The organism is Neobacillus sp. NPDC093182, assembly GCF_044754045.1.
Map to the genome: position 1 here is coordinate 1 of NZ_JBIVOI010000020.1, position 115,343 is coordinate 115,343.

The 115,343-nt window shown below is 36.6% G+C and carries 104 protein-coding genes, 7 pseudogenes and 2 riboswitches (1 of these 113 running past the window's edge); of the genes and pseudogenes, 18 read left to right on the plus strand and 93 right to left on the minus strand.

Annotation, left to right across the window (positions count from 1 at the left end; translation table 11 throughout):
* Positions 1 to 548 precede the first annotated feature (548 nt).
* From ACIQAA_RS27395 to ACIQAA_RS27455, 13 genes and pseudogenes are all read right to left on the minus strand, one after another.
* Positions 549 to 1,304: a DUF6339 family protein gene (locus tag ACIQAA_RS27395; protein ID WP_402626047.1), complete on the minus strand. Its 756-nt coding sequence runs from the start codon at positions 1,302 to 1,304 to the stop codon at positions 549 to 551.
* 1 nt (position 1,305) lies between these two features.
* The gene (locus tag ACIQAA_RS27400) at positions 1,306 to 2,151 is read right to left on the minus strand and encodes a hypothetical protein (RefSeq protein ID WP_402626049.1); all 846 of its coding nucleotides are present in this window, start codon (positions 2,149 to 2,151) and stop codon (positions 1,306 to 1,308) included.
* A complete protein-coding gene (locus tag ACIQAA_RS27405; RefSeq protein WP_402626051.1) occupies positions 2,141 to 4,081 on the minus strand; it encodes a hypothetical protein in 1,941 nt (646 codons plus the stop codon). The genes ACIQAA_RS27400 and ACIQAA_RS27405 overlap by 11 nt, the downstream gene beginning before the upstream one ends.
* Positions 4,082 to 4,327: 246 nt before the next feature.
* Positions 4,328 to 5,413 (minus strand): annotated as a pseudogene (locus ACIQAA_RS27410) (DEAD/DEAH box helicase); the annotation flags it as partial.
* A 151-nt stretch (positions 5,414 to 5,564) separates the two neighbouring features.
* Positions 5,565 to 5,873 carry a hypothetical protein gene (locus ACIQAA_RS27415; RefSeq protein WP_402626053.1) on the minus strand — a complete coding sequence of 103 codons (309 nt, stop codon included), beginning with the start codon at positions 5,871 to 5,873 and terminating at the stop codon, positions 5,565 to 5,567.
* Between the two features lie 256 nt (positions 5,874 to 6,129).
* The gene (locus ACIQAA_RS27420) at positions 6,130 to 6,789 is read right to left on the minus strand and encodes a BglII/BstYI family type II restriction endonuclease (protein WP_402626054.1); all 660 of its coding nucleotides are present in this window, start codon (positions 6,787 to 6,789) and stop codon (positions 6,130 to 6,132) included.
* A gap of 3 nt (positions 6,790 to 6,792) precedes the next feature.
* Positions 6,793 to 8,493, minus strand: coding sequence for a DNA cytosine methyltransferase (locus tag ACIQAA_RS27425; RefSeq protein ID WP_402626056.1), 1,701 nt, complete (start codon positions 8,491 to 8,493; stop codon positions 6,793 to 6,795).
* Positions 8,494 to 8,535: 42 nt separating this feature from the next.
* Positions 8,536 to 9,498 (minus strand): protein NO VEIN domain-containing protein, encoded by a 963-nt coding sequence (locus ACIQAA_RS27430; RefSeq protein ID WP_402626058.1) that lies wholly within the window; start codon positions 9,496 to 9,498, stop codon positions 8,536 to 8,538.
* Positions 9,479 to 11,443: a DEAD/DEAH box helicase gene (locus ACIQAA_RS27435; RefSeq protein WP_402626060.1), complete on the minus strand. Its 1,965-nt coding sequence runs from the start codon at positions 11,441 to 11,443 to the stop codon at positions 9,479 to 9,481. The genes ACIQAA_RS27430 and ACIQAA_RS27435 overlap by 20 nt, the downstream gene beginning before the upstream one ends.
* 14 nt (positions 11,444 to 11,457) lie before the next feature.
* Positions 11,458 to 12,735: a hypothetical protein gene (locus tag ACIQAA_RS27440; protein WP_402626062.1), complete on the minus strand. Its 1,278-nt coding sequence runs from the start codon at positions 12,733 to 12,735 to the stop codon at positions 11,458 to 11,460.
* A 673-nt stretch (positions 12,736 to 13,408) separates the two neighbouring features.
* Entirely contained in the window at positions 13,409 to 14,167 is a 759-nt protein-coding gene (locus ACIQAA_RS27445) for a phospholipase D-like domain-containing protein (RefSeq protein ID WP_402626064.1), read from the minus strand.
* A complete protein-coding gene (gene drmB, locus ACIQAA_RS27450; protein ID WP_402626066.1) occupies positions 14,167 to 15,966 on the minus strand; it encodes a DrmB family protein in 1,800 nt (599 codons plus the stop codon). The genes ACIQAA_RS27445 and drmB overlap by 1 nt, the downstream gene beginning before the upstream one ends.
* 15 nt (positions 15,967 to 15,981) lie before the next feature.
* Entirely contained in the window at positions 15,982 to 19,218 is a 3,237-nt protein-coding gene (locus tag ACIQAA_RS27455) for a helicase-related protein (RefSeq protein ID WP_402626067.1), read from the minus strand.
* A gap of 100 nt (positions 19,219 to 19,318) precedes the next feature.
* On the opposite strand from ACIQAA_RS27455, the gene ACIQAA_RS27460 reads away from it, so the two are divergent.
* The 4 genes from ACIQAA_RS27460 (at position 19,319) to ACIQAA_RS27475 (ending at position 25,087) form a co-directional block, all read left to right on the plus strand.
* Positions 19,319 to 21,178 carry an ATP-dependent helicase gene (locus tag ACIQAA_RS27460; protein ID WP_402626069.1) on the plus strand — a complete coding sequence of 620 codons (1,860 nt, stop codon included), beginning with the start codon at positions 19,319 to 19,321 and terminating at the stop codon, positions 21,176 to 21,178.
* Positions 21,179 to 21,193: 15 nt separating this feature from the next.
* Positions 21,194 to 22,624 (plus strand): 3'-5' exonuclease, encoded by a 1,431-nt coding sequence (locus tag ACIQAA_RS27465; protein ID WP_402626071.1) that lies wholly within the window; start codon positions 21,194 to 21,196, stop codon positions 22,622 to 22,624.
* 680 nt (positions 22,625 to 23,304) lie between these two features.
* On the plus strand, positions 23,305 to 24,090 hold the full coding sequence (locus ACIQAA_RS27470; RefSeq protein ID WP_402626073.1) for a protein NO VEIN domain-containing protein: 786 nt from the start codon (positions 23,305 to 23,307) through the stop codon (positions 24,088 to 24,090).
* A gap of 613 nt (positions 24,091 to 24,703) precedes the next feature.
* On the plus strand, positions 24,704 to 25,087 hold the full coding sequence (locus tag ACIQAA_RS27475) for a hypothetical protein (RefSeq protein ID WP_402626075.1): 384 nt from the start codon (positions 24,704 to 24,706) through the stop codon (positions 25,085 to 25,087).
* Between the two features lie 123 nt (positions 25,088 to 25,210).
* On the opposite strand, the gene ACIQAA_RS27480 is transcribed toward ACIQAA_RS27475, so the two are convergent.
* The 6 genes from ACIQAA_RS27480 to ACIQAA_RS27505 all read right to left on the minus strand — a co-directional run bounded on the left by ACIQAA_RS27480 (position 25,211) and on the right by ACIQAA_RS27505 (position 31,361).
* A complete protein-coding gene (locus tag ACIQAA_RS27480) occupies positions 25,211 to 26,140 on the minus strand; it encodes an IS3 family transposase (RefSeq protein WP_402626223.1) in 930 nt (309 codons plus the stop codon).
* Positions 26,041 to 26,439 carry a helix-turn-helix domain-containing protein gene (locus tag ACIQAA_RS27485; protein ID WP_402626077.1) on the minus strand — a complete coding sequence of 133 codons (399 nt, stop codon included), beginning with the start codon at positions 26,437 to 26,439 and terminating at the stop codon, positions 26,041 to 26,043. Before ACIQAA_RS27485 ends, ACIQAA_RS27480 begins: the two co-directional genes overlap by 100 nt.
* Before the next feature lie 352 nt (positions 26,440 to 26,791).
* Entirely contained in the window at positions 26,792 to 28,183 is a 1,392-nt protein-coding gene (locus ACIQAA_RS27490; protein ID WP_402626079.1) for a hypothetical protein, read from the minus strand.
* 44 nt (positions 28,184 to 28,227) lie between these two features.
* Positions 28,228 to 28,500: a PD-(D/E)XK nuclease family protein gene (locus ACIQAA_RS27495; RefSeq protein ID WP_402626081.1), complete on the minus strand. Its 273-nt coding sequence runs from the start codon at positions 28,498 to 28,500 to the stop codon at positions 28,228 to 28,230.
* Positions 28,497 to 30,626, minus strand: a complete 2,130-nt coding sequence (locus ACIQAA_RS27500; protein ID WP_402626083.1) for a hypothetical protein — start codon at positions 30,624 to 30,626, stop codon at positions 28,497 to 28,499. Before ACIQAA_RS27500 ends, ACIQAA_RS27495 begins: the two co-directional genes overlap by 4 nt.
* Positions 30,627 to 30,686: 60 nt before the next feature.
* Positions 30,687 to 31,361, minus strand: a complete 675-nt coding sequence (locus ACIQAA_RS27505) for a hypothetical protein (RefSeq protein WP_402626085.1) — start codon at positions 31,359 to 31,361, stop codon at positions 30,687 to 30,689.
* Between the two features lie 697 nt (positions 31,362 to 32,058).
* On the opposite strand from ACIQAA_RS27505, the gene ACIQAA_RS27510 reads away from it, so the two are divergent.
* Positions 32,059 to 33,696, plus strand: coding sequence for a hypothetical protein (locus ACIQAA_RS27510; RefSeq protein WP_402626086.1), 1,638 nt, complete (start codon positions 32,059 to 32,061; stop codon positions 33,694 to 33,696).
* Positions 33,697 to 34,226: 530 nt separating this feature from the next.
* On the opposite strand, the gene ACIQAA_RS27515 is transcribed toward ACIQAA_RS27510, so the two are convergent.
* Positions 34,227 to 34,868 (minus strand): S-4TM family putative pore-forming effector, encoded by a 642-nt coding sequence (locus ACIQAA_RS27515; RefSeq protein WP_402626088.1) that lies wholly within the window; start codon positions 34,866 to 34,868, stop codon positions 34,227 to 34,229.
* Here ACIQAA_RS27515 and ACIQAA_RS27520 point away from each other — a divergent pair.
* Positions 34,801 to 34,944, plus strand: a pseudogene (locus ACIQAA_RS27520) (site-specific integrase); the annotation flags it as partial. The gene ACIQAA_RS27515 and the pseudogene ACIQAA_RS27520 sit on opposite strands and share 68 nt — an antisense overlap.
* Before the next feature lie 241 nt (positions 34,945 to 35,185).
* Here the strand turns inward: ACIQAA_RS27520 and ACIQAA_RS27525 are convergent.
* The 22 genes and pseudogenes from ACIQAA_RS27525 to purK form a co-directional block, all read right to left on the minus strand.
* On the minus strand, positions 35,186 to 35,779 hold the full coding sequence (locus ACIQAA_RS27525; RefSeq protein WP_402626090.1) for a M20/M25/M40 family metallo-hydrolase: 594 nt from the start codon (positions 35,777 to 35,779) through the stop codon (positions 35,186 to 35,188).
* Between the two features lie 140 nt (positions 35,780 to 35,919).
* On the minus strand, positions 35,920 to 36,126 hold the full coding sequence (locus ACIQAA_RS27530) for a hypothetical protein (RefSeq protein WP_402626091.1): 207 nt from the start codon (positions 36,124 to 36,126) through the stop codon (positions 35,920 to 35,922).
* A gap of 170 nt (positions 36,127 to 36,296) precedes the next feature.
* Positions 36,297 to 37,034, minus strand: a pseudogene (locus ACIQAA_RS27535) (AAC(3) family N-acetyltransferase).
* 101 nt (positions 37,035 to 37,135) lie between these two features.
* Positions 37,136 to 38,934 (minus strand): annotated as a pseudogene (locus ACIQAA_RS32430) (M3 family oligoendopeptidase).
* Between the two features lie 211 nt (positions 38,935 to 39,145).
* Positions 39,146 to 40,108, minus strand: a complete 963-nt coding sequence (locus tag ACIQAA_RS27550) for a sugar phosphate isomerase/epimerase family protein (protein WP_402626094.1) — start codon at positions 40,106 to 40,108, stop codon at positions 39,146 to 39,148.
* A complete protein-coding gene (locus ACIQAA_RS27555) occupies positions 40,105 to 41,301 on the minus strand; it encodes a Gfo/Idh/MocA family protein (RefSeq protein WP_402626095.1) in 1,197 nt (398 codons plus the stop codon). Before ACIQAA_RS27555 ends, ACIQAA_RS27550 begins: the two co-directional genes overlap by 4 nt.
* On the minus strand, positions 41,292 to 42,260 hold the full coding sequence (locus ACIQAA_RS27560) for a sugar phosphate isomerase/epimerase family protein (RefSeq protein ID WP_402626097.1): 969 nt from the start codon (positions 42,258 to 42,260) through the stop codon (positions 41,292 to 41,294). Before ACIQAA_RS27560 ends, ACIQAA_RS27555 begins: the two co-directional genes overlap by 10 nt.
* A gap of 48 nt (positions 42,261 to 42,308) precedes the next feature.
* Positions 42,309 to 43,148 carry a carbohydrate ABC transporter permease gene (locus tag ACIQAA_RS27565; RefSeq protein WP_402626099.1) on the minus strand — a complete coding sequence of 280 codons (840 nt, stop codon included), beginning with the start codon at positions 43,146 to 43,148 and terminating at the stop codon, positions 42,309 to 42,311.
* Positions 43,148 to 44,086 carry a carbohydrate ABC transporter permease gene (locus ACIQAA_RS27570; protein WP_402626101.1) on the minus strand — a complete coding sequence of 313 codons (939 nt, stop codon included), beginning with the start codon at positions 44,084 to 44,086 and terminating at the stop codon, positions 43,148 to 43,150. Before ACIQAA_RS27570 ends, ACIQAA_RS27565 begins: the two co-directional genes overlap by 1 nt.
* A gap of 69 nt (positions 44,087 to 44,155) precedes the next feature.
* Positions 44,156 to 45,400, minus strand: coding sequence for an ABC transporter substrate-binding protein (locus tag ACIQAA_RS27575; RefSeq protein WP_402626102.1), 1,245 nt, complete (start codon positions 45,398 to 45,400; stop codon positions 44,156 to 44,158).
* Positions 45,401 to 45,448: 48 nt separating this feature from the next.
* Positions 45,449 to 46,474 carry a Gfo/Idh/MocA family protein gene (locus ACIQAA_RS27580; protein WP_402626104.1) on the minus strand — a complete coding sequence of 342 codons (1,026 nt, stop codon included), beginning with the start codon at positions 46,472 to 46,474 and terminating at the stop codon, positions 45,449 to 45,451.
* 203 nt (positions 46,475 to 46,677) lie between these two features.
* Positions 46,678 to 47,709 carry a LacI family DNA-binding transcriptional regulator gene (locus ACIQAA_RS27585; RefSeq protein ID WP_402626106.1) on the minus strand — a complete coding sequence of 344 codons (1,032 nt, stop codon included), beginning with the start codon at positions 47,707 to 47,709 and terminating at the stop codon, positions 46,678 to 46,680.
* A gap of 184 nt (positions 47,710 to 47,893) precedes the next feature.
* Positions 47,894 to 49,255 (minus strand): dipeptidase, encoded by a 1,362-nt coding sequence (locus tag ACIQAA_RS27590; protein WP_402626107.1) that lies wholly within the window; start codon positions 49,253 to 49,255, stop codon positions 47,894 to 47,896.
* 205 nt (positions 49,256 to 49,460) lie between these two features.
* Positions 49,461 to 50,237 carry an FAD-binding oxidoreductase gene (locus ACIQAA_RS27595; RefSeq protein ID WP_402626108.1) on the minus strand — a complete coding sequence of 259 codons (777 nt, stop codon included), beginning with the start codon at positions 50,235 to 50,237 and terminating at the stop codon, positions 49,461 to 49,463.
* A 340-nt stretch (positions 50,238 to 50,577) separates the two neighbouring features.
* Positions 50,578 to 51,840 (minus strand): phosphoribosylamine--glycine ligase, encoded by a 1,263-nt coding sequence (gene purD / locus ACIQAA_RS27600; RefSeq protein WP_402626110.1) that lies wholly within the window; start codon positions 51,838 to 51,840, stop codon positions 50,578 to 50,580.
* Positions 51,841 to 51,937: 97 nt separating this feature from the next.
* Positions 51,938 to 52,516: a phosphoribosylglycinamide formyltransferase gene (gene purN, locus ACIQAA_RS27605; RefSeq protein WP_402626111.1), complete on the minus strand. Its 579-nt coding sequence runs from the start codon at positions 52,514 to 52,516 to the stop codon at positions 51,938 to 51,940.
* Positions 52,517 to 52,518: 2 nt separating this feature from the next.
* The gene (gene purM / locus ACIQAA_RS27610) at positions 52,519 to 53,553 is read right to left on the minus strand and encodes a phosphoribosylformylglycinamidine cyclo-ligase (protein ID WP_402626113.1); all 1,035 of its coding nucleotides are present in this window, start codon (positions 53,551 to 53,553) and stop codon (positions 52,519 to 52,521) included.
* 13 nt (positions 53,554 to 53,566) lie between these two features.
* Positions 53,567 to 55,855 (minus strand): phosphoribosylformylglycinamidine synthase subunit PurL, encoded by a 2,289-nt coding sequence (gene purL, locus ACIQAA_RS27615; RefSeq protein WP_402626114.1) that lies wholly within the window; start codon positions 55,853 to 55,855, stop codon positions 53,567 to 53,569.
* Positions 55,842 to 56,525 (minus strand): phosphoribosylformylglycinamidine synthase subunit PurQ, encoded by a 684-nt coding sequence (gene purQ, locus ACIQAA_RS27620; RefSeq protein WP_402626116.1) that lies wholly within the window; start codon positions 56,523 to 56,525, stop codon positions 55,842 to 55,844. The genes purL and purQ overlap by 14 nt, the downstream gene beginning before the upstream one ends.
* Positions 56,526 to 56,536: 11 nt before the next feature.
* A complete protein-coding gene (gene purS, locus ACIQAA_RS27625) occupies positions 56,537 to 56,791 on the minus strand; it encodes a phosphoribosylformylglycinamidine synthase subunit PurS (RefSeq protein ID WP_402626118.1) in 255 nt (84 codons plus the stop codon).
* On the minus strand, positions 56,784 to 57,503 hold the full coding sequence (purC, locus tag ACIQAA_RS27630) for a phosphoribosylaminoimidazolesuccinocarboxamide synthase (protein ID WP_402626120.1): 720 nt from the start codon (positions 57,501 to 57,503) through the stop codon (positions 56,784 to 56,786). Before purC ends, purS begins: the two co-directional genes overlap by 8 nt.
* 47 nt (positions 57,504 to 57,550) lie before the next feature.
* A complete protein-coding gene (gene purK / locus ACIQAA_RS27635) occupies positions 57,551 to 58,678 on the minus strand; it encodes a 5-(carboxyamino)imidazole ribonucleotide synthase (RefSeq protein ID WP_402626121.1) in 1,128 nt (375 codons plus the stop codon).
* A gap of 184 nt (positions 58,679 to 58,862) precedes the next feature.
* Between purK and purF the strand changes: the two genes are divergently transcribed.
* Positions 58,863 to 60,242 carry an amidophosphoribosyltransferase gene (purF, locus tag ACIQAA_RS27640; protein ID WP_402626123.1) on the plus strand — a complete coding sequence of 460 codons (1,380 nt, stop codon included), beginning with the start codon at positions 58,863 to 58,865 and terminating at the stop codon, positions 60,240 to 60,242.
* A 529-nt stretch (positions 60,243 to 60,771) separates the two neighbouring features.
* On the opposite strand, the gene ACIQAA_RS27645 is transcribed toward purF, so the two are convergent.
* The 31 genes from ACIQAA_RS27645 to ACIQAA_RS27795 form a co-directional block, all read right to left on the minus strand.
* A complete protein-coding gene (locus ACIQAA_RS27645; protein ID WP_402626125.1) occupies positions 60,772 to 61,227 on the minus strand; it encodes a hypothetical protein in 456 nt (151 codons plus the stop codon).
* Positions 61,228 to 61,285: 58 nt separating this feature from the next.
* A complete protein-coding gene (locus ACIQAA_RS27650) occupies positions 61,286 to 63,997 on the minus strand; it encodes a DUF3289 family protein (RefSeq protein ID WP_402626127.1) in 2,712 nt (903 codons plus the stop codon).
* Positions 63,998 to 65,009: 1,012 nt separating this feature from the next.
* Positions 65,010 to 66,014 carry a GHMP family kinase ATP-binding protein gene (locus ACIQAA_RS27655; protein ID WP_402626129.1) on the minus strand — a complete coding sequence of 335 codons (1,005 nt, stop codon included), beginning with the start codon at positions 66,012 to 66,014 and terminating at the stop codon, positions 65,010 to 65,012.
* 64 nt (positions 66,015 to 66,078) lie between these two features.
* On the minus strand, positions 66,079 to 67,596 hold the full coding sequence (locus ACIQAA_RS27660; protein WP_402626130.1) for a cobyric acid synthase: 1,518 nt from the start codon (positions 67,594 to 67,596) through the stop codon (positions 66,079 to 66,081).
* 181 nt (positions 67,597 to 67,777) lie between these two features.
* Entirely contained in the window at positions 67,778 to 68,986 is a 1,209-nt protein-coding gene (locus ACIQAA_RS27665) for a CbiX/SirB N-terminal domain-containing protein (protein WP_402626131.1), read from the minus strand.
* 103 nt (positions 68,987 to 69,089) lie between these two features.
* Positions 69,090 to 69,929, minus strand: coding sequence for a methyltransferase domain-containing protein (locus ACIQAA_RS27670; RefSeq protein WP_402626133.1), 840 nt, complete (start codon positions 69,927 to 69,929; stop codon positions 69,090 to 69,092).
* Between the two features lie 122 nt (positions 69,930 to 70,051).
* Complete coding sequence (locus ACIQAA_RS27675) at positions 70,052 to 70,591, minus strand: cob(I)yrinic acid a,c-diamide adenosyltransferase (RefSeq protein ID WP_402626134.1); 540 nt, start codon at positions 70,589 to 70,591, stop codon at positions 70,052 to 70,054.
* 12 nt (positions 70,592 to 70,603) lie between these two features.
* The gene (locus ACIQAA_RS27680; RefSeq protein WP_402626136.1) at positions 70,604 to 71,158 is read right to left on the minus strand and encodes a nitroreductase family protein; all 555 of its coding nucleotides are present in this window, start codon (positions 71,156 to 71,158) and stop codon (positions 70,604 to 70,606) included.
* Positions 71,152 to 71,913 (minus strand): uroporphyrinogen-III C-methyltransferase, encoded by a 762-nt coding sequence (gene cobA / locus ACIQAA_RS27685; protein WP_402626137.1) that lies wholly within the window; start codon positions 71,911 to 71,913, stop codon positions 71,152 to 71,154. Before cobA ends, ACIQAA_RS27680 begins: the two co-directional genes overlap by 7 nt.
* Positions 71,910 to 72,539, minus strand: coding sequence for a precorrin-2 dehydrogenase/sirohydrochlorin ferrochelatase family protein (locus ACIQAA_RS27690; protein WP_402626139.1), 630 nt, complete (start codon positions 72,537 to 72,539; stop codon positions 71,910 to 71,912). The genes cobA and ACIQAA_RS27690 overlap by 4 nt, the downstream gene beginning before the upstream one ends.
* The gene (locus tag ACIQAA_RS27695) at positions 72,536 to 73,894 is read right to left on the minus strand and encodes a cobyrinic acid a,c-diamide synthase CobB (protein ID WP_402626141.1); all 1,359 of its coding nucleotides are present in this window, start codon (positions 73,892 to 73,894) and stop codon (positions 72,536 to 72,538) included. Before ACIQAA_RS27695 ends, ACIQAA_RS27690 begins: the two co-directional genes overlap by 4 nt.
* The gene (locus ACIQAA_RS27700) at positions 73,891 to 75,027 is read right to left on the minus strand and encodes a cobalt-precorrin 5A hydrolase (RefSeq protein ID WP_402626143.1); all 1,137 of its coding nucleotides are present in this window, start codon (positions 75,025 to 75,027) and stop codon (positions 73,891 to 73,893) included. Before ACIQAA_RS27700 ends, ACIQAA_RS27695 begins: the two co-directional genes overlap by 4 nt.
* Entirely contained in the window at positions 75,020 to 75,802 is a 783-nt protein-coding gene (cobM, locus tag ACIQAA_RS27705) for a precorrin-4 C(11)-methyltransferase (RefSeq protein ID WP_402626144.1), read from the minus strand. The genes ACIQAA_RS27700 and cobM overlap by 8 nt, the downstream gene beginning before the upstream one ends.
* Positions 75,802 to 76,506 (minus strand): precorrin-2 C(20)-methyltransferase, encoded by a 705-nt coding sequence (cobI, locus tag ACIQAA_RS27710; RefSeq protein WP_402626146.1) that lies wholly within the window; start codon positions 76,504 to 76,506, stop codon positions 75,802 to 75,804. The genes cobM and cobI overlap by 1 nt, the downstream gene beginning before the upstream one ends.
* Positions 76,506 to 77,699: a precorrin-6y C5,15-methyltransferase (decarboxylating) subunit CbiE gene (cbiE, locus tag ACIQAA_RS27715; RefSeq protein ID WP_402626225.1), complete on the minus strand. Its 1,194-nt coding sequence runs from the start codon at positions 77,697 to 77,699 to the stop codon at positions 76,506 to 76,508. Before cbiE ends, cobI begins: the two co-directional genes overlap by 1 nt.
* Positions 77,674 to 78,810: a cobalt-precorrin-5B (C(1))-methyltransferase gene (locus ACIQAA_RS27720; RefSeq protein ID WP_402626148.1), complete on the minus strand. Its 1,137-nt coding sequence runs from the start codon at positions 78,808 to 78,810 to the stop codon at positions 77,674 to 77,676. The genes cbiE and ACIQAA_RS27720 overlap by 26 nt, the downstream gene beginning before the upstream one ends.
* A complete protein-coding gene (locus ACIQAA_RS27725; protein WP_402626226.1) occupies positions 78,785 to 79,450 on the minus strand; it encodes a precorrin-8X methylmutase in 666 nt (221 codons plus the stop codon). The genes ACIQAA_RS27720 and ACIQAA_RS27725 overlap by 26 nt, the downstream gene beginning before the upstream one ends.
* Positions 79,440 to 80,216 (minus strand): precorrin-6A reductase, encoded by a 777-nt coding sequence (gene cobK, locus ACIQAA_RS27730; RefSeq protein WP_402626150.1) that lies wholly within the window; start codon positions 80,214 to 80,216, stop codon positions 79,440 to 79,442. The genes ACIQAA_RS27725 and cobK overlap by 11 nt, the downstream gene beginning before the upstream one ends.
* A gap of 9 nt (positions 80,217 to 80,225) precedes the next feature.
* Positions 80,226 to 81,848 (minus strand): precorrin-3B C(17)-methyltransferase, encoded by a 1,623-nt coding sequence (cobJ, locus tag ACIQAA_RS27735; protein WP_402626151.1) that lies wholly within the window; start codon positions 81,846 to 81,848, stop codon positions 80,226 to 80,228.
* A 139-nt stretch (positions 81,849 to 81,987) separates the two neighbouring features.
* Positions 81,988 to 82,165: riboswitch (cobalamin riboswitch) on the minus strand.
* A 141-nt stretch (positions 82,166 to 82,306) separates the two neighbouring features.
* Positions 82,307 to 83,161, minus strand: a complete 855-nt coding sequence (locus ACIQAA_RS27740) for an energy-coupling factor ABC transporter ATP-binding protein (protein ID WP_402626153.1) — start codon at positions 83,159 to 83,161, stop codon at positions 82,307 to 82,309.
* A gap of 27 nt (positions 83,162 to 83,188) precedes the next feature.
* A complete protein-coding gene (gene cbiQ / locus ACIQAA_RS27745) occupies positions 83,189 to 83,971 on the minus strand; it encodes a cobalt ECF transporter T component CbiQ (RefSeq protein ID WP_402626155.1) in 783 nt (260 codons plus the stop codon).
* A gap of 18 nt (positions 83,972 to 83,989) precedes the next feature.
* Positions 83,990 to 84,271 (minus strand): energy-coupling factor ABC transporter substrate-binding protein, encoded by a 282-nt coding sequence (locus ACIQAA_RS27750; RefSeq protein WP_402626156.1) that lies wholly within the window; start codon positions 84,269 to 84,271, stop codon positions 83,990 to 83,992.
* Between the two features lies 1 nt (position 84,272).
* The gene (locus tag ACIQAA_RS27755) at positions 84,273 to 84,941 is read right to left on the minus strand and encodes an energy-coupling factor ABC transporter permease (protein WP_402626227.1); all 669 of its coding nucleotides are present in this window, start codon (positions 84,939 to 84,941) and stop codon (positions 84,273 to 84,275) included.
* Between the two features lie 249 nt (positions 84,942 to 85,190).
* Positions 85,191 to 85,384: riboswitch (cobalamin riboswitch) on the minus strand.
* A 372-nt stretch (positions 85,385 to 85,756) separates the two neighbouring features.
* Complete coding sequence (locus ACIQAA_RS27760) at positions 85,757 to 86,431, minus strand: M20/M25/M40 family metallo-hydrolase (RefSeq protein ID WP_402626158.1); 675 nt, start codon at positions 86,429 to 86,431, stop codon at positions 85,757 to 85,759.
* Positions 86,432 to 86,682: 251 nt separating this feature from the next.
* Positions 86,683 to 87,030, minus strand: a complete 348-nt coding sequence (locus ACIQAA_RS27765; RefSeq protein WP_402626160.1) for a hydrolase — start codon at positions 87,028 to 87,030, stop codon at positions 86,683 to 86,685.
* Positions 87,031 to 87,579: 549 nt separating this feature from the next.
* The gene (locus tag ACIQAA_RS27770; protein ID WP_402626161.1) at positions 87,580 to 87,984 is read right to left on the minus strand and encodes a DUF4367 domain-containing protein; all 405 of its coding nucleotides are present in this window, start codon (positions 87,982 to 87,984) and stop codon (positions 87,580 to 87,582) included.
* A 610-nt stretch (positions 87,985 to 88,594) separates the two neighbouring features.
* A complete protein-coding gene (locus ACIQAA_RS27775) occupies positions 88,595 to 89,911 on the minus strand; it encodes an MDR family MFS transporter (protein WP_402626163.1) in 1,317 nt (438 codons plus the stop codon).
* Positions 89,912 to 90,254: 343 nt separating this feature from the next.
* The gene (locus ACIQAA_RS27780; RefSeq protein ID WP_402626165.1) at positions 90,255 to 90,377 is read right to left on the minus strand and encodes a hypothetical protein; all 123 of its coding nucleotides are present in this window, start codon (positions 90,375 to 90,377) and stop codon (positions 90,255 to 90,257) included.
* A 708-nt stretch (positions 90,378 to 91,085) separates the two neighbouring features.
* Entirely contained in the window at positions 91,086 to 91,850 is a 765-nt protein-coding gene (locus ACIQAA_RS27785) for a CPBP family intramembrane glutamic endopeptidase (protein ID WP_402626167.1), read from the minus strand.
* 490 nt (positions 91,851 to 92,340) lie between these two features.
* Positions 92,341 to 93,615 (minus strand): IS110 family RNA-guided transposase, encoded by a 1,275-nt coding sequence (locus ACIQAA_RS27790; RefSeq protein WP_402626169.1) that lies wholly within the window; start codon positions 93,613 to 93,615, stop codon positions 92,341 to 92,343.
* A gap of 188 nt (positions 93,616 to 93,803) precedes the next feature.
* Positions 93,804 to 94,784, minus strand: coding sequence for an alpha/beta fold hydrolase (locus ACIQAA_RS27795; protein ID WP_402626170.1), 981 nt, complete (start codon positions 94,782 to 94,784; stop codon positions 93,804 to 93,806).
* A 176-nt stretch (positions 94,785 to 94,960) separates the two neighbouring features.
* Between ACIQAA_RS27795 and ACIQAA_RS27800 the strand changes: the two are divergent.
* A pseudogene (locus ACIQAA_RS27800) lies at positions 94,961 to 95,801 on the plus strand (tyrosine-type recombinase/integrase).
* A 363-nt stretch (positions 95,802 to 96,164) separates the two neighbouring features.
* On the opposite strand, the gene ACIQAA_RS27805 reads toward ACIQAA_RS27800, so the two are convergent.
* Together ACIQAA_RS27805 and ACIQAA_RS27810 are read right to left on the minus strand one after the other, a co-directional pair.
* Entirely contained in the window at positions 96,165 to 96,554 is a 390-nt protein-coding gene (locus ACIQAA_RS27805) for a YybH family protein (RefSeq protein ID WP_402626171.1), read from the minus strand.
* Positions 96,555 to 96,716: 162 nt separating this feature from the next.
* Positions 96,717 to 97,133: a carboxymuconolactone decarboxylase family protein gene (locus ACIQAA_RS27810; protein ID WP_402626173.1), complete on the minus strand. Its 417-nt coding sequence runs from the start codon at positions 97,131 to 97,133 to the stop codon at positions 96,717 to 96,719.
* A 121-nt stretch (positions 97,134 to 97,254) separates the two neighbouring features.
* On the opposite strand from ACIQAA_RS27810, the gene ACIQAA_RS27815 reads away from it, so the two are divergent.
* Positions 97,255 to 97,695, plus strand: coding sequence for an Lrp/AsnC family transcriptional regulator (locus ACIQAA_RS27815; protein WP_402626175.1), 441 nt, complete (start codon positions 97,255 to 97,257; stop codon positions 97,693 to 97,695).
* A 108-nt stretch (positions 97,696 to 97,803) separates the two neighbouring features.
* Here the strand turns inward: ACIQAA_RS27815 and ACIQAA_RS27820 are convergent.
* Positions 97,804 to 98,015, minus strand: a pseudogene (locus tag ACIQAA_RS27820) (helix-turn-helix domain-containing protein); the annotation flags it as partial.
* 233 nt (positions 98,016 to 98,248) lie between these two features.
* Positions 98,249 to 98,392 (minus strand): hypothetical protein, encoded by a 144-nt coding sequence (locus ACIQAA_RS27825; protein WP_402626177.1) that lies wholly within the window; start codon positions 98,390 to 98,392, stop codon positions 98,249 to 98,251.
* Between the two features lie 75 nt (positions 98,393 to 98,467).
* Between ACIQAA_RS27825 and ACIQAA_RS27830 the strand changes: the two are divergent.
* Positions 98,468 to 99,137 (plus strand): annotated as a pseudogene (locus tag ACIQAA_RS27830) (transposase); the annotation flags it as partial.
* A 189-nt stretch (positions 99,138 to 99,326) separates the two neighbouring features.
* Here ACIQAA_RS27830 and ACIQAA_RS27835 read toward each other — a convergent pair.
* The 3 genes from ACIQAA_RS27835 to ACIQAA_RS27845 form a co-directional block, all read right to left on the minus strand.
* Entirely contained in the window at positions 99,327 to 100,187 is an 861-nt protein-coding gene (locus tag ACIQAA_RS27835; RefSeq protein ID WP_402626179.1) for a DUF421 domain-containing protein, read from the minus strand.
* A gap of 19 nt (positions 100,188 to 100,206) precedes the next feature.
* Positions 100,207 to 100,413 (minus strand): DUF1657 domain-containing protein, encoded by a 207-nt coding sequence (locus tag ACIQAA_RS27840; protein WP_402626181.1) that lies wholly within the window; start codon positions 100,411 to 100,413, stop codon positions 100,207 to 100,209.
* A gap of 102 nt (positions 100,414 to 100,515) precedes the next feature.
* Positions 100,516 to 100,719, minus strand: coding sequence for a DUF1657 domain-containing protein (locus ACIQAA_RS27845; RefSeq protein ID WP_402626183.1), 204 nt, complete (start codon positions 100,717 to 100,719; stop codon positions 100,516 to 100,518).
* Positions 100,720 to 100,850: 131 nt separating this feature from the next.
* Here ACIQAA_RS27845 and ACIQAA_RS27850 point away from each other — a divergent pair, with 131 nt between their 5' ends.
* On the plus strand, positions 100,851 to 101,126 hold the full coding sequence (locus ACIQAA_RS27850; protein ID WP_402626185.1) for a hypothetical protein: 276 nt from the start codon (positions 100,851 to 100,853) through the stop codon (positions 101,124 to 101,126).
* Positions 101,127 to 101,413: 287 nt separating this feature from the next.
* Here ACIQAA_RS27850 and ACIQAA_RS27855 read toward each other — a convergent pair whose 3' ends face one another.
* The 4 genes from ACIQAA_RS27855 to ACIQAA_RS27870 form a co-directional block, all read right to left on the minus strand.
* Positions 101,414 to 101,869 (minus strand): 2-thiouracil desulfurase family protein, encoded by a 456-nt coding sequence (locus ACIQAA_RS27855; protein WP_402626187.1) that lies wholly within the window; start codon positions 101,867 to 101,869, stop codon positions 101,414 to 101,416.
* Between the two features lie 433 nt (positions 101,870 to 102,302).
* On the minus strand, positions 102,303 to 102,782 hold the full coding sequence (locus tag ACIQAA_RS27860; RefSeq protein WP_402626188.1) for a hypothetical protein: 480 nt from the start codon (positions 102,780 to 102,782) through the stop codon (positions 102,303 to 102,305).
* A 234-nt stretch (positions 102,783 to 103,016) separates the two neighbouring features.
* Positions 103,017 to 103,913 carry an RCC1 domain-containing protein gene (locus ACIQAA_RS27865; RefSeq protein WP_402626189.1) on the minus strand — a complete coding sequence of 299 codons (897 nt, stop codon included), beginning with the start codon at positions 103,911 to 103,913 and terminating at the stop codon, positions 103,017 to 103,019.
* Between the two features lie 150 nt (positions 103,914 to 104,063).
* Positions 104,064 to 104,339: a GNAT family N-acetyltransferase gene (locus tag ACIQAA_RS27870; RefSeq protein ID WP_402626228.1), complete on the minus strand. Its 276-nt coding sequence runs from the start codon at positions 104,337 to 104,339 to the stop codon at positions 104,064 to 104,066.
* A 614-nt stretch (positions 104,340 to 104,953) separates the two neighbouring features.
* Between ACIQAA_RS27870 and ACIQAA_RS27875 the strand changes: the two genes are divergently transcribed.
* Positions 104,954 to 105,955 carry a DUF3231 family protein gene (locus ACIQAA_RS27875; protein WP_402626190.1) on the plus strand — a complete coding sequence of 334 codons (1,002 nt, stop codon included), beginning with the start codon at positions 104,954 to 104,956 and terminating at the stop codon, positions 105,953 to 105,955.
* Between the two features lie 707 nt (positions 105,956 to 106,662).
* On the opposite strand, the gene ACIQAA_RS27880 is transcribed toward ACIQAA_RS27875, so the two are convergent.
* The 3 genes from ACIQAA_RS27880 to ACIQAA_RS27890 all read right to left on the minus strand — a co-directional run bounded on the left by ACIQAA_RS27880 (position 106,663) and on the right by ACIQAA_RS27890 (position 108,653).
* A complete protein-coding gene (locus ACIQAA_RS27880) occupies positions 106,663 to 107,175 on the minus strand; it encodes a hypothetical protein (RefSeq protein ID WP_402626191.1) in 513 nt (170 codons plus the stop codon).
* Between the two features lie 156 nt (positions 107,176 to 107,331).
* The gene (locus ACIQAA_RS27885) at positions 107,332 to 107,838 is read right to left on the minus strand and encodes a CBO0543 family protein (RefSeq protein ID WP_402626193.1); all 507 of its coding nucleotides are present in this window, start codon (positions 107,836 to 107,838) and stop codon (positions 107,332 to 107,334) included.
* Positions 107,839 to 108,095: 257 nt separating this feature from the next.
* Entirely contained in the window at positions 108,096 to 108,653 is a 558-nt protein-coding gene (locus ACIQAA_RS27890; protein ID WP_402626194.1) for a CBO0543 family protein, read from the minus strand.
* Positions 108,654 to 108,971: 318 nt separating this feature from the next.
* On the opposite strand from ACIQAA_RS27890, the gene ACIQAA_RS27895 reads away from it, so the two are divergent.
* Positions 108,972 to 109,247, plus strand: a complete 276-nt coding sequence (locus ACIQAA_RS27895; protein WP_402626196.1) for a hypothetical protein — start codon at positions 108,972 to 108,974, stop codon at positions 109,245 to 109,247.
* Between the two features lie 48 nt (positions 109,248 to 109,295).
* On the opposite strand, the gene ACIQAA_RS27900 is transcribed toward ACIQAA_RS27895, so the two are convergent.
* Together ACIQAA_RS27900 and ACIQAA_RS27905 are read right to left on the minus strand one after the other, a co-directional pair.
* Positions 109,296 to 109,391 carry a thermonuclease family protein gene (locus ACIQAA_RS27900; protein WP_402626229.1) on the minus strand — a complete coding sequence of 32 codons (96 nt, stop codon included), beginning with the start codon at positions 109,389 to 109,391 and terminating at the stop codon, positions 109,296 to 109,298.
* 6 nt (positions 109,392 to 109,397) lie between these two features.
* A complete protein-coding gene (locus tag ACIQAA_RS27905) occupies positions 109,398 to 109,751 on the minus strand; it encodes a thermonuclease family protein (protein ID WP_402626198.1) in 354 nt (117 codons plus the stop codon).
* Positions 109,752 to 110,401: 650 nt separating this feature from the next.
* Between ACIQAA_RS27905 and ACIQAA_RS27910 the strand changes: the two genes are divergently transcribed.
* From ACIQAA_RS27910 to ACIQAA_RS27925, 4 genes are all read left to right on the plus strand, one after another.
* Positions 110,402 to 110,629: a hypothetical protein gene (locus ACIQAA_RS27910; protein ID WP_402626200.1), complete on the plus strand. Its 228-nt coding sequence runs from the start codon at positions 110,402 to 110,404 to the stop codon at positions 110,627 to 110,629.
* Positions 110,616 to 111,269: a hypothetical protein gene (locus tag ACIQAA_RS27915; RefSeq protein ID WP_402626202.1), complete on the plus strand. Its 654-nt coding sequence runs from the start codon at positions 110,616 to 110,618 to the stop codon at positions 111,267 to 111,269. Before ACIQAA_RS27910 ends, ACIQAA_RS27915 begins: the two co-directional genes overlap by 14 nt.
* A gap of 190 nt (positions 111,270 to 111,459) precedes the next feature.
* Positions 111,460 to 112,242, plus strand: a complete 783-nt coding sequence (locus ACIQAA_RS27920) for a glucose 1-dehydrogenase (RefSeq protein WP_402626203.1) — start codon at positions 111,460 to 111,462, stop codon at positions 112,240 to 112,242.
* Positions 112,243 to 112,430: 188 nt separating this feature from the next.
* Positions 112,431 to 112,652 carry a hypothetical protein gene (locus tag ACIQAA_RS27925; RefSeq protein ID WP_402626204.1) on the plus strand — a complete coding sequence of 74 codons (222 nt, stop codon included), beginning with the start codon at positions 112,431 to 112,433 and terminating at the stop codon, positions 112,650 to 112,652.
* A 53-nt stretch (positions 112,653 to 112,705) separates the two neighbouring features.
* Here the strand turns inward: ACIQAA_RS27925 and ACIQAA_RS27930 are convergent, their stop codons facing one another.
* The 3 genes from ACIQAA_RS27930 to ACIQAA_RS27940 form a co-directional block, all read right to left on the minus strand.
* Positions 112,706 to 113,173, minus strand: a complete 468-nt coding sequence (locus ACIQAA_RS27930; protein ID WP_402626206.1) for a DUF3291 domain-containing protein — start codon at positions 113,171 to 113,173, stop codon at positions 112,706 to 112,708.
* Positions 113,174 to 113,301: 128 nt separating this feature from the next.
* A complete protein-coding gene (locus ACIQAA_RS27935; RefSeq protein ID WP_402626207.1) occupies positions 113,302 to 113,634 on the minus strand; it encodes a nuclear transport factor 2 family protein in 333 nt (110 codons plus the stop codon).
* Between the two features lie 60 nt (positions 113,635 to 113,694).
* Positions 113,695 to 114,021 carry a hypothetical protein gene (locus ACIQAA_RS27940; RefSeq protein ID WP_402626231.1) on the minus strand — a complete coding sequence of 109 codons (327 nt, stop codon included), beginning with the start codon at positions 114,019 to 114,021 and terminating at the stop codon, positions 113,695 to 113,697.
* A 437-nt stretch (positions 114,022 to 114,458) separates the two neighbouring features.
* On the opposite strand from ACIQAA_RS27940, the gene ACIQAA_RS27945 reads away from it, so the two are divergent.
* Positions 114,459 to 114,797, plus strand: coding sequence for a hypothetical protein (locus ACIQAA_RS27945; RefSeq protein ID WP_402626209.1), 339 nt, complete (start codon positions 114,459 to 114,461; stop codon positions 114,795 to 114,797).
* 304 nt (positions 114,798 to 115,101) lie between these two features.
* Here ACIQAA_RS27945 and ACIQAA_RS27950 read toward each other — a convergent pair whose 3' ends face one another.
* Positions 115,102 to 115,343, minus strand: the 3' portion of a protein-coding gene (locus ACIQAA_RS27950) for a hypothetical protein (protein ID WP_402626211.1). The gene runs 181 nt beyond the window's last position; 242 of the gene's 423 nt are visible here — the last part of the coding sequence; its start codon lies beyond the right edge, outside the window — the gene reads right to left on this strand; its stop codon occupies positions 115,102 to 115,104.

The following is a 115,343-nucleotide window of genomic DNA, read 5'->3' on the forward strand; positions in this document are numbered from 1 at the left end:
GCATTATTTGATTATCAAAGTGTTGAATCTTAATTGATAAAAACTGTTTAATCTTATTTATTAAAAACTGTTGATTTCTACTTGACGGTTACACCCCAGGGTCTGTTCCGGCTATGATCCCTTTGGTAGATAGTACTGACACTCCTATTTTTTTCGACAGAAAACCACTAATCTCGGGTGGTGACAGACACTCAATATGAAGATGAGGATTACACTTTGTCAGCAAAGCAAATTGAGTATGCACTTTCTTTGATTGAAAAAATAAAAATGAATTTGAACTGGCAATTGAACCTTCCAAGTTAACCATTAAAGATTTAAATAGATTGATTGCCTACATTCGGATTAAAAAATAAGGGTACGCTTATTGATCTGGTAAAAAAGGTGTTTTAAGGCAAAGGAATAGATTTGCTTAACTATTTAATCGAATTACTCCAAATGAAAAACCCCCGTTCCAAAAAGGGACGGGGTATTAATATTATAGAATATCGTTTAAAATCCTCTACTGTATTAATTAGACCTTCTTCATTATATCATTGGAAAATTATCTATTATACTCCGACTTCCAAACTATAATATTTAACCAAATACTGATCAATCATTTCTTCCACTTCATCAGTCGAGAGCATATCTAAGATCATCGCCCCGCCAACTACATTCAAATATTTATTTGCCTGAACAAAGTGATCTCGTTTAATCTGAATTCCTCTTTTTTCAAGCTTAATAATTGATTTTAGAATACCCCTGGTAATATTGCGGTTAGATGTAAAATTACTTGAAAAGAAAACAACACATCTTGCAGAGAAATCTTTTTCAGTGAAGAAGTCCGTTAACCAGTAGGGATTACTAGTATTAGATTCATCATGGGTCATATATCCTACCCACCACAATCGAGCTAGAATGTGTACAAATAATGAGCGTTTACTACCATTTTTAAAGAAAATGGCTGTATTGATTCGTTGATCCTTTTTATCTTGTAATTCACTTTTTAAGCGATAGTAGGTAAAATCTCTAAACTGTAAATGAGCTAATCCTGACCAAAGTTTTTCTTGTGTTGCTTGAGATACGGTAAAATGTTTTAGGGAATCATAAATGACTTTTACATTTTCTCTATCACTGAAAGCATAGTCTTCATGGTAGTTAAATTCTGGCATTTCAAAGTCAATTTTGGATTCAACTACTCGACCCTCTTCACGAAAATAATTGTCAAACCAAACGTTATCTTTTGTATAGTAATGTTCTTTATATGAATCATAATTCGTCCGTAAATCCATTAGAGTCTCATCTGTAATGAATGATAATTTCACTTTAATCCTCCATTTTATTTAGCTTCTCAATTTCTTCGAGGCTGGTTTTTAATGGTTTTCTTAATACCAGTTGAGCAGCCTTCAAAGCCGACAATGAATCCGTACCGACGTCGTGAATGTTAACATTGTTATCAGCAAAAATTTTCTCCAACACTTGATACCAGGTGTACCCTTCCAAGTCTTCACGGTTATCTTGTAGTTTTGAAAATACATATACTAAACTCGGAACAATGACAGTGGACAAGATGGTGTTCTTTAATCTTGAATTAGCATTTGATGCATATTGGTTATATTCATATTCCGGTAGTGAAATCGTAATAAAGTTGGAGTGGATATCCACTTCCATGAATTCATTTTTATTCGATTTCGTTACTTTAGCAATGGAAGGCAGATTTAAAAGTTCTAAATTCTCTTCGAATAAAGTCGTTTCAATCGCATCCCCAATTGCGAGTAAGTTTCCTTTTTCAAAAGAAATTGCAATATCTTTAAACCAATCATTTAACAATTGGTTTTGATAGTTATCAATTTTCTCACTGGCAATAATAAAGGAATGGATTAATATTTTTCCTCGGAGCACACTTGTTGGGATTGAAATGTCCAGTGTCTTTTTACTAGTTTGATAGGCTTGACGATAACTAGTCTGACCACATTCAATATGAACTAAATAAACCCCATAGTGATTGTCAATTAAATCCTGAATTCCTTGGTTAATTAATTCAAAATCGGCATGAATCTTCACTTCACCAAACGATTCATAAACTTGGATTTTCGTGTTAAAGCTTGAATCCAAATAGTCGTCATTATTCATATAAAGAACAGGGTATGGATAGGAATGATTAATCTTCATACAATTCCACCTCCATCACGCAATAATTGGAATAATCAATCTCAACATTTAACACAACACCCTTATTTTTTGTAAGAGTGTTAAGGTATACAGTGTTAGAACTTATTTTTTCAATCGTAACATTACCATCATCTGTAAAGGCAGCTTTAATCGGCAAATCATAATCACTTTGCTCCCCTACAACACTAAACACCAAACGACCTCTTGACAGAGTCTTTCCTGGTACAATATTAAACTTATATTTACCATTATTTCGATCAACACAAACATATCTTTGCTTAACCTGAATTGGGTGTTTACTAGGTTTTCTCTCACTGCGATTTCCTTGTTCTCCACATTGATTTTCATCCATCTCGTTATTTCCGCCAGTATTGGCTGCGCCGGCACCTTCTGTTCCTCCGTCAGTATGTTCACCAGTACCGTTTCTACCTTGATCACCTGTTGGAGAAATACCATATTCCCCAGCTAACTGTTCTTCAAATTCCTTCGTGTCCTTCCCTTTTTTTCTAGTTGCTTTAGGTGTTTCTTTTTCCTTATGTTTCGTAACAATTGCCTTTATTGATGAATTTAATGATTCTGTCTTACTCACGGAGGATGAGTCACTAAAGTCCTTATTTGGTAAAAAGTCGCTTAATCCAACAGCATCCATTTCATCTGTAATTTTTTCCTGAAAAGTATTCTTCACAGTGTCACGGATGAATTTCCTTAAATCAGCATATACCTTTTTGGCTAACTTAAGATCCTTCTCATACCGCTCCGGCGCCCACTCATTGTGTGCAGGGTTCTCCATTTGTTTAAAGATGTTGTTCATCTGTGATCCAGTTATCATCAAAAGCCCAGTAAACGATATGCTCCCGCTAATATTCTTTTGCTCAAAAATACGCATTCCTGTTTTTCTCGTCATTAATACTCTCCTGTTTAAGTCCTCACCATTGAGTAAATAGAGTTCCGCTTCTCCTTCTTCAAAACGAGTCCCTTTGGAATAGTTAATGGCTGGGTACGGGATTTTAATGGTTTTGTTGGAGATTAAAAGATTATAATAATTCTTTAAAATCCTGTTATCTTCCGTGTCTTCTAACTCATAAATCAATTGACCAATATTTTGATCGTTGATTTCAAAATCGTTAATTTTGACAATCAAATTCCCCTTAAAAACAGTAATAAAAAAGTTGAATAAAACAGATTTTTTTATTTCAACTTCCCAATCTTCCTTAGGTTCAAAAGCCGAAACATAGATATCCGTTCCCGTTTCATTTCTTTGGAAGCTCTCATCAAGATGTATTAAAGTTGGAATGGCCATTGAGTGATCATTATGCGTGTAATATCCATTACCTAATGTCACCTGGTTATCATTCTTTTTAAATGACATAATATTTGCTACACCAATATGTGATTGATATCCTGAAGTATCATAAGAGGAGTAAAAAAGCGTTCTCAAATTAGAATTGAGAAATGGAGCTGACTTTCCGATACCAAAGCTACCGCCAGAATCTCCTTCTTTATTGGAGGATCCTGCTTCTTTGATTAAGGAGGACCAAGGCGATCCAAGATCACCTTCCCTTGCACCTTCTAAGCCTTTTGTATTAAAATCACTTATTCTTAAGAAACTGATTTCATTTCGACCTAAAATGGATAATGCTTGTTCAATGAAATCTTCACTTTTTTGATTATGACCTTCCCAGGTTTGTTTGCAAAGTTTAAAGACGTTGATTAACTCGTACCGCTTAGGAAAGTTATTGATTGGCATGGAAAAACGATTAAACTCCACCACAACTGGGTTGTTCTTATCCTTAACAGCATCCAGGGAATTCTGGCAAATTTCTCTGGTTATTGAATCCAAGGCATTGCCACGGAACGTTTCCAACCCCGCATTATTAATTGAATTGATCATCCCGCCGACTGCAGCAGGAAAATTCCAAAAGGTCTTCATTTTCAATCCTCCAAATATACATATCTATTGTAAAAAATTGTATTTTTGAAAAAAATATCATTTTTTCAATGAAAAAAATTTATGAATATTATTAATAAATATTTCTACTATAATAATAGTGCAATACTCACATTATAACATCCACCAATTTACAATAATAGACATATTACTTGGTAAGAATGAAGTAAGCCAATAGAAGCATAAAAACGTCAAAAGGGACGCTTATTTTTAGCAGCCCTTTTGACTTCATATTATAGTCCTATTGGCGATCTTGCCTTCGTTCAAAGTGATAATGTAGGCGATATTTACAATTTTCCTTTGTCCATTCGAATAGAATATCCTCATGATTTTTAATGACACCCACTTAAGAAAACTTATATAAGAATTAAATTCCTGTCGATATTGAGGAGAATCAGTAGCTCACTGTAAATGTAATTCCAAATAGGTAGGTCTTCTTCCTATATCCCTCTTTAAATCCATAAAATCATGGAAAAGCTTCTCTCTTCTCGGTTGGCGTTTTTTGATTATTTCTTTAAGAAGGTGAATGACATTAACATCCAAATCAATCTCACAAAAGCCCAGAAATGTTGGTTGGATGTTTCTAGTTTTACCACCATTAGGTTGTGTATCAAATAATGCTAATTTAATATCCGCATTACGATAAATTCCGATTAAGTCAATAATTACACATTTTTCCTTGTGAGGATGCAGTCGAAGTCCACGGACTATTTGTTAAGTAAAAACAGTCAATGATTCCGTAGGCCTGACAAATAAAAGCGTGTCTACGGCTGGAATATCTACACCTTCATTGATAAGGTCAACCGTGAAAATAATATCCATTTCACCCTTTGTCAGTGATGAATGGCCTGATTTCTACTGATTCCAGTTTGCTGAGAATGGAGACTAACTGTATGAGCCATGGTTATTAAAGTATTTTGAAAAAAAGTCTGCTTGTTTAATAGACGAACAAAATCCTAGTGTTCTAGTCTGCTTCTTCTCTTTCCAAGCATGTAATATCTTTTTAGCTAATTCTTCTCTTAATTGAACTTGTAGTAATTCCTCTTCAGCATATCGATTTCCCAGCCATGTTATTTGATTATAGTCTGTGTCATCATAAACCCCATAATAGGTAAAGGGTCCTAACCATTGCCGGTTAATCGCTTCCAAGAAATCTAATCTGAATGCAACGTTCCAATCACAAAGACCATTTACATTGTGATTGTCATTTCAATTAGGAGTCGCTGTTATCCCTAGTGAAATTTTCGGCTAAAAATAATCTAATGCACGTTTATATGAATCCACCGCAGCATGATGGAATTCATCCACAATGATGTTTTCGCTGATATTTGATCATAATTTGCTCGATACGTTTCGAGGGTTTCTTTAGTTAATGGGACAGTTTCACCAGAATAAATATCAAGAAATTCATTTAGTGCTTCATCAAAGATATCCTATTCAATTGCTCTTCTAGTAAATATATCTTTTAGTTATTTAATAACTTATTTGCTTTTTCTATGACTTCTTTTGAAACACTTTTACTAGTAGATAGTACAATGTCATTTAGCGCTTCCTTCTCCCAACCATTCTTAAATATATTAATTGCACAGTTTACACGAGTTAATTGTGCTTGAAGAGAAGTGGATTCACGATTTTTGTCATATAGCTCATTAGCAAATATTTTTTTATGTTCTGAAGTAAGAGTTTCTCCTTTTAAGAACAAATTCTTATACCCTTCATAATTTTCAATAAAACTTGTTTTTCCAACACTATTTAAAAGCCTTTTATAATTCAAGTTTTCACCATTCCTAACCATTTACATCAGTTTTAACAATTACAATATTATTTCAATATTTAGTACCCGAATTAAGAAGCATACACACTCTTATCACTGAACCATTTGGTCATTTTTCAATGCCCAATTGTTTCACCTTCAACTACATTACGGAATCAGCATTAATGGAGTTCGCCATATGAACCAGTTCAATTATCCAAGTATCAGTCAGTTTATCGAAAAGAACCGTCCACTAAAACAATAATGGACGGTACATTTAATAAGAAGGAGACTTTTGTCCTAGAGAATTAATATAATCCAAAACAAAAAGTTCATGTTTTATATTTGCTTTGTTTTGTAATTCTTTAAGAGACAAGTCAGTATTTTTTAAATTTATTTCTTCAGTGCCATTATCATCTAATCCAATAATTAATAAAGGAAAATTAAATATATATTTTGCAAAAGATATTTCATTAATTGTTTTTTCAAATGTTGCTACTCCACTATCGATTCTTTTTGATAGGGACTCTGTAGGCAAAATAATTATACCTATATTATTTTTGGTCATGTTATTAACTAATTGCAATTTGAAATAATTTCTATATGAACTTGCTACATTGCCAAATTCAACTTCTAGATGTATTCCAAATGAATTGTCCTTTGAAGTAAATTCTTTTAAATAATCAAGCTTGATATATTCATCGTTTATTCTAAACGGATAACCTGCATCCCAGCCGAGTGTTTTAAATTGTACATTTAGATAACTGTCCATTATTTGTTGCACAATATCTAACTTTGCTTGAGCATTAGACTTGTTTTTGTATACTGATAAAGGAGTATTTTCGCAAACCCATATCAACTCTTTATAACAATCATAAAAAGGCTCTTGCAAAAGGATATTATCAGCGGAATTATGACTATAAATTCTTAACTTCATAAATTATCTTTCTCCCATAGCAACAAGACTAGTTTCAGAATTATCCTTTTCACATATCGTTTCAATAATTTCATTTAGAATTATTAAGCCAACTCCAATTTCAGATGGAATTAATTGTCCCAAAAGTGAAATTTCAGTCTGATTTATACTATTCTTTACATTGTTATTCGAAATAGTATCAATAAATTTTCTAACGGATTCCAGTATTTCATCTGGTCCCATAATGTTTTTTTCTTGACGTTCATCATTTGTCATACAGTAATTCTCCTGAAGCATGAAAAAGGAAGTAATTGAACTTGTAATATTATGAGTAAAATTTTTTATTTCATCCATTAATGATTGATCTATATAATCAATAACTACATCTTTCGGGTAGAACACTTTACTACTTTTTCCCTGGCCTTTGTGTAATTCAACTTCCCATTTAAATGATTGATTATGAAAATCTGATTTATAATTTGTTAGTTCCACTCTATATGCATCCATAATTAAATATGGAATATGATACTTAAATCTTGCCTTTTGAAGCTCTTTACGTTTCTCAGCTTTAGGTGTAAATTCTGCATTATTTAAATTAGTAAAATCAGTATCGTAAACATCTCTTTTACTATCTTTTAAGTATTCTTTTGGAATATGCATTTTTTCTATAATTGCAATTTCTTTTGCAAAAGCAAAAGATAATTTTGGAGGAACAGCATTTCCAACTAACCTATATTTAGTAAGTATAGAATCTCCATAAAATTTATAATCTAGGGGAAAGCTCATTATTGATGCAATCTCTCTGATTGTTGGATTTCTATATTTATTTGAACTACCCTCAATTCCATAAATAATAGATTCTCTAGAGCTCGATGACATTGTAGCCATGATAGTTCTTGATGGGTTATTAAGGTTTTCAGGAAAAGACATTTTTCCCATGTAGCCTTTATCAGTTTTGGCTCTTTTAGCCTTTTCCCATTCATGTTTCGCTATTTCTTGTATATAAAAATGGTCAGTTAAATGACAAGATTTTACTTTTAATGTAGGATAATTAGGATCAGTAATATGGGCTTTTATAGTTGATTTTATTGGTGAACCTACACCATCTAAAATATTTTTCAAGGGTACAATATCTTTATCATTTTCTATACATTTTTTTGGCTTCGGAAAGTCACCACAAAAATAACGTTTTCTATTTTGTGCTACACCATAATATTTAGCGTTGTATATTCCACTTGAGTCATTTTTAACATAAAGTACATTTGATGGCGAGTCTTCAAAACCAAATTGTGTAATATTTAATTCACTAGCTGTATATTTATCTTTAATAAAATCTTTAACATTAGGAACGTTTTCTAAAATCCAGTATTTTAGAGTTGGATTATCTTTAAATTTTTTTCTTGCAATAATTCTTAGATAAGACTCAACCAGCCTAATACCAAGGGATTTGTCTCCCTTACCAGATTTATTTGAATTAGAAAAGGCAACACAAGGTGGTGAGCCAATAATTATTTCAGTATCTTTTACTATTTCTTCAAATTCATCTTCTGGTAATAAAGATAATGCTTCCACATCATAAGGAATTGTCTCTGCTTTGTGATGATTTTTTTCATGAGTTATTAGTGCTGGTTGCCATTTATCGACAGCCAAAACAATATCAAACCCTGCCATACGGAACCCCTCAGAGAATCCTCCTGCACCACAAAAAAAATCAGCTACTTTCATACTTTCCACCTATTTCTTAAGTTTTTCAAAATTAATTTAGTTTTATGGTTTCAATTTAAAATACCATGTTTGCGGTTCTTTAGTCCATGTTTCTAAACTATTAAATACATTTGTATAAGGATTACAAATAATTAGCGGTTCATAATTTTCAGATTCTATTTTAGTTCTGTCAACTAAATAAAGAAAATAGTTTTCATTTTTCTTTTCTGAAACTCTTACCTCATTAATTGACCAAAAGAAACTTGGTATTCCATCATATGATTTAACTTCAATGAATTTATCATAAGCTTCAGAATTGCAACTTAAAAATGAAATAATATCATATCCGGCTCCTACATCTATATCAGAAACTTTCATGATTTTTTCTAAGTCACCCCTGCCCAAGCATTTTAATCTTTTCCTTTCAAAGTCAATTACAAAATCTTCTGCCATTTGACCTATAGCTTCTTTATGTTCTTGAATTCTTTTAAATTCTTCATATGAAATAGTTTTTCTTCTTACTTTAATTAGTTTCTCTAAATCCTTTAGAAAGTCATTATTTACAACTAAAAGGTTGCTGTTGGTCCCATAATAAAAAAAATCTAATTTAAGCAGTAAATTTCTTATTCCTGAAAATTGAAAAGGAATATTATTATTTTTAATAGTAAATGAACCAATCACAGCATCAAATGAAAAATTATTTATATCAATAATTTCTATCAATATTTTTTGTACAACAAGTATAGTGAATTCTCTAAGTGAAGAATCAGTTTGAATAGATTTTTTTATATCTAAGCCATCATAAGTAAGGTAAATATTCTCACTGGAGTCTATGTCGACTAAAGATAGTGTATAAAGTAATTTAGTAATTGCCCTTACTGGTAATGCTTGATAGTTGGTTCTACTTAAACAATATTTAATAATATTATCCAATTTTTGTGAATTGGAAGAGAGAAGTTCTCCAAACAAAAATAGGAAATCTTCTCTCTTTCCAAAACTATTATATTTAGTTAGTTCTTTGAACATATTTATTAATCATCACCTTGATATCGTCATCCTCAAATTCCTCCTCAAGAAATCTAAAGAGAGGGATATCGGAATTCTCAATTAATTCTGTCATCCTTTGCTCTTTTAATGCTAACCTTTCATGGATTACTTCATCAATAGTGTTCTCACTAACCAGATAATAGTAATTAATTGTATCTGTTTTCTTCAATCCATATCTGTGTATTCTATCCTTTGATTGTATAAATTGTGCTGCATTAAACGTTCTTTCAATGTAAATTGCATTGTGACATACCTTGTGTAAAGATATTGACTCTGAGGTAGCAAAGGGATTAGCAATAATAACCTGAAAAGATGAATTATTATTATGAAATTCGCGAATTATACTTTCTCTAGTTTCAAATTCTGTGGAATCATTAGAATCTGATTCAACCGGCACGGCTCCGTATAACAACTTATTTTCTATTCCACAAGCTTTTAGATATTCACTAAATTGCAACATATTTTCAATAAATGTCATCCATACAATAACCTTTTCATTTTTCCCGATTTTTTCTAGAATCAGATTCTTTGCTACAATAAACTTATTCGGAACTTCAATGTTATGATAGTTGAAAATTAAACTAATTATTTCAGAATCATCAATGAAATTTTCATTTGCTAATTGGCTATCTTCTAAATAATTTATTAAAGGCGTGGTAAGTAACCTCGGATTTGTTGCAGCTTGCATCATTCTAATCAAACGAGCTTTAACTAAGTAGCTTTTCAAATCATTTCCTGCTTGATCACTATCAATCAAATAATCCATATATTTACTTTCTATAAACTTATACACTTTTTCCTGTACGTTATTCATTCGGACAATGATTGGAGGATTATTTATGGGATTCGGAATTCCTAAATCCTGTTTTTTTATTCTAATATAATAAGGTTCAATGCTGTTTACTAGTTCTGTAATCCTTTCGTCATTAGAATTCTCTGACATTTCCTCTAAATGATATTTCTTAAAATTAATAATTTTTTTTGTTGGCCAAATAAATTTAAAAAGATTCATCAAGTCTTCATATCCGTTTGGTGCAGGAGTACCTGTTAAAATCACTCTTGATTTACTATATTTAGCCAATTCTAAGACTGATTGAGCAATTACCCCTCCATCAGTGTTTTTTATTTTATGAGCCTCATCCAATACTACCATAACTTTATTCATTTTTAAAAATTGAATCAAGTCATCTTTCAAAGATACAACACCTTGATATGAAAGTAAGGTTAGTTCTGCTGGAGAGGTAGAAAATAAATGGTGTATTCTAGCTGTTTTAGAAATACCTCCGGAAAGCCTTATTGATGGAGGTTTGGATCCAAAACATTCTTCATATTCATTTTCCCATGGGCCAAAAGAGCTTAATGGACCAATAATAAGTAATTTGTCAACTTTTTTCTGGTTTGAATCTTGTAATGCCTTTAAATAGGAATATGCGCCATAAACAATACTAGTTTTACCAGCACCTGGGACTGAAAAATTACAAGCATTTTGTGAAAAAGCTAAATGGAAAGCTGACAATAATTGAAGTTCATATAAACGTCTATTAGGAAGATTAACTTTAAGACACTCCACGAATTCATTAAATTCCTGTTGATTAACATCTTGATTTCTAATTCCTTTAGCCTTTTGTGAAAACAAATCAAAACTTCGCTCTTCTTGAAAAAATTCACTAAGAGATTCCTCTACATTAACAGATCTTTCTTCGGTGATATTAAATTTTTTTAACATTTTTTGTATTTTTACTAGTTTATCTTCTTTTTCTGTTTGTTCATAAGATACAATAATTTTACTTTCATCACTAATATAAGCTGCTAAATAATCTTTTAGGTATATTTTTGCTCTTTTATTTGAGATTAGTTTTTCTGTTGCACCACTTAATATATAAGTACCCTCATTTTCATTTAATTCAATTGAAATTGATGACATAGTAACAATCCTCGTTAATTGCTAAATTTTGTTTTGAACTTATCGACTATTCCCATTAATTCTTCAATGGTCTTTAATTCCTCATTTTTCGATAGTGAATCTATATTAATTGATTGTAGTGTATTTAAGGCCCTATTTAAAAGCTCTAATGGTTCATTTGCTTGCTTGAAATTTTCCAGTGCACCTTCTGAGTTTTTCAAATTATTTTGTAAAGTTAGTTTTATTTTTTTACTCCAGTCATTATCTCTAGTTGTAAGAAGCTTAGATCTACTTACATCTGGATTATCATTAAATATTTTACTTGGTGGTGGTTCTTCGATATTTTCTATAACATCCATATGTTTTTCTAAAAAACTATTCCAAACTTTTTCGTTACAAAATATCCCATCTTTTTTACTTGGCTTGGCAATAGTTCTAAATTCTTTTCCTTCATATTGTGCGCGAATATAATCAAAGCAAACAGATTTTAAATCGGAAACGTCGCTTTCATCATAATCCCAATTTACTTTGTTACATCCATTTGGAGAATTATATTGTTTTAAATAACTATGCAAGTCAACCATAGGACCTTCTCTTTTTTCTAATCTTGTATATATACCTGAATAATCTAAATAATCCAGGTAATCATCCATTAAATCCATTATTTCTAAAATTTTTGTAATTTCCTTTGGGTTTTCGCTCATCATATTAGCGATATCATTTACTGTAAAACCTTCTTCTTTTAAATCCTTACATTTAAGGTACTTTTCTATTGGATTATAATCAAGCTTTTCATCAGCCCCTAACTGATATGTTGTTTCTAGCTTAATTACTGCTTTTTTGTCTGCGTCTTCCGGTAAAATAACAGCTATAAAATATTGACAATGGTCTACATTGTGACTTTTTTTTGCCCATTTATCTCTATTTCTATAAATTCGATTTAATAAACTTGCTCTTCTGTTTCCATCGATGATTATACCGTCACTAGTAACTATTCCATATTGTTGTTGACCATATTCTACTAAGTTTTTTTCAGTTTTTTCATTTCGTTTTTCTTGAGATTCCCATAGAAATTGTTCAATTATTTTTTTGTCTTCCAACTCTTCAGGATTTAATTCACGATATTGTCTCTCATAAGATTTTACAGCACTACCAATCCTACCATTATATTGATTATAAATTAAGTAATCTAATGGTATTTTGTAAGCATTCATACTTTTATTATCGCCATCATAATTTATCTTAATTCCTGTCATTGCAGGTTCACCAGCTTGAATTTCTTTTAATTTTTTCTTTCTTAATTCAATCTCCATAGTTTCCTCCTAAGTCCATTATCTAAACATAAGTGTTAGATAACATTAATTTGATATAAGTTAATATTAGATTGGTACATGAACACTTATCATTCATTAATATAATAATAAAACAATTCTCCTATATCTTGGATATAATTACTTACAAAAATCCTACTAGAAATTAATTAAAACACACGTATTAAACAATAACAGTACTGTATGCTTGTTTTATTATAAGACTATAGTACTAAAATGAACTAGTGAAAAATGTTGGTTTTTGTCGAATATATTACTATTTTTATAATATAAACCTTTTAATTAATAATATTTTTGAGAAATCTCCCTATAGATTAAATAAAAAGAAACACACACACAGATTGATATGTCAACTGAGTGTTTTATTTTTATTAATTAAATTCACTTTCTCTTTCTCTATGCACCATCGTTCTACCTTCTGCTGCAGTGATTATCTGCTTTAATCTTTTCTACCCACTTGCAGAGAAGTGCCGTCTAAAATTAGGAAGGTGCCTGGGACTTTCATTGGTAGCTTTATTTATATATAATTATTTATTAGATGTCGCTTCATAGTGTTTCACCGATTAATATAAAAAACAAAAAATCCGGCGAATATGAATATTTACCGGATTTTCATAATTATTTCAAACCTTCTTTAGAAATGTGCACGAATTTTTCAAAATCGGATTAGTATTTTTTCTTTAACTAGGTTAAGTAAATGTTCTTTAATTTTTGTTGGTATTAATACTCCAGAATATCTTAGACCTATTTCTATATTTTTTTTCATTCCATGCTCTGTTAAATTTGCGGAGGTTATTAAAAAATCTTGTTCATCTACTAAAAGCAATTTGGCATGCAAACTGACATTTTCCTCTGGCACGTTCCAATAATATAGCTCAAATGGAGGGCCATTTTCTCCCCATAGTCGCTTAAATCTTTCTAAATTGTAATGGTGATGATGCAGGGCCACCCATACGCGGCATCCCCGATTGGCAGCAGATCTTAGCCTGTCCACAATTTCAACTATGGGCTCTGAATTCGAGCTAAAGGAATAACCAACGACAAATACATCGCTTTTTATTGTATTAATCATTTCAATCATGGTAGAAAAAATCGACTTAGTCACGACACTTTTCCTTGAAAATGGGCCATTCCAAGCTAAATCTACCCTGGCTTGATTTTGTTCATATAATTTTTTGGTTTCGTAGGCACTTTTAAGAGCTAGCAGAACGCCTTCTTTATCGATGGTCTGCAATTTCCAGCTTCGAATAAATTCGGCAAGAAACCGCAAGTCAACAGACAAGCGGGCAGCAGCACTCCTGATACTGCTAACCCCGCTATTAGATGAGATTTGATTACATTTAACCAGTTCACACAAATCTTGAAAAGACTGATCATTTAATTTTTGGGTTAATTCAATAATATTTCTATACATTAAGATTTCCTTAAAAAGAAGTTCAAATTTTGATTCGATACAGTTTCAACGAGTAGACTTCTATCTAAGTATCGATTCGTACTTTCACACGATGTTTCAGCGATTAGCAAACACGAGTGACAGCATGCACCATTTAAATCACGGTGATGATGAGGCTCATAATCGGAACAAAGAGGATCGGCTGAACAGAGTCTAGCCTCCTCTAAAGCCTCCCATAAAATACTCGAAAATTTTTCCGAATTTCCTAATTCCACTAGACCGCCTAAACTTCCTTCAGAATCAGGTGACGCTGTATAAATTAACACACCTGCCATGCTGTCTTTCTTTTCAGGCGATTTACGAGAATAGATTCTTTCTCGTAACGAAGAAGCAGAATATCCAGAATGCATGCATAAATGCCGAATCAGAATGTGTGCCAAGGAATGTAACATGACATATCGTACCCCTGGAAATGGCGGCCGATAATCCGGTTTAATTCGGCGCTCTTCGTAATATTGATTAAATACATGTTCTAAATTCTTTTCATATTCCTTTACCGGGTCTCTTTTTTCCCATTCCCGTAAATAATCTTCGTTCACGGCAAAAAAGATACCTTCACCATATGTTTCCACCCCTGGCAGCCAATCTAGATTACCTGAGCTGAGGGAAGCAAAACCAACATCAGCTTCATCTCCTTCGGTGAACGCCTGTGAAGTTACATCGGGTGCAGGATTGATACGTGTAAAATTTCGGATAACACGTACTTCCCTTAACCGGCGAACCATGACAAGATTTGATATTTCATGTTCATATTGACCAGTCAATGGCTGAGGTTCCATTTCAAATAAATTGTTTTCTTCTTTAATTTTTTGATTGGAACTTAATACTTTCCATTCAGGAAGAAGTAAATCATCATGGTTTATCTCCTCTTCTTCCTTTGAGTTCGTAATGGCTCTCCAAATTTCTTCATGAGAAAACTGATTAAGCTCTGGAAAGACATTCATATCAAGCATAAGCTTTAACTTCTCATAGGTGTTAATCATAGATATTCTATCTGATAATCCTTCAAGTACTTCTACAACAGGAGATTGTGTCTCTTTCGGAATAGATAAGACCCCTTCAATTACTGGGAAATAAATATTTGAGGCGCCACGCAAGATAATTCGCTGCTCCTTCCCGCATTCTTCCTCTTTGTTTTTTCCTAACCAAGGTCGTCTCCCTAGGCATGCCGGCAGCGCTTTTTGGCTTTTGTCGAAAGCATCTGAAAGCGGTCTTCGTGTATCACATGCCTTACATTCAACAATTTGAACATCTTCAAGTTTTCCTTCAGCGGCAGCATCTCTTAGATAAAGGCGATTGGTTTCCTTGCATGACCGATTTTTTTGATGAACAAAGGAGTTCCAGTGGAAATCATTCAGGTGTCCGCCGGTACAGGCTGAGAGATACCGGACAGGGAATGCTTTAACATTTTCACAATTCGCGTTGTCCTTATTGTTATTGCAAAAAATAGATCCGTCCGTTTTTTGTGTGAATTTGTAAAAAGGCGCTAACTTGCGGCAATTGGGACAAACATAATACGTTGGATAACGAAAGGATGGAATCGTTGGGATGTCCCCTTTTGTTTTGGTTGGCAAGGATCGAATGGAATTGACTCTTAACCTTTTTCTTAATCTAGGCTCATCGATTTTTTTTGTATCAGCCAAATTCCAATAATCTATCCCGGCCAAAATGATTGAGTAATCCGGTAAATCGATTATAGCCCCAGGTCCGTAAGTTGATACAAATTGACTCGGGCGTATTTCTCCAATAGGTTTCTTCATATTTCAATGACTCCTTTAGTCTTCCAATAAATAAATTCCAATTTGAGGCTCGACATCTCTCATTGAATTTGGAATGGGTAATGCATCAAAATTTTGTTTAACACCGCTTTCTAAGGATGTGATGAGGTGTGGCGACTCTCCCTTTTTGGTATAGGTCAATCTTCCTTGATCTGCTTTTTCACCCCATATCCTGATGATTTTGCTTAAATCTTCATCTACTTCACTTGCTCTTTCTGCACCGTCAATTTCCTTTACACGCATAATGATGGTTTCTTTTAATTCGTTGATTTGATTTGTATAGTTTTTAATGTTCTGTGCGCTATCATTTTCAACAAAGCCTTCAATATGCAGTCTGCAGAGTGCGACAAACATTCCTGCTAATGCTTTATCTCTTGCTCTTGAGGCAAATGGCGTGACACTGATGGCTTCTACATACCGATACAAAGAGGAATGATAGCCGATAAAATTTTCATAATGAGACACATCCCTTGGTCTTACCCAGTTATATAACGTGATAACCAAACCTGGATGTTCCCGCCCAACACGGCTAGTTGCCTGAATATATTCTGCTGTTGTCTTTGGCTGTGCATTTACCACCATTAGACCCAAACGAGGAACATCCATCCCTACGGAAATCATATTACTCGCTAATACTGTATGAATTCCTTCTCCGGTATCTTCATTCACTTGTTTTTCAAGGTTTTCTAATATCTCAGGAATTTTATTAGACGAAATACGGCTGGTTAATTCTGGTACGTCAAAGCTATATTTTCGTGACTTATAAGGAAAAATTTGACCCTTTGTTCTTTTTTCCAAAATATTCATCCTAGCTCTGACGTCATCCTCTACTAAACGAACGGCTCCCCCTAATTCCCGTAAGCTATTGAAATAGCCGACAATCGTCCTATACGGATCAATATTCTCATCCTGATATTTCATGGGTCCTGTTGAAGCAAGAAGTGCAGCATAAATTCGAAGTAAGGCTGTTTTCATACTTTTTCCTGGAGCGAAAACCCCTAAATAAATCCTGCCGGGTTTATCTTTAACAGACTGTTCAACAGCAAAGTATGAATCGGACGCATTAATCCCAGGGCTTGGAAATATCGCTAAATCCCGATTAAATAAAGCTCGGACCTGCTCTTTTGCTCTTCGAATCGTTGCTGTTGAAGCAATGACTTTGGGCTTTATTTTCTGCCCATTCACCTCATAGGAACAAAGCTCATCTATAGTGGATTCATACAATCCAACAATCGTCCCAAGTGGTCCAGAGATTAAATGGAGTTCATCTTGAATAATAAGTTCCGGCGGCAGGATTCCTATATTTTTCCCAAAAAGATTACTTGTTTCTTCCACCCATGGAATTCTTGCAAACTTATCGACTGTTCCGATAACTAAGCTTGGATAGTGGTCGTAAAGTGTATCATCGACAACATAAACAGGTAACCCAATTGGATTATTTACTTTTGAGAATTTACACTTCCTGTTTGAACAACAGATATTTAATTGACCTGTTTTAGGATCAGTCACATATGAAAGGCGTAAATTCATTTGTGAATCCAATAGAGGCGACCCGCACCATGGACAGACAATCAGTTGGAAAGGAGAACCGTTTGGAAAAAAAACATTATCCAGACTTTTCGTTCTCATCGCATCTAACATAGTCTGCATTGCCTGTTTTACATCCTTGCTCTTATTCGGCGTACTGCCACCGCCAACCCACAAACCAATACTAAACGGTTCATGTCCATATTCAGTAGTATTTTCTTTTCGAATGACTTCACAGGCACAGATTAAGGAGGTAGCTCGCTGAAATTGCTGGATGGTTAACAGACGCAGTGTATACCGCATAATAACGGTTACCCCTTTTGACCCATCCAAACCACCAATGTCTCCACGGAGCCGTCTAAATCCGAGTGTAAAAGCAGTCAGCCCTAAATAGGCTTCAGTTTTACCGCCGCCGGTAGGAAACCAAAGTAAATCGCAAATACGACGGTCGTCATCTTCTGGTTTCACAACTCCTGTTAAACTCTGAAGGATAAAGGCAATCTGAAAAGGGCGCCAATAGGCTTTGTAAAAATCTTTGGCTGTCGGCTGATAATCCCAATTCTTCTTTTTCTTATTTTCACGTGCAATCACGCCATGTGCCCGCTGCATGGCCATGGCACGGTTGGCAAAGACAAATGCTTTATAAGCATTTGTGTTCGTCCTAATTACCTCAAGACCGGCAGCCATTCTGTCATAGGAGGTCCGGCAATTGCTTTTATGCTTTTGGGCTATTTCTTTTAAATCGTCATCGATATCCTGGATTTTTGTATCTAGTTTATGTATCCATTCATCATACTCTTGCAATAAAGGATATAATAATTGATAGACTTCATCCCCATTTGCTGCGTTAGCTAACTCCATCATTCGTAAGGAGCCTTCTCCACCCCATTCCTTAGGAATCACACGCGGGACCTCATACTGTGGAAGAGTATTGGTCACTAATTTACCAGCTCTTTTGGTTCTATCATCTACGTCGAACCACTCAACTGATGTTCCATGGCCCATGGCAAAAACTAATTTATCATGATAGAGAAGATCGTCACTTAGCGTTTCTTCAAGAGGGAAAACATCCTTGTTCCCTTCTAATTGTCTGGTCATAAATGGATGAGTGAAATTCGTATCTCCCGATTCTACTTCTATTTTCGGCTGAAAAAGAATATCAAAGTCTTGCTCGATTTTCATCTCTTTAGAGAAAAATCTTTTGTTTACCAAAAAAAGACTAATCGTATATTTATTTTGAAACCCTCTGATAATCCATTCCAAGTAGACATCTTTATCCTCTATGAACATTTGGTGCTGCCGCGTTTCAGTTTCTTTTACCTCAACATGGAATATTTCTTGTCTAGGGACCCGCTTCCAGTGATTATGGGCTAACTTATGATATCTTCCATAGGAAGCAATAACTTTTATGCTTTTACATTGTTGCTCAACGGCAAACGACAATCCAATTGAAGACGGATTCAGAGACTTACTTAAAGGAATATCCTGCTCCTCTGTATTTTTCTCTGTTGATTCTTTTTTCTCATGAATCTTAACCTGGTCATCCTCTGAAGTCGAAACCTTTGATTCCGGCGGCCAGAGAATGCCATTCATGTACCGTAAAGATGGTAATTCTTCCAGCTCTTCTTCTTCTTCATTAGGTCCGGTAAACTCAAGCCTAAGCCGTTCCAACAACTCATTTCTAACGCGCTCCATTTCCTTTTCCACAAAAACACTCCTCAATTTCCATTAAAATGGGGATAGAAATATTTAGAAAATATATATACAATTATAATATAATATTTATGTAATTGCTTACAAAATAAATATGGGGGCGTTTTATATTTATACTTTTACCGAAAACATGAACACTGCCCAACTAACAGCCATTAAAGCACCTCCAGGGAATTTTCTCATTCATGCCGGAGCCGGAACCGGCAAAACGACAACCATTGCTGCTAGAATACTCTATCTGCAATTATCGATGGGAATCAATCCAAGTAAGATAAAAGGAATATCCTTTTCTAATACCGCGAAAAATTCATTAAATGAGAAAGTAAAGGAAATGATAAAATTAGAAGGAGAAGGCAGTGAAATAGAGATCAATACCTTTCACAGTTTTGCCTTTAAAATCGTATTATCAGCAATTAAAGAAGGAAAGCACTGGCGAAAACATGCACCATCTATTGTATCGAATGCAATGGATATTTTTTATGCGGCAAATAAGAAAAAAATAGATTACGAGGATTGTCCTAAATTCTATCAAGCTATATCCTTTTTAAAGCAAGGGAAAAATCCTAATCATAAAATCTATTATTCTTCTAAGGAATGTTGTACGAAAGGTGATTTCTTGATTAAAGGGATTAATGGTGAGGATATCTACCTGCCATTTGCACAGATTAAAGAGTACTGGGCTAATTTTGACAAACGAATGAAAAAGTTAAATTTAATCGATTTTCCTAGTTTAATAACAGAAGCGATTGAAATATTGTCAAAACCTGAATCAACTGTATATCAAGATTTGATTAATTCCATAGATTATTTAATCATCGATGAGTATCAAGATACATCTGTAGCTCAAGAAGTATTAATTCTAATGTTGGCAAAGTCAAAGAAATTATTCTTAAATGTGGTCGGAGACAGCCGTCAAACAATATACAGCTTTAACGGCTCTACTATTGATAATATCTTATTATTTAAGAAAAAGCTGGAAAAACTTAATGTACCAGTATTAGAGACGATTGATTTGGAAAAAAATTATCGCTCTGAGCAGCGTATTTTAGACCTAGCCAATCATATTGTGAATCAGTCTAATTTATATCAATCGAACTTAACAGCAAATAAAACAACTGTTGTAGATGATAATGTGGTTCTTGTTCATTCAGGACGTTACGAGTTGGCAGCAAACTTTGTGTTTTCTGAAATAAAAACCTTGATTGAAAATGGTGTAAATCCAAAAGAAATCGCTGTCCTTGTGAGAAAGAATAGTGAATACTCCCCTCACGGAACACATATCGCGAATTTGCTTGAAACAGAAGGGATTCCTTATCAATACGCCGTAAAAGTTGCCCAATCAACCATTGAGTTATATGAAAAAGCATTAGAAATTTGTGCCTTTCATATGGATATGTCAATTGAAGAATTGATTACTCTTGTCGGTCACGATACTTCATTAATACCAATTACAGCTCATCGTACTAATGTGATCGATATCTTAGCGGAACTGCGAAATGAACAATGTGAAAATGGCTATGAAGCTATCGTTCATTTAAGTGAGAAATTAGATTATCCTGAAGCCCTTATTGAGGATAACAATAAAGTGTTTTTAAACACTATTCATAGCGCTAAAGGGTTAGAGTTTCCTTACGTTTTTGTTTTATTCTTGGGAGATCGGTCGTTTCCACATGGAAAATATCCTGATATTGAGGAAGATCGCAGACTGCTACATGTTGCAATTACAAGGGCGATGAAAAGAGTTTATATACTTGGGCAACCTGGGGTGCGTAACTATTCTTTTTGGAATGAGTGCAATCAAATAGAATCGAAACAAATTGAGTATTTAACCGAAAAAGAAGAGGTTTTTATTGAAGCAAATGAAAAAACAACTGAAGAATATCGCCGTATTCGGGAACAGATGGTAGAAGATGAACAGGAAGAAATAAATTTTGACGAAATGTGGAATGATTAAGGGGATGTGGCAGGATTGGCACCAAAAAATAAAAAGTTGACTATAACAGATATACAAAAAAAATGCATCGAGTTCCAACCAAAAGGATCATTGTTGGTAAATGGTATTCCGGGCAGTGGAAAAACAACGATACTAATTGAACGAGCACGTTATTTACAAAAAAAAATGGAGAAGAAAATCTTATTACTTGCCTATAACCGTTCGATGACGTCTTATTTAAAGCAACTTGCAACGAAATCTGACATTGACGATTTAGCAGTAGATACTTTCCATTCATGGGGAATCAATATCCTTCGCTCAATCAATTACCGCTGCACCTATCCATTATCGAGTGAAGATAAATATGAAAAAGTCAGATTTGCTCGAAATATTGTCAGAAAACAAAATGCTACTGACTTCATCCTGCCAAAATTTGATTCGGACCGAAGTGAGATTTCCTTTTTAACGCAAGAAATTGATTGGATGAAAGGATTAAATATAAATACCCTAGAAAAATATCTTGCTACTTCCCGCTTCGGAAGAGGTTCGGATATAAGAGTCACCAAAAAGCATAAAATATGGATTTTTGAAGTGTTCAGCAAATATAATGCTATCCTATTTAAGAATCGATTAATCGACTTCCATGATGTGGCTATTGTCTTATTTGAAAAAGCAAATATAATACCGAAAGAATTATTACCAGATCATATTTTAATTGATGAAGCACAGGATTTGTCTGCAATGCAATTAATGGTATTAGCGCAGTTTGCGCAGAAAAGCTTAACCATTGGTGCTGACAAAGGACAGCAAATTTATAAAAACCGTTTTTCTTGGAAAACTTTAGGAATTGACATCCGTGGAACACGGACAAAGGTATTAGGTCAAACCTTCCGTTCGACAAAGGAAATCATTCAATTAGCGAACAGCTTCCAGCAGCAGGACGAATTGTTAGTAAAAGATGAAGAATACATTGAACCTACCCTGCCGAAAAGATCGGGTCCTAAGCCAACCGTTATGCTATGTAAAACCTATGGTGAAGAAATCAAGCGAGTAATCGAGAAAGTGAAAAAAATTCGAGCAAATGATAAAGCAGCAACCATCGGACTAATCTGTGTAAAAAACGAAAAGATCAATGCTTTTGTTGAAGCAATGGAGGAACAGGGTATTCCAAATGTCATTGTGAATGAACAAGGAGCAGATTTACTGTCTCCTGGTGTTAAATTGACCACTTACTTCTCAGCCAAGGGATTAGAATTTGATCATGTATTTGTTACCAACCTTCGTAAAAATGCTATGCCAAACCTTAGGGTATATTCCGGTGAGGATGAGAAGGATGTTCTATCCACAGAGCGGAAAAAATTTTATGTAGCAATGACACGTGCGAAATTATCCTTAACGATAACTGCCGTTAATCCATACTCTGAATTTATTGGTAACCTAGATAAAAGTTTGTATGTAATTGAATAAATAAACACCTTCAATAGCTGCTTGAGAGTCTGGAAAGACCCAAATGCAGTGAAAACTAAATAAACACCAACCTATATATCATATTATTCAATATGGTATATAGGTTGGTGTTCTTCTATGGGTAAAAGAGATCATTATCCATGATATATCGTAAAAATGCGCAACCCTTCCTTCTCGATTAAAAATCCCTTCAGAACGGTTCTAAATTATTTAATTGTACCAGTTACGATTGCCCTTTCTTGCACTTTTCCCCTGCCTATTCAACTTACGATATGTTCCTATTAATCCTAAATTGATAGGAATGATATAATTAAATATTTCTTCTAATTAATCTAACAAGAGGTGGAACTATGAATAGGAAGAACACAAATGGACAAGATGAGCAAATTATTTCTCTCTATTTATCCGGTGAGTCAACTAATAAAGTTTCTCTCAACACAAGTAACGTTATGATAAAAGTTATCTTTGATTGACACAATCTCTGAAGGTTTCACTTCTATGCGTGTAATTATCTATATACAATTCTGATTCTGTAAAGTAGTGAATGCAAAAAATTGGCAACCAGACCATATCAAATTAAATATTGGTGGCTAATGTTACTATAGCCCTATAGAATATAAATTGTTAAACTATTAATTACAGGCCCATAGAGCCTACTAAAAAAATTTAAGGGTGAAATTATGGAAGAAAACAGAAAGCTAGCTTTGATTGTTTCTTATTACCTATCAAAATTTGATAGGAAATCCTTAGTCAATTTAGGATTTTCCTCTTTTACTCAAGCATTCAACCATATAGGGTCGATTTTAAGTGTGCCGGCGAACACCATTAAAAATATGAGAGAGAACTTTGATCCATTGCATCCGAATGGTCGTGTAGGATGGTATCAAAGAGAACTAACCCCTAGTCGATTAGATGTTGTTGAAAATTACAGCCATTTCAGTGAATTTGCAATGACAGAAATAGTTAAGGAAATACTAGAAACATATGGCAAAACAGAAAATACTTTGAATCTATACACTACAATAATTAACAACGATGAAAATGAAGAAAATATTAACAATGGAAATACTAAAACTTATACAACTAGAGGTATTACAGGTAATAAAGCTGAAGAACTTTTTATTGAAGCATTTAATAACGGACAAATAGAAGGTTATTCTGGAAGACTAATTGACAAACGAAATGATGGCTGCGGTTATGATTTTGAATTGGACTCCCAAGAACATAGTGTAGTGTTTGAAGTAAAGGGCTTACTTGATGAAACAGGCGGTATTAACTTTACAGATAAAGAATGGAATGTGGCTAGTAAATTGAGAAATAAATATATTGTGGTATTAATTAGTAATATTAAGGAAAATCCTCAATTTTCTTTGTTTAAGAATCCATTTAAAACTCTTAATGCACAAAAGAGAATCCAAAAAACTATATCTATAAATTGGTCTGTGCCTAGCAAACAGCTATTCTAAATTAAGTAAACACGCTTATAGAACCAGCTAAAACTTAAGCTGGTTCCTTTTCTTGATTATCAGAAAACATGAGGGTAACCACTAGCCCTCTCCCAAATCTTAATTTTTTAGTATTGTTTTTGCTAAAAAATTCAATACCTTCTTTACCTAATATTGTCGAAAAGCTAATCGGACATAGTCACCTAATGTACATTGGCCAGCCTGGTAGAAACTTACGTGAAAGACCTATATCTCCCTTCTTCATTAAATATAAAAAATACACATACAGCCGACCCAGTTACTATTTACCTGTTAATTTCGAAGTATTATCAAAATACCTTTTCGAAAATGTACAGTCCCCATTGCATGATAGCAGTAATTCACCTACATCTGTTATCCCAACACCTATACGCATCAATAATATTGTAATGAAATTGTTTTTTTAGTAATAGATTAACCTTTTCTATTTATTTTAAGGATAGCCTTCATTATACATTTTCAGTATTTTTTCCTAATGTAAAATTACCATAAAAATGGTTAGAAATAACATTTCCTTAACGATTAATAGTATAATATTTATGTAATTTCATTTATCATTAGGTCTTATATTTTCACATAACGAGGAGCTGTTATAATGAGTGAACATGTGTTATTGCTGAAAGTCGGAAATGCACTTGAAGAAGGTAAATCAGCCTATGAAGCAACCCAGGGGAACTGGGTATTAGCAAGAGATAAAGTAAAAAATGGCAAAATCAAATATGTTGTGGGCATTGATCATAAAAAACGGCATCAGGTTGTTGGTCTTTATGAACCAAAAATGTGGTATGAAGTTGTTTGGATTGCTGAAAATATAAACAATAGAGAAATGCCGAGATTTCGTTTTGAGGGAATAGAATCAACAACTTATACTGTTGATGATTTGAATAAAGTTTATGATAGATTATTAGATAAATTTGGATATGGGGAAAAAGCATACATATCATTATTTGATTTAAACGATTTATTGTCCTCACACTGATAAAATAAGGGCGTCATGAAAACATAATTGTGCAAGGTACGCTCCAATCAACAAAAATAAGAAAAGTGCTAGGTCACATCAAATTTTCAGATGAAACTGATGTGACCCCGAAAAGTTAGAGTTTTATATTAAGCAGCTAATTGGCTGGTATGGATACGGTATTGAACCGGACTCATGCCTGCCAATTTTTGCTTTATGCGTGTTATTATAATAATTGATATATTCTTCAATTCTCTTTTTTAATTCCTCAAAAGAGCACAGTGGTTCCCCATAATACATTTCTTGTTTTAGTAATCCGAAAAAGTTCTCCATGGGCGAATTATCTATACAGTTTCCTTTTCGTGACATGCTCTGAAACACCTTGTATTCCTTGAGCTTTTTTACCCATTTATTATGTTGATAATGCCACCCTTGATCAGAATGTACAGTTGTTCTAAACTTTGAATCTTTTACAATTTCTAGAGCTTCCTCGAGAGGTTTGAGCGCTAATTCTAAGGTTGGGCGCATACTTATCCCATATGATAGAATTTCGCCGTTGAACATATCCATAATTGGATTTAAATACAGCTTTAAACCGTCTAAACACTTGAATTCCGTAATATCTGTTGTTAATTTTTGATGACACACAGTTGTGTGAAAGCGACGATTGATACGGTTCTCGGCAACCGTTCCAGTCGTTCCTTTATATGAACTGTACTTTCGTGATTTTAATCTGAATTTATCTCCCTTGAGCCCACGCTTATTCATAATGCGTTGAACCTTCTTATGATTCGCTTTTATTCCACGGTTACTCAATTCTAAATGAACACGACGATAACCGTAATTTCCTTTATGTTCTTCGAAAATGGATTGAATAATTTCCTCCAGTTCCTGGTCTGGATTCTCCTTTTTCATGTTTTTAATATGATAATGGTAGGAGGATTCGGGAATGCCGACTATTTGTAAAACATCTTTTAGTTTGAAGGTTTCTTTGAGTTCGAATGATAATGCTGCTTGTGCTTTTCGAGATAGCCCTCCGGATCCATCTGAAAAGCTCGCAACTTTTTTAAGTATTCTACCTCTAAACGTAGAAGTTCGTTTTCTCTTTCCAACTTTTGTTCATTTGTCATTTCTTTTGGTTCCGTGCTTTTTTTGTTCTTTGCTTTATCAGACATAAGAGGCCGTCCTTTAGGTTTATTCAGGTCTTCAACACCCCCCTCATGAAAAGCTTTCTTCCATGAAGCTATCAAGGGAGGTTTCGTTAACCCAAAATGGAGGGCTGTTTCCGTTTCAGAAGAACCTGTTCTCTTCATAAAGCTTAATACATCAAGCTTGAATTGAACAGAATAAGTTTCCTTATGTTTCTTCTTCATTAACCCTTCAGCTCCGAATTTCTCGTAAACTTTAACCTACCTCTTAAGTTGAGCGCTGCTTTTCATCCCATACTTCTCAGCTAAAGGGTTATATCCCAATTTACCCTCTTGATACTCTCTGACCAACATTAACTTGAATTTTCCACCATATTTTGCCATAAAAAAACACCCCGAAAGCTAGATTTCACTCTAACTTTCGGGTTGCACCTCAAACCTGGCACTTTACTTTTTAGTGCAACACCGATATTTTTGAAGCGTTCCTTGAACCAAAAAAATCTAAGCCAACAATAATTCGTGTTGATACCATGCATGCACCATGATAACCTTTCCTTCCATGACAAAAAAATCCCTATCACATGGAATAGGGATCAAAGTTAACATAGATTTGAAAATTATAGTTAAATGTTATTTTTTCTTGCTGTTTCGCCTGAATTACAGTACGTTCCTCTTTTATTACATTCACTTCTATTAATTTATCCATTAGTGTTTCAAAAATATTTTCGAGGGTTGATTTTACAAATAATCGTTTAACATCATATCTTTGCTCGAAATCCTTACGTTCTGTCTCATTGTCATATTTACTTATGAAAAATGTCCGGACTATCTCCCTTACTGTAAATCCTTTTGTAAGGCTTTTATTAAATATAATTCCTATTAAATTTATATATTCTTTTTTATTTTTCTTTCCATCCGACAAATAATCCGCCAATTTGTCTAGGCTCTTTTCATTTATTATGAATTTAGGATTACCAGAAAATATATCAGATTTGTTTATAAATGCAATTGATTTTTCCTCCTTTGTTTTTAAAAACAAAAAAGGTGATAAACCACTTTCTGGTTCATGAACATTATTCAAATTAGTATTTGGACTATTTGAATTATGATTGTTTGTCTCATTATTTGCTCCCTGCTCATCTAGTCCATTTTCTTTAAAAAGTTCTTCCATATCTTTAAGGTAGTCTTGAGTGGTTAAAATAATTGACCTAATTTTATGGACCTTTGCATAAAACCGCGCTTCATCTTGAAGAAGTTCAACATCAAACCACAAGTTTTTTTCTGAATGAATAAATTTGTTCACTGACTGGTTTCCATAGACTTGTATGGTTTTGATAAGATTATGTAAGCTTGATCTTTCAATATCCATTGCAGCTGTAAAACGATTCGCATCCATTAACGGAGAATAAGTTAACTTTTCCTCCCACTTATTTATAAATTGATTAAATTGTTCAGCTTTTGATTGAGTGCTTTTTTCGTAAAGCTGCGAAATGAGGTTTATTTCACCCTTCCAAAAATGTTCGAGTACCATATTCTTGAGTCTATCTACAGATTCATTTAGGAAAGTAGCTTTACTTGCATAAGCTTTTATTACAAACAGAATAAATCTCATTAGTTGTTGCAAATCTTTGGAGGCTTCCACCCACTCTTTCATCGCTTGTTCTAATTGTGAAATATTAACATTTTCTAGATTCGATAGTTTCCAGGATAGTGTCTTATCGATAGTAAACTCCATTTCGATTGGAAGCTGCAGGAAAGCTGCAAGACTCCATTTGTACCCTGAAAGCTTAAGATAATAGTCTGATTTACTTACACCAACTGCTAGAACATCTTCTCCTTGTTTTATATATATCATTTGACTAAATGGGATTCCAACAAGCTCCTTCACCTCATCAAAAAGATTTAACTCCAATAATAATCTTTCCAATTCCACGATACTTTTACAAATATTTGGATTTGGATTTAACATTTTCTTTACTTCTGAAGAGTGAAAGTCAATTCGTGTGAGGACGGTCATTCTGTATCACCTTTATCCGTAATAATAATTCTTTCTAAGTCATCAATTAATTGTTTTAGCCTTTCCTGTTCTTCCATTAGCTCTAACGTTCGAGTTTTTCTCTCTGAAAAGTTAATGGATCTATTCGTTACTAATTGGTGCAATTCATTTTCGCAATCAACTTGTTTATTGTTTAATACTAATAGGTAATTTTGCAATGTTGCGATATGCTTCTTTACTGCATCTTTCCAAGTATTAACTAAATTAGAGGATGATTGTCCTTGATTCATTCTTCACTTTTCCTCTCTCGTTCTTGTGCAAGTAATCTTACTCTCTCATAGAACTTAATGTTAAATTCAACTGATTTATATAGTTCCTCTATTGCTGAAATGTTGCCATTAATAAAGTTCGCATGAACTCTCTCGGAAATCGACTCTTTAAATTTTGTTTCTTCTTGCGTAATTTCCATAAGTTTACTCTCGATTTGTTGGATTAAAATGTCCGTATCTAGTTGTTGCAGCTCTTTTATGTCCATGTCGGATGGCTCATTTTCCTCGACTCCGCTTTCTAGCAATTCAAGGAATTCTTCCTTTCGAACCACCTTCAAGCTTTCATTCTCTTCTTTTTTACCTGATTCAACTGGTTCAACAATTTCTTGATTTTCTTCATTGATATAATACCGGGATAGCTTACTAATACTTAGTCTCCAGTACCCCTTTTTGCCTTCTACTTGCTCAAAACATTCATTTCTGCTAAGCAGGTTGGTTACAGTATTTTTAGTCGTTGTACGTTTTTCAGCTATTTTATCCAGTAATACAGACCAATGCATTCCAGAAGGATGAATGGCCAGAGTTTCACACATTAAACTAAAAATGGATTTATTAACTGATTTGCTTTCTTCCACCAGTCGTCCGATATCTAAATATCGCTGTTGCTCGGAAGCATAACGTTCATCAAATCCTACTTTATGAACCCTGATTAAATACATAATCTGATTATCGATTGCAAAACTCAATTTATGTCCAGGCTCAATCAAGTAATCAGCGAAAAAGTCCATGACACCGTCACCGAAGAAATAATACTTATGACCATTATTCTCCCAATTCCACTCATAGCGGAATTCTTCATACTGAATCATAATTTTCCCATGGTTATTTTGCCGGAATAAAACAGACTTTTCGATTAGACCTTTCGGTATGATAAAGAAACCCTTTACCCTGTCATAATAGGAAATTGTATGATAGGCATACAATTTATCATCAGATTTCTTTGTATCATTACTGGTGACATTAATGGGATGCCTTGAATTTGGATGAACTTGATCCATTAGTTCTTTCAGATTTTTAATGGTTGGCGTGGAGTTTTTTACAGCATAATATACATTTTCGCGATTTTCTATCTGTAGATTAGTTACATCTTCACTATAGGTCCATTTATGTGCCTCTACTTGTTTTATTTCCGGTACAACGTCTAAAAGGTCCTTAATCGCTTCACTATAAATCGAGAAAGATGGTTCATTTTGTGTAATCTGAAAAATATTCATGACAATCTGACTGGTCGTTACCTCCTCCTTACTACCTTTTATGAAGTTGATAATTTTATAGCTTAATCTACCAACTTCTTCATTTATTTCAACTGGGACTTCAACCTCTTGTTCCACATTACTATTCTCATTGATTCCCATCATTCTTTTTATCTCAACCCTGTTTCCAATAACAGAAAAACGGTCATCAAATAGCGGAAGGAATATGATTTTGTCTTTATCTAGTTTATTTAGTTGGACAACCCGTTCAACGACCTTCTCTCTATCAATTCCTATTAAATCACTATTAAATATATACTCATAAACAAAATTATTTATTATGATCCATTCCGATAGAATCCAGAAAGGTGTATTTTCAATCTGGGAAAAGCGAATATCACTTAATAAAAGTTGTTTTAACATATCCTCAGATTCATAAAACCTGAGTCTCTGTTTCATATCAGATATTTTAAGAGGTATTTTTATAGGGTTCATATAGTTGTATATTTGGTTAAGTCTAGCATCAGTTTTATCCTTGATTCCCCATAAACCCTCATCAACCTCATAAAAGAAGGACTTTGGTGCATAAAGAGCTAAATCCACAATTCCTTTAATATCGTCCGCTTTAGAATTCAAATTGGTCCAATTCTTTTTCACGTAAAGCAATATTTCATGATATGGCAGAATGTTTTCTGAATTCTGTAATAATGCCTTTTTGATTAAACTGATATTACTGTAACAAATACCTGGCCGATCTTTGTTCATCATTTTCATTTCCATCACTCCTTCGTTTATATTTTTTTGTTTTTCCGTTAATTCTTCCTCGCGAGTGTTTACATATTGAAGCCATGCAACAGTATTTCTTGACACCTTTTCACCAACGGACTCTTTCATTAAATTGCCGCCGATTGGATTTCGTACAACTAGCAGCCCAAGATCCTTGATGGCTTTTGTTTATTCCGCCATATTTAATGAAGTTGGTGCTGAAAGCAGTGTATTGACCATTGAGAAGTAGGGGTGCTTCATTATTTGATTTTTGAGTATTGTCTTTTTTTCATTAGAATGACGGAATCGTTCCATAAATACTCTATTTACATTAAAATTATCGTCAATGAATCCAAGCAACCGCAAGCCTTGTCTATAGCTAGATTTAAGCCTTTGTACATTTTTATCCTCGATTTGCAGTGTTATCCTTTGTGGATGAATTTTTCCTTCAGCTACTTCCTCAAGGAAATCGAGAACAAACCGTAGATTAGCTTCAGGAAGTTCATGGACGAAGTATTCCTTTAGTCGAATAGCGGATCTTCCAGCCTTCTGAGTTTCCTCGACGAACGGCAATTTTGAAAACAAAGCCAATAAAAAAGAAGAACGTCCCTTTGATGTTTTTAGATCACCAGCATGAATGGTTCTCAATACACTTAGAAATTTCCAAACCTCTAAAAGATAAGATTCAGAAATAAGTTCATAGGAATTCCGTTTCTCTCCTGCCAGAAATTTAGCCCTGGATGCTTCTGTTTTAACATAGAACCCATTTTGGTCAACTGAAATAATTTTGTTAATGGAACCCATACTAAGCGTATGAATCTCTTTCAAGGTACTTAAATAGGCAATAACCAATTGTTGTAACAAAATTTCCACAACCTTTAGTTTTCTTAATAATCTTATTTTACCAAAATATTTCAAAGTATATATCAAGAATTACTGCTTTCTATTAATAAAGGCGCGATTTATCGCTTCCTTTTCAATACTTTATTGTAGTGTTATTACATCCTTGGAATTTTGACTAATGAAGCTGGGATTGTTTTGAATCCTTTTTCTTCAAACTTCTTTTATAGGAGTGTATTAAACTAAAAATCAATCTCTTCAAAAAGTTCAACAATATGGTTCATTAGCCCAGGATTAATTTCTCTGTATCAATAATATAATTTTTACTTTTCTTTCTTTATACTAAATCTGTAATAATGAAAAATGAATGAGAATAATAGTATTTTAAATTTTTCAAAAACCATTATTTAATATTTTGGCCAGCTAAATCCTCCTTAAAATATCTCTTCTCTAATTTATTTAATTCATGCTCCCATTCAGTAATGACATAACTAAACTTTATATCTCCATTTTTCTGGCCAATTTGAGCTTATCATTTTCTGCAATTGTATTGGCCACCTTCTTTAAACCTAGTTGGACCACATTTAATTTATCTATGTTGCAATTTTTAACTCTTTCAATTCTTAAGTCTCTTTAACACTTAAATGATATATTTTCATCATCCTATTTATTTACTATAATGAAATTAATTTAAATCAAAAAGGAAGGGAATTAATAGACGATGTCTAGTATTAGCCACATCATTTCAAATCTTGAAAATGAATTACAGCTGCTTTTGATTCCTTATAAGGAGAAAATTGAGAAATTAAAACTGGAAAATCAAAAACTAATTTCGGAAATTAATTATTTGAAAGAGGAAAAAGGTGCATTACTTGAAGAATTGAACATTTTAAAGAAAAAAGAATTGGAAGCATCCGCTTCATTAAAAGCTGCGGATCTCCTGGATGATTCACTTCCAGGTACTTTAGAGGATGACAATTCTTGTATATTACTTTCTGAATTTAATGATTCCATTGAGGTAAATGACATGGAAAAAGTGCATCATATTCTTGAACTTTTTTGCAAGAAACCGGACCTTTTAAGAGAAGCCAATCATGGTATAAAAGATTTAGTCTATAACATCCTTCATTACGTGATTGTGGCTGATAAATTGGAAAATGAATTTAGCGATAGAATAGTTGGCAACTTTTTCAGACTATTATTGATTCTTCGCAAACACCATAACGCTTATATCACTCTTTTTCTAAAAGAGAATTATCCAGATTTATTGGATTGTGCCCTATATATTAATGAACCGAAGACAATTATTCGTTTCCTGAAGCTATTATATGAATACCAATTTAAGTCTGAATTGACGGAGGCACTTGCCCATATTTTTAAGGTAGAATGGGGATTTCTCGACTCCATCGTATCAAAGGCAGAGTTTTGCTTCTTTTTATGGTACTCGTTCTTGTTTGATTTAGATCAAGAACTGCTGGATCGAACCGAAGAAGCTAGAAAATGGCTTGTAGAAAAGAATAGCGTTTTCCAGTTATACACGTTTATGTACGACTGCGTTAATGCTAATAAGGTTACGAATAAACAAAAACAGCAAGATTTAATTCTTGGATTTAACCAAAATAAAATATTTGATAGCAAAGAAACACAGCGAATATTGGACAAAGTCCATGAAAAATTAGATTTCTTAATCATTACTACTCCTGCTACCACTTTACCTACCTATACTAATGCTCTGCAAATGGTCGATTCGACGAAACTTAACCAATTAATTAAGGAATTACAGCTACAGAAAAGAAATGTTCTCGTTCCTTTATATACGAATGGAACGGTTTCCATGCCAAGTGGCGGATATGCTAGTGTAACTATCTATGAGGGCAAAAAGAAGAAAAAAAAGAAGAAGAAGGCATTCATCGCTAGAGAAATTGTAGATGAAATTAATCAAAGAAACTATCCAGAAAGAATCAAAACAGAAAAGTACGTCGAACATGTTCAGCCTTCACCTTCCATCATGATAAAACAAAAGGAAACCACCTTTCAGTGGCCAAGTACAGTACTAAAAGAAAACCCTGAGAACCATTTACAAGATAAACCGGCTTTAAACGAATACAGTGAGTTGAAAAAGCAAGGCTATCAAATTACAGGACTAACAAGAGCCAAGCGCTGGGAGATACTTCAAAAAGCTGTACCTTCATTAGGGTTAAAAAAAGTTGCTTACACCATTGCTTATAACATACGGCTACGAAAAGGTCATAAAAACGGTCTGACCAAATTTAGTTACTCAATTGGTGAATGGGAACATGATTTAGAAAGGTTGAAGAAGACCTATTACAAAAAAGAGTTTACATGGCCGAATTTCTAAATAAACCTAGTTAAGATACAATATTTGTTTTGCATAAATTGGGGGTAAAAAAATGTCAAGAAATTTTTTAGAGATATTTGCCCCTAACTCATATTGTTAAGGTAATCATTTGGGATGAAGGCAAAAAGTAATTAATTATAAATATGAAAATGTTTATATATCTGGTTTGAGGAAAGACGATTTTGGGGTACTCCTTAACTTTGAAAATGGTGATTAGGCTGTTCTTATGGAGTTCATGTCCACATAGACGAAAGGAACTATACAAACATTACAAAGACCTTATTGTAGAGGAAAATGATAAGTTTGTCTATCTAAATACAAAGCTAAAAGCCAAGGTTAAATATAGGAACTTAACTAAAAAGGGTTTGTTGAGAATTCCGTCTTTCGTTGAGTGGATTAGCTGATACGGCTTATAATAGAGAGCCAATGTCTTTTATGCTGAATACAAAAGGAGTTCAATCTGCAATGATTGAACTCTTTCTTATAGTTTAATTTTTGATACACATTAAGATAAATAAATAACAAGATTCCTAGTCAATTGAGTTATGCATCGTGTTATCGAATCTTTTCCAAAATATCTTGTAGAAATATTCAGGAATGATTGCAGTTGAGGTCCTGAATGTAAAAATTATGTCCTGCAATCTCCTTGCCGTTTCCAAATCTACCTGACTACCATCTAAAAGAGAGGATACTTCTTGTTCTTTTTCCTTTTTATCCTTGACCAAAACTTTGTGTTCAATAATGGATTCTAAAACAATTCCTACTATTGGAATGGAAGGTATAAATAATTCCACTACATATTCATAAAAGGACTTATTTTGAACTAATGCGAAAATAGCTTCTCCGAAAAATAAGATTGAAATCATTAACAATATAAAGTTGCAGTAACCTTGCCTTAATCTCCAACCCCAAGATAGGTTCGCTCTCTGGCAGTGTATAATGTTCTGTATGTGTGTTTCCTTATTATAATTTGCATACCAATTTTGAAGCCTCGAACGATTACCTTTGAAATTAGAGTCAGCTTCAGTTATAATTTCCCGTGTTAATTTACTACCAACTAGTATATTATTCCAGGGTAATCCAAATAATGATGTATCAAATTCCTTGCTGCAACAAGGAGTACATCCAAAAGTGGTTTCCGAACGATTAGGACATTCAACTATTGGGTTCACAATGGACACCTATACCCATGTGTTACCAAATATGCAAAAAGAAGCTGCCCATCAATTCGAGCAGCTCATTAAATAACCTATGTAAATGATGAAAAAAACCATGTTACCAAAATGGGACCAAAGATAAAATTTTATGTTGTTGGCCAACAACTTTAACCTCAACTTAACTTCTCAAAAACCTTCAAAAACCCTTATATATCATGGTTGGCGGGACTGCATGGGAAACGAACCCACCAGACCTGGCACGCAGGTCTCAAGCAGTTTTGAAGACTTTGGAGGACACCAGTCCCCCACTCAAAATCTCTTTGCCTATCTATTCAGATCAATTCTAAAAAGGAACAGATCGTTAAGATCCCTTTATCAAAGTTTTCTAAGTTAAAATGTTCATTCGGAGCATGGAGATTTTCATCTGGCAACCCGAATCCCATTAAGACAACTGGAGAATTTAGGACTTGGTTGAAATCCGATAAAATCGGAATGGAGCCCCCTTCTCTTTTATAAACAGGTGCTTTTCCATAAACCTGTTCATAGGCCTCAGCCGCTTTCTGAATCATCGGATGATCGATTGGGGTTAAGAATGGATTCCCAGTATCTTGAAGTGTCACTTTTATCGTGCATCCTTTTGGTGCTTGTTCTTCTAAATGCTTTTTGATTAATTTTTCTGGTTTTTGATTATTGACTAGACGGCAGGTGATTTTGGCATGCGCCTCGTTCGGAATGACGGATTTTGTACCTTCCCCCTGAAATCCGCCCCATATGCCGTTTAATTCTAATGTTGGCCGAGAACTGATTTTCTCAGGATATGGATAATTTGTTTCCCCTCCCGTTAATTCCCTTAACCCTAACGATTTTTTTAGCTTTTCTTCATCAAAGCCCAGTGCTTTAATTTGTTCATTTTCAAATTCTGTCAATTCTAAAACATCATCATAGAACTAATCCACATTTACCTTTCCGTTTGCATCATGAATAGTAGAAAGCAGTTTCACAATAAATGGTTAGCGTTCTGAACTCCCCCGCCGAACATGCCTGAATGCAAATCTGTATTCGCCGTTTAAAAGGAAACCTCAAGAGCACACAGTCCTCTTAACGAATACGTAATCGCAGGAACTCCTCTATCCCACATATCAGAATCGGATATGACCACTACATCACAGGCTAGTTTTTCTTTATTTTCGGATAAAAACTCTGGAAGATGAGGACTTCCAATTTCTTCTTCTCCTTCAATGCAAAATTTAAGGTTTACCGGTAATGACTTCAAACAAACCGTTCCTTTATATCAAAAATGCAGCCAGTTTCCCAAGGGACTGACCGCGTTTACTGCTTCTGTATGTACGTCACTATTTAGCATTTAAAGTTGTCCCGCCAAGTTCCGGTAATGACCGTCGAACTCTCGTGCAATGCCAAATCTTTGACGTTGTCCCCTATAAATCAAGAAAATAAATCTGGTTTTTCTTTTAGTAAATGATTTAGCAAGTCTGTCATTTTTACTGTGTCACATACTCTAACTGTTGCATCGCCAAATTGTCCTTTGTACATAACTAGATTTTTTAGAAAAATATCTTCAACCCGCTCGAATTTTTCAGAGGTATGACCAATATGTCTTCTTTGCGGTATTGAAATTTCCGTTTTATCCGGTAATATCGTGTAAAGCATTTCGTGATCATCGGTCAATCGACCTGGTATATCAAGCCATTCCTCGACTCCATGAATATATGTACATCTTCGTAAATCTACTCCTATTAACAAGATGGTTGCCTTCTGATCGAGTAATTTCCCCCAACTCGATTCGCGTGCACAAGGTGTGTCAAATTGTTCATTTACCGCAATAAATTCATGTGCTTCTTTTCCCAGGGCAGCTACCGAATGCGTTGGATGCCATGAGCGAACAACACCCGGACGTTTTCGAAACAGTTCCGTTAATAACCCAACACAAGACGGTGAGTCATTGACATAAAATCGAGGATTCTCCGCATTAATTTACGACCATGTATGGGTAGGAAAAACCAAAAGACCATTTTTCATATATTCTGAAAGTGCATCAAGGACAGTATCCGCCCCACCCTCTACTTGTCCAATACTTTTCATTGATGAATGAACAAGTAATGATCCATTTTCGTCGATTCCCAATTCTTTAAGATGCTTCAATAAATCTAGCTTCTTGTACATCACATTCAACCTTTCAACCTTTAAATATACCAAAAGAATACCATATTAGGATGATTTGTCTATGTTACCCGGAGAAATGCAGGATTAGTCCATCCAACAATTTAATAAGAAGTTAATTTAAGGAATTCTTCTGCATCTTTTACGCATAATGCCATTCCTTTTTCCCAGAATTCAGCTGAAGTAATATCCTCTCCTAAATGTTTCATAACTAAATTTTCCACAGACATTCTTCCTGAATCTCGAAGTAAGTTCAAATAATCTTTCTCAAAGTCTTTCCCTTCCTCCTTTGCCTTTGCATAAATGCCCAATGCAAATAAATACCCAAAAGTATATGGGAAATTATAAAAAGGCGATTGAGTAATATAGTAATGAGGCGTCCAAACCCAAGAATAAATCGAAGGTTGTTCTAGGGATCCAGCATACGCCTCATTTATTGATCTCTTCCATTAACTGGTTTAGGCGATGGACTGAAACTATACCTCCATGACGTTCCTTGTAAAATCTCTGTTCGAATATGAACCTCGAATGAATATTCATAAAGTTCATTACACTGCGTTTTAGTTTTTCATCTAGAATAAATAATTTTTCTTCTTTTGACTTTGCCTTTTTTATAGCACCATCTAAAATAATCATTTCAGAAAAAGTTGAAGCTGTTTCAGCAATGCTTAACGGATAACGCTTATTCAACCCATTAACAGACTTCATGGCATGATTATGGAAAGCATGCCCCAGTTCATGAACAAGCGTTAACACATTTAAAAATGTACCGCTAAATGTCATAAAAACTCTTGATTCACCTGTGAGTGGAAAACCAGCACAAAACGGAATAGCGGACTTATTCGGACGATTTTCGGCTTCTATCCAACCTTCCTTGAAAGCTTGCTTAACGAAGCTTTTCTAATTCGGTTCCAAACTGACTAAAATGTTCTGTTATAAGTGAAGCAGCTTCCTCAAATGTTATCTCTTGCTTACTTTTTGTAACGTGAGCCCAAAAGTTATAAGCTTTCATACTAGATCCGCCTATCAATTCAGCTTTTCGCTTCAAGTAATTCGAGAAGGGTTGTTTATATTTACTGATCACCGTCCACATCGTATTCAGTGTTTCTTCCTTCATTCTGTTCTTTTTCAAAGGATCTTCTATTACACTTTTTATCCCGCGTTTATTATTTACCTGTATACGAAAGCCAGCAATGTGATTGATTATTTTACTGAATAATTCTTCTTTCTCTTTCCATACTGATTCTAATACATAATACGCTTCCTTACGTACTTCTTCATTTGGATGCGACCGCAAGTTAATAGCTTGCCCAACCGATAGATTTTCTTCTTTTCCATTAATAAGTATATTTACGTTTATACTACTTACTAGACCATTATAGAATTGTCCCCAAGCATGGTACCCATCTACCATTAAATCAGAAAGTAAATTTAGTTCCTCTTCAGACAAATTCTTATCTGCACTTTCACGCCATTCGTTTAGAATAAACCTATATTCTTTTAATTCTTCTGTTCCTAGTAACCTTTCCCAAACATCTTCCTTTGTATATATAAATATCATCTTTACTTTCGATAATTCTTTTTCAAAACGAGATTCTATTTGAGCAATCTTGCCACGTAAACTAGTAGCATCTTGATCCTTTGGATTTTGTGCAAGGAGACAAGTGATAAACGAATTAGCTTGCGATAAATACAAGCGAATGTTACTGATGTTTTCTATTAGATCTACCACTCTGATTACTTCATTTGTTGAAAGTGGAGTAATAAATGAATTAACACTACCTTCTAGGTCATGAACAAGAGCTTCTAATCGATTGATATGATCTAAAAATTCACTTGATTTACCTCCCCCCATAAAAACCTTATCTAAATTCCAAGCTTTCGGATAGCATATTTTCTCCATTCGTTACCTCCCCTAATATGTATATTTCACCAAAGGCGAACGTGTATTCCTATCATAACACAATTTAGAGTTGAAATTTTCCTTCAATATAAAGAGACATTGATTTTTTAAGATCAATGTCTCTTTTTCATTCATTTTAATAAACCACATGAAATAGGGTTTTTCTTAAACAATCCTTACTCCATCAAATTTGAATTTATCAATCTATTCCCTATGCCCAATACATCTCTCCGCTTGTTTCTTTAATTAAAACCTCGTCTAGGAAGTCGACTGCTTTTTGGAATCCTTCCTGAATCGACATTAACCCATCTTCATGTTCGATACTGATGCTTCCATAATAGCCCACAGTCCGAAGGGCACTAATAATCTCTTTCCAGGTGTCCATGCCATGCCCATAACCAACGGTTCTGAATACCCACGAGCGATTAGCGATATCCCGGTAGGATTTTGTATCCAATACTCCATTTAAACGATTATTCTTGGGATGTATGGCTGTATCTTTCGCGTGAAAATGATAGATAGTCTCGCCTAATTCTAGGATGGAGTCCACCGGATTCATTCCCTGCCAGAATAAATGGCTCGGATCAAAATTCACGCCAATATTGTCTCCCGCTTCCTTCCGCAGTCGAAGCGCAGTTTCCGTATTGTACACAACGAAGCCCGGATGCGGTTCGACCGCCACTTTGATGCCGCGGCTTTTCGTAAAAGCCGACATATCCTTCCAGTAAGGAATCACCTTTTCTTCCCATTGCCACTCTACAATTTCTGAAAAATCATTCGGCCAAGGGCAAGTAATCCAAACTGGACGCTGAGACGTTTCCGACTCTCCAGGACATCCGGAAAAATTCACAATTGTATCAACACCCAATGCACGAGCAAGAAGAACCGAGTTCTTAAAGTCTTCATGATGCTGCTGGGCAGTTTCCTTATTAGGATGAAGAGGATTACCGTGACAGCTAAGTGCACTAATTTGCAAATTATGCTCTTGAATCAGCTCTTTGATCCTTTCAATTTCATTTGGTTTATCCAACACTCGTGCTGGATTTAGATGATGTTTTCCGACATAACCGCCGGTTGCAATTTCCACCATCTGAATGTTTTTTTGCGAAATATATTTAATAGCTTCCTCGAAGGAATGTCTTCTAAATAATGTTAGGAATACTCCTAGTTTCATTTCTCCACCCCGCTAGCTACTGGAAGAATCTCCTCAATCTTTGTCCACCGTTTGTCTTGTACAGACTTTTCGACCGCTTCTAATACGATTTGGTTTCGAAGGCCATCTTCAAAATTTGGAGATGGACTGTAACCGCAAGTAATCCCCTTCATCAGCTCTGTCATCATATTGATAAAGGTGTGTTCATACCCGATAATATGTCCGTCTGGCCAGTAAGCACCTGCAAAAGGATGATGCTGCTCGGTACAATTGATGGTGCGGAATCCTTGTAGACCTGGCTCATCGTCTACAAAGAAAACTTCGAGATTATTCATATTTTCTAGATCCCAGCGAATCGAACCTTTTTCCCCGTTAATCTCAAAACGATTTCCATTTCGGTTACCTCCTGCAAAGCGCGTGGCTTCAAAGGTTCCGATAGCATCATTCTCAAATCTTGCCAAAAATGCGGAAGCATCGTCTACCTCTACCAGACCTTTTTCTTCCATATTCCCTCTTGCACTTAAGCCCTCACTGCTGCTAGCGATTGGACGTTCTTTAATAAACGTTTCCATCAACCCAATTACTTCTTTAAATTCACCGACTAAAAAACGAGCAAGGTCGATAATATGAGCGGCTAAATCACCATGTGCTCCAGAGCCGCTGACTTCCTTTTGCAAACGCCAAACTAGTGGAAACGCTGGATCCATAATCCAATCTTGCAGATAGGTTGCACGGATATGATAAATCTTTCCAAGCCTTCCTTCCGATATTAATTTTTTTGCAAACTGCACGGCAGGAGAAAAGCGGAAATTATGTGAAATCATATGAACCACTCCCGCCTCCTGAACAGCTTCCAACACCTTTTTGGATTCTTCTACCGTCATAGTGAGTGGCTTTTCACAAAGAATATGTTTGCCCGCTTTTGCAGCCGCAATCGCCATTTCAGCATGGACATTGTTGGGAGTACCGATATCGACTAAATCAATGTCTTCCCTCTCAACCAATCGTCGCCAATCGGTTTCATATGAAGCCCATCCCATTTTCTCTGCCGCTTGTTTTACCCCTTGTTCATCACGTCCAGCAATTGCCTGCATGACCGGCACAGCCTCAGTATCGAAAAAGAAAGGTAGATTCCGATAGGCATTAGAATGTGCCTTCCCCATAAACTTGTATCCAATCAAACCAACACGAACTTGTTTCTTATTTACACCCACCAAATTTCACCTACCCTTTCCTTAATAAGTAAATGATTTAAAAAGGAAGTTGCTTTTTGGAAACCTTCTTCGACGGACATTAAGCTGTCCTCATGTTCAATGCTAATGGCACCTTGATAGCCAACAAGCTGCAGAGTACTAATAATTTCTCTCCATGTGTCCTCTCCGTGCCCATAACCCACTGTTCTAAAAATCCAGGAGCGGTTAAGCTCATCACGGTAACTTTTTGTATCAAGTACACCATTGGCATCAGTATTTTGTTTATCTACACCTGTATCCTTTGCATGGAAGTGATAAAGAGCCTTTGCCTTTGCCAACTCTTTAATCCCTACAACCGGATCCATGTTTTGCCAAAATAAATGGCTCGGGTCAAAGTTCGCCCCGATTTGATCGCCACACTCCTTGCGAAGGCGTAATAGGGATTCTGTATTGTAAACAACAAATCCTGGATGTGGCTCAATCGCTACTCGAACTCCATATTCTTTTAAAAATAGATTTTGTTCTTTCCAGTACGGAATAACCTTTTCTTGCCATTGCCACTCTAAAACAGCGGAGAAGTCATCCGGCCATGGGCAAGTAACCCAGACAGGATTTAGAGAATATTCAGATTCACCAGGGCAACCAGAGAAGGTAATGACATTCTCAACATTGAGTTTTGAAGCTAGACGAACAGTATTTTGAAACTCCTCATGGTGTTGCTGCGCAATATTCTTGTTAGGATGAAGAGGATTTCCATGACAGCTAAGGGCACTAATTTCCAGCCCTCGGCTTGTAATGGCTTTTTTAAATCTAGTTAATTTCTCCTCATTTTCTAGTAATTCTGCTGGATTGCAATGGGCATTTCCTACATAGCCTCCAGTTCCGATTTCAACTGCCTGAAGACCCGCTTCCTTAACGGTATCTAGTGCATCTTCCAAACTTTTTTGACCAAATAAAACAGCGAATACTCCTAATTTCATCCTTTTCACTCCTAGTTTATTAGGTTACTATTGTTCACTTCAGAACCATTAATCCTTCATTGCTCCTGAAGTTATTCCGCCAATAATGTATTTTTGTAGTGTTATGAAAATGAGAATAATAGGAATCGCAGCAATCGTTGCAACGGCCATCAGTTTATTCCATGCTGTACCGTATTCCCCAATAAATTTATATAACCCCAGTGTTAATGGACGGATTGTTTCATCGGTTGTTAAGGTTAACGCGAATAAAAAGTCTCCCCATCCCCACAAGAAGCAGAACACGCCTACCGTCATAATCCCTGGTTTCACCAATGGAAGAATAATTCGCCAAAACGCTGAAAACTTATTGCAGCCATCGATTTGTGCCGCTTCCTCTAAACCGCTGGGCAATGATAAGAAATAAGGGCGAAGAACAAGAATCGCAAAAGGCAGGGCATGGGTAGTATTGGCAATAAATAAAGCAAAAAAGTTATTCACTAAATTAATTTTGGAGAAGAAGATAAACAGCGGCATAGCTAACATAATATTCGGAAGCATTTGAACCGCCAGCAAAATAAGGAGGATGAATCCCTTCCCTTTAATATTTTGCCGGGCTAATGCATATGCACATGGAATCGCTAACAATAATGTTAATACCATCGTACCGGTCGCAATAATGGCACTATTCCCGATATACTTCAACATGACTTGATTTTGAACGAAGTTTTCAATATATGCGCTAAAGGATGGATTCGCAGGAATCACTTCCGGCGGATAAGTGAATAACGCGTTCATCGGCTTCAAAGAGGTGATGAACATCCAGAAAACTGGAAAAAGAAACAACATCGTTGAAATGACCGCAATAAATGTATTGAGATATTGAGTTCTTGTAAGTTTTGCTCCTCCCACTATTGTTCCTCCTTCCGAATCATCCATAGATAGATAGATGCAAATACGCTTAAAATTACAAACATAACGGTCGCTACAGCAGCTCCCATACTAAATTCAAATTGCTGGAAAGCCAGTTGGTATGCATATAATGGGAGGACGGTAGAAGAATTAACAGGACCCCCGGCTGTCATAATAAAGATCAAATCAAACACTTTAAAAGTGTAGACAATACCTAACATTAACAGTATGAGTATAGTAGGTTTTAGCAGGGGAATTGTAATATGGATAAATCGTTGAAGACGATTGGCACCATCAATTTTTGCTGCTTCATAAAGATCATCCGGAAGAGATTGCAAGGCCGATAGAAGGATTATCATATTAAAAGGAATTCCAACCCAGACATTTCCGATAACGGTTCCTACTAGAGACGTATTCGCTTCTGTCAGCCAATGGATTGGCTGATCAATAATACCGATGGTAAGAAGAACATAGTTAATAATTCCATAATCATTGGATAGCATCCATTTAAACAAGGTAGCTGTAATAACAATTGGTAACATCCAGGCTAAAAGCATCAAAGAGCGCATTAAATCTCTGCCAGGGAATTTTTGATTGTAAAATAACGCAAAGGCGAACCCGATGATAAACTGAAATAGTAAACATGCAGTAGTAAATACAAAAGAGTTTTTCATGGAAACAGTAAAGTTGATATCTTTAAAAATGTTTATGTAGTTTAACAAGCCAACAAATTCACGTTCTCCAGCCAAGTTCATAATCGTTACATTTTGAAAACTAATAATAAGGTTATAAGCAATTGGAAAAAGCATAAATAGACCAATGAAAACTAAGCTGGGTATTACGAAAAAGTAACTTGTCCATTTACTTAAACTCTTAGCAAGCTTTCTAGACTGTTTGACCGTTACTTTACTTTGCACAGCGCTTTGCAATTGGGACATATTTTTCATCCTCCTTTGATTTACTCAGGGAGATAGAAGGGCTTCTATCCCCCTAAATAAAGCTATACTCTATGGCAGCAATGGTTTAATTTTTGCGTCCGCTTCTTTCACAGCGTCTTCTGCAGATTTAGCACCCGTTAATACCTGCTGAATCATTTCCTGTACGGCCTCAGAAATTTTAGGGTAATTCGGACCATAAGCGCGGGCTTTCGCTACTTCCATACCATCAGCAAACGTTTTCAAATTCTTGTTGTTTTGCCAATAAGGGTCTTGGATGACATCTTTTCGGCTTGGTAGTCTTCCTGCTGTTTCAAGGTATTTTTGTAAATGTTCTTTCTGTTGAATAAATTTAACAATATCCCAAGCGATATCCTTATGCTTTGAACCAGCTGTGATTGCCCAATTTTCTCCGCCTAAAATAGTTCCGCCCTCTTTACCTTCAGGAAGTGTAGTAATATCCCAATTTACTTTTGCTTCCTTCTCTAGGAAAGGAATTTGCCATGTTCCATTGACCATCATCGCAACCTTACCTGTTGCAAATTGAATGGCAATAGCTTCCTGGTCTTGTGCAATAACTTCTTTGGACATATAACCCTTATCTACAAATTCTTTCCATAGATTAATAGCATCAATTGTGCCTTTACTATTAAACTTATCTAAATCAGATCCTTGCTGCCAAACAAACGGCAGGAATTGGAAGGTACCTTGTTCCGTTTTAATAGCAGATACGGATAATCCGTATACACCATCTTTTGTTAGCTTTTTCGCTGCTTCCTTTAATTCCTCCCAATTTGTTGGAGGTTCAATCCCAGCTTCTTTCAACATATCGGCATTATAGTAGAGTGCTAGATTGTTACTGCTGTTTGGAATACCATAGTTTTTCCCTTTGTACATGGTTGAAGAAAAAGGCCCTTCAAAATATTGTTCTGCTTCTCCCCATTCTTCTACTTCTTTCGTAATATCTGCAAACACCCCTGCCGCTGAAAACGCTTGATGGTCAGGATTATCAATGGCTACAATATCAGGAAGCTCACCAGCTGCAGTCCCCATCAGGAGTTTGTTTTTCAGATCAGCGAATGGTACATACGTACGTTCAATATCTACATTCGGATTTTCTTTTTCATAGGCTGAAATGATCTCATTAATTGCCTGTTGAGTTGCTTCTGGTGCATTATAGTCCCACCATGTAATTTTGACTTTCTCTCCATCCTTGCTGCCAGTTTCATTTCTACTATCATTAGATGTTGAAGTCGATGAACAGGCAGCTAAAAATAACAACAGCATAACAGTAATGATTGACAATAGTCGTTTCATAATTCATTTCCCCTTTTACTTGTTCGTATTTTTTACCCCTTAGGAAATTTAACTGTGCTGAACTGGTGAAGTAGGTGAAAAATTCTTTGCCATTACTTTTTGTCCGCTTCGTGCAGAGGCAATTGCCATACACGTTAACTTAAAGCTTTTAAAATTATCTTCAATGGTAGTCGCTGGCTGCCGATTTTCTCTGATGGATTTTACCATATCATCGAGAGATGCCATTCTGTCTTCAAATTCCATTTGAACAAGTTCAACCCGTCTGCCAGTTTGATCATCTTCTAAATAACAGTGAACTTGGTCATCAATCATTTCAATTGCCCCTTTGTCACCTATCACCCGGATATCCCCATTCCAAGTGGTTTCCTTCCCCCGCGAAACCCAGCTTCCAAAATAGTTAACCTTTACATCATCTTCAAAGGTAATCCATACTCCCGCTGTAGGTTTGCCGCTAAACCAACTCCACTCAGGACGATAACTTTGAGCAGACACTTCCAACGGCTCTTTATCTAGCAAATATCGTACGATATCAAAATGGTGTATGGACATATCCTCTAAAAGAATTTCTTTGTATTGGTCTCTCCAGCCGCCGAATTTCATAGCCTTTCTAAACTCATATTCTATGTAGCCTATCTCGCCAATGGTGCCCTCGTTTATTAATTTCTTTACTGTCTGAATAGGTGAACGCCAGCGGTAATTTTGACTAATCATTACCTTTTTATTGAAATCTTTTGTGAAGTTTAATAATGTTTCTGCTTCTTCAAAGGTGTGGGTAAGAGGCTTTTCCATCATGACATGGAATCCGCTTTGCATTGCTTGAATTGCAAGTTGCTGATGGGTCTTAGGAGGAGTAACAATGAGGACTAAATCTGCTTGTATGGTTTGAAATGCATCAGCTGGATTTGTAAATATTGCTTCTTCTGGTAATCCAGTAATTTTTTGGGCTTCTGCTAAATTTTCAGGTACCAAATCAACTATGGCAGCTAATTCTGTATTTTTATAATTCATCACCAATTCCATCCAAGACTTACCGAAACTGCCTGCTCCAACTTGGATGACACGTATATTTTTCATAAAATTCCTCCGTTCGTTTTAAAAATCCAGATAAACCAATTCATCTCATTTGGATATTAAGCGCTTTCATTTCAATTTAAATATTTTAATTAACGTGATTAGTATAGGGTTTCCTGAAATCACCACCTTTAAATGATTATGTTTGAGTAAATACTCCACAAAATGACGTACGATAATCATTTTACTCTAAAAAAATTGAGTTTCTAAATATAGAACCTCGAATTTTCTTTTGTAATAATCTCAAGCTTTGTAATGATTTCTTTATTGTTCATATTTTCTTCTCCCGCAAAATGGTCAAACAACTTTTTAACGGCAAAATATCCCTGATTACTAGCTGACTGATCAATCGTTGCCGTTATAACCCTCTTTTGAAGATAATCATAAATCTCTTTACTAAAATCATGACCAATTAAAACCTTTTTACTATTTAACTTTTCAAGATACTTAGCAACACTGCTTAATTCTGCATTCGAAACATAAATTCCAGAAACTTCATCCAAACTGGGTATTTTTCGTTCCAAATCCCTATCAATGTCTTTCCGATCAATTTTGATCGGACCAATCATTTGAATATCCGGATATTCAAGTAATACCTCCCGAAAACCAGCAGCCTTTTCTTGTGCTTGATAGGATGTTTCAGTAGAGGTAAGAAGAGCTGCATTACCCGATCCGCCTAAAAAATTGCATAGAAGTTCCGCTGCTAACCGACCTGCATTTCGATAATCGGATCCTACATAGAACATTCTCTTACTAGCAGGAGAATCATGGTTAAAGGTAGCAATTTGTAAGCCTTTGTCAATACCATAATCTATTAAATTAATAAAAGGATTATCCCCGATTGCAATAGCCAATGCATCAGTTTCCCTTTCCTCGATTATCCGCTTGATAATTTCCTCGCCCCTTAATAAGTCCTGATCAGGGATTTTGTATTTCTTACCCACTACACCATAATCATTCAGTTCATTAAAGGCTTTATTGATCCCCTCTTCCACCTGCTCCCAAAAATGAACAGGATATTCTGGAATCACTACAGTAATGGTAAATTGTTCGTTTCTTGAAAGAATACTTGCAAGTCGATTGGGCTTATAACCTAGTTCCTTAGCTTTCTCCATAACTTTATTGTACGTTTCTTCTTTCACATTACCTCGGTTATTCAATGCTCGGTCAACAGTAGCTATGGAAAATCCTAACTGTTGAGCTATTAATTTCGCAGTAACTTTTGTATGCGTTTCCATATAATCAACCTTCTAAATGTTATTTATCTTGTCTATGATTATCGTACATCATTTTTTAGCGCAATTCAATGATTTATTTTTAAAAATTTAAAATATTTAAATTATTCGGTCGCATATTAATCGAGAAAAGTTCAAATTCAGAAAAAAAGAGGGATACTATGCGATCCCTCCCTTGCCTATCTATTCAGACCAATTCTAAAAACGAACAAATCGTTAAAATCCCTTTATCAAAGTTTTCTAAGTTAAAATGTTCATTTGGAGCATGGAGATTTTCATCTGGCAGCCCGAATCCCATTAAGACAACTGGAGTATTTAAGGTATGGTTGAAATCCGATACAATCGGAATGGAGCCTCCTTCTCTTTTATAAACAGGTGCTTTTCCATAAACCTGTTCATAAGCTTCAGCCGCTTTTTGAATCATCGGATCATCGATTGGGGTTAAGAAGGGATTACCTGTATCTTGAAGTGTTACTTTTACCGTGCATCCTTTTGGTGCTTGTTCTTCCAAATGTTTTTTGATTAAGCCCTGGATTTTTTCTGGATTTTGATTATTGACTAGACGGCAAGTGATTTTGGCGTGTGCCTCGTTCGGAATGACAGTTTTTGTACCTTCCCCCTGAAATCCGCCCCATATGCCGTTTAATTCTAATGTTGGCCGAGAACTGATTTTCTCGGGATATGGATAATTTGTTTCCCCTCCCGTTAATTCCGTTAAGCCTAACTGTTTTTTCAGCTTTTCTTCATCAAAGCCCAGTGCTTTAATTTGTTCTTTCTCAAATTCTGTCAATTCTAAAACATCATCATAGAACTGATCAACATTTACCTTTCCGTTTGCATCATGAAGAGTAGAAAGCAGCTGGACTAACAAATGGTTAGCGTTCTGAACTCCCCCGCCGAACATACCTGAATGCAAATCGGTATTTGCCGTTTTAAGGGAAACCTCAAGAGCACAAAGTCCTCTTAGAGAATAAGTAATCGCAGGAACTCCTCTATCCCACATATCAGAATCGGATATGACCACTACATCACAGGCTAGTTTTTCTTTATTTTCGGATAAAAACTGTGGAAGATAAGGACTTCCGATTTCTTCTTCTCCTTCAATACAAAATTTTAGGTTAACCGGTAATTTATTTTCTAATTTTAGTAGTGCTTCGACAGCTTTAATATGTAAGAATGTCTGCCCTTTGTCGTCTGTTGCCCCTCTGGCAAAGATTTTTTCATCGCGGATGTCTGGTTCAAACGGAGGGGTTTCCCATAAGTTAATCGGGTCAACGGGCTGTACATCATAATGACCGTATACTAATACAGTTGGCGCATTTTTCTGATGAAGCCAGTCTGCATAAATAATCGGATGACCTTTTGTTTGTACGATTTCAACGTGTTCCATACCAATGTTTTTTAACTTATTGGCAATCCAGGAAGCTGCTTTTTGGATGTCCTCTTTATGCTCCGATAAGGAACTGATGCTTGGAATGCGAAGTAATTCTTTTAATTCCTCAACATTTTCTTGATGATGCTTGGATATAAATTCGGATAATTGACTCATGTTCTCACCTATACTTTTTTATTTTCACTTCTATTTTACACAAAAAATAAAAAGAAAATAGAAAACCAGCTCTAAAAAAAGGGAGAGAGTGTATTTGAATATTAAAAGTGCCTGATACTACAAGATATTATCAGGAAATTTTGACCGTTCTCTGGACCAAGCCTTTTTCCCAGAATTGTTAAGTCTTCAAACAAAGCTTTATTATTCAAAAAAACGCAGCCAGCTTACCAATCCGGGCACCGTGCTCTTTTTTTAGCGGCGTTTGATGATCCTTTTTTCCAGTATTTATGTAATCTATTACATACATTTCGTTCAAAAATGAATTCGGAGCAACACTTACTCTTGCATAATGCATAGATGTATCATCATTTTTTAACAGTTTTGCAAAATAAGCTTCATACTCATTTGTTTTAAGTTCATCTGTATGAATTGTGTAAAAGTCATTTTCCGTTAATTCTAAAGTGACATCTAAAATGACACCAAATAAGCCATAGCCGCCAAACACATACTTCATCCATTCCTCAGAGTCATTCCGTGTTACTGTTTTAATCTCGCCAGTCGGAGTCAAGATGGTCATTTCCCTGACTGTTCCAGCCATTGGGCCAAATTGGATATCCCGCCCATGAGCATTAACTGAGAGTGATCCTCCTATTGTAAAAATCGACTGTGACTGTGTGACTTTTAAAGCTAGCCCATAAGGTTGAATCGCTTCCTGAACATTTTCCCAAGTAGCTCCACTTTCTACTTTTATCGTTTTATGCTGTTTATCTATTTCCAGGACTTTATTGAACGTCTTCATATCCAATACTACACTATCCTTGTAATATGTGTGTCCGCCTTGCGAATGCTGCAGTCCTGCTGTGGAAATATGATGGCCCTTTTCATTCGCTTCCTTCACAATTTTTTGTAATTCTGTCCGATTTCCTACTTTTATTATTCCTTTGATCCGTTCAGGGAGCAGACCTGAATAATCTGTTGTCATATTGCTCAGTGAGAGGCCATATTTTCTTTTTTCAATAGGAATGTTTAATAACACGGAGACAACAAAAATACATACTACAATTCCAAGAAACCATGGATTTTTATGTATTACCTGTTTTGTTTTTTATAAGTGATGGCTTCAACAAATCAACCCCAAAAAGTGTAATATTACACTAACTATAACAAGAGATGTCAATTTATTGCAATACTTTATTTTTATTAATTACGTTAAAGGATTTCATTAAAAAATGCCAGGCACCAACCATAGTAATGATTGATGCCTGGCATTTTTCTTATGTTCATTTAGTACCATAATGGATAGAAACCATGATTGCAACATATCAATGGAAAGCTTTTGCTCCTATATCTGTTCGGTAATGTGCACCATTAAAAGATACCTTTTCTACTGACTTGTAAGCTAATTCCCGTGCGTCTTTAAGCGTTTCACCGATCGCCGTAATTCCTAGAACTCGACCACCATTTGTAATAATTTCCCCATCTTTTGAAGCGGTACCGGCATGGAATATCATCGTTGGATGAACGACTTTGTCCAATCCAGAAATAACTTCGCCTTTTTCATATGGGCCTGGATATCCTGCTGAAGACATAATCACGCAAACGGCCGCCTTGTCCTTCCACTTCACTTCCACATTTTCTAATTCTCCGGTGAGACTTGCAATCACAATTTCAAGTAAATCTGTTTCTAATAATGGAAGGACAACCTGGGTTTCCGGATCGCCAAAGCGTGCATTATATTCAATGACTTTTGGCCCTTCTTTCGTCAGCATCAAACCCGTATAGAGAATTCCTTCATAAGGTACTCCTTCCTCTTCCATCGCTTCGGCTGTTGGTTGGACGATGTCGCGAATAACCCTTTCAACTATTGAAGAATCAATATGCGGTAAAGGAGCATACGTTCCCATTCCACCCGTGTTAGGTCCCTTGTCACCATCATACACTGGCTTATGATCCTGGGATGGAACCATTGGCTTCACGGTAGAATGATTCACAAAAGAAAGCAGGGTCATTTCTTCCCCCTCGAGAAATTCCTCAATAACCACCCTCACCCCTGCCAAACCAAGCGTGACATCTTGCATCATACTTTTAAGTGCGTCTTCAGCTTCTTCTAAGCTAGTCGCCACAACCACACCTTTTCCTGCAGCAAGGCCATCCGCCTTGATTACAATGGGTGCTCCTTCACTACGAACAAAGGCTAGAGCTTCCTCATAGTTTGTAAAGGCAGCATATTTAGCAGTCGGAATCTGATACTTTATCATTATTTCCTTAGCAAACGCCTTACTTCCCTCAATCCGTGCAGCTTCCTTTGATGGGCCATATACAGCTAATCCCTCCTCTTTAAAATAATTAACTATACCCAATGAGAGTGGCTCTTCTGGTCCTACAAAAGTAAGGTCTATTTGTTGTTTTATTGCAAAATCTGCTAATTTTTCTATATCTGAAACAGCAATGGGAACGCATTCGGCTAATTCTGCAATTCCAGGGTTGCCAGGAGCACAATACATTTGTTTAATTTTAGAACTTTGCGACAGTTTCCAAACAATTGCATGCTCACGACCGCCTCCCCCTACAACTAACACCTTCATTTCGTCATACCTCCTAGTGTTTAAATGTCTTATGCCTGTAAACACCATGGCGATTCCATGCTTATGGTTTTATCAGACACACTTATCAGGGCCCTTCTCATTTTGCTGCCTCCTTATTCGCAAGACTTTGGATTACTTCTGGTAACAAGCTGTGCTCCTGCTCCTGAATCTTTATTATCAATGATTCTCTTGTCTCATCCGAATCGATCATAACGGCTCGCTGTGCAATAACAGCACCAGTATCCATTCCTTCATCCACAAAATGGACCGTCACACCCGTCACCTTTACCCCATAATCGAGGGCTTGGCCAATGGCATCTTTCCCTGCGAATGCTGGTAATAAGGATGGGTGGACATTAATGATTTTCCTATCATATGCCTCGAGTAAAACATGACCCAGGAGTCTCATATAGCCAGCCAATACAATGAAATCAACCTCCCTTTGTGTTAGCTTTTCAAGAATCACTTCTTCATAAGCTTGTTTATTTGGATAATCCTTGGCATTAAAAGTAAACACCGGGATCGATTCATCCTTTGCTTTCTGGACTGCTAGAGCTTCAGGGCGGTCACTGACTAGTAAAACTACTTGAACGTTCGTAATGTTTTTGGATTCGATGGCTTCCAGAATCGCTACAAAATTAGAACCCTTACCAGATGCAAAAACGGCAATCTTCATACTTACTCCTTCTTGAATACGACTTCTTCGGTTCCTTTTTGCACTGTACCAATTTCATACGCATTTTCACCCAACGATTGCAGGTGCTCCAAAATCTCACGTGAGTCTGCATAATCAACGACTAGAATCATCCCGATTCCCATATTAAAAGTTCGGAACATATCATAATCGGATATTTTGCCTGTAGCTTGGATAAAGGAAAAAATAGGTGGGATCTTCCATGATCCATCCCTTATCTCAGCCTGTAAGCCTTCGGGTAAAATTCGTGGAATGTTATCGTAAAAGCCCCCGCCTGTCACATGTACCAGACCAGAGACAGGATATTTCCGCACCGTTGAAAGGACCGATTTAACATAAATTTTCGTCGGTTTGAGTAACACGCCTCCCAATTCAGCTCCCAATTGCTCCACATAATCACCTAAGGAAAGCTTAGCATCCTCCAAAAGAACTTTTCGGACAAGTGAAAACCCATTGCTATGTACACCACTTGAAGCTAATCCAATCAGTACCTGGCCTTCCTTTACTTTGGTTCCGTCAATGACATGTTTTTGATCGACTATCCCAACTGTAAAGCCAGCGATATCATATTCCTCGTCCTGATACATCCCCGGCATCTCGGCTGTTTCGCCACCAATGAGTGAACACCCTGCCTGCAGGCAGCCATCTGCAATTCCTTTCACGATCGATTCAATTTTTTCGGGGATGATTTTACCACAGGCTAAATAGTCTAGAAAAAAAAGCGGCTCCGCCCCTTGGACGATGACATCATTTACACACATGGCAACTGCATCAATCCCGATGGTATCGTGTTTGTCCATAGCGAATGCGATTTTCAATTTAGTCCCAACACCATCTGTACCAGAAACAAAAACGGGCTCTTCCATCCCCGATAAGTCTGGTTTAAAAAGTGCTCCAAAACCTCCTAATCCGGTCAAAACCTCGGGTCGGAAGGTTTTTTTCACATGTTTTTCCATTCTTTCAACTGCTTCATTTCCTGCATCAATGTTAACTCCTGCTTGACGGTACGCATCGCTCATCTGTTTTCCTCCTTTACGGTAAACTTGCGGAGATTTCCTGCATGTTGAACTTTTTTAATAATCTCGAACGCATGATCTCTGGAATGGCACTTCTCCATGCCCTATCCAATTCAGCAACTGGCTGAGAAATCACGTTCTTTCCATTATGTGTAATTGATAAATCAGTTCCCTTTACGATACCGATTTCTTTTATGGGTACTTTCAGCTGTTTTGCCATTTCATTCATCTTTTCAGCATGATCCGATGAAACCGAAATAATAATACGAGATTGAGATTCACTAAAAAGACTAAAGTCGGATCGAAGTTCTTCGGTTAATTGAATTTCCGCTCCCAGCTTCCCACCAATACAGCTTTCTGCCAGAGCCACTGCGATACCGCCTTCTGCTGTATCATGGGCCGATTGGACCCATCCTTCTTGAATAATCTTCAGGGTAAAAGATTGGACCCTCTTTTCCAATTCCAGGTTAATCTGTGGTGGACGCCCTTCTATTTTACCTGTTACTATTTTTTGGTACTCTGAACCACCTATTTCTGCCTTGGTTTCCCCGATTAAAAAGAGTAAATCTTCTTCTTTTTTTAATTCTTGGGTCGTGATATGATCGATATCTTTAATTAACCCTACCATTCCAATCGTTGGTGTTGGAAAGATCGCTTCGCCTTTTGTCTCGTTATAGAGACTGACGTTTCCACCAATGACCGGCGTATTAAGCTGCCGGCACGCTTCACTGATTCCATCTGCAGCCTTTTCAAACTGCCAGAAGATTTCCGGTTTTTCCGGACTCCCAAAGTTTAAGTTATCGGTAATGGCTAACGGTTCCGCTCCGGAACAAACCACATTACGGGCTGCTTCTGCCACTGCGATTGCTCCTCCAACAAACGGATCAAGATAAACATATCTTCCGTTACAATCCGTTGTCATTGCCAAGGCTTTCCTTGTTCCGCGAATGGCAACGACCGCAGCATCCGATCCAGGGATGACGGCGGTGTTGGTTCTAACCATATAGTCATATTGTTGATACACCCACTCTTTGCTGGCAATCGTAGGGGATGCTAGCAGCTGCTTCAAAACGGTATTAAAGTCATCTGGTTCTGCTATTGTTTGTGCTAGGTCTAATTCTGAATATTGTTGGTAATAAGGAGCCTCTTTAGATGGCTTACAATAGACCGGCGCGTCCTCAGCCAGCTTGTCTACAGGGATTTCCGCCACCACCTCTCCTTTATGAAGCAACCGGAGTTGGTTATCATCTGTCACTCGGCCAATTACAGCAGAGTGGAGTCCCCATTTGTCAAAAATCTTTTTCACTTCTTCTTCTTTGCCTTTTTTCGCTACAACCAGCATTCTCTCTTGTGATTCTGAGAGCATCATTTCGTAAGCACTCATTCCTTTTTCGCGCTGTGGAACGAGATCAAGATTCAATTCAACGCCATTTCCCGCTTTACTTGCCATTTCGGAGCTCGAGCTGGTTAATCCTGCCGCCCCCATGTCTTGAATCCCTACTACATGACCAGAAGCAATCAATTCTAAAGTAGCTTCAAGTAACAATTTTTCCATAAAAGGATCGCCGACTTGGACAGCGGGACGTTTCGCTTCGGAATTCTCGCTCAATTCTTCTGAAGCGAAAGTCGCTCCATGAATTCCGTCTCTTCCGGTAGCTGCACCAACATATATCACTGGGTTACCAATCCCCTTAGCCACGCCTTTTTGAATTTGATCATGATCAATTAAACCTACACACATGGCATTTACAAGGGGATTGCCTTCATAGGAAGAATCAAAGTAGATCTCTCCACCAACTGTAGGAATGCCCATACAATTACCGTATCCAGCAATACCCGCGACCACATTTTCAAAAATATATTTGGTTTTAGGGTTATTAAGTTCGCCAAAGCGCAGTGAGTTCAAAAGAGCAATCGGGCGCGCACCCATGGAAAAAACATCACGAATGATCCCTCCAACCCCAGTCGCAGCCCCTTGATAAGGTTCAATGGCCGATGGATGATTGTGGCTTTCAATTTTAAACACGACTGCTTGTTGATCTCCAATATCGACAATCCCCGCTCCTTCACCAGGACCTTGAAGAACGTGCGGGCCAGAAGTCGGAAAACGCTTGAGGACCACCTTTGAATTTTTATAGCTGCAATGCTCGGACCACATCACACTAAATATGCCCGTTTCGGTATAATTCGGTTTCCGCCCGAGAATCTCGATTACTTTTTCAAACTCTTCGTCCGTCAAACCCATTTCCCGATAGACCTTCTGCTCCACGATTTGTTCAGGTGTCGGTTCTTTATGCTGTCCCATGTTGTTTCCTCCAGTAACTTAAAATAGATGAAAACATCCGTTTTCCGTCATCTGTTCCCAGCCATTTATGAACGGCACGTTCCGGATGGGGCATTAATCCTAAAACATTTCCTCTGTCATTGATGACCCCGGCAATTTCAGAAATCGAGCCATTTGGATTCGTCCCTTTATACCTGAACACGATTTGATTATTCTTTTCTAACCGATCCAGAGTCTCTTGATCACAATAATAATTTCCGTCACCGTGGGCAATGGGGATACGAATCATTTCACCTTCTTGGTAGTCTAGTGTGAACGGGGTTTGGTTATTTTCCACTTTTAAATCAATCGTGTCACAATGAAATTTCAACCGTTGATTTCTTCTTAAAGCACCAGGCAAAAGTTTAGCCTCGGTCAGGATTTGAAATCCATTGCAGACTCCCAGAATTAATTTCCCCTCCTCCGCTGCGATTTTCACCTGCTCCATGACAGGAGACAGACTCGCTACAGCCCCTGGCCGCAGATAATCGCCATAGGAAAATCCTCCAGGAACAAGAATCGCATCATATTTCGATAGGTCCGTTTCTAGGTGCCATACATATTCGACAGGTTGTTCAATTGTATCTAAAATAGCTTTATACATATCTACATCACAGTTTGAACCAGGAAAAACCAGTACAGCAAAGTTCACCTTACTCCCCCCTATCCTTCCAGCTTGTTAAGATCAAACCTAAAGTCTTCAATTACGGTATTGGCTAACAGCTTTTCACACATATCCCTGACCCGTTCTTCTGCTGCCTTTTGATCATCGCTATGTATTTCAAGCTCCATGTATTTCCCGATTCGTACATCTCCAACCTCGTTGTACCCGAGAGAATGCAGCGACTCGTGTACGGCATTCCCTTGTGGGTCCAACACACTTTCTCTTAATGTTACATACACCGTTGCTTTAAACATTGACACTACCCCCAATTCTGCGTAGGATTTCAAGATAGGCTTCCTCTACATTTCCTAAATCCCGTCTAAACCGATCTTTATCTAATTTTTTCTTTGTATGGGCATCCCAAAAGCGACACGTATCCGGGGAGATTTCATCCGCTAAGATGATATCTCCGGCTGGAGTTTTACCGAACTCCAATTTAAAATCCACTAAAATAATATCTTTGTTTAAAAGATATTCTTTCAAGATTTCATTGATTTTCAAAGCTTGGTTTCGAATGTCTGCTAATTCTTCCTCTGTTGCTAAGCGAAGAATGGCGATGTGACCATGGCTAATCAAAGGGTCCCCTAGTTCATCATTTTTATAGTAGAATTCCACTATCGTTTGAGGGAGTTCCTTCCCTTCCTCCCATCCAAGCCTTTTTGCAAGTGATCCTGCCGCAATGTTTCGAACCACCACCTCAATGGGGATAATTTCCACTTGCTGGACAATCTGTTCAGTGGATGAGATCTTTTTAATAAAATGATTGTCCATACCTTTTTCTTTCAACAAACTAAGAAAAATGGCACTAATCTCGTTATTTAACGTTCCTTTTCCGGCAATATGCCCTTTTTTTTCGCCATTGAAGGCAGTGGCATCATCTTTATATTCAATCCAATATGTTCCTGACTCGGATGTTTTAAATACCTTTTTCGCTTTACCTTCATAAAGCATTTCTAATTTTTCCATTATATTTCTCCTTTACTCAGTCTTACCGAACAAATAGACGACTTCTTTTATGTCCAGATTTGGAGGTCATTGATTTGCTGGTTCACATGTTCGAGAGTTGGACCCAAAAAATTGATATGGCCCATTTTCCTATTTTCCACGCTTTCCTTTTTACCGTATAAATGTATTTTGGCGGCTGGTGGAAGCTGGTCGATTTTATCTAGCACTTTACTTAAATGCTGACCTAAAATATTCACCATAATAATCGGACTCAAAAGAGTAGTATCTCCTAAAGGCAGACCACATATTGCCCGAATATGTTGTTCAAATTGAGATGTTATACAGGCATCCATTGAATAATGTCCGGAATTATGTGGTCTTGGTGCTAACTCATTGACGATGATTTTTCCATCATTCGTTATGAACATTTCTATTGCAATTAATCCTACTACTTGTATGGAGTCAGCTATTTTCAAAGCGATCGTTTCTGCTTGAATCGTTTGCTCATTCGTAATTCTGGCAGGAACGATGGACTGATGCAGGATATTATTAATATGTACATTTTCCGCTGCAGGGAAAGTCTTAGTTTGACCTTGTACATTACGGGCAACAATCACCGATAATTCTTTGCTAAACGGGATAAATTGTTCAATGATCATGTCAATTCCGGCTTTATTCCAAGCCTCAATCGCCATTTTTATATCATCTTTACTTCTAATAACCCACTGCCCTTTCCCATCGTAGCCCCCTGTTCCGGTTTTCATTACACAAGGAAGTCCTAGACTTTCAGTAGCGGAGTATATGTCTTTTTCAGCTTCAATGACCTTGAAAGGAGCTACAGGCACATCGAAGGACTGTAACGTTGTTTTTTCCCGAATTCTATTTTGTGTTATTTTAAGGAGCCCGCTTCCTTGTGGGACGTAGGATGTCGTTTCTAAAATTGAGGCTACATGAGAATCAACATTCTCAAATTCGTACGTAATAACATCTGAAAATTGTGCTAATTCCTTTGCGGCGTTTAAGTCGGAAAACGGAGCTATCAGTTGACGATCTGCAACTTGTCCGCAGGGAGAATCCGGTGTCGGGTCTAACGTGTTGAAGCGGTATCCCATATTTCTCCCAGCAATTGCAATCATTCTTCCTAGCTGTCCTCCCCCTAAAATACCAATGGTTGAGCCGGGTTTGATTACTTTCACAGCTTTTTCCTCCTAAAATCAGATTACTAATGATTTTAAGTTATCCTGAATGACATTCCTTTACTTTTAATACCCAACTAAAATTTTTACCGTTACACGCTGGCTACTAAAAAATGAATATAAAAGGATAGAAATTTTACTTTCGCCAAAAATAAGAGAATGAACATCACGGGAGGCATTCAAAATGGATTCAGAAATGCAGGAGAAATGCGGGGTATTTGGTGTTTTTAATCACCCCAAAGCTGCCCATTTAACCTATTATGGACTTCATGCACTACAACACCGCGGTCAGGAGAGTGCAGGAATTGTCGCTACAGATGGGGAATCATTCCGGCATCACAGAGGAATGGGATTAGTTACTCAAGTATTTTCACGTGCAATCCTTGATGGATTAACCGGAAATATGGCCATTGGTCATGTCCGATATTCCACTTCTGGTGAAAGTTTATTACAAAACGCTCAGCCCCTCGTCTTTAAATACAGTGAGGGTGATTTGGCCGTTGCCCATAACGGGAATCTTGTGAATGCCAATATCGAACGGAAAGTGCTCCAGCAACAAGGGGCCATCTTTCAGACAACAACTGATACAGAGATTATCGCCCACTTAATAGCCCGTTCTAGTAAAAAATATTTTAATGCAGCTGGACCTGAAGTTCTTAAACGGATTGACGGATCATTCGCTTTACTGATCATGACAGAAAAACAAATGCTCGTTACCCTAGATCGTCATGGATTACGCCCCCTTAGCCTCGGAAAAATTGGCGAATCTATTGTCGCGGCTTCCGAAACATGTGCGTTAAATGCGGTAGATGCTAAGTTCTGGAGAGATGTTGAACCGGGTGAATGGCTTCTGATTGATGACAAGGGGGTTCAAACAGGAAGGTTTGCTGAAAAAGGCGAGGTTTCACTTTGTTCCTTTGAATTTGTTTATTTTGCTCGTCCAGATAGTGTGATTCATGGAAGAAGTGTATTAACCATCCGGAAAGAGTTGGGCCAAATTCTAGCAAAAGAACATCCGACACCTGCAGATGTTGTGGTTGCTGTGCCAGAATCTAGTGTTCCTGCAGCGATGGGGTATGCACAACAATCAGGAATTCCGTATGAAATGGGGATCATCAAAAACCCTTATGCTGGCCGTTCCTTTATTGAACCAACCCAGGAATTGCGCGACCTGGCGGTTCGTCTAAAATTAAGTGCAGTACGAGAAATTCTCGAGGATAAGAGAGTTGTGCTGGTTGATGATTCCATTGTTCGGGGAACGACAAGCAAACGCATTGTTCAATTGATTCGTCAAGCAGGCGCCAAAGAGGTTCACGTAAGAATAAGCTCCCCTATGGTAAAAAACCCTTGTTTTTATGGAGTGGATATGCCAACAAAAGAAGAACTTTTTGCCAATAAACATGAACAAGAACAAGCAATGGGGAAAGTGATCGGAGCAGATTCTTTAGCTTTTTTAAGTACGGAAGGGTTATTAAAGGCGGTTGATGTAGATTTAGCAGATACCAGCAGCCGCTGTATCGCCTGTTTTAGTGGGGCATATCCAACGAAATTGTATTTGAAGTGAAAGATGCCAATAAAGTGGTCTTTAACTAAACTGCTGTTCCGTTTGGACTAAATGAAAATCTGTCCCAACGACGAGAAAAGCCATTGATTCTAACTCAATCATTGGCTTTTCTATTCGAATTGCGTTGTTCATCTACCTCCCTGAATCTGGATACTACAACTTATAAAAGGTGAAGTCATGTATTGCGATTGGCTGCACACTGAATCATAATTTTGGGATACCATTCGGAAAAGGACCATCCATAAACCTATCTATCAATTTGAAAGCACACTGATGGATACATGATATCGAATACCTCGATGACCAACCTTTCAAAAAATGAAAATTGGAGGTTCTACATTCTGCGGATATATTGTCTATTAACGTTTGTTTTTTGATTCACAGTTATTCCAGTACAAAAAAAAGCGCCTTCTACTGAAGTAGAAAACACTTGTTATTATGGCATATTCTCGTGTTATAGTCCGATATAACGTACAAAAGTACCGGTGTTCTGTGTTTAGCATATCTGTTTTATATGTTGGATAGTGTATCATTCAACAAGCTTATCCTCAATAAAATGCATCCGCTTCAGGACCTTTCCTTCCTTACTTTTATCATAAACATTGTACTCTTTTTGTGGTTCAACATCTGACCAAATGATCGATGCAATGAGATCATGTTTATGATGTTCCATCCGATCCGTATTCATGTAACTTTCATCAGGCTGCCAGTCTCTTGGCAAATCGTCACTTTCCCGATAGAAGGACATATTAAAAATCCTATTTTTTCCTTCTATTCCTTCTTTTTCACCTTCAACTGGATGATTCTTCATGTATTTTTCAACTAATTCTTTCAAATCTTTTAACTCTTTTGGTGGATTCAGAATCATATAATGCTTTCTTAGCGTCACCACTTCTTCATCCTTATTACCAACGACTTGTTCTGTATTGGCAATTTCGAAAATCTTTGTTTCCCCGCTTGAATCCTCATTCTTTTTACATCCCATTAAGGATAGTGGAATGAAGAATATACCAATAATTAAAACTAGAATTTTTAAATTAACTTTAATTGCTCAATTCCCCCTCGAATGGTATATCCATTTCCATTAAAGTAACAAAGGGTTTATATTCTCCATCATATTCATTATAATGCTGTAAGACAAACCAAGCACGAAATCCTGCTAAGTTTACATACATTTTCTCCACATCTGGCTGATCTAACCCAAAATGATCATATAAACGAACATGCATGACACCTTTAAAGTGATTGTTCTCTACTGAAAAATCATTTACGGTTATCGTATTCCCCCACGTATCATTTACTGTAATGGTCAGTCCGCCTATTCTATCACTCCAACTGCTAAACGTTGGGAAAGAAGCATTATCCTGTATATTTTGATAAAAATTATTAGTGGCTAATGTACTTTTATCAAACCGAAGTGCTGCCAAATTTCCTCCATTTTTCTTTAGCTCATCAACTAAGGCATTTTTGACATAATCAACATAGTCTTTTGTTGTCTCATGCTCACTAGCTTTTTTCGTTAAAGTCTGATTACTGTAATCTGAACCCGTTCCCTCCTCAAAATGATCAATCATATCTAAGATCACATCTTCCATTTCACCCGTAGAAAATAAGTCTGTTGACATCATCTCGAACTCATCAAATAGTATACCAGGGAAATGTGATTCAAGTATTTGAAGATGGAACATCCAGCTAATGTCCGTCATTTCATCTCCAGTAAAATCATCCGTTTTCATATCATTCGCTACATTTCCATTTTCATCATGGCCTTCTGGTCTATCTGATTGAAATATGACTACATTGGTTACATCAGAGGTCAATGGTTTTGAATCCTCAGTATCAAAAATTCCATCTCCATCACTATCTTTTTGGTCAGGTAAACTGGTTGGAAAGAATCCTTCAAAATGAATCGTAATGCCAAAAAACTCAAACGTGAATGTTCTGAGTGGACCCATTTCTTGCCCATCGGATAATCCATCTCCGTCAGTATCTTTCATGCCAGGATTCGTGTAGATGATTCCGTATGGTGTTTTCATTCCTTCTATTTCATAAGTATCGGATATGCCATCCCCATCTGAATCTTGTTCTCCATCACCTGGATCATCTCTATTAACATCAAGCTTATTGGCGGAGTCCGTTTCCTTATTCCAAAGCTCCAGCCATTTTTTCTTATCAACAATCATATATTCACTAAGCTGAGTAGTTTCTATACTGATTGTATTCTTACTCGTATCTAACACAGAGGTAAGGCTTTCAAACATTTCCTTCTCATCATTATACCAAATGACGCCTAAATCTTGTTCCGATGTGTCCCCAAGCTGTGCTTCATCATAAGTAAAGATAATGCTTGCTTTATCAAATTCTGATTGAGTATTGATCCTTACAGGAGAACCAATGAGACCGTATAAATTAGCTGTTTTCATATTGCCTTTGTTTGTTGTAATTCTAGTCGTTTTATTCACATTATTCGTTGCATTAAAACTAACTTCTACACTAGTAATCTCTGATTTTTCCGCCTGATTAAAGGATTGACGAATCGTCTGTTTGTGGAGTTCTTGTGAATCCGTGACCTCGTCATTATCACTGTCTGCAGCATTCGGATTGGTCTTTAAAGCCAATTCATCTCCATCACTTAATCCATCGCTATCTGAATCATCCTTAGTAGGTAATGAATCAAACTGTTGTAATTCAAACCCGTCCGTTAAACCATCTTGGTCGGAATCTTTCTTCATCAAAGTTGTTTGATGAACCTGCTCATCTTTATTCTTCAGGCCGTCTCCATCACTATCTTCATCTGCATCACTGATGCCATTTTGATCTGTATCAGATTTTGTTGGGGAAATAGATGATTTTATCTCATATTCAATATTGTCCTCTAATCCATCTCCATCTGTATCCTTTTTAAATGGATTCATTCCCTCTTGGAATTCTATTCCATCTGTTATCGTGTCACCGTCCGTGTCAGTGGTAGATTCAAAGAATTCAGTGTTAAATGTATAGCCTGCTTTTTCAAGTCCGTGTAACACTTGTTTATATGCATTTTCATAGGACTTTGCTGCAGGGATACCTAGATCTTTTTCAAGAAACTCATTCGCTTTTTCAGTCATTTTCACAGCGTTATTCAAATGAGCATTAATTTTATTTCCATTTTGATCCAATTGTTCCGAGATATCCTTTAAGATGCCGATCGCATTTTTATTGACAATTTTACCCGATAAATAAAAATTAAAGAGTATATCAGCAAGTAATACTTCCGTTGGTTCATTAAAATCGTTATTTGTTGCATAGCCCCATAGATAGATGGTTAACTTATGTTTGATATCCAAGAGCAGATCACTTTTAGGAACCACCTCTTTTATATACTCCTCTTGAACAGCTTGTTCATATTGGGTAATCAATTGTTCAAACATTTCAAGTTCATTCATCTCTGTTTGCTTAAAGTCACCAGTCTTATCCAATTCCACCTTCAGATTATCTAGTGTATTAGCATCTAACTTAGCATTCTTTTCTTTTATGACTTTTACGAAACGCTTTAATTCATTTATTGCAACCTTTTCATAGATTAATCCATCTCTAGTATCCTCAAAGAATTCATATTTACTTAACCACTGTTGTACATTTTCCTCACTAGATATCTTTTGTTGTCCTTGATTAGCATCGTTTTTACCCTCAGCCGCCACTGTTTGCCCAATTCCGCCGAAAACAATGGCAGAACTCAATAAATAACTCAACATACTTTTTCGTTTATTTTTCAACATGTAATCTCCTTTATAAAAATATTCATTTAACCCCCAAAAAAAAAATAACGATATTGAGAGAAACTGCATGCATTTATTATGGTGGGTACATATAAAACTTAATTGGTTAAATGATGGAAGCATACGGTATAGTGGTTCCCATCCGAAAAAACTGACAAAATCCTTGATATTATGGCATTAAATCACCTCCCTCTATAAATATTAATCTATCAACGGTTTTCCACGTTGGAGTGGTGTCAAAATAATATTTTTCGACATCTGATCAACAGTATTTTATAAATCTGTGAAACTATTACAGTAGTTATGTACGCTACGCCAACGCCATCGGATAAACTTGGTTTGTGGTGGGTGGATCAGTATGTGATGCACAATAGATCTCTGTGCAGCTTATGGTGACGTACCCTCCCATGTCTCTTTGACTACATTCCTTAGTTCGGTCTAGTCATAAAGCAAAGGTTAGCGTTGCTCTTTTAGGAACTCTAGCTCGGATGGTGAAAATAGCGCAAGCTTCTCCGTGTCATCCTATTGTCTTACTGCTTCTTAAAAGGGTGATGGCGTAGCTGAATCGTCCATCTTTAATAAGACGAGCTATTCGGTCATGTTTAATTGGTAAATTATCGTCTAGCTCCTTTGATTTTTTTCGTTCATAGGATTAACCATAGCCAATAATTAACTTATTTTAATTTTAATTTGTTTTTTTTAGGATTATAAGGTAAAGATTTCCTATATTGTATATTTTTATATGGAGCTTCAGATTACCCTTTTCTATGAAAATTATCATAGAAAAATAAGTATCCGCCATTTAAAAAGGCACCTGTGTCACTAGTCGAATTTAGTCACCTCCGACAAGTACCAGGCACCTTTATTAATTGTCGTCATGCGTTTTATCACATGATAGACTATCTTCAAACACAATAGAATTCATAGTAAAGGAATGCAGCCCTATGATACAAGAAAATAACAGACATTGATGAAATCCTCTCCCACTACTTTGTAACTGGCTGCTGGATTACTTGGGCTGGGCAAAGTGGCACAAATAATACGACCCGATTTGTTCGTGTTCTCTGACGGTAACGATAAAAATAACCAAAGCGGAAGGATCGTATACATGGATGAGAATTACTTTAATTAATAAAATTGATATTTTTAACATTATTAACATTGGAATAATAGAAAGTTTTTTTTTCAGGTTCTTGAAAAGATGTGACAAATGCTTTGATAATTGGAAAACAATCTCGTTACTATTCAGTTTATTTTTGTCTATTAAAATTCCCACCACTGTTCCACTGTGAGCAATAACAATTCCGCCTTGAAATGCATGAGCTAATTTTTCCATTTCAAAAAGATAAGGTTTTCTTAATATTTTTTGATTCACTCGTGCACTAATCGTTGTTGCCTTACAAATAAGAGAAAACTCATTTTTACTGAACCCTTCTCTGACCCAATGATATGCTTCTGAAAATTGATGTTGATCAAATCGATCATATGCTTTTTTAAATTGATTAAATTCAATTGTATTTACGGCTTCCCCGAGGTCTATTCCAACGAGGATGAACGGCGGTAAAACTCCAAAGCTTTCAATAAGATCACCGTGTATATAATCATAAGCCACAACCTCATCATACATAACACCATCTGTTGGCTCAATCTTAGCGGCAATTGCAGAAATTATATCTTGCGTTAGGGGGAGAGAGTAACTATGAGCAATTGCTTTCATAGATGCTACAATATCTGCAGAACTACTCGCCATCCCTTTGCCCATTGGAATATTTGACCGAATGTCAAGCTTGCCGCCGCCACTCAAACCAAACTGATTTAATAACAATTTTCCAGCTTTAATTGCTTTCACCTTTGAATTCACACCTGTTAATTCTGGTGAAGTTGGATCTGGGATAAAGCTTGCCTCACTTCTCAAACTTTGGATTGGAAAAGTGATTAAAAAAGGCCGTTCGTCTATTATCCCTTGAACAAGTTCTCCAAATGTTCCATTACAACTTCCCTTACCTATTTTCATTGTGAAAGCTCCTATTTCATCCACAGTTCAACTAACAAGGAAGTGATAACTGTTTGGACACCATTCATTGGCTAATCACCCTTTTTGGGAATTCCTTCATTTTTTGTTCAATTAAATCAAGCTTTACGTGCGACCTTACATGATCCGCTAACAGATCAAATGCTTCTTCACGCAATTGGTTGAAGGATACACGCTGATGAATCGGCTCCAAACCTTTTCCTTGGCGAATCTGATTCAGCAGCTCCTTACGAAATTCATCATTATGAAAAATCCCATGGAAGTAAGTACCTATGATTCTTTCATCTTCGGTTTTACAGCCATCTGATCGGCCTTGTGTATCAATTAGTCCCCGGGATTCTCCGGTCGTCCGCGTTTCTCCCATATGAATCTCATAACCTGACACGTTGAAATGTTTGCCGTTAAGGTGTAAGAGTCCGTTTGATGACACGGTCGTCTTGTCTTTTGTAATGGTCGTCCTGATGGGCAGTAAGCGGAGACCTTCGATTTCATGGTGAAGTGACTCAATGGCAAACGGATCCTCGATTTTTTCACCGAGCATTTGATAGCCGCCGCAGATTCCAAATAGAAGGGATTCGTGCTTTTGCTCCAATTCCACGATTTTCTCGGCGATACCACTTTTTCTTAAAAACAGCAAATCCTCGATCGTATTCTTGCTCCCAGGAAGAATCACTAAATCTGGGCTATGTAATTGGTCTGCTCTTGTAATAAACCGAACATGACAATCAGGTTCGGTAAAAAAAGGATCGACATCGGTGAAATTGGAGATTTTCGGATACTGTATCACAGCAATATCAAGTTCTTTTTCGGTATTTCGTACCGATGTATATTGATTTAATATCATGGAATCCTCGGCATCAATGTTTAAATTCTCCAAATAAGGAATCACTCCCAGAACCGGTTTTCCTGTATATTCCTCAAACCATGTTAATCCAGATTCCAAAAGCCGTATATCACCGCGGAATTTATTGATGATGACACCGATGATTCGGTCACGGTCATTAGGGTCCATGAGCTGAAGGGTTCCTACTAAACTGGCAAAAACTCCGCCTTTTTCGATATCGCCAATCAAAATCACAGGGGAATCAGCCATTCTTGCGACCCGCATATTGACCATTTCCCTGTCATTCAGATTAATCTCGGCAGGACTGCCCGCTCCTTCTATGACAATCCGTTCATACTTTTCTGACAGAACAGCAAGCGATTCTTTAATAAGCTCAATACCCGTTTGAAAGAATTCCTTGCGATACGCACTGGCTTCCATATTTTTATACGGTTTTCCATGGACCACAATCTGGGATTGGTTATCCCGATTCGGCTTGAGCAGAATCGGATTCATATCAGTTGTCGCCTGAATCCCTGCCGCTTCGGCCTGGACCCCTTGTGCTCTTCCTATTTCTTTTCCATCCACTGTGATATAAGAGTTTAACGCCATATTTTGTGACTTAAAAGGAACCGTTGTATATCCGTCCTGGGCGAATATACGGCAAAAGGCCGTCACGACGACACTTTTGCCGACATCCGAATTGGTACCTTGAAACATCAATTTAAGAGCCTTAGCCATTTTCTTTGAACTCCTTACATTTGTTGATTTAATTTTAGACCAGCCCAGGGCACCATTGACTCCTCCAATATGTCTTGTCATGGGTCACATACTAGGTTGATGGAACTCGTTACCATATGCCACTCCCACTTTTCTTGGCAAACATAAACCATAATACAAAGAAAAACTGGTTGTCTTTCATCTAATTATGGTGATGGTGATGATGATGATGTTCGTACCCTTGTTCTTCCGCATATTTACGGAAATTCTCTAAATCTTGCATTCCAGTCGAAGTACCGTTTATGGCCTGATTCATTCGTTCTAAGAGTACCGTTCTTAACTTTGGATGATAGCCAAAATACTGAGCAATATCAATTGATATATGCGGATAAGACTCTTTAAACTGTTCGGCCATTTTATTCATTCTTTCCATTAAAATTCCCGTAAATAAAAAATACGGCAGCATGATGATTTTTTTTGCACCTAATTTAATACAGCGTTCCATTCCATCCTGCACAGTTGGCGTCGTTACCCCCATAAAGGCACTTTCAACAATAGGTACATTTAATTTTTCCCACAATAATCTGCTGATTTTATAAAAATCACCATTAGCATATGGATCGCTGCCGCCTCGTCCAATTAATAATATGGCCGTATCCTCATGCTTTTGATCCACATCAAAACCTGCTTCAGTAAGTCTTGTTTTTAAAATTTCAAAAACTTCCTCATGAACACCTATCGTTTGGCCATAGGTAAATTGAACATCTGGGAAATGCTCTTTAGCATGTTCAATTTCTGCAGGAATGTGCAGTTTTGAGTGTCCTGCATGTAATAATATGATAGGAATTACATGGATTTCATCCGCACCTTGTTCAACACACAGCTGAATCCCATCTTCAATATTTGGTGATGCAAATTCTAAAAAACATGTTTCTACTAAAAGGTCTGGATCAATGTATTCTTTCATTTGCCCGACAAATCGGCGAACTTCTAAATTCCCTGCCTCCAGCCTGCTGCCATGTCCAACAAATAATACAGCTTTTTTCATTGGTCCTTTACCTTTCTTGTATTTATCGATTCCTTTAATTCGATTTTCGCTGCGTTTCCGTACACCGTGCTCCATTGAATAAATGATCGCATCTTGTTCAACTGCTTCATGAACAATATCACGTGCGGTTTCTTCATGTTGAACCGAATACCATGTCCCTTTTGGGTAATCAATTACGACGCATTTATCTTTACAGCGGCCGTTACATCGTGTACGCGATGTATGAATATGCTCATCTAAACGGTTTTTCCGGATTTCGTCACGAATTTGCTGCGTGACCTCCTCAGCACCCGCTCCCATACAGGTTGCCCCATTGCAAATGAGTAAGTGACGCTGCATTTGCGTTAAATTCCAAGTTGTCATAAAGTGACCTCCCCCTCTCCCATCATCTTGTAACCACTATGTTTATTTGTTATATCAACAGTGCCCCCGATTAAAGCCCCTATTCGTAATGTCATAACGAAACTTAGTCATGTAACTTCACAGGCTCCCAACTAATAATCGCAGCATAGAATGGGTAACGGTATACATACTGGCCATCCTCCATTGCTATAAAGCGTTCGAGTGATGCTTTCACATGTGCCATATCAAACCGAGGTGATAAGATTTTTTTGCTTTGCGCTTCATATAATTGCTGCAATGTATCATAACGATACTCACGCTCCAGCTTGAGCATTTCACAATTTGCATAAATTCCTAACTGATACAGCATATTGACGATGGTAATATAATCACGCCGAGGATGTTTAATGTCATAGCCAAACTGCTCATCTAAAATAACGTAATGCGGTTGAATAGGTCCTGTTGTTAGACCAATGATGGCACACTTTTTGGCAAGACTGTTCATTTTTTTCAGCGCCGTATTCATTTCATACATACGATAAAAGCAGTTCACCCCAATAACAACATCATGCTGCTCAATTTGCGCTTCTTCCCATTTACTATGAACGTACTGAAGATTTGTATCGTTTTCAAAGTATTGTAATAAATATGCAAGCACACTTTCAGAACCATCCACTAACGTTAAACTTTTGACATCTTGACGGAGTTGGAAGGTATAGTTGCCCCATCCCGGCCCAATTTCAATACAACTTGAATTTTTGGGGATATGTTGTTTCATTTTCTCGTAAATTTTTTTTGAATAGTTATCTGTTTGCTTGTATGTTTTTTTCTTCATAGACTGAGCCCAATATGCTTCTTCCAGCACATCATCGAGCATTCGTTCTGGCATTTTGCCATGCCAGTCTAACATGCCTTCTTTCCACAGCTTTTCAAAATCAAATTGTAAAGGGGAACCTTTTATCATTGAATTTTCTCCTCAATCTCGACAACATAAATGGACAATCCTTGCTGAATAGCAACAGCTGCCCTTACTTCATTCGCAACTTTTTTATGCTGTTTGGTCTGTACTTCAGGGCGATCTGGTGCTTAAAATTCAAGCCCCTTCATCGCTTTGACATCCTGATCAGCATAATAATGTTTTGTTGCATCAATCGTTGACACTAAATCGGCTAAAGCGAGAAGAGATGGATGTGCCGAGCGACCTGTGATGACCAGGTGCATCGTTTGGGGTCGGTTTTGGATAGCCTCTAACACCTCTGGTAGTGGCAATACATCGTCGATAGGAAAACGTGTGATGGCTAACGCATTATTCAGTTCATCCAGCACTAATAGGTCTGTTGTTTCATCTTTTAGCTCTTCTTTTATAATCCTCCAGGCTTTCGCAAGTGCTTCGCGATGCTCCTCCGGCGTTTTCGTCCAAGTAAAACCGACACCTAATTGCACTGTTTCAACACCAAGTTTTCCGAGGGCAATTTGTTCACCATATGTACGCTCAGGTGATTTAATAAATTGAAAGTATTTCACCCTCATGCCGCGGCCAACTGCGCGTAATGCGACACCAAGTGAAGCGGTTGTTTTTCCTTTGCCTTCACCTGTATAAACTAACAGCATCCCCTGTCGTGCCATGTACAAACCTCCTTATAGCCAAGTTGTTTTTTCCGCAAATGGTGTACGCTTTTTCGCGGAAGTGAATTCTTCTGCAGGGTAACCAATGCATAACGTCCCTACTAATTGCTCACCATCCGATGCACCAATAAAATCATGTAATGCTGTATCATGCACTAAGCCAACACCGCGTGTACGCCATACCATGCCTAAACCCAGCTGTTCGGCCATTAACCACATCGACATAATCGCACAGCTGACTGCAAAGGTATTATCTTTGGTTGCACCTTCATCAGCTTCGACAATGGCAGATGTCACCACAATGACAAGCGGTGTTTTTGTGATGGCTTCCATTGAGCTTTCCACTAAATGAGGTTTTGTTGGGAAACGGTTTTGTAAATAATCAAGCGCCACCTGTTCATAACGTTTTAAGCTGTCGCCCTGTAATACATAGAAATGCCAGGGCTCACGCATTCGGTCATTTGGTGCAAACGTTGCTGCTTCTAATAACGTCTCAATTTTTTCACGTTCCACTTCGCGCGTTTCAAATTGGCGAATCGCACGGCGTTTTTTTAATGCCTCTAACATAATTCATGCTCCTTTTCTATAAACCAGGCAATTTGATCCCGTACACTAACCACCTCGCCAACTAAAATCATGGATGGATTAGAGATACGATGGATTTGAATATCTTGGGCAATCGTGGAGAGATTGCCTGTAATCGTACGCTGATTTTTGGTTGTGCCCCATTCGATGACGGCAACAGGGGTTGTTTCACTTTTGCCATAGGTTATTAAGCTTTTCGTAATATGCGCGATATTGCCTATGCTCATATAAAAGGCCACCGTATCAATTTGAGCAAGCGCGGACCAATTTAAATAGTCCTGTTCCTTTTCTTGGCGGCCATGACCTGTAACGATCGCAAAGCTTGCAGCATGATCACGATGTGTCACAGGAATCCCTGCATAAGCAGGCGCCGCAATCCCCGCTGTAATACCAGGCACGATTTCAAATGGAATACCGGCTTGCCGTAAAATCGCGGCTTCCTCAGCACCACGTCCAAAGACAAATGGGTCACCGCCTTTTAAGCGGAGAACCTGCTTGCCAAGATTGGCTTGTTCCACTAGCACACGATGAATTTCATCCTGAATCAGTCCATGCCTGCCTGGTTCTTTTCCACAATAAATCAGCTCGGCGTCTGCTTTCGCATGTTTTAATAATTCAGCATTCACCAGTCGGTCATATAAAATCACATCTGCTTGCTGAATGCACTCTAGTCCACGAATCGTCAATAGTTTTGGGTCACCAGGACCAGCTCCTACAATATATACAAATCCGCTCACTGTTTTTCTCCTATACGTTGCTGCAGCCACGCTTCACATTTTTGTTTTTCACCTTTCTCCATCCATTGTAATAACTGTGGATCCAGGAGCTCTGCTAATAGCTGTTTTTTCACATCGCCCGTAAATACTTGTAAAATTCGCTGACGCGCTTCCTTTAAAAATGAAACATACTGCGCGTAATGTACTCCAAATTGCTCTTCTAAATCCGTCTTTACTTGGCGTGTCAGACCTGGACTTGCTCCAGACGTCGATACTGTCAATACGAAATCACCACGACGAACGACTGCAGGATTGATGAAATCAACACGTCCTTTTGCATCCGCACGGCTGAGTAATTGCCAATGCTGTGCCGCTTCTTCCACAGCATTGTTTACCTCTTCGTCATTTGTAACGGCGAAAATCAGTGCAGCATCATCTAAATCAGCAGGTACAAATTCTTTTTCTTTCCATGTCACAAGCCCTTCATTGATGTAGTGCTGCAATTTTTCGGTTACAGTTGGGCTTATCACTGTCACTAGTGCTTTTGTTGGCAGCAGCGCTTCTACCTTTTGACGAGCTACGTGTCCGCCCCCAACAATAACAACCTTTTTATAGTCAATATTCATTAATAGTGGGAAATAATTCATTGTTTATCCTCCAAACATGCTGTCAGCCAATTTTTCACAAGCTGTGGATTCGAAGCAAAATGAAAGTGTGTATAACCAGCAACAATATTTTTATGTAGATAACCTTCTTGCTGAGCACGAAAACGGCCTTTACTAAAATATGCTGGTGATGTATGCTCCCCCTCATACGTTGAGTAATGGAACTCATGCCCTTTTGCCTGCTCCTCTTCATTGATTAGAAAGTTGCCGGGAACACCTGTAATTTCCCGGTATCCAAGTGCCGCTAATTTATCTTGCATCCGTACACGTCCTGGAATAATCCCGAGCATTGGGAATACCTGTCCTTGACGATTCACAATTTCCTCTGTTAAATACATAAAACCGCCGCATTCCGCTAATGTTGGCACCCCTCGCTCAAGAGCGGTTCTTATAGATTGCTTTGTTTCCTCATTTTTCGCCAATGTTTCAGCAAACTCTTCCGGGAAACCGCCGCCGATATACAGCCCCTGCGCATTTTCTGGAACTTCCTCATTTTGTAATGGAGAGAAGTAATGCAAAGTGGCACCATATGCACGGAGTAATTCTAAATTTTCTTCATAATAGAAGTTAAAAGCGGCATCCTTTGCAACTGCAATATGTACTTCTTTACTTTGCGGCTGAGCATCAAAAATAGATGCAGTGACGTCCAATGATTGTGTTTTTGTAATTTCCAGCAGCTGTTCAATATCCACTGTTTCTTCGATCGCTTCTGCAAGACTATCAAAATAGGAATCTAGATCACCACGTTCAATGGCTGGCACTAAACCCAGATGGCGGCTTGGCATCAAAGTTACAGCTCCTTTTGGCAGATAGCCAATGACAGGAATTCCACATTCTTGTTCAATCGCTGCTTTGACAATTTCAAAATGGCTTTTACTTCCTAATTGATTAGCAATAACACCAACAATATTGGAGCTTTCATCTAACATTTGAAACCCTTTGACAATCGCGGCCGCACTTCTTGCCATACTTGCACCATTGACAATTAAAATGACGGGGCTTTTTGTAATCTCACTAATATGAGCAGCAGATCCTTCATTTGATAATGGCGATTTGCCATCATAAAAGCCCATGACTCCTTCAATAATAGCTGCGTCTGCATCTTGGCTCGCTCTAGCGACAATGGCACGAACGGCTTCATGGGACATCATGAAACTATCAATATTACGAGAAGGGCGTTGTGTAACAGCAGTATGATACGTTGGGTCAATATAATCTGGGCCGCATTTAAAGCCCTGGACTGTTAAACCACGCTTCATTAGCGCACGCATGATGCCGATTGTGAACGTTGTTTTTCCAACACCGCTTCCAGTGCCGGCTAGAACAAATCGATTCAACGTACTTCCTCCTCAAAGTTGACACGTGCAATGGATATAGTCACATTTCCGCTTTTCTTTTTCTCCAGCAGTAACTCTTTCGCATTCGAATAACGCAATGCGGCCGGCTCACTGACCCCATATGCACCTGTATATTTAAAGACTGTTTCCGATGGGTTTTGCATCGGTATTTCATTTAGCTCGTCAGGTGTGTAAGTTACAAACGGCCAGTTATGTTTAGCCGTTAATTCAAGCAAACCTGTTTCGTTTTTCTTTAAATCGATGGTCGCAACTGCTTTGACACTTTTTTTACTTAAACACAGCTCCGCTAATGTTTCATCTATGACTTGTTCAATCTCTGCCATTGCCGTACCACGATTACAGCCAATGCCAAGTACAATTGATTTTGGGCGATACATAACTCCGTTCTCAATCAGCACCTCTTCATGTTCCTCAATTAAACGATCTGTAATAAGCAGTGCCGCTTGTGGCTTTGCCATGATCGCTTCATTTATCGTAGGGTAAACTTTCAAATTGTCCGGCATTGAGCGATCGTACATCCACCAATTTTTTTCTCCCGTTTCCTGCACAATCGCAACATGCTCTTCGTTGACAACCGATGCACTAACAGGTGTTAATTTTTCTTCACTCTCCCACATCCACCCAAATTGGGCGCCAAATAAATCCACGGGAATCGTTTTTTGAACATCTGACGCGGTTGTAACAACGGGTGCAGCACCAATCGCATTGGCAAATTCATGGGTTAAGGCATTGGCACCGCCAATATGACCTGATAAAACGCTGACGACATATTGGCCTTTATCATCCACCACTAACACTGCAGGGTCTTTCTTTTTATCAATCAAAAGCGGAGCAATCATACGAACGACAGCACCGAGGGAAATGATACAAATGATTCCTTTATACTGCTGGAACAAAGCGGGCAATAATAGGCGAACCGTCCCATCAAATAACTGAATTTTGCGCGTGTCTTCATCGCCCTGCTCGAATTTCTTCATATAATAAAGGTCCACATACGGAAATTTTTCCGCGTAGCTTCTTGCATGTGCCACCCCATGTTTCGTTATGGCGACGAGGGCATATGGTTTGCGCTTTTCTATTACAGGAATTTCACGTTCACGTAAACTAATCATTCGTCTTCACACCTTTGCGGAAGCCATGAGTAAAAGTTTTGTCATATAGCTTCGAACGATAATTTTTTTCATGGATATTCGGGTCTAAAGCCCAGCCTGCTAGAATCATCGCATGCTTGCGAATGCCATTGACACGCATTGCTTCATCTAATTCAGCCAGTGTTGTTCGCACAATTTTTTGGTCTGGCCACGAAGCACGCTGCACAACTGCAACTGGTGTATCGTCTGCCCAGCCTGCAGCCTGCAATTCTTTGGTAATTTTCTTTGTTAATGTCGCACTTAAAAACATGGCAATCGTACAGTGATGGCTTGCCAGTGCCTGTAATTTTTCACGCTCAGGCACTGGTGTTCGTCCTTCAGCACGTGTTAAGATAAGCGTTTGGGTTAAATCAGGAATCGTCAATTCTGCCCCAACTGCTGCTGCAGATGCAAAAACAGAACTTACACCTGGAACAACTTCATAGCTAATCTCATGCTGCTTCAGCAGTGCCACTTGCTCCATCGTTGCCCCGTACATCGCCGGGTCGCCTGTATGTAAACGTACTACCTTTTTGCCTGTATTGACACGCTCGACAATACAATCCACCATTTCCTGAAGATGCATCCCTGCTGTGCGGATAATTTCGGCCGACTCCTTCGCTTCCGCTAATAACGTTTCGCTTACAAGTGAATCAGTATACATCACAACATCCGCTTCTTTTAATAGCTTTAAACCTTTCACCGTGATTAAATCAGGATCTCCTGGACCTGCTCCGATAATCCAAATTTTCTTCATTATTTGCGCACCACCATACATGACAAGTAATTTAATTCTGAACCTCGAAGTTCATTGATCTTCCAAATGACCTCTTCATCAGATGTAACTTTTGTAACGACATGTGCTTTTTCTAATAAATTCATTTCCTCCAATAGATCGAGCATTGCGTCTATAACTTTTGCTACTTTGATAAAGACGATCGCATCGTGGTTTTCAATTACGCGGCGCATTTCTTCCATATCCTCCGTAGCAGGAATCATGGCGACATGGTCATCACCATCAGCCAAAGCAATCCCTAAGCGATTAACAGAACCATTAAACGACGAAATACCTGCTACCGTTTCAATCGGGACATCAGGGTACATCGATTTCATTACGTTCATTAAATGAATAAATGTGCTGAACAGCATTGGATCCCCTTCAGTCACGAAAGCTACATCTTTTCCTTGAACTAAAAAGCTATAAATAGCTTCCACTGATTTTGTCCACTCAGCTCTTAGTGTATCTTCATCTTTTGTCATGGGGAATACTAAACCAAGCATCTCTTTTTCTGCCGGGTTAATATACACTTCAACAATACGATGGGCATAAGATTTACTGCCCTTTAATTTTTTTGGATAAGCAATGACCGGGCTTTCTTGTAATCTACGAAATGCTTTTACAGTGATTAATTCTGGATCTCCCGGCCCAACACCTAGTCCAAATAAGGTTCCCATTCTCATTATTCATTTCCTTTCTTTGCTGTCACAATATAGATTGGATTTAACGGTTCAAAACGCGTTAAATGTAAGATTGGTTTACTCTTTGAAATTTGTGCCTGTAATATCGATACTTCACAGCCTAATGCTTTTAAATGCTGCAGCGCTTCTGCCAGATTTTCAATCGTTGCAATATTCATAACAAGGCGTCCATTTGGTTGTAAGCGTGAAATACATGTTTGCAATAAATGCTCCATATTTCCACCGTTGCCGCCAATAAAAATCGCATGCGGATCTGGAAATTCTTCCAGACGGTCAGGTGCCTTCCCCAGCACTGCAACAAAATCTGTACGATGTTTTAACTGATTTTCCAGGCAGTTTTCAAGGTCACCCTCATTTTTTTCAATTGCATACACGGCACCTTCCCGAGCGATTTTCGCTGCTTCAATCGCAACTGAACCTGTGCAGGTTCCGATATCCCACACAATGCTATTTTCCTTAAGTCCTAACTCCTGCAGACAAAGAGTCCGAATTTCTCTTTTCGTAATTAATCCTTTATCTGGCTTTCGCTGAAGAAAAGCATCATCCGGAATTCCAAGAGAGGCGCGTTCGACTGCCATTCGCTGTTTTAAAACCACAACATTCAATGGAAAAAAGGAGCTTTGCTCCATTTCGTCCAATGTGAAGAAGCGGCACCGTTCCTTTTCACCTTGTAGATTTTCAGCAACAAAGGCATCATATTCTGTCATGCCGAAACGCTTTAAATATTTTGCAATGGCCTGCGGAGAATTCGTTTCATCTGTTAAAACAGCAATTTTTTTACGCCCATCAATTCTTTGTGCAAATCCTTTAATGGAACGGCCGTGCAAGCTGACAATATACGCATCCTGCCAGCTTTCCTGCATTTTAGAAAAAGCAAGCTGTACCGAGCTGGTATACGGATAAATCTCTAACGGAAGCTTTTTCGCAAGTACACTGCCAAGTCCATAAAATAGTGGGTCACCGGACACTAAAATAACAACATTTCGTGTTTCTTGCTGTAATTCAGCTGTTAACGCCGACAAACCGCCTTTGATAACTTTTTTCTCTTTTTTATATTCCGGGAAAAATTGCAAATGGCGCTCTCCGCCTACAAGTACATCGCATTCATTGATCCACTGTGTATAGTGGGGGAGCAATCCTTCCGCGCCATTATCCCCTATACCAATCATCTTCATCCAATTTGTCAATATTCTCAGCCTTTCCTAAACAGTCACCATTCATGGCATACAAGGTTGTCGACACTTTGATGTCAGTATTCATATGATTCAATGCATAGTAGCAGCAGTTTTTGCAAAGGGCTGCAAAAAATGCCTCGTTTCCCTGAAGCATTTCACCAACCTGTGAAGCCGTATTCGCCTGTAAAATTTCTCGCTGCGTCTTCTCATCAACACCCACTTTATTGGCAATGCCTGCTAAAAACTCAAAGCTTATCGGTGCGCTTTTTGAGTGAACCATCATAACGCCTTGGGCTACTTTTGAGAACTTCCCCATCATCCCTACCAACGAGACTCTCGGAATCTTCTTCCGTGCAATATTCTTTAACGTAAAACCGACAAAATCGCCCATTTCGATAAATGCTTCTTCTGGTAAATGAGGATACTGCTGCATTGCATATTTTTCACTGCGTCCGCCCGTTGTAATGACTAAATGCTCACATCCTGATTCTTTTGCTACATTGATCGCTTGTACGATACTTGCCATATAAGCAGAACTTGAAAATGGAACCACTGTTCCCCGTGTACCTAATATCGAAATTCCGCCAATAATGCCTAAACGCCCATTCAATGTTTTTTCAGCAATCTCTTCACCATCTGGTACGGAAATGACCACTTCAATTCCACAATCCAATTTATATTTTTCAATTGCTTCTTGTACAACACCAAAAATCATTTTACGCGGTACAGGGTTTATCGCTGCTTGACCTACCGGTACAGGAAGTCCCGCTTTTGTCACTCGCCCTACACCAACCCCGCCATCTAAATGGATACCTTTTTCTTCTGAATAACGAACGGTACTTTGAATTCGTGCCTGGTGTGTAGCATCAGGATCATCCCCGGCATCTTTAATCGTTTCACACATTACCCAGCCTTCTGATACTTCAAATGCGGTTACTTTAAATGTGGCATACTGGCCAACCGGTAAATAAATCGTGACTTCATCAGGTACCTTTCCCACGACAAGAGCTTGCAGTGCTGCCTTTGTCATCGCTGTTGCACAAGCTCCTGTCGTATAGCCGTGTCGCATTTGTGAAGGGTCTTTTTTATTTCGTTTCTTTTGCTCGTTCATCCGCCATAATCGAAATGGCATTAAGTGCAGCGACTGTCACTGTACTGCCACCCTTTCTCCCAACATTCGTAATAAATGGAATCCCTTCCAGCACTGCTAACTCCGCTTTCGACTCTGCTGCTGATACAAAGCCGACTGGCATTCCAATAATTAAATCCGGTTTAGCCACACCTTCTTTAATCAAACGAATTAACTCCAGTAAGGCGGTTGGCGCATTGCCGATGGCATAGATTCCTCCTTCATGTAGACGCGTTGCTTTTTGCATAGAAATAATCGCACGTGTTGTTCCTTGAGCCTTCGCTTCCTTTGAGACATCTTCATCGGCGATATAACAATGTAAATCCCCGCCATGCTTTTGGAATCGTTTCCGTCCTGAACCGCTTTCGATCATTTGTACATCCACCACTACATGACGGCCCGCTAAAATGGATTGAACCCCTGCCTCAATGGCATCAGGTGTAAAGATCATGCTTCGGCCTAACTCAAAATCTGCTGAAGCGTGAATTACCCGCCGAACCACTAGCCATTGCTCATCAGTAAATGAATGTTCGCCCATTTCCTCTTTAATAATGGCGAAACTGTGATCATAAATCTTGTCTGGATCTACCGTTACGGGAATAAATTTTGTATTAAAGTTCATGTTTGCCAAGAATAATACCTCCTAATAGTTGAGTTACTTCTTCAAAAGAAGTACAAAAATTTTCATATTCAATCGCTGGTCGTTTGATTAAAATAACAGGAATCCCTAGTTGCAGAGCAGCTGTCATTTTTTCATCTACAGATCCCACTTTGCCGCTTTCTTTTGTAATCATTAGAGTCACATTGTATTGCTCACAAAGTGCTTTATTTAATGATTCCGAAAATGGGCCCTGGATCGCAATAATGTCCTTTTGTTTAATACCTAACCTATCGCACTTTTCCATGTTCCCTATATTTGGAAGCATTCTGCAAATAAGCCGGATTTCATCACGCATTAAATATTTCGTAAATATTTCTAACGTTTTGCTGCCTGTTGTCAGCATGATCGTTCCTTTATGAGATTGAGCTAATTTGGCTGCCTCTTCATAGCTGTCAACCTCTGTAATGAATGGAGAAATAAACTGTTCTTCTGGCCTTTCATAACGAATATAAGGAATATCACATGCTTTTGCTGCTGCCATTGCCGTTTTCGACGCTTCTTCCGCATATGGATGGCTGGCATCGATGACACAGGTCATCTTTTGCTTCTGAATAAGCGCGATCATGTCATCTACTGATAACCGACCCACTTGATAAGGAATATGGTGGGCTTTTAAACTTTCGGCTGCAGATTCTGTGACTACTGTTGCTAATAAAGGATAGCCTTGATTTTGCAATTGAATGGCTAGTGCTCTCGCATCACTTGTGCCTGCTAAAAATAAAATCATGTGTTCCTCCTAATCTCCACATGGTGCCGGCTCGACTTCAATTTTGGAGCTCATATCTTGATAGTTAAAATACTGAATTCTTTTCACCCTTTTAAAATATTTAAAAAGGCGTTCATTTGGATGGGCATTTTGTTTGTACTCTTCAATAATTTTCGTTAATAACGGCAGCAGTTGATCTGGTTCAATTCCTTCTGCTACTGGCTGTGCAGCATGGGCTGTACGGCCAACCGGCTTTGCGCCAATAAATAAATCAAATTTTTTCTTGCGGTAAACGATCCCAATATCATCGAATACTGCCCGATAACAGGCCATACCGCAGCCGTTGAAACCAATATGTAATTCTTTTGGAAGCTTTAAGCCCCCCAATTTTGCTCCTATTTCTTCTGCATATGGAATTGATTCTGCTTTTTCACCGTTGCAAAAATCACAAGCTTTAACATTTAAAACATCGCCCACAGGCATGACGATTAAATGATTTTGTTCAAGCTTTTCAACAATCGATTCAGGCTGATCTGTTGGAATCTTTAGTAAAAAACGATGATCCGGTGTATATTCCATGGTGCCTGTCTCGCCAATGGTTTCTGCTAATACGCGCATTTGCTCAGGCGTAATAAATTTATTGGCAACACCAGGTGAAACAGCAAATTCAAATATATCTTCGATTGGCTGCTGAACAAAATGCGGATAGTCTATTTCCGATTTAGTCACCATGGATAAAGCCTTTATGGCCAAATCTAATGAGCTGGCTTCTTGTTTTATTCTTTCAATTTGCTCATAACCAGCTTGTGCTTCCCCTGTTTCTTGATTTAATGCCCATGGTTCAGCTTCCTTTTTTAAACGCTGATGCGGTTTTAAGCTTTGCTTCTCTTCCCCTAACGTATATTTACGCTGATAACCTCGAGGGGTAATGATTTTATTGTCATAAAAGAAAGTAGAAGAATTCCCGATCATAACCGTTGTCAGCATTCCGATATCATGTTCAAGCATTTCAGCCAGTGTTGTCAGCACTACATTTTGATTTTCACGATAGGCACTTTTCACAAGTCCCACCGGTGTTTCAGGAGAACGATATTTTAATAGAATATTTTGTGCCTCTACAATTTGGCGTGTCCGTCGACCGCTTTTCGGATTATATAAAGCTATAACGAAATCCGCCATCGCAGCTGCTTCAATGCGCTTTTCTATTACGGTCCAAGGCGTTAAATGATCACTTAGACTTATCGTGCAGGAATCATGCATGACAGGCGCACCCAATAAACTTGCACAAGAATTAATGGCTGAAACACCTGGAACAATTTCTACCTCAATTCCTTCTTTTTCAGTCCAGCCCTTCTCAATCAGCACTTCATACACTAATCCAGCCATACCATAAACGCCTGAATCTCCGCTGGAAATCACTGAGACAATATGACCTGCTTCAGCTTTCTTTACTGCATCCTGTGCACGTGACACTTCTTCAGTCATACCCGTACTGACGATGGACTTTGCTGTTACAAAAGGTTCAATTAGCTCCACATATGTTTTATAGCCAATAATACAATCACTTTGCTGCAATGCCACTACAGCTCGATTTGTAATATGCTCACGATCACCGGGACCGAAGCCAACAACAAAAATTTTTCCCTTTTTCATAGGCTTACCTCCAAATAAAAAATGCCTGTACTCCTTTTAAAAGGAATACAGGCATGTGAAATCGCAGTATAAAAAAAGCATACTGAAATACAAAAACAATTGGAATAATTGTCCCGCCTATACTTCTCCCTCCGAAAAGCAAGTGTCGTTTAAATAAGCAGGTTTCCTGACTTAAGCTTCTTTTTACTCTTACACCTTCCCGATTTCTCAGTGGCATTGTAATTTCATCAGCTCTTACAGTAGCGGGGGCTGTACTAGACTTTCACTAGTTTCCCTTTTACCTCACAAATGTGAGCACTTATTTAAAGTATTATTAAATTTTTTATAACTATATCATATAATCTCGAATGTTAACAAACTATTTGTTTGAAAATTTAATAAAAGCACCTTCTTAGGTTGAAATGGTGCTTTCAAAAAATTATGCACAATAAACTGAGGTCACTCGTCAGAATTCCACCTTAAACTTGAATGCTGGTCCCATTAAAACATGATTCCATCATTTCAAACAGTTCTGCTTTCGACCTCGGATACTTTTTATTGGATAAGTTCATTCTTTGAAATTTTTCAAACACTTCCATAATCCAAGGTTTTTGTAAATGGCTTGTTTCGAGTATTTCTCTTTTACTAAAAACCTCAACCGGTGTTCCTTGAGCTAGCAAATGCCCATTGTTTAAGATGATAACCTCATCTGCCCACTCATAAGCAAGATTTACATTATGTGTAGACAATAGAATCGTCCGGTTTCGATGATGAATCTTTTCCAATAGATTCAACATTCTTTTTGAATAGTAAGGATCGAGCCCAGCTGTTGGTTCATCTAATACCATTAATTCAGGATCGATGGCAACAATTCCAGCAATTGCTACCCTTTTTTTCTGTCCGATACTTAAAAAGTGAGGGGGTTTATCTTTAAGCGATTCCGTTTCTGTTAGTGTGATGACTTCCTTTACACACCTCTCAACTTCTTCGGTGGGTAAATTTAAATTTTTTGGACCGAACTTAATATCTTCATAGACAGTAGATGAAAAAAGTTGGGTTTCAGAGTTTTGGAACACAATACCGACTTGCTGCCTTAATTGCTGAATCTCTTTCCGTTTATAGGTCAACTTCTTTCCATTGTATAAAATGCTGCCACTTGTTGGCTTTAATATTCCGTTCATAAGAAGAAATAGTGTCGATTTCCCAGCGCCATTGTTCCCTAATAAGGCTATTTTCTTCCCTTTTTCAATGGAAAGATTTATCTGATTCAATGCCATTGTTCCATCAGCATATTGATAAGAAACATGTTCAAACGTTAATATTTGTTCACTCACTCTACATACTTCCTTTTCATTGTTCTTTCATGATTTTGTCATAGTTTCTATCAAGAAAAGTGTTACAAACGAAATAAAAATAATGACAAAATGCCCTCGCTTATAGCCCAATGATAAATCCACATCATACAAATGTTCATCTCCACCTCGACTATCAATTGTGATTTGAAGCTCTTTTGCTGCGTGCATCGATTTTATGAAAAGGCTGACAATAAGCTGTGCTACGCTGGAAAACCAGCTTCTATAATTTTGATAGCCAAGCCTGCTAGATTGTGCAATATAAATTTCATTCATCTTTTCCAATAAAACAAAGATAAATCGATACGTAATCCCGATTAATTCTACAAAAACGGTGGGTAGTTTTACTTTTTTTAATATCCACATTAATTGATTAAGAGGAGTTGATAAAACAAGAAAATATAAACAGCTCACACTTGCTAATATAGTTGTAGCTAGTTCGTATGATTGTTGGATACTATTTGAGCTAATATAGATTTGCCATGAACCTATTTTAGCCATCCAAAGCACCTCAAGATCTTCTTGATAATTAGGTGCAATGGAAAATAGTATGGCAACCAAGCTTGTCATTAAGAATATAAAAGGGACGAAAAGAAGTTTCAAATATGCAATAAACGGGATTTTCGCCTTGAATAGCACCAAAATACTCATGACAGTAAAGGTAAAACAAGCCACCGAAATATTTTTTGAAAGAATTGTAAAAAAGAGAAAGATCAGCGCAAGGATGACCTTCTCAACGGGATGAACATCTTTTAATCCGCTGATATAAGCATAATCATCAATTTTTATCATAGTTTTCACTTCATTCTGCTATTGTTTGGATGAAGAATACTTTTTTCTAGCTTTTCCATATCCAATTACATAGCCGATGATGATGGCTCCGAGAGCCGCTTGTAACGAGAATAGTAAACTTTCAATCTCTCCACTTGGTGGTTCCCATATGGCATTAAACCAAGGCTCATAGTCAGGTGCTACTTCGGTAATCACTTCCTCCGCTTGCCCATCTGCCCCACCAAATTCAGCATTTTTTAAAAAAATCAAAGGAATAATTGCTAATAGAATCACGAATAAAAATAATACTCCATTTCTCATGTTACCTTGCCTCCTTCAGTGTAGGTAATTGATTTAATTCTGTCATATTATATTTTTGGAGTAAGTTCATCACAATAACCGTAAGTAAGCCTTCACTAATCGCTAAAGGTACTTGTGTAAAAGCAAAGATACTAGCAAACTTTACAAATGAAGCCACGAATCCACCTATCTCAGCAGGGAAAGCTAAAGCTAATTGAACCGATGTCACTAAATATGTCCCCAAATCCCCTAACATTGCAGCTAAAAAGACTGAAACGGCGACGGATACATTCATTTTTCTTCCACACTTGTATATTCCGTAAGAAAGGAAAGGTCCAACGACAGCCATTGAAAATGCATTCGCGCCTAAAGTAGTAATTCCACCATGTGCTAACAATAGTGATTGAAATAAAAGGACTATTGTTCCTAAAACACTCATCGCCGTTGGACCAAATAAAATTGACCCCAATCCTACACCCGTTGGATGGGAACAACTACCTGTCACTGAAGGAATTTTCAACGCAGATAATACGAATGCAAATGCACCAGACAGACCTAGGATTGATTTCAATTCAGGATTTTCTTTTAATTTCTTCGTAATCGATCGTATTCCAACGGCAACAAATGGAATGGTGATCCCCCACCAAAAAACAGCCCAACCCAATGGTAGAAATCCTTCCATAATATGCATCGCATAGGCTGGACGATAAGAATTCGTCCAAAAATAGCTTGCTAAACCTAACAGTACAACAAATGAAAACCATAATGATCTTTTTTTCACTTTAAACTTACCTCCATCGTTAAAATAGTGACCAAACTAAAAAGAGCATTTAAACCTGGTGGGTTTAAATGCTCACAAAAAACACTGGTATGTTCTGCTTTATTAATAAAAAAGCATACTTCCGTCTCCGTAAACACATCCCTATATCCCGTAGGTCACGTCGTACTTTCTAAACAGGCAGGTCTCCTGACTTACCATCGATGCTCCTTGCGTCTTCCCACTTTAAAATAAAGCAGTGACATTGTGCAAGTCGCTCCGGATTACAGTGGCGGGTACCGTGTCGGACTTTCACCGAACTTCCCTATTAAGCTATACATTCTTACATGCATAACACCTGTTTAAAATATGTATATGATTTTCTTTATATTACATTAACAGACTCTTGCTGTCTACCATATTTTCTTGTTACCAAATTTACAAAAAGAAGCCGCTCATCAATTTGAGCAGCTTGTTAAATAAACTATGAAGTGACCAATAAATCAATGTGACCAAAGCGTGACCAAAGAAGAAATTTTGACTTGTTTGCCCACTAATTTTCTCCTTTTCTAACTTCATTAAAAATCCTCAATAACCCTTATATTTCAAGGTTGGCGGGACTGTGTGGGAATAGAACCCACCAGACGCACATAAAAAACGTGCCGGTACCGTCCAAAATTTGGAAGGATCCTGGCACTTTTATCGGCAAAAAAGAGGGGTGCTATGCGATCCCTCCTTTACCTATCTATTCAGATCAATTCCAAAAACGAACAGATCGTTAAGATCCCTTTATCAAAATTTTCTAAGTTAAAATGTTCATTTGGAGCATGGAGATTTTCATCTGGCAGCCCGAATCCCATTAAGACAACTGGAGTATTTAAGGTATGGTTGAAATCCGATACAATCGGAATGGAGCCTCCTTCTCTTTTATAAACAGGTGCTTTTCCATAAACCTGTTCATAAGCTTCAGCCGCTTTTTGAATCATCGGATCATCGATTGGGGTTAAGAAGGGATTACCTGTAACATGAAGTGTTACTTTTACCGTGCATCCTTTTGGTGCTTGTTCTTCCAAATGCTTTTTGATTAAGCCCTGGATTTTTTCTGGATTTTGATTATTGACTAGACGGCAAGTGATTTTGGCGTGTGCCTCGTTAGGAATGACGGTTTTTGTACCTTCCCCCTGAAATCCGCCCCATATGCCGTTTAATTCTAATGTTGGCCGGGAACTGATTTTCTCAGGATAAGGATAATTTGTTTCCCCTCCCGTTAATTCCGTTAAGCCTAACTGTTTTTTTAGCTTTTCTTCATTAAAGCCCAGTGCTTTAATTTGTTCCTTCTCAAATTCTGTCAATTCTAGAACATTATCGTAGAACTGATCAATATTTACCTTTCCGTTTGCATCATGAAGAGTAGAATTAGACAATCAACTCTGAAAAAGGATGAGAGTTTCTTGAACGTATTAAAGTGACTGGTACCACAAGATTGTATCAAGGAAATTAAGACCGTTTGCTGGACTAAGCTTTTTCCTTATAATTCTTTAATATTCAATTAAAGCTTTATTATTCAAAAAAACGCAGCCAATTTCCCAAGGTATGGGACTGACTGCGTTTACTTCTTTTTGTAAGTAAATCACCATTTAGCCATTTAATATCATTCCGAGAGGTTCTAGTAAGATTAAAAGCTTTTGTGCTGAATAGTTGCACTATCTTCATTTAGAATTCCCATTTTTCTAATATGAGCTCGGGTTTTCTCATCACCTAAGTCATAAAGCATCGTATAGGTCCATAATATTCGCTGGTCATATTCCCTATTTTGAGGCTGATGATGATATCCAAGATAAGGAATATGTGATCGAAAATAACTTTCCCAATCTGTTTCATCCATTCGATTAAAAAGTCGTTCAAGGAAATTTACTTGAGATTCTGTCGCTTCAATTTTAAAATCCCACTCTCCCTCGTAAGGTCCTCTGAATATTTCATTAGATTGAATATTGATATAGTAACTTTGTTTTTGTCCATCCATTCGATCATCTCCTATCTTTATGGATGTTTACCACAACTTTCAATGTTTTAAACATTTTCATACCTTCAAGTAATACCTCAATGGTTATCAACCATCGATATTGGATGGTTCTTTTTTGTATGTTAAACCACAGTGGAGACTGCACTTTTTCCTGCTTGAAATTCCAAGCAGTCAGGGCTTCACCTCAATTTTCGCCAATATAACCTTTGCTGCTTCTACAAGGAGTACGGCCGTTCCTTTTCTTCACCAAACTCGCCTGGAGCTGTCAATCTCCTTAAAGCTTTCTCCGACCTCAAGTAGCGGTAAGTATGATCACTGTGATCACCATTACACCATTGGGAATATGCAAGAAATGAATAAAGCCTTGCATATTTTCGGCTTATTAATAATTTTTGATATTCAACCAAACAACTATTTGTTTAAGTGTATTTTTTTACAAAATCATTACAGGAATATTGTGCATTAAAGAAAAAGCGATTGCTTTTAACTCACAATCGCCATCATCCCTTTAATACGAGGGTGATATACCCCCTTTATTGGAAAAGCCCATTACTTTTCAATCATAGACAGCAATACTTTTTCCATTTCTTCTTTTGTCAATACTTCTGCAAACATAACAATTTTGTAACCTTTTTCTGGAACAGTAACCCGCATACCACCCCTGAAACTAGCACTCTCATCATTAGAGGAAACATAATCAAACTGAACTCCATTTAAAGAATAGGTTTCGGATTTTTCAAAAGGACCAGCCTCTTGCATTTCCTCCATAATATCTTTTTGATTTATTTTCTGCTGGTTTGTCCAAAACACAAACTCCCCATCACTATAATTTAATGAAACTACTGGTTCCTTAGCTTCATTTTCGATAGAGTAGTTTTCGTCAACTTGTATATATCCTTCAGGTATATATGTTGGTTTTGTAATGGTAAAGCTAAATTTTGCGTACTGCTGCACTTCCTTTAGAGCAAATTTATCTGTGTATGATTGCTGTAATTCTCCAAGTTGGTTTAATCTCTTTGCTTCTCCGGAATTAGGCTCTCTACTTTCTTTTCGTACCTCACTCCATATTTCGGTTTCTTCATTAATTAATTGAACATAATTGTTGAACTCTTCTTCTGTTAAATTCTCTTTAGCAATTGCTAAAAAACTACATTTGGCTTAAATTTTTTTAACTTTTTTCAAAATAAAAAAACCGTCTTAAAAAGAAACGGTCTAAGGGGATTATCGAGTCTTTCAATTATATCCTAAGTTTTTGGTAACCCAATGCCAAGAGTGTTGGTAATTAGGAAATTGTCACCCCTTGCATTAAAATATGCATAACCTTTGATTTATGATTTATTATCTTCTCTGTTGTAATTAAATACCTTATAACACTAAACTGCCCTTTAGTAAAAAACACTGGTTAATCAAGCTAAAAATATAATGTTTTTTTTACTCTTATTTTTGGCGAAGATATTAATCTCGCTTTAGCAGTCCCTTTTTTGAATTTCACATTATTTAACCAATCTATAATTGCATCTGTATCAAAGCGCGCCCGTTTTTGAATAACTTAATCTTTATAAAGCTATGTTAAATTCGTTCTACTTGCTGTAACTTCCTTTTTAACATGAAGGGTCTGATTCTTTTCCTTCGCTTCGGATACCCATTTATCAAGTGATAAATATATAATACCTGCAACGATACTACCTATTCCTAAAACCGTAAATAGAACCTGACCAAGATGACCATCAAGCAAAAAACCTGCAAAAATGGGACCGACTGCACTACCAACGATCCACTGAAGGCTTGATGCCCCCATATAAGTACCTCGTAAATGTTCAGGTGCAATATTCGCTACAAAGGTCATTTGTACCGGGGATAAGAGCATTTCCCCTAGTGTGTATATTCCATAGATAATGATAAGGAATAAAAGGATACTCCAATAGGAAAACTGGAACTTTGTAAAAAATATTGGCAGCCACCCTACTGCAAGCAGCCCAAAACCAAATAAAACCGAACCATATAGCATGACCTTTCCAAGTTTGCGCTTACTTGCCCATCTCGATATCATAAATTGGAAGAAAACGACCAGTGCTCCGTTAAAAGCCATTAAATAAGGATATGGATTTTGGGCATCGGAAAGTGCCGGTAATTGTTGATCAAAATGCAGTGGAAGCATCCCTTCCATTTGTGAGAATCCCATCGAAATAACAATTCCCGTGATAATATAGAAAAATAAAATTTTATCATTGACGAGCACCTTAAAAATAGATGGCAGCTTCTCTTCTTCATCAAGATCTTTCGTTTCCTTTTTTCGTTCATTTTTCGGTAGTGTTTCTGAAAGCAAGAACGCTAAAAAAAGGGAATAAACAAAAACGGATGAAGCAGCAATGATAAAAATAACTGATTTTGATAAAAACACAACGGATGCTCCAAGCAATGGACCGATTGCTGCTCCAATATTGTGTCCCATTCGCAGCAAACCAAATGCTTCCGTCCTTCCCTCTTCATCAGTCACATCAGCAACCATGGCTGATGCCGCAGGATGAAAAAGAGAATTAAACAAACCAAAAAAACTCGATATCAATAAGAAAGGATAGAAGCCATCGAAAAAAATAAAACCAAGCATTACCAATCCATTTCCAACCATCGAAACAATCATAATGGGCTTCCTTCCATATTGATCCGCAAGTTTTCCACCTATTAATGAACCAAGTACTCCGGCAATTGGCCCCATCGCCATAACAACACCAACTTGCCAAAAATGATCCACCTTATCACTCATATATAAGGCGAAAAAGGGCATTAACATCATCATCGCAACACCATTAATCGATTCACCGATAAAACGAATCCAAATATTACGATCCATGTTTCGATAAGCATGTAAACTCATTTTCACTTCTTTTCCTCATTTCTCTCTGACATCAATTTTGTCAGTCTTATTTTTTCAAAGCATTAGAGATTACAAGCGCGCTAGTCTCCCCCGACAGCTGCAACCACTCGCGAGTAAAAACACGATTTTTGTGTTCAAAAAGGGTGTGATTCTTTGGAGCTGGTCTGCAGTTACTAGATATCACCTACGTTTACTTCTTATCTTTTAAGAAATAATCGGGGATTGCCAGCCCTTGTCGAAGCCGTTGTGATAGAAAGAGAGAGTATGCTTTTAACAGTGCAAAGAAGCCGTGAGCAAGTTAAACCTGCCCACGGCTTTTAATCTAAATTAAAGAATGGGTAAGGAAAACTTATGGTTGATCCATCGCTTTATAGTTAAAAAAGGGTACACTGCTCCCGTTAGACATAAATACATATGTGATGGAACGAACTTCTACTAACCAATTAACCATAAAACGTAAACCATTAAGCATTTCCTTACACCTCCTATTCCTGAAATTTTTAAATTATCTTAATTATCCATTCAAATTATAATTTATTATTAACAAGCATGTAAAGAAATTCCCTTTTTGAAAATAAAGACCTTTAAGAAAGTCTTTATGCTGTAAGCAGTTTTACCCTTATTGGGCTGTTAATCTACTTGAATTTTTATATTCGCTCATAACTCATTTACATTCCCAATTACCCTTTTGCCAAGGAAATCATTTCATTGGATAAGATGGAATAAAACAACTTATAACCCGATTTAAGGGAGAAAAATTCTCTCTTTTTTAAACCAAGAATAATGTATAAAGAATGACAATTTACAACAATAGCCAAACAAAAAAATACCTTTGATTTATAAAATCAAAGGTCAAAGGTGAACTTAGTGGTCTAGGCTAAGTCCATTTTTAGGAGGTCTAAACTCAGAAGAATTTAAACTATAATTATAGTAACACGAAACGAATAATTATTCAACATATTATATAATTATACATAAACTATCATTGGTTGCTTTTCCATTAACTTAATGCAGCCCTTTTAAATTTAAGCACCCCTAAGTTTAAGTGCATTTCTTTACAATGTATTAACGTGATCAGTTAGCTGGATAAAAAATATTTTGTTCCTTTAAATATCGAACGAATTTCGTATTCATCATTACTTGGAAAAATCCCATTAAAACCTATTTACCATCTTTTGTATTAGATTATAAATCCGCTATATACCATTCCAATATTAATTACGATATGAAAAACAATACTCGGATAGATACTGTTTGTCTTAAGTGTGATTAATGCGTAAATTACCCCTGCAACTGAAATTAACAAACTAAGAGAAAGAGAAAAACCAATTGAGAGATGGAGAAGTCCAAAACCAACACTTGTAACGATAACAGCATACCCTGTAGATGTGGCTTCCTTAAGAGCCGAAAGCAATATCCCTCTCCAAATAACTTCCTCAAAAACTGCATTAATAAGTGAAAAAAATAAACAAAACAATAATAGCATTTGAATATACTCTATATCCTTTTGAATAATAAAAAACACATATGTAATTACATTAACAACTATTCCAATCATCCAAAAATAAAATGTATTAACTTTATGAAACGGTAAAATGATAGGATTTTTCCAATCAGGTTTTTCATTGTGCCAAGAAACCTTCTTATTAAACAAGAGATGGTTAAAAACCATTCCTATAATCATAAAAACAAGAAAAAGACGATTAAGAATGATTTTAAATTCTTTTGAAATGTTCATCGTTCCAACAAAATCATTAGAAACTATAAATATCACAAAGCCGATTAGAAACGATAACAGTAGTGATATAACGAATCGTTTTTCTTTACTGACAAATAATAACAAAATCACTAATCCCATAAATACAAATAAGGAAAAAACTTCTTGTTGGTAGGAAATAGAAGTAATCCCTAAAATAAATAAAGCCGCAATAATAATTAACAACAAAAAAATTCCCCATTTCCACGTTACCCCTGCACATTATCTTTATTAATTTCTACCAATAAAAGGGGAAATCCTTCTTTAACTCCCTCAGTTTGATACGAATATCTCTTGAATGCTCACTTATTCGCAGGATTTCATAACCTCTATAAAGAGAATGACGGGTAATTTGAATGAATTCAGTTCATTTGGCTTCGTGAAGGCATAGTTAAATAAAGGAGTTAGCTACTACTCCATATTTTACCATATAATGCACATCTCCACGCCGCCCCTGGAGGCTTTCCCTCCCATGTCTCAACGGGTCAATTGCCCTCTCATTCCTTCGTCATGCCTATCCAAGGGGTGGAGGCCAGTTTTGCTAACCTGATGGGTCACAGTGCCCTTTTGTTAAATAAACCTGGTACTCCGTACATATTTGAAATCCTACGAATAAGACAACATTCAAAATTAAAATCAATTTTTTAATTGGTATATTTTTTTATCTAATGTTTTATTTCTAAGCAGCTAAAGGGATTAATTCTTGTATTTTATTAGGACAGTAAGACTCGTTTCGTCGTGCTATTCCTACAAAAATCCTTGCTAGTTTACCGATCAGTTTCATTATTGATTTCATTTTCTTTATCTTCTTTACCTTCACATTATGGGAATGTAGGGCTTTAAATTCAGGGTTATTCATCACAAGGCTCATAGTTGCTAAGTAGAGGAAGCGTCGTAGTCTTGATCTTCCACGCTTTGAAATCACAATCTGACCTTTCCATTTGCCTGAACTTGCTTCAGCTAGATGTAATCCCGCATGTCGTAATAGAGAGTTTCCGTGAGAGAATCCACTTAGATCTCCTGACTCACCTAGTATCCCAGCTAATGAAATTTCACTTATCCCTTTAATCGTAAGTAGTTTTTTTGCAAAGGGTATTTTATAGAGAACTTCTTTAACTTGTTGTTCAACTCTTTCGAGTTGTTTTACAGCGAGGTCATATTCTTCTATTAATTGTCCTAGATGGAATTTATAAGCATCAAGTGCTTGTCCCGTTCCTATAGAAGTTTTTGCTAGATTGATCAGTAATTGAGCTTTTTTAGGTCCTGGTTGTCTTTTCATTAATGACTTCCAACCCCTCTGGACATCTAGTGAATCCATTGAAGATATTTCATTTGGAGTTGGAAATAAACGAAGGGTTGCGATTGCTCCCTTGCACGAAACATCGGTAAACACTTGTCGCAACTCTGGAAAGACAACATCTACCCATCGATTTATTTGATTTATAGACATTACGAGACGTTTAACAATTACATCACGGTTAGACATTAGAACTCTAAGTTTCTCAAATGATTCTGAAGATGGACGAATAAAGGAGTAGTAGCCGTTTTTGACCATATCTGCGATAACGAGTGCATCTTTTTTATCACTTTTTGATTGCGTATTATCACGATTCTCTTTATTCCTTTTTACTAAGTGGGGATTGACTGTTACTACCTCAATGTTTTGGTCATATAACCATTTTGACAGATTAATCCAGTAATGGCCTGTAGGTTCCATACCTACTATTGCCGCATCTAGGTTTTTTAATCTTTGTAAATCATGAATCCAGTTTAATAGATTAACGAACCCCTCTTCATTATTTTCAAATGTAATAGGGTCTCCGACTACAATTCCACGGAAGTTAACTGCTCTTGCAACGTGTAGTTGTTGAGCAATATCAATACCTACAATTAGATGTGTATCCGAAATTCTTTCTATTAGTTGATTTTGTTTGTCTTGCATTTTAAAATTCATAGTAGGGCTTCCTCCTTAAGACTCTGAGTTAGATTGGACTCTATACTCGTATCTTACTGAGGGGCTCTATTTTTTTCAAACCTGTTATTTAACGATCTACAGGAATGCTAACCTGCTTACGTTAGCTCAATAAAAAAGAGCCGCCGCAGCAACCCTTTGTTAAACACAAGCACCCATTGAAGAAGGAATTAAAAATTTACAGATGTATCTATAAAATCATTTACTGATTCGTTCATTTCATTATAACGAGTCCAATGTAAATAGTGATGTCCTTCTAATACAACGAGTTTATTTGAAGGGTTATCACTTATTTGATTTTGATAAAAAGTGATATTTGTTTTTCCATCTATAGGATTTTTGTCAACTTTTTTAGCAAAAACCATGACAGGAATCTCTGAGGGAAATGACATATCAATTGTTTGATCGACATTGGATTCTATTTCATTTGTTTCAGCGACTATATTTTTGTTAGATACTTTCCAAGCAGAAATGGCTTTGGTCATCTTTAAATTATCATCAGAATACGTTCCTTCATTCGCAATGGGAAGGAAATCATCTGGATTTATATTTGATACCAGTCTTACGACTCCAGTTGGAGCTACAAGGCTCATAAACGAAGGTGTTGTTGGAGCAGATTCTCCAAAATACTCTAATGCTTTAGGCAACGTAGGGTCGATACCTATAATTGCTTTAACCTCATCTGGATATTTATTTGCATAATACATACTATAAATACCAGAAGTTGAATGTGGCATTAATATGTATGGACCTGATATATTTGCTTTTTGTAGAGCTAACCGTATTTCTTCCACTATGTTTTCCACAGTTCGTTCCTTATGGGTTATATCACTCCAACCATACCCAAAACTCTCTACTACGACTACCTTATTCTTCTTTGCCAGTTTATTTATTAAGGGCTCAAAATCTAACACAGGTGCAGATGTGCCTAAACCACTTAATAAAACAATGGTGTTTTCTCCATCGCCTTTTGTATAAACGTGCATATTCTTTCCATCGACTTCCACTAATTGCCCTATTGGTGGATACTTTTTTTGTTCATATGCTTTCATTGTGTGATGGAAAACAACCCAAATAAGTATTAGTGCTATTATTAGCAAAACAATGTTTCTTGTAATAATCCAAAACCTAAATTTCCTGTTGGTGTTCAATATTTTCACTTCTCCCTACTACTTATACGATTCTCATCCACCTGTAAATATTAACATATAAATATTAAATTCTTGTTAAATTAACCTGCCCCTTTAGCTTAATAAGAACTGCAGTTTCGATTTCGTGAAACAGGTCAATAATTCCTGAAAAAAGAATTTTTTGGGGAGAGATGAACTTGTTATTATCTAAAGCACGGGAAACGTATGAATCTGATAAGCGTATTGAAGGCTTTTCGCCGCAAACATTATAAGCATATAAACTCCAGTCGGGCTTACTTATACGCTTTTTTAATGATGTTCAACTTGATACGATCACTACGAATCAATTAAAAAACTTATTTAGCAAAATCAAGTGAAAGCCTTAAGCCTGCAAGTTTGGCTCATCGAATTCGTTTTATGAAATCCTTATTTCGATGGTCTCATGAAGAAGGGCATATTCCCAAAAATCAAGCAACTAAAATAAAAGAACCTAAAACCGGAAAACGAATTCCTAAATTTTTGACCGAAATGGAAATTGAACATTTACGGGAAGCCTGTTGTTCCCCAATGGAAAAGGCTCTGTTTGAATTCATGTTCTCCACTAGATGCCGAATAGGAGAAGTTGTTACCTTAGATAGGGGTAGAATTAATTGGTCGAACCGTTCATCTGTTATAAGAGGTAAAGGCGATAAGGAACGTGAGGTCTATTTTAATATTCGCTGCGAAATTTGGTTAAAACGATACCTGGATAATCGTGTAGATAGGGATCCTGCTATCTTTGTCACAGAACGGGATCCTCATCGAATGAGCATTGCCACGATGAGATACATAATTAAGCGGATTTCCAACCGTGCTGGCATTAACAAAGACATTCATCCACACCAACTCAGGCACAGCTATGCAACCCATTTATTGAATAATGGAGCACCTCTCGATGTTATTCAAAGCTTATTAGGTCATGAAAAAAGTGAAACTACCCGGATTTATGCCCATTTAAGCGGAAGCATCAGACAGGAATGTTATAGGAAGTATTTTTAGCAATAAAAAAGCAATGCAGTCGAGATGCATTGCTTTTTTCACTCTTGCACCCGTTAGCTTAAGTACATTATTTCACAATCTTAATTTTGAAATAAAAACTATAAAACTTTTTTGAATGAATAACAAAATTTCTCGTAACCCATTTTGGTTTCATAAAATCTGTGTGCTTCTGCACGAAATAACCCTGATTCTAATGCCACAATCCCACACCCGTTTCGAATGAACATCATACATGTTCTCTTTTTTTAATGCCTACCTGTAGGTGATAATACCATTATTCATCACTTTTTATTTGGGTTCTAGATTGTTTATCAACAATAGCCCCCGTTTGTTTAAGTACAATGATTCACAAACCATTATTAACTATTTGTTAACTAAATCAGTACCATATGAGTTGTCTATGGCACAAATCCACTCACCTTGTTGACTTTTCTTAAACACGTATGTGGCTCGTCTTTCCATTGAATATTCACTGTCATTTTTATCAGCTTCAAGAAAGGTTTGGGATATGACTAAGGCAGTGTCGCCAGCTTCTAAAATAATCATTTCCCCTTGTGTAGGGACAAGACTGTTATTGAAATATTTTGCGATTTTAATAAATGCTGTTTTAATTTCCTCTTTGCCTCGTGCAATCATACCTGGCTTTATAACCAAGATTGCATCATCAGTATAGTAATTCATCAGGGTATCAAAATCTTCTTGTTTTATTGCGAGATCACATTGTTTAATGAATTCCTTTAATGCGTGTTCCAAAATATCCCTCCCTATCTCTATTAATTATATATATTCTCCATTAATTCCTGCTATCCTTCTACAGCTAACCTGCCCCGTTTGCACAAAAGGAAAAAGACCGCCGCAGCGATCATTATCTTTAACTATTGCACCCTTTAGTTGATCAAGCGTAGGAAGACTATATTATGTTGTCACAGCTTCTAATTTCATAATGGCACCAAAATACTGTGACGCAGTAGTAAACGTAATAAACGAACAAAGCTCACTAATTTCTGCATCAGAAAGATACTCCCTCAACACATTAAATTGAGCATCTGATATATCCCCTTTTTGTTTTAAATACACCTCTGCAAAGCCTACTGCAATTGACATTTTTTCATCGAACAAATGGGGTTCAGGTTTTCCTTTTGCCTTGCAATACTCACAACCATTGCTTTGAGCTAAAGTTCTCCTTACTTGCTCTTTTAGTCGAGACGATAGATTCATATCTTTTTCAAATACTTCTCCTAATTGATTCCATCCATTTAAAACATCTTTATTATGTCCTAAAAGTCTTTGAAAAGGGGTCACCCCGAATTCAGATTCATTAATTCTTGCCATAATTACTACCTCCTTGTAGTATTTATATTATCGAATAAATTTAAAGAATTACATTAAATACAAAACTCATTTTGCATATATTCTTTAATAAATTAATGAAAAATGGAGGATTTCCTTAAAAATGAAAATGGATTCAATTGATAAGAAAATAATAGATGAATTAAGCAAAAATAGTCGATTATCGATGAGTGAACTTGGGAGAAGAATTAATTTATCTTCACCATCTGTAACAGAACGGGTAAGACAAATGGAGTCATTTGGAGTAATAAAGAGGTATACATTAGAAGTTGATTATGCTAAATTAGGAGTTCCTATTCAATGCATTATAGAAGCAACCGTTAAAAATGGAGATTATAATTCTTTTAAGAGATATATTGAAGGTCTTCCAAATGTAGAGTTTTGTTATCGAATTGCTGGAAACGCCTGCTATATGCTTAAAATGCAATTCGATACATTTGCCAAAGCAGAAGAATTTATTGAAGATGTAAATCCTTATGCTCATACGGTAACGCATTTCATTTTTTCTAAGGTCCAGACGAATTTAAGATTGGGTTCGGACTGAATCCTTGTTCAACTAACCTGCTTCGTTAGTTCATTAGTTTAAGTGAACCACTTCACAATCTTGTAATAACCAACTTCAGTTTGTTTCTGTTTATCTCTAAACATATTATTCGAAGTTATTACGCAATCGATTGATTATTCTTCTGCTGGTAAAGCTACGTAAGTCAAAGGAACAAGAGTCGCTGTATAAACGGCTCCATTTTTTAATAATTTTGCTACTACTTCATATATCATTTTTCTAGGTACGCCTGACCTTTGACTTATCTCATATCCAGTTATAGGAAAGTCCTTTAAAATTGCTGTATAATAAAATTTAGTGATATATTAACATTTCTTTATTTGAAAGTATATGCAGCTAGTTTAAAAAGTTAATTATCTAATTACAAAAAGGGACAGTACCCGTTTACAATTGGGTGCTGTCCCTGAAAAATTTCAAATATTCCCTTTTTTATTTTAAATAACATTGGATACAAAATTGTAATTTGACGTGATAAGGAATTGTAGCATTTCCGTCACTTCTTTTACTGTGGCAGAGGTATCCCCCAACTTCTCTACTACACCTCTTTTCTGGCTTCCAGTGCAGTCTCATTAGCAGTTTCTTGGATTGCTTCATCCTGTTCAGCATTCGTATTCTCAATAACTGTATCTTCACTTGTAATCTGTTTAGTTTCTCGTGTTTGGTTCCTGTTCCCTACCATATTGAAACATCTCCTTCTCTAAATTAAATAAGCACTCACAAGTGGAGTACTGTAATTAATCCAGACAGCTGGCTTAGAGGAGTTCAACTTTTAAACCTCCGAAATCTAACAAGACAGCACGAGAATATAACTGTGGTTTTAATCCAAACAAAGCTACAATTTCAAGCCATTCTGGACCAGGTCTTTCCTGAATATAGAGGGGTTTTTGGTGACTTATATTCAGTTGTATCACTCTTAACTCTTCCAGAGTTTCCCTCATCTGAAGATATATGAGAGGCAAGTGTAGAAACCATAGCTGACAAAATTGCTCAATTATGTAAAAGTCGTTCATACAGATGGGCTAATGAAAAGATATTCAGATCAAAGGCGCCGCAATCCGAAATCCGTTTGAAAAGACTTTGTATCAGGGTTATATTTTGAGTCTTGGTATGTATATAAACACATTCTTCAATACAAAGAGCAGCTATCCAAGTTAGAGACAGAGATAGATGCCCTCGCAAAAGAAGTAGAAGAATATAATATGATCAATCTATCCTTGGTATCGGAGAAAAGATCGCTCCAACGATTATTTCAGAAATTGTGGAGATTGATCGATTTACTGACCCTAAAAAGCTGGTAGCTTTCGCTGGGGTTGACCCAAGTGTATTCGAATCTGGTTAAGTTTACAGCCACCAAGAATCGGATCACAAAACGAGGATCCAGTAGGCTCCGTCATGCCTTATATATGGCAGTTCGTTGTGATATCTAACTAAATAACACAAAACCTTCCAAAAACAGACTAATGGAAGGTTATTTGGCATGCACATTTTTAGTATAGCATGAGAAATTTTAATTTTTTATTGAAAAATATTGACAAACAATTAGCTGGTTTAGTTTAAGTACAATTCTTTACAATATCTATCATTACCTTCCTTTCATTACTTGAAAATTTCGTTTAGCCTTTTAAATAAGGGGTAAGTACATCGATTGCTTCTTGTAATTTTTTAGAGTTTTCTATAAACATTTTTTTAGCATCTTTAGCATCCGTTTGTAATGCAAAAGTTTCTAGGTCAGCTTGCCCCTTTTTTATCATTGACATTAATAGTGGTTTTTCTTGGGGTAATGGGACATTTATTTTGTCATCATAAACATCAATAGTTAATTGTCCATAAGAATCTACTTGCCCTAAGAATACATTATCTAGTGTTACCCCAAGTTTTTCTAATTCGAATTCAAGCCATTGGCGGGTCTTTTTTGCTTCAGCAAGGGAATTATCTAAAATTTGACCATCCATAATGACTGTTTGAGGTGGTTTTTCATTCCCTACCTTTAAATTTAAATCTTTTGGAGTTAATGGTTGGTTTTCTTTTTTCAAAAGAACATTTAGCTCTCCGTTTGGTTCTAAAACAGCGAACTCTACATCTGCAACCTTAAATACATTTTTTTTTCTTAGTAAGGCGTTTAAATCATCAATTGTATAATTTTCTTTCTTTAAACTATCCTCCATAACCTTTCCATCTTTAATAAAAACAGATGATTTTCCTTCTGCAAAATCTCTGAATTTTTTGCTCTTCAAAGAAATAAAGTCAACAGCATAGGTTATGCCACCAAAAAGTAAAATTACGATTACTCCGTGCGAAATATTTTTATCTAGACCTGTAATAACTTCACCAGCTACGCTTCCGATTGTAATCCCTGAGATATATTCAAAAAAAGAAAGCTGAGAGATCTGTTTGGAACCTAATAGTTTTGTCATGAAAAATAATGCGGCAATAAACAATATTCCTCGTATTAAAACATCAATCCAGTCTGGCACATTCATCACCTTTTGGTTTTTAAGATGGTTTATATTGTGGTTCTTTAAATTCCATTTCGGTTATACGTTTTTGTAAATCTTTTTTTACTTCTCCGACTAATAACATCGCCTTGTGAAATGCTTGTTGAGCTTCTTCATCCTGCGAATTTAATGCAAAATTTGACAGTTGTGCTTCAATTCCGTTCATCGATGCTAAACATTGTTTTACGTTAGAATATGCAGTCATTTTTACCCCACTTATCACTAGAAATTTTAGTAAAGTAATGTGAATGTTATTGGATATTTAATTTGATTAGGGTTAGCATAAAGCTAACCCTATGGAAAGACATTACTGATTATATTGAGGTTCTTCTTTTTGAATCTGTTGAAGACGTGGCTCTAGGCTGTCAATAATTGATTGAGTTTGTTGAGCAGCGTTTTGGTACAATTGTTTTGCCTGTTTATTTTCAGTCCCTAAAGCAAATGTCTCTAAGCTAGCTTGTGCACTTTTTAATCCAGCTAAAGTTTGGCTTACTTGAGTAGCTACCGTCATTTTTCATTACCCCCTTTTTTTGATGAACTACAAATGTATTCTCTGTAGGAAAAGGGTAAAATATAAATGGAAAAGATTAGAGGGAAAGTTCATGATAGGGGGGGACATATTACTTTAAGAGGTGACATAAAATGGATTTCCCAACAATACATACCAGCTTTTGGGATGCTGTGATAGCTGTACCAGCAGTCATGGTTCTAACACAGCTCATTAAGATTTTATTTCACATTCCTAAAAAATTTATCCCTATGTTCGCATTACTACTAGGATTATTAATCTCCATTTTTATTAGTCACCGTCACCACTTAACCGCTGGTATATTCATGGGATGGTTTTATGGATATGCAGCTATTGGCAATTATGCCGCATTAAAAACATCAATAATAGCTTTCAGAAAAAAGAGATAGACTTTAGGATAAAATTACACCATTTATCACAAAGGTAAATATTTTATTTTGTAAACAAAACACAAAACGTCTATCTGTTAAGACTACCTAAATTAGGTAGCTTTTTTTATTTATGTTGTTACGCAATTTGGGTCAATACTTGCTTTTATTGAACAATTTGTTCAAAAATCCATCAAATCCTTATTCAACTAAACTGCACCGTTAGCTTAATAAGAATTTCATAGAAAAGTGCCTTTATCCTTCTTGGATCAAAGCACTTAATTGTTGAAAATTCAATAACCTGCCTCCTAAAGTAAATCACTAAGTCCTTCCTCCGAGACCACCCTTATACCATTCCTTTTAAGTAAGGCGGTTGTGACACCATTACCAGGTATTTTCTTACCCTGAAACTCACCGTTATAAATCATAGAACTTCCACAGGAGGGGCTAAACTCCTTTAGTACGACTGTGGTAGTATGGTACTCCTGAGCTTTTCTCAGAGTAATATAGGCTCCCGTTATATATAAATCAGTAACGTCTCTACCTGATTTTTCTATTACCTTCGCTTTACCATCTAGAACATCATCTCCGTCACCACCTATTATCTCAGCAGGTTCTCGCGGAGTTGAAAAACCCCCTAGTAATTCAGGGCATACAGTTATTGCCTTTTTTTGATCTATCAATTGATTTATCTTGTTGTTTAAACAATGAGTACCGTTATATCTTACCTCTAATCCCGCAAAACAAGAACTTACTAATATCATTTTTATCACCTCAATCTAATTGTACCTTATCTCCTTCTTGTATTAACCTGCTTCTTTAGTTGAAGAAGAAAAGCTGCTTTTTTAAGTAGCTCAATTTTAACACTAGCGAGATTCTTATGTTGGAGATCCCAAAAGAAAAAGCCACCAAATATGGCAGCCTGTTCTTAACAGTAAAGCACCTTTTAATTAAACAAGGGTTTATTATCCTAACACTTTGGAATAATAAATAACTATTTAATATGTTTATTGCGTCAATGACATATTAATTTAAACTCCTTTTTTTTAGAGTTTCCCCTGCTATTTTTAATATTCATTAAGTTACCCAGTAAACTAAGCTGAACCCCTTTAGCCCTCTAAAAAAAGGAGTTGCCGTAGCAACATCTAGTTGAACTATTGCACCCGTTAGTTGAAGAACTGAAAAATTAAATGCTAATTAAAAATCTGATTGGGGATTATTTACCTTCATAATAGATTTTTCCACTATATACTGATACCCATAAATAATAATTGCTAATGACACACATATAAAATACCAAAGAGTATGATTCAACTTTTTAAATTTAAATACTCCTACCTTTTCCCATATTTGACCAAACGGATAAGCACAAATAGCATCTATTACCATATTTGTAATTAAATATTTGAAAAAATTGCCGTATGTTAGTTTAAATACCCATAGTGTGGCTACAAAAAAAGGACCTAATATATATGTAAAATCTACAAAACCGGGAGATATAGGATTTTTATTTACCCACCATTTTTTCTTATTAGCAATTACACTTAACACACTTATGAATAAATTAACAAAACTTGCTACAGGTAAAAACCTAAAAAATGATTTTTTCCCCATGAAAGGAACAGTTAGCCAAGGAACGATTAACATCGCTAAAGCAAATGTCTTTTTATTAACCATATATATCAACTTCCTTCTGATATGTTTTTTATAGCATTCCTCTAACTAAATCTTTTTATTTTTTTTCTTGTTAAACTATCCTGCCCGTTAGCTGAATAAGAAAAAAGGAACACCGTAGCAACCCCAATCTTCAACTCTAGCCCCCGTTAGTTGAAGAAGGAATTTTTATCTTTTATGTTTAATCCTTTTTTGGGATTTATTAGTTGCAGGAACTGTATCCTTTTTACCCGAAAACTAATTGTTGGGCAGTTGGATGCCGTGCCAGCCGCTTACATCGCATTGGCCATATTCATTATCACCCACAGCAACCACCGTGCCGTCCGATTTAAGACCGACGGTATGGCCACAACCCGCCGCTATCGCCACAATATCGCGCCAATCACTTACATTACATTGGCCATACTCATTCAAACCCACAGCCATTACATTACCGTCCGATTTAAGGCCGATGGTATGTTTACTACCCGCCGCTATCGCCACAATACCGCGCCAACCGCTTACATCGCATTGGTCATGTTTATTCAAACCCACAGCCGTCACCGTACCGTCCGATTTAAGACCGATTGTATGAAGATAACCCGCCGCGACCGCCATTATGTCGCGCCAGCCGCTTACATTGCATTGGCGATACCGATTATTACCCACAGCCGTCACCGTGCCGTCCAATTTAAGACCGATGGTATGCCAGTCACCCGCCGCAACCGCCACAATATCACGCCAACCGCTTACATTGCATTGGCCTTCATTATTTCGACCCACAGCCACCACCGTACCATCCGATTTAAGCCCAATGGTACGACGCCAACCCGCCGTAACCGCTACAATATCACGCCAGTCGTTTACATCGCATTGGTCATGCTTATTCCAACCCACAGCCGCCACGGTACTGTCAGATTTAAGACCGATTGTATGAGCATTACCCGTGTTCGTCGCCATATGAACATTACTAGCCGCGACCGCCACAATATCGCGCCAGCCGCTTACATCACATTGGCCATATTTATTATCACCCACAGTAGTCACCGTGCTGTCAGATTTAAGCCCAACGGTATTACAACGACCCGCCGCTATGGTATCTTTAGGCCACCGTTTTACCTTTAACGCCGCTTCTTTCGGTGAAATGTAATCCATGTTTTACCTCCTTGAAAACAATACCTATTTTTTTATTGTATCACTTTTGCTTGTTATACTAACCTGCATCGTTAGTGGAACAAGCAAAAAAAGCTGCCGAAGCAGCTGGATCTTCAAGTATTGCCCCCGGTAGTTGAGCAACAGATAGTATTAAATTTCTTTTTCCATCAAGACATTTGTAGTCTGATAACCTAATTTATCATATAATCCTCTTGCTACTTTGTTATGACCAAATACGTGCAGACCTATTTTTTTCATTCCAAGTTTCTGCCCAACAATCTCTATTTTCTTCATTGCTTCCTTGCCATATCCAAATCCTTGTTGATTCCAATTTCCAGATAAAACTTTTTCTTCCGCATATGATTTAATCGCTGAAGAAATATATTTTTGATATTCATCGGAATTCATTAAAACTAATTTATCCATTGTTTTTTCTCCCCCTTTTACTGTAACTTCTTTAAATAGCAATCGATTCCTTCTTTTCACTAACCTGCACTCTTACTTCAATAAGAATAAGCTATTCTCCTTCTTGAAGAATAGCTACCTGTTTACTTGAAGAAGGAATTGCGTTTAGAAGACCTTTTTTGTCTTATTGTTAAAATACTCAATTCTTTCGTTCTCTTTTAGGTTCATCTCTCCCAACCGCTAATCCAAAAAGACCACCTGAAAAAAAGATTATTTAACTTTATTTCTCATGTAATAATGGTTGTTATAATTAAAATGATTAAACCAAGCCCCATTATGATTAAGACTTGTTTCGCACTAGCCCACAAAGTAACACCTCTGTTATTTTTATTAAATAATTCGGTATTTAGGGTCCACAATCCTTCTTTAAGTAACCTGCTTCTTTAGCTCAATAACAAAAATAGACCGCCGCAGCGATCACTCTTTAACTCTTGCCCCCGTTACTTTAAGTTCAATCCTCCACAAGTAAGCATTTATTACTTCCCATTTGGAAATTGATTATATAGCAAAACTTATTTTTATAAAATTATTTATTTGGGTGAAAATAAGTAAATAAAAATAGGGGAGGTAGAATCATGACTTCGAGTAAAGTTCCAATCACATCATCAGAATTAGCAAATTTATGGATGGCTTTTCAAGAAAAAACAATGATCATTAGAATGTTGGAGCATTTTATAGAACATGCAGATAATCATGCAAAACAATTATTACAAACTCATTATGACAGTGCTTCTAAAGCCATTGATATCATTACAGGGATTTTCCAGCAAGAAGGGGCAGTAGTACCTGCTGGTTTTACTGAAAGTGATGTAAATAAAGGAGCTCCCAAGTTGTATGATTTCCTGTACGATATCATGTATTTACATATGATGACTAAAGTGGAAATGAGTCTATATTCTCTTTTTTGTGGTATGTCCTATAGGAAAGATATTAATGATTTTTTTATCAATTTGACAGCAGAGTCCCAAGCGATTAACAACCAAACAACTCAATTCCTTTTAGAAAAAGGGGTTTTGGTTCGCCCGGCTTTTGTATCAATGCCTAAAGAGGTGCATTTTGTAAAGGATAATAATTATAGGAGTGCTTTTAATTGGTTCGGTGAAACGAGATCTCTAAATACCATTGAAGTTTCTCTTATTCATCATGCCATTGAAACAAACCTTGTAGGGATGCAATTAATGATCGGATTTGCTCAAGTTGCTAAAAATAAAGAGGTGCAAAACTATCTTGTCAAAGGAATGAAATTATCAAAAAAGATCGAAATCGATTTAGGTGAATTTTTGAGACAAAGTTTTATTGAACCCCCAGCTACTCATGCGGGTAAAGCAACTGATTCAAAAATTGCACCATTTTCCGATAAATTGATGATGTACAACACAAGTTTGTTAACTTCATTTGGGCTCGGAAGTAATGCATTAGGAGGTGCATTTAGTTTACGAAATGACTTGCCAGCAAAAATGGCTCTTCTTGCAAAAGATATTTTCACTTTTGCACAAGATGGAGGAAAGATTATGATCGAAAATGGCTGGATGGAAGAACCTCCGCAAATTGAGGATCGAAATAAACTAACTGAATAGTCTTTTATAGAAAAGAAGAGACAAATAAGATGGTATATAAGAAAGATGTTTTTCGTCTCTTTTTTAAACTTATTCGCCTTTTTTTAACATTGTTATGGAAAGAGGCGATTTTTTTTTGTTAAATTTGATAAATTTCTTATTGAACTAAACTGACCGTTAGCACAATTAGAAAGTGAGCTGCTGCCGTAACTCATTATGCTCTTGAACTCTTGCACCCATTAGTTTAAGGACAATTCTTCACAATCTCTATTTTCAGACCACGTACTATCATTGAAACCAAAATGGATTTACTGTCGCTGCCAGGACCCCTTCACACCAGTTTACATAAAGAATTAGGCGATTTTGTGTTTTTAGAAACGATCATTAATTAAATAAAGCACTACACTACGTTTAAGTACAATATTTAACAACCATCTTTTTGACTATGAAAAAATTTAGTAAAAAAGAGACTCCCGAAAAACCTTGGGAGTCCAAACAGTACTAATCTATTTAATAGGGGGTCAAATAGTGATTCTAATTATATTGGGTTTACGAAATATAAAATAGAGAAAATATTACTAAAATTACCCAATAATTAAAGGGGAATTTGGACTAGGATTAAATAAACTTAGTCCTATATAAAGAAAGTGAGTAGATCATGAGCATATTAAATTGGTTTATCCATATGACAACTTATATCAACTAAAGCTACCCGTACTTTAAGTGTATTAATTCACAATCTTTTTATTCTCATTTGAAGGAATAATTTTTAAGTTGATGAATTTATTTTTATTTTCAATAATGTATTGAATCCCATATAACAAAGGAGCTTTGTAAAAGATATACAGGAAAAATTGAAAATAATTTAATCGAACTAATTTAGCTACTTTTAACTTTTCCAGTAACCTTACTAAAATAAAAGCAAAGAAAGCATCAACAGTGGCGTTAAGTAAAATAAAATGTTTAAAATTCCCATATGTCCATTTTAATATCCACATAGACCCTACCAAAAACGGACCAATATTAAAAGGAAATTCGTTAAATAAATAAGAATTGGGTTTCTTATAAAAAACCCACCATTTACGTCTTTTCCCGATAAGAACATTAATCATTTCAAAAAATACAATAAGGAGTGAAGCAGAAAAAAATTTTTTTGTATTATTTAACCCTAAAAAAGGTAAGGTAAGCCACGATAGAATGACCATGGCAAGTTTTACCAACCTTTGAATCTTTATTGGCACATTTATTAACCCCCTTCCAAAACAACCCTCCCTGATAAAGTTTCCAAAAAATTAAACTTGTATGTAAGTTATTCTTAAGGAAAACTTGCCACGTTACTTGAATAAGAAAAAGGCATTACCGCTGCTTCAGTAATGCCTTCGATAGTTTAATAAGCGTCATTTAATGAACTTAAAAGGAATATCGAAGAAATTTATTAAGAAGATTATAATAAATAAAGAGATAATATAAGCTCGGAATGGTTTAAACTGATGTATTACAATTACCGAAAACATGACAATATCAAATAAAAAAGAATACCAAAAATTCCAACCATTTTGATAAGAGATTCTTCCGAAGGCATACAATATCCACTCAATAAAAATATAAATTCCAGACCAAAGCAATATGTAAAACGGTCGTTTAAACCATCCTTCTGGTAAATGGGAAAGAAATAGAAAAATACTAACAGGCATCGTGATTAAAGCATATACAATTACGACCATTTCATGTCCGTATAAAAAATCTGGGTGGAACTTCCATAAGGTATTTTCTTTTACAATATATTCGTACAGTAATCCTCCTGTGGCAATAAAAAACATACTTGCATGGTATTTTCTCCAGTTTTTCCAGTTTCCCCACTTAAAGGAAGCTATAATGGTTAGCACCACAATGGCTACGTGCATTTAAACACAACCCTTTCGTGTGTTTTTATAACAGTTTCCCCTTTTTTATTGTAAATTAATGTATTTCCATCAAACTATTTAATTTCCTTTATAAATTGGTAGTGAACATTGTACTCTTATTGCACTGTTCTGCACCGTTAGTCGAATAAAAAAAACAGTATTTTTAGCTGCCAGATCTTTAATGAAAGCATCCGTTAGCTGAAAAGAAGAACAGCTAATACATTTTAATTTGGAGAATTAAGGTTGCCTTTCTATCTTTAACTGTTACCCTCTTTCTGTATTTTTATAATTTTTAAAACTAACCCTCTAGAGAAAACTCCCATTAAGAAAAAACCGAAAAACGAATAAACATGGTTCCATTTAAGTGGTTTATAAAGGTTCAGCATTTCTGCTAGAGGTTCCCAGACGAAAGCAAAAATGAAAGACATAATCAGAAGAACTATAGAAAAGGATTTCCAGCTTGAAAAATATTGATAAACTAACATATAAAGGATTGGGAGTAACGTATAATCTATCGGAACTAAAGGAGTACATAGTGGAAGTAGGGTATCGGGATAAACCCACATTGAAAAATTCCAACCCATGACATCAAGAAAAGTTGAAATAGAGATGATAAAAAATCCATATAATAAAATTTCTAAAGTACGGCTTTTATCGACTATTTTCCACAAAAAAAACCACGGAACAATTGCCAAAGCAAGTAGAATCCACCATTTTAATGAAAATACAAAATTATGTGTCCAATATTCCATCATCATTTTATTTAACTCAATGGTATGTTGTTGTATTCCCATAGGTGTTGGAATTTTCTTCAAATATTACACCTCCTATTTACTGCAGTTAGTTTTAACCCAAATTTTTGTCATTAAACATACTTTCATCGTACATTTCCTTCGCTTTTCCCATTCTTATGTTGATCATGACAACTTCCAATTTGTTTTATTTCTATGAAAATCGGATGAAGCCGGTCACTTACAGCCTAAGGGAATAAGCATCTGCACTAGAGCTCGTGATAAATGGAAAAATCCCTGCCTTTCTTTCAGGCAGAGATTTTCAACTTGTTAAAAGAGTGTATTTATTTCAAATCATTATAAATCTCCGATAATAGAGGGTAGAAAGGGTGGTGCAATTTTATGAATTTGAAATTTGGCAGCATTGAAGGGTTTGAAGGGTATTCTCATTTTAAGAGTGTGAAAGAGTTTAATACGCATAAAGAGATGTGGTTAGCGGTGAAGAAGCATGAGTTTTCGAAGGGTGAGCTCGTCGGATTAAAACGTATGGTCCGTTTTCCTGCAAAGGTCCCTGGGGGCTACGCCCTTCTCGTTCCTTGCAGTGGGAGTCTTCTGTCGGGAAATGATAAACTCAAAGACGGTCAGGAAATTCGAAAGACCATGGGGACGGTTCTTTAGGTCGCCTTTTTATCAATTTGATCCATGAGAACCGTCCCTGTGGAAATTTTAGGGCGGATTCATGATATAAGCCACTCGTGCGTACCCCTCTCTTAGCAGCGTTCCTTGTATCGATTCTCCATCGACAAAAACATAGGCTAACAGCCGCTCTTAGGAATCCCTTACGTTTCCCTGTTCAAACTCCATTGTTAACCTTCCGCTTTTTACTAGTTCGCTATTTCGTAAGAATGCTTCCTTTGCATAGAGCTGGACACACGATTTAGAATTTTTTGACTCCGGTGTATCAATCAACAAATAGCGTACCGTTTCGATTTTTCCGTTAACCTTCACTTTAATGGTATCGCCATCGATGATATCGACTAACGTAATAGGTACATCACTTACCTGATTTTCTGCCGCCAGAAGATTCATCTCTCGTACCGGTTCATCTTTTTGAGACGGCATTGAATAGAATGCTATACAGGCAGCTGTGATCATGGCGATAGCTCCCTTTCGTTTTCTCATGATTATTCCCCCTGCCTTTCACTAACTCCCGAAACATTTTCTTCTAATAGAATTTCCTTCACCCTTCATATAAAGAAAAAAGAAGAAAAAGGACATGGAAATCATGTAAGATTGTGAAGGTTTTGTGACAAAAACGAAATTTAACTCCAGCCTATTTCTTTAAAAAAAACACTAGATTTAATCAAACCTTTACAGAACCTTAACATCCACAAAGCAAACAATTAACAATGATTGATTATTCTAATGGTAGTGGGGATAGCATGTGTGGCTGTCATGGTATATGGCGCAGGCGGAGCCAGTACTGGTAGATTAAATTTACATATAGAATATAAAGGAGTGATTTGCTTGAAAAAACAATTCGTTCGGTACAATGATAAGAAGTATTTTCTTCTGTTCCGATACTCCTCTGGTTATTGCGAAATCCAAGATATTAATTCTCTGTATACTATTCTTCTAGTGCACTATTCCGAGCTTTCTTTACAGAAAAATTATTAGCAATGCTGATTATTTGAAGCGATTTTATAACGCTTCTTTTTTTTGCTCGCTTGATGTTTTAACAGTTCACAATACCGTAACAACTTCTTTCATATCACCATGTCTTTTTGCCCTCTAAATTCCTATATAGAGGGTAGAAAGGGTGGTGCAATATTATGAATTTGAAATCAGGCAGAATTGAAGGGTTCGAACAGTATTCTCAGATTAATAGTGTGAAGGAGTTTAATACGCATATTGAGATGTGGTTAGCGGTGAAGAAGCATGAGTTCTCGAAGGGTGAACTCATCGGATTAAAACGCCTGGTTCGTTTTTCTGCAAAGGTCCCTGGGGTTTGTAATGCAAAAATTGGCACGCTGCTAAAGGCGATTAATGTATCAAGGTAATGGAATTTCCCGCTCTACTTTTAAACGGATGATCCTCAAAGCGAAGGATTTTGGAATCCTCACCATCTATGAAACAGAACGGAAAAATGGTTCACAGTCTAGCAACCTTTATAGCTTTAGTCGTTTCCCGCAAAGTGAACCACCCAAGGCGAAAAAATTGGACCAGCCTAAAGAAACTAATAATCTTTTAAAAACAAATAATCAAAAGAATAATAAACGTAACGTAGCGCCGATTGAACTTGATCACGCTTTTGTTAGTGATAAAGTTCCTCAAGCTTTTGTTCAATCCGTAAAATATTTCTTTTCTGATGCTAAGACGATTGAAGAATACTGGCATATGGTCCAAATCGCTGCGTTTCGCTTTGAATTTGATCACCATACAGATGACATTCTCTGTATTGCGATTCAGTCCTTTAAGCAGCTGATCCGTAAACTGAAGAAATCTACCAAATCCGTTTTAAAACCAATTGCCTTCTTTTACGGAATTGTAACCAACAAATTAAAAGAACTCTTTCTCAATCAAGTAACGGAAGTTAGTGAAAGTAAGCCCATACGCTATGTACTCGAAACAGGCGAAGTCATGTACTATGATTGGCTGCACAGTGAAAACCGAGGGGACGGTTCTGATGGCACAATATAATAATATTATGGAAAACTAGCAAGAAAAATAATAAATTACAAAGGCAAAACATGGGAAATAGAACAAAGATATAAAAACTCAATAAGAAGTATATTTTGTATTCCTTTGAAAATAATAAATTGTATTCTAAAAAATCTTCATTTCGAAATACTTCATTTGCAATTAATTAAACATAAAGGGGATTTTAATTATGGATCGATTTAAAGACAAAGTAGTCATTATTACAGGGGGAGGTTCTGGATTAGGACAGGCAACAGCCCTACAACTTGCAAAAGAAGGGGCAAAATTATCATTAGTAGACCTAAATGAAAAAGGATTAGAAGAAACAAAAGTTAAAATTTCCGAAGCTGCACCAACCGCAGAAATTATCTTGATAACAGCAAACGTTGCAGACCCTCAAGCCTCTCAAAATTATGTAAATAAAACGATGGAGACTTTTGGAAAAATTGATGGTTTCTTCAATAATGCTGGAATCGAAGGTAAACAAGATTTAACTGAAGACTTCGGTGTTGATGAATTCGATAAGGTTTTAAATGTTAATTTAAAAGGTGTATTCTATGGCTTAAAATATGTTTTAAAAGTTATGAAAGAACAAGGTTTTGGTTCTATTGTTAACACTGCATCTGTGGGTGGTATTCGTGGTGTCGGTAACCAATCAGGTTATGCTGCTAGTAAACATGGTGTTGTCGGTTTAACTCGTAACTCAGCTATAGAATATGGTCAATACGGTATTACCATCAATGCAATTGCACCAGGAGCAATCATGACTCCTATGGTGGAAGGTTCATTGAAACAAATTGGCGGAGAAAATTGGGAGGAAGCTGGTAAAGAATTCGTCAGCGTTAACCCTATGAAACGTTTTGGTAAACCAGAAGAAGTGGCAAACGTAGTTTCATTCCTATTATCAGGTGAAGCTACATTTGTTAATGCAGCTGTTATTAATATTGACGGTGGTCAATCTTATAAATATTAATTGGTAATTTTTTATATTTACCTTTTGGTAAGTTCTCCATAAAAAAAATAATAATTCAAAAAGTCCCTGATAATAAAAATATCATTATTAGGGACTTTTTATAGGTTTTTTTAACTGTTATTCAGTATAGGTTACGGTATTGTATTGGCACCATTTTTTCGCAATTTCTTTGTATCTCTCGTCCCGAAATGAATACCATTGGTCTTCTATCCAAAATCAATTATTCAAAGCAGGAACCCCTAAATCTTAGTCCATTTATGACGTTTTATGATATTGTTGTTCCGAAAGATAACGATATTCGCAGTCAACCTCTCAATCAAGTAACCGAAGTTAGTGAAAGTAAGCCAATACGCTATGTACTCGAAACGGCCGAAGTCATGTACTATGACTGGCTGCACAGTGAATCCTAAGCACAACTATTTAGCGAAATGAATGAATGGAAAATTAATCAAAAGAACACAAATTACTTAATTACACATCTCTCCCCTTTTTCATCAAATGGGTGCTTAAAATCAAATGCAAAAGAAGTGGGACCATGCTGTACATAATAATTATATCTTTTGAATGCCTCCTGCCAAGAGACATCTTTCATCTTTTCTGCCCACCACACGACATATGAGAGATGTTTCTCTGGATAAGGCTCCATCCATTTGCTCCTGTCTCTCAATGCTTGTCTATGCTGACCTGAGTAAGTAAAACGATATAAGCCTTGAATGCTTTTCCATACTGTTAACGTAAGAACAGGGAAACCATCCTCTTTGGCGGCTTCCTCGGGGATAGGGACTCCATAAGGTGAAAACTCTTTTATTAGCTGCCCTGTTTTAAATGCCTGTTGCATTATTTCATATCCGACTTCAAAAAATTCACGAGAGGCAGGGTGGTCATAGGGTTGATTTAGTCTGCCCACTGTATAAATCGAAATGAAAGCCATATGCATCCCTCCATTTGTAGTCTTTTCCTATATCTATTCAAAAAAGGAGGGATCTTATGACCTTCTTGTTACGAAAGTACAAGATTGATATTGCTGGGACTTCATATAATAGGAAGTTTTACTTTTATTTATTCTCTGATAAACCAAACCTTGGAAATCAGATCCTCCTTTATTTCATAAATTGCCATTAAGCTAGTACTTTCGCCTATAAGTCCATTTGTGGCGATTTCCCAATCGATGACCTTGTTTCCGACGGTGGAACGATTCTTGATCTCAGCGTACATTTTCTTTTTAAAGGTTTCAGTATAGCTTTCAATCAGTGCCTGTTTGCCGCTTAAGGTGATGGTATTATCCGGAAAGGTGTAAACGGTAATATCGTCGGCATATGTACTTGCAAAACCCTCTATATCTTGACTGTCGTAGTATTCTATTTGCTGTTGGACAACTTTTTCAACTGACATCATCTACACCCCTAATTATTTCTTTCTAAATCGGTGGAATGATAACAGGCCCAATGGAACCTAATGTGATACTTGGATAAACACACCCCGTACTTTAATAAAGATATCAGTTTTCATATTTTTCAATAGAAAAATAACCCACCAAAGAAGTATATGTAAGATACCAATGATTGTATAAATAGACCAATAAGCCCCTTGTTGTAATTGACTTACTAGATGTTTAAATTCATTTAACCCCTTCATTCTTTCAATACTGTTGATCAAACAAATGATCGGTATAGTTATTGTAAAAACGATGGTAAGAATGGATAACCCTTTAACTTTTTTATTTTTCACACTATATATCGCAGTTCCCAAAGTTGTAAATAAAAATAAGTAATAAATAATCCAGAACCAATTTGGAAGAGTCTCCTAGTACATTCTTTCACCCCATATACTTTTTAACTAACTTTACCGTTATTATCCTAATGTGTAAATATAAACCATGTTGAACTAAACACTTCATTCACTTTTTTCTCTCCCTATGAAATTCACCAAATATTATTATTGTCCATCGATTATATGCCACTTAAGCTCTTCGCTCTTCAATACATTGGTATCTCTTGGGTATCCGTAATAATAAAGCTTTTTTCCGTCTTTATTACAAATGAGCTCCCGTTGATATTATTCAGAGTTTACTAGGGCACGAAAAAAGTGAACCCACTCGGATATTTGATCCGCTAAGTGGGGGTAAAAGTATAATAGGATAAATAATGGGAACATTAAGTTTATTATTAGAAGATTAGATAACCACATAATATTTGTATTTAGGAGAATAATTCATCATGAATAAAGATCTTCTAGAGGAAGCTTTGAAGGAAAAATTTACGGGATTAAATGATTTTTCTACTCGCTATTTAAATGAATATAAAATTTATTTTATATCTTCTTTAGTAAAGGTTGAAAATGTAAATAAATTTATCTTGAACCCGATACTTGATGTTGATTTACATATTAAAGACTATGGTATCTATCAACAAAAGAAAAATGGATATAATTTGAAAATCTTAAGGAATTTTTCAGAGTATCAAAACACAGTTAGTTTCAATGATAATGATGGTTACATCATGACCCTCTCAGTACCTATGGAATTTGGTATAGATTCCTCAATTTTAGATTATTAACGTAATAAACCCAGGAATTTATAAATTTAATTCAAATTAAATAAAATTGATTAAAAGTGATCGTACTATCCCTCGGATATAATTCGACCACTTTATTTAATAACATCATACCTACTTTTACTAAACTGTGTCTAAGTAATACACCCGTTAGCCTTCCAAGCAGCGGGAAAATCGTCGCTGCACCACAGAGAATGAAAATATACTGAATTGTCCATACTGGTTCTTAATCCAGTCAATCTAATCCATAGGTCAATGAATTGTGGCTCTTTACATTTTTTTAAAGACTAAAACCTATAAGTCTTTGTTATGGGACGAAAAGATTGGTTACCAACTCCTCTCTATCTTTTGCAATTATCAATTTCTCCGCATGTGCTGCATAAATTGCACCGATCCCTTGTAACCAATCCCCGATATTAGCGATATTTGTTGCTTCCAGCTTGATCGGTTCCTCGTTTGCTAAGACATCCTTTGTTACACCAATACCTTCTAAAATTTGTCCAATGGTCTCTATCCAAACCCCTTCTACTACTTGCCTTTCATTGGGAT

Bases quoted from the DNA above. Each gene is read 5' to 3' on its own strand.
- ACIQAA_RS27400 (WP_402626049.1), bottom strand. From the start codon at position 2,151: ATGAAGATTAATCATTCCTATCCATACCCTGTTCTTTATATGAATAAT.
- ACIQAA_RS27405 (WP_402626051.1), bottom strand. From the start codon at position 4,081: ATGAAGACCTTTTGGAATTTTCCTGCTGCAGTCGGCGGGATGATCAAT.
- ACIQAA_RS27420 (WP_402626054.1), bottom strand. From the start codon at position 6,789: ATGAAGTTAAGAATTTATAGTCATAATTCCGCTGATAATATCCTTTTG.
- ACIQAA_RS27425 (WP_402626056.1), bottom strand. From the start codon at position 8,493: ATGAAAGTAGCTGATTTTTTTTGTGGTGCAGGAGGATTCTCTGAGGGG.
- ACIQAA_RS27430 (WP_402626058.1), bottom strand. From the start codon at position 9,498: ATGTTCAAAGAACTAACTAAATATAATAGTTTTGGAAAGAGAGAAGAT.
- ACIQAA_RS27435 (WP_402626060.1), bottom strand. From the start codon at position 11,443: ATGTCATCAATTTCAATTGAATTAAATGAAAATGAGGGTACTTATATA.
- ACIQAA_RS27440 (WP_402626062.1), bottom strand. From the start codon at position 12,735: ATGGAGATTGAATTAAGAAAGAAAAAATTAAAAGAAATTCAAGCTGGT.
- ACIQAA_RS27445 (WP_402626064.1), bottom strand. From the start codon at position 14,167: ATGTATAGAAATATTATTGAATTAACCCAAAAATTAAATGATCAGTCT.
- drmB (WP_402626066.1), bottom strand. From the start codon at position 15,966: ATGAAGAAACCTATTGGAGAAATACGCCCGAGTCAATTTGTATCAACT.
- ACIQAA_RS27460 (WP_402626069.1), top strand. From the start codon at position 19,319: ATGGGGGCGTTTTATATTTATACTTTTACCGAAAACATGAACACTGCC.
- ACIQAA_RS27470 (WP_402626073.1), top strand. From the start codon at position 23,305: ATGGAAGAAAACAGAAAGCTAGCTTTGATTGTTTCTTATTACCTATCA.
- ACIQAA_RS27475 (WP_402626075.1), top strand. From the start codon at position 24,704: ATGAGTGAACATGTGTTATTGCTGAAAGTCGGAAATGCACTTGAAGAA.
- ACIQAA_RS27485 (WP_402626077.1), bottom strand. From the start codon at position 26,439: ATGAAGAAGAAACATAAGGAAACTTATTCTGTTCAATTCAAGCTTGAT.
- ACIQAA_RS27490 (WP_402626079.1), bottom strand. From the start codon at position 28,183: ATGTTAAATCCAAATCCAAATATTTGTAAAAGTATCGTGGAATTGGAA.
- ACIQAA_RS27495 (WP_402626081.1), bottom strand. From the start codon at position 28,500: ATGAATCAAGGACAATCATCCTCTAATTTAGTTAATACTTGGAAAGAT.
- ACIQAA_RS27500 (WP_402626083.1), bottom strand. From the start codon at position 30,626: ATGAAAGAGTCCGTTGGTGAAAAGGTGTCAAGAAATACTGTTGCATGG.
- ACIQAA_RS27510 (WP_402626086.1), top strand. From the start codon at position 32,059: ATGTCTAGTATTAGCCACATCATTTCAAATCTTGAAAATGAATTACAG.
- ACIQAA_RS27550 (WP_402626094.1), bottom strand. From the start codon at position 40,108: ATGAAACTAGGAGTATTCCTAACATTATTTAGAAGACATTCCTTCGAG.
- ACIQAA_RS27560 (WP_402626097.1), bottom strand. From the start codon at position 42,260: ATGAAATTAGGAGTATTCGCTGTTTTATTTGGTCAAAAAAGTTTGGAA.
- ACIQAA_RS27570 (WP_402626101.1), bottom strand. From the start codon at position 44,086: ATGTCCCAATTGCAAAGCGCTGTGCAAAGTAAAGTAACGGTCAAACAG.
- ACIQAA_RS27575 (WP_402626102.1), bottom strand. From the start codon at position 45,400: ATGAAACGACTATTGTCAATCATTACTGTTATGCTGTTGTTATTTTTA.
- ACIQAA_RS27580 (WP_402626104.1), bottom strand. From the start codon at position 46,474: ATGAAAAATATACGTGTCATCCAAGTTGGAGCAGGCAGTTTCGGTAAG.
- ACIQAA_RS27585 (WP_402626106.1), bottom strand. From the start codon at position 47,709: ATGGAAACGCATACAAAAGTTACTGCGAAATTAATAGCTCAACAGTTA.
- ACIQAA_RS27590 (WP_402626107.1), bottom strand. From the start codon at position 49,255: ATGAGTCAATTATCCGAATTTATATCCAAGCATCATCAAGAAAATGTT.
- ACIQAA_RS27595 (WP_402626108.1), bottom strand. From the start codon at position 50,237: ATGACAACAGATTATTCAGGTCTGCTCCCTGAACGGATCAAAGGAATA.
- purD (WP_402626110.1), bottom strand. From the start codon at position 51,840: ATGAAGGTGTTAGTTGTAGGGGGAGGCGGTCGTGAGCATGCAATTGTT.
- purN (WP_402626111.1), bottom strand. From the start codon at position 52,516: ATGAAGATTGCCGTTTTTGCATCTGGTAAGGGTTCTAATTTTGTAGCG.
- purM (WP_402626113.1), bottom strand. From the start codon at position 53,553: ATGAGCGATGCGTACCGTCAAGCAGGAGTTAACATTGATGCAGGAAAT.
- purL (WP_402626114.1), bottom strand. From the start codon at position 55,855: ATGGGACAGCATAAAGAACCGACACCTGAACAAATCGTGGAGCAGAAG.
- purS (WP_402626118.1), bottom strand. From the start codon at position 56,791: ATGTTTAAAGCAACGGTGTATGTAACATTAAGAGAAAGTGTGTTGGAC.
- purC (WP_402626120.1), bottom strand. From the start codon at position 57,503: ATGGAAAAATTAGAAATGCTTTATGAAGGTAAAGCGAAAAAGGTATTT.
- purF (WP_402626123.1), top strand. From the start codon at position 58,863: ATGGATTCAGAAATGCAGGAGAAATGCGGGGTATTTGGTGTTTTTAAT.
- ACIQAA_RS27645 (WP_402626125.1), bottom strand. From the start codon at position 61,227: ATGGGATGTAAAAAGAATGAGGATTCAAGCGGGGAAACAAAGATTTTC.
- ACIQAA_RS27655 (WP_402626129.1), bottom strand. From the start codon at position 66,014: ATGAAAATAGGTAAGGGAAGTTGTAATGGAACATTTGGAGAACTTGTT.
- ACIQAA_RS27660 (WP_402626130.1), bottom strand. From the start codon at position 67,596: ATGGCTAAGGCTCTTAAATTGATGTTTCAAGGTACCAATTCGGATGTC.
- ACIQAA_RS27665 (WP_402626131.1), bottom strand. From the start codon at position 68,986: ATGACAACTTGGAATTTAACGCAAATGCAGCGTCACTTACTCATTTGC.
- ACIQAA_RS27670 (WP_402626133.1), bottom strand. From the start codon at position 69,929: ATGATAAAAGGTTCCCCTTTACAATTTGATTTTGAAAAGCTGTGGAAA.
- ACIQAA_RS27675 (WP_402626134.1), bottom strand. From the start codon at position 70,591: ATGGCACGACAGGGGATGCTGTTAGTTTATACAGGTGAAGGCAAAGGA.
- ACIQAA_RS27680 (WP_402626136.1), bottom strand. From the start codon at position 71,158: ATGTTAGAGGCATTAAAAAAACGCCGTGCGATTCGCCAATTTGAAACG.
- ACIQAA_RS27690 (WP_402626139.1), bottom strand. From the start codon at position 72,539: ATGAATTATTTCCCACTATTAATGAATATTGACTATAAAAAGGTTGTT.
- ACIQAA_RS27700 (WP_402626143.1), bottom strand. From the start codon at position 75,027: ATGATTAGTTTACGTGAACGTGAAATTCCTGTAATAGAAAAGCGCAAA.
- cobM (WP_402626144.1), bottom strand. From the start codon at position 75,802: ATGAAGAAAATTTGGATTATCGGAGCAGGTCCAGGAGATCCTGATTTA.
- cobI (WP_402626146.1), bottom strand. From the start codon at position 76,506: ATGAGAATGGGAACCTTATTTGGACTAGGTGTTGGGCCGGGAGATCCA.
- cbiE (WP_402626225.1), bottom strand. From the start codon at position 77,699: ATGAAGATGATTGGTATAGGGGATAATGGCGCGGAAGGATTGCTCCCC.
- ACIQAA_RS27720 (WP_402626148.1), bottom strand. From the start codon at position 78,810: ATGAACGAGCAAAAGAAACGAAATAAAAAAGACCCTTCACAAATGCGA.
- ACIQAA_RS27725 (WP_402626226.1), bottom strand. From the start codon at position 79,450: ATGAACTTTAATACAAAATTTATTCCCGTAACGGTAGATCCAGACAAG.
- cobK (WP_402626150.1), bottom strand. From the start codon at position 80,216: ATGATTTTATTTTTAGCAGGCACAAGTGATGCGAGAGCACTAGCCATT.
- cobJ (WP_402626151.1), bottom strand. From the start codon at position 81,848: ATGAAAAAGGGAAAAATTTTTGTTGTTGGCTTCGGTCCCGGTGATCGT.
- cbiQ (WP_402626155.1), bottom strand. From the start codon at position 83,971: ATGATAAAAATTGATGATTATGCTTATATCAGCGGATTAAAAGATGTT.
- ACIQAA_RS27750 (WP_402626156.1), bottom strand. From the start codon at position 84,271: ATGAGAAATGGAGTATTATTTTTATTCGTGATTCTATTAGCAATTATT.
- ACIQAA_RS27755 (WP_402626227.1), bottom strand. From the start codon at position 84,941: ATGCATATTATGGAAGGATTTCTACCATTGGGTTGGGCTGTTTTTTGG.
- ACIQAA_RS27765 (WP_402626160.1), bottom strand. From the start codon at position 87,030: ATGGATGGACAAAAACAAAGTTACTATATCAATATTCAATCTAATGAA.
- ACIQAA_RS27780 (WP_402626165.1), bottom strand. From the start codon at position 90,377: ATGCTTAATGGTTTACGTTTTATGGTTAATTGGTTAGTAGAAGTTCGT.
- ACIQAA_RS27790 (WP_402626169.1), bottom strand. From the start codon at position 93,615: ATGAATTTTAAAATGCAAGACAAACAAAATCAACTAATAGAAAGAATT.
- ACIQAA_RS27810 (WP_402626173.1), bottom strand. From the start codon at position 97,133: ATGGCAAGAATTAATGAATCTGAATTCGGGGTGACCCCTTTTCAAAGA.
- ACIQAA_RS27815 (WP_402626175.1), top strand. From the start codon at position 97,255: ATGAAAATGGATTCAATTGATAAGAAAATAATAGATGAATTAAGCAAA.
- ACIQAA_RS27825 (WP_402626177.1), bottom strand. From the start codon at position 98,392: ATGGTAGGGAACAGGAACCAAACACGAGAAACTAAACAGATTACAAGT.
- ACIQAA_RS27840 (WP_402626181.1), bottom strand. From the start codon at position 100,413: ATGACTGCATATTCTAACGTAAAACAATGTTTAGCATCGATGAACGGA.
- ACIQAA_RS27845 (WP_402626183.1), bottom strand. From the start codon at position 100,719: ATGACGGTAGCTACTCAAGTAAGCCAAACTTTAGCTGGATTAAAAAGT.
- ACIQAA_RS27850 (WP_402626185.1), top strand. From the start codon at position 100,851: ATGGATTTCCCAACAATACATACCAGCTTTTGGGATGCTGTGATAGCT.
- ACIQAA_RS27855 (WP_402626187.1), bottom strand. From the start codon at position 101,869: ATGATATTAGTAAGTTCTTGTTTTGCGGGATTAGAGGTAAGATATAAC.
- ACIQAA_RS27860 (WP_402626188.1), bottom strand. From the start codon at position 102,782: ATGGTTAATAAAAAGACATTTGCTTTAGCGATGTTAATCGTTCCTTGG.
- ACIQAA_RS27865 (WP_402626189.1), bottom strand. From the start codon at position 103,913: ATGGATTACATTTCACCGAAAGAAGCGGCGTTAAAGGTAAAACGGTGG.
- ACIQAA_RS27870 (WP_402626228.1), bottom strand. From the start codon at position 104,339: ATGGATAAATTAGTTTTAATGAATTCCGATGAATATCAAAAATATATT.
- ACIQAA_RS27875 (WP_402626190.1), top strand. From the start codon at position 104,954: ATGACTTCGAGTAAAGTTCCAATCACATCATCAGAATTAGCAAATTTA.
- ACIQAA_RS27885 (WP_402626193.1), bottom strand. From the start codon at position 107,838: ATGCACGTAGCCATTGTGGTGCTAACCATTATAGCTTCCTTTAAGTGG.
- ACIQAA_RS27895 (WP_402626196.1), top strand. From the start codon at position 108,972: ATGAATTTGAAATTTGGCAGCATTGAAGGGTTTGAAGGGTATTCTCAT.
- ACIQAA_RS27905 (WP_402626198.1), bottom strand. From the start codon at position 109,751: ATGAGAAAACGAAAGGGAGCTATCGCCATGATCACAGCTGCCTGTATA.
- ACIQAA_RS27910 (WP_402626200.1), top strand. From the start codon at position 110,402: ATGAATTTGAAATCAGGCAGAATTGAAGGGTTCGAACAGTATTCTCAG.
- ACIQAA_RS27915 (WP_402626202.1), top strand. From the start codon at position 110,616: ATGTATCAAGGTAATGGAATTTCCCGCTCTACTTTTAAACGGATGATC.
- ACIQAA_RS27920 (WP_402626203.1), top strand. From the start codon at position 111,460: ATGGATCGATTTAAAGACAAAGTAGTCATTATTACAGGGGGAGGTTCT.
- ACIQAA_RS27925 (WP_402626204.1), top strand. From the start codon at position 112,431: ATGAATACCATTGGTCTTCTATCCAAAATCAATTATTCAAAGCAGGAA.
- ACIQAA_RS27930 (WP_402626206.1), bottom strand. From the start codon at position 113,173: ATGGCTTTCATTTCGATTTATACAGTGGGCAGACTAAATCAACCCTAT.
- ACIQAA_RS27935 (WP_402626207.1), bottom strand. From the start codon at position 113,634: ATGTCAGTTGAAAAAGTTGTCCAACAGCAAATAGAATACTACGACAGT.
- ACIQAA_RS27945 (WP_402626209.1), top strand. From the start codon at position 114,459: ATGAATAAAGATCTTCTAGAGGAAGCTTTGAAGGAAAAATTTACGGGA.